General features: G+C 60.1%; 98 protein-coding genes (2 of these 98 running past the window's edge). 15 read left to right on the top strand and 83 right to left on the bottom strand.

Annotation, left to right across the window (positions count from 1 at the left end; translation table 11 throughout):
• On the top strand, positions 1–978 hold the 3' portion of the coding sequence (locus H8K11_05025) for a 3-deoxy-7-phosphoheptulonate synthase (protein ID MCS6263100.1). 81 nt of this gene lie to the left of the window's left edge; only the last 978 of its 1,059 coding nucleotides appear in the window; its start codon lies off the left edge, out of view; its stop codon occupies positions 976–978.
• A 61-nt stretch (positions 979–1,039) separates the two neighbouring features.
• A complete protein-coding gene (locus H8K11_05020; GenBank protein MCS6263099.1) occupies positions 1,040–1,819 on the top strand; it encodes a TatD family hydrolase in 780 nt (259 codons plus the stop codon).
• On the opposite strand, the gene H8K11_05015 is transcribed toward H8K11_05020, so the two are convergent.
• Complete coding sequence (locus tag H8K11_05015) at positions 1,806–2,339, bottom strand: NYN domain-containing protein (GenBank protein MCS6263098.1); 534 nt, start codon at positions 2,337–2,339, stop codon at positions 1,806–1,808. The genes H8K11_05020 and H8K11_05015 overlap by 14 nt on opposite strands.
• 93 nt (positions 2,340–2,432) lie before the next feature.
• Between H8K11_05015 and H8K11_05010 the strand changes: the two genes are divergently transcribed.
• The 3 genes from H8K11_05010 to H8K11_05000 all read left to right on the top strand — a co-directional run bounded on the left by H8K11_05010 (position 2,433) and on the right by H8K11_05000 (position 4,969).
• Positions 2,433–3,761, top strand: coding sequence for an N-acetylmuramoyl-L-alanine amidase (locus H8K11_05010; protein ID MCS6263097.1), 1,329 nt, complete (start codon positions 2,433–2,435; stop codon positions 3,759–3,761).
• 47 nt (positions 3,762–3,808) lie between these two features.
• Positions 3,809–4,570 (top strand): tRNA pseudouridine(38-40) synthase TruA, encoded by a 762-nt coding sequence (gene truA / locus H8K11_05005; protein ID MCS6263096.1) that lies wholly within the window; start codon positions 3,809–3,811, stop codon positions 4,568–4,570.
• A gap of 81 nt (positions 4,571–4,651) precedes the next feature.
• Positions 4,652–4,969, top strand: coding sequence for a phosphate starvation-inducible protein PsiF (locus H8K11_05000; GenBank protein MCS6263095.1), 318 nt, complete (start codon positions 4,652–4,654; stop codon positions 4,967–4,969).
• A 133-nt stretch (positions 4,970–5,102) separates the two neighbouring features.
• Here H8K11_05000 and cysE read toward each other — a convergent pair whose 3' ends face one another.
• The 47 genes from cysE to H8K11_04765 form a co-directional block, all read right to left on the bottom strand.
• Entirely contained in the window at positions 5,103–5,753 is a 651-nt protein-coding gene (gene cysE, locus H8K11_04995; GenBank protein ID MCS6263094.1) for a serine O-acetyltransferase, read from the bottom strand.
• A 39-nt stretch (positions 5,754–5,792) separates the two neighbouring features.
• Positions 5,793–6,275 (bottom strand): 2-C-methyl-D-erythritol 2,4-cyclodiphosphate synthase, encoded by a 483-nt coding sequence (locus H8K11_04990; GenBank protein ID MCS6263093.1) that lies wholly within the window; start codon positions 6,273–6,275, stop codon positions 5,793–5,795.
• A complete protein-coding gene (gene ispD / locus H8K11_04985) occupies positions 6,272–7,015 on the bottom strand; it encodes a 2-C-methyl-D-erythritol 4-phosphate cytidylyltransferase (protein ID MCS6263092.1) in 744 nt (247 codons plus the stop codon). Before ispD ends, H8K11_04990 begins: the two co-directional genes overlap by 4 nt.
• A gap of 119 nt (positions 7,016–7,134) precedes the next feature.
• Positions 7,135–8,160, bottom strand: coding sequence for a TRAM domain-containing protein (locus tag H8K11_04980; protein ID MCS6263091.1), 1,026 nt, complete (start codon positions 8,158–8,160; stop codon positions 7,135–7,137).
• A 50-nt stretch (positions 8,161–8,210) separates the two neighbouring features.
• Positions 8,211–9,755 carry a DegQ family serine endoprotease gene (locus H8K11_04975; GenBank protein ID MCS6263090.1) on the bottom strand — a complete coding sequence of 515 codons (1,545 nt, stop codon included), beginning with the start codon at positions 9,753–9,755 and terminating at the stop codon, positions 8,211–8,213.
• 27 nt (positions 9,756–9,782) lie between these two features.
• Positions 9,783–10,706: a class I fructose-bisphosphate aldolase gene (locus H8K11_04970; protein MCS6263089.1), complete on the bottom strand. Its 924-nt coding sequence runs from the start codon at positions 10,704–10,706 to the stop codon at positions 9,783–9,785.
• Between the two features lie 36 nt (positions 10,707–10,742).
• The gene (fbp, locus tag H8K11_04965; protein ID MCS6263088.1) at positions 10,743–11,735 is read right to left on the bottom strand and encodes a class 1 fructose-bisphosphatase; all 993 of its coding nucleotides are present in this window, start codon (positions 11,733–11,735) and stop codon (positions 10,743–10,745) included.
• Positions 11,736–11,868: 133 nt separating this feature from the next.
• Positions 11,869–12,681 carry a DUF3108 domain-containing protein gene (locus H8K11_04960; protein ID MCS6263087.1) on the bottom strand — a complete coding sequence of 271 codons (813 nt, stop codon included), beginning with the start codon at positions 12,679–12,681 and terminating at the stop codon, positions 11,869–11,871.
• Between the two features lies 1 nt (position 12,682).
• Positions 12,683–14,083 carry a phosphomannomutase/phosphoglucomutase gene (locus H8K11_04955; GenBank protein ID MCS6263086.1) on the bottom strand — a complete coding sequence of 467 codons (1,401 nt, stop codon included), beginning with the start codon at positions 14,081–14,083 and terminating at the stop codon, positions 12,683–12,685.
• A gap of 9 nt (positions 14,084–14,092) precedes the next feature.
• Positions 14,093–15,541, bottom strand: coding sequence for a mannose-1-phosphate guanylyltransferase/mannose-6-phosphate isomerase (locus H8K11_04950; GenBank protein ID MCS6263085.1), 1,449 nt, complete (start codon positions 15,539–15,541; stop codon positions 14,093–14,095).
• Positions 15,542–15,588: 47 nt separating this feature from the next.
• Complete coding sequence (locus H8K11_04945; protein MCS6263084.1) at positions 15,589–16,050, bottom strand: HAD hydrolase family protein; 462 nt, start codon at positions 16,048–16,050, stop codon at positions 15,589–15,591.
• A gap of 213 nt (positions 16,051–16,263) precedes the next feature.
• On the bottom strand, positions 16,264–17,664 hold the full coding sequence (locus tag H8K11_04940) for an undecaprenyl-phosphate glucose phosphotransferase (protein ID MCS6263083.1): 1,401 nt from the start codon (positions 17,662–17,664) through the stop codon (positions 16,264–16,266).
• A 7-nt stretch (positions 17,665–17,671) separates the two neighbouring features.
• A complete protein-coding gene (locus H8K11_04935) occupies positions 17,672–18,856 on the bottom strand; it encodes a glycosyltransferase (GenBank protein MCS6263082.1) in 1,185 nt (394 codons plus the stop codon).
• Between the two features lie 14 nt (positions 18,857–18,870).
• Positions 18,871–20,238 carry a polysaccharide biosynthesis C-terminal domain-containing protein gene (locus H8K11_04930; protein MCS6263081.1) on the bottom strand — a complete coding sequence of 456 codons (1,368 nt, stop codon included), beginning with the start codon at positions 20,236–20,238 and terminating at the stop codon, positions 18,871–18,873.
• Positions 20,239–20,324: 86 nt separating this feature from the next.
• A complete protein-coding gene (locus H8K11_04925) occupies positions 20,325–23,045 on the bottom strand; it encodes a glycosyltransferase (protein ID MCS6263080.1) in 2,721 nt (906 codons plus the stop codon).
• Positions 23,042–24,274 (bottom strand): glycosyltransferase family 4 protein, encoded by a 1,233-nt coding sequence (locus tag H8K11_04920; protein MCS6263079.1) that lies wholly within the window; start codon positions 24,272–24,274, stop codon positions 23,042–23,044. Before H8K11_04920 ends, H8K11_04925 begins: the two co-directional genes overlap by 4 nt.
• Positions 24,275–24,415: 141 nt before the next feature.
• Positions 24,416–25,480, bottom strand: coding sequence for a glycosyltransferase family 4 protein (locus H8K11_04915; protein MCS6263078.1), 1,065 nt, complete (start codon positions 25,478–25,480; stop codon positions 24,416–24,418).
• A gap of 51 nt (positions 25,481–25,531) precedes the next feature.
• Positions 25,532–26,674: a glycosyltransferase gene (locus H8K11_04910; protein ID MCS6263077.1), complete on the bottom strand. Its 1,143-nt coding sequence runs from the start codon at positions 26,672–26,674 to the stop codon at positions 25,532–25,534.
• Positions 26,675–26,707: 33 nt separating this feature from the next.
• On the bottom strand, positions 26,708–27,487 hold the full coding sequence (locus tag H8K11_04905; GenBank protein ID MCS6263076.1) for a class I SAM-dependent methyltransferase: 780 nt from the start codon (positions 27,485–27,487) through the stop codon (positions 26,708–26,710).
• 131 nt (positions 27,488–27,618) lie between these two features.
• Positions 27,619–28,929: a hypothetical protein gene (locus H8K11_04900; protein MCS6263075.1), complete on the bottom strand. Its 1,311-nt coding sequence runs from the start codon at positions 28,927–28,929 to the stop codon at positions 27,619–27,621.
• Positions 28,926–29,771, bottom strand: a complete 846-nt coding sequence (locus tag H8K11_04895; GenBank protein ID MCS6263074.1) for a methyltransferase domain-containing protein — start codon at positions 29,769–29,771, stop codon at positions 28,926–28,928. The genes H8K11_04900 and H8K11_04895 overlap by 4 nt, the downstream gene beginning before the upstream one ends.
• The gene (locus H8K11_04890; GenBank protein MCS6263073.1) at positions 29,761–30,996 is read right to left on the bottom strand and encodes a glycosyltransferase family 4 protein; all 1,236 of its coding nucleotides are present in this window, start codon (positions 30,994–30,996) and stop codon (positions 29,761–29,763) included. The genes H8K11_04895 and H8K11_04890 overlap by 11 nt, the downstream gene beginning before the upstream one ends.
• Before the next feature lie 16 nt (positions 30,997–31,012).
• A complete protein-coding gene (locus H8K11_04885) occupies positions 31,013–32,221 on the bottom strand; it encodes an acyltransferase (protein ID MCS6263072.1) in 1,209 nt (402 codons plus the stop codon).
• Positions 32,222–34,177, bottom strand: a complete 1,956-nt coding sequence (gene asnB / locus H8K11_04880) for an asparagine synthase (glutamine-hydrolyzing) (protein MCS6263071.1) — start codon at positions 34,175–34,177, stop codon at positions 32,222–32,224.
• Between the two features lie 48 nt (positions 34,178–34,225).
• On the bottom strand, positions 34,226–35,815 hold the full coding sequence (locus H8K11_04875) for a hypothetical protein (protein MCS6263070.1): 1,590 nt from the start codon (positions 35,813–35,815) through the stop codon (positions 34,226–34,228).
• A 129-nt stretch (positions 35,816–35,944) separates the two neighbouring features.
• A complete protein-coding gene (locus H8K11_04870) occupies positions 35,945–36,943 on the bottom strand; it encodes an NAD-dependent epimerase/dehydratase family protein (protein ID MCS6263069.1) in 999 nt (332 codons plus the stop codon).
• A 14-nt stretch (positions 36,944–36,957) separates the two neighbouring features.
• Positions 36,958–38,109 carry a UDP-N-acetylglucosamine 2-epimerase (hydrolyzing) gene (neuC, locus tag H8K11_04865; protein MCS6263068.1) on the bottom strand — a complete coding sequence of 384 codons (1,152 nt, stop codon included), beginning with the start codon at positions 38,107–38,109 and terminating at the stop codon, positions 36,958–36,960.
• Positions 38,106–39,152, bottom strand: coding sequence for an N-acetylneuraminate synthase family protein (locus tag H8K11_04860; GenBank protein MCS6263067.1), 1,047 nt, complete (start codon positions 39,150–39,152; stop codon positions 38,106–38,108). The genes neuC and H8K11_04860 overlap by 4 nt, the downstream gene beginning before the upstream one ends.
• Positions 39,145–39,837, bottom strand: coding sequence for an acylneuraminate cytidylyltransferase family protein (locus tag H8K11_04855; GenBank protein MCS6263066.1), 693 nt, complete (start codon positions 39,835–39,837; stop codon positions 39,145–39,147). The genes H8K11_04860 and H8K11_04855 overlap by 8 nt, the downstream gene beginning before the upstream one ends.
• A complete protein-coding gene (locus H8K11_04850) occupies positions 39,837–40,883 on the bottom strand; it encodes a putative sugar O-methyltransferase (protein ID MCS6263065.1) in 1,047 nt (348 codons plus the stop codon). The genes H8K11_04855 and H8K11_04850 overlap by 1 nt, the downstream gene beginning before the upstream one ends.
• Before the next feature lie 18 nt (positions 40,884–40,901).
• Entirely contained in the window at positions 40,902–42,029 is a 1,128-nt protein-coding gene (locus H8K11_04845; GenBank protein ID MCS6263064.1) for a sulfotransferase, read from the bottom strand.
• A gap of 10 nt (positions 42,030–42,039) precedes the next feature.
• A complete protein-coding gene (locus H8K11_04840; protein MCS6263063.1) occupies positions 42,040–42,822 on the bottom strand; it encodes a class I SAM-dependent methyltransferase in 783 nt (260 codons plus the stop codon).
• 64 nt (positions 42,823–42,886) lie between these two features.
• On the bottom strand, positions 42,887–44,227 hold the full coding sequence (locus H8K11_04835) for a glycosyltransferase (protein MCS6263062.1): 1,341 nt from the start codon (positions 44,225–44,227) through the stop codon (positions 42,887–42,889).
• Positions 44,224–45,339 (bottom strand): Gfo/Idh/MocA family oxidoreductase, encoded by a 1,116-nt coding sequence (locus H8K11_04830; protein MCS6263061.1) that lies wholly within the window; start codon positions 45,337–45,339, stop codon positions 44,224–44,226. Before H8K11_04830 ends, H8K11_04835 begins: the two co-directional genes overlap by 4 nt.
• Positions 45,340–45,360: 21 nt before the next feature.
• Positions 45,361–46,602 (bottom strand): class I SAM-dependent methyltransferase, encoded by a 1,242-nt coding sequence (locus H8K11_04825; protein MCS6263060.1) that lies wholly within the window; start codon positions 46,600–46,602, stop codon positions 45,361–45,363.
• A 188-nt stretch (positions 46,603–46,790) separates the two neighbouring features.
• Positions 46,791–48,212, bottom strand: coding sequence for an oligosaccharide flippase family protein (locus H8K11_04820; protein MCS6263059.1), 1,422 nt, complete (start codon positions 48,210–48,212; stop codon positions 46,791–46,793).
• 44 nt (positions 48,213–48,256) lie between these two features.
• Entirely contained in the window at positions 48,257–48,799 is a 543-nt protein-coding gene (cysC, locus tag H8K11_04815; GenBank protein MCS6263058.1) for an adenylyl-sulfate kinase, read from the bottom strand.
• 27 nt (positions 48,800–48,826) lie between these two features.
• A complete protein-coding gene (locus H8K11_04810; GenBank protein ID MCS6263057.1) occupies positions 48,827–50,938 on the bottom strand; it encodes an alginate lyase family protein in 2,112 nt (703 codons plus the stop codon).
• Between the two features lie 409 nt (positions 50,939–51,347).
• Positions 51,348–53,246 carry an asparagine synthase (glutamine-hydrolyzing) gene (gene asnB, locus H8K11_04805; protein ID MCS6263056.1) on the bottom strand — a complete coding sequence of 633 codons (1,899 nt, stop codon included), beginning with the start codon at positions 53,244–53,246 and terminating at the stop codon, positions 51,348–51,350.
• Between the two features lie 158 nt (positions 53,247–53,404).
• Positions 53,405–54,352, bottom strand: coding sequence for a GDP-L-fucose synthase (locus H8K11_04800; GenBank protein MCS6263055.1), 948 nt, complete (start codon positions 54,350–54,352; stop codon positions 53,405–53,407).
• Positions 54,353–54,355: 3 nt separating this feature from the next.
• On the bottom strand, positions 54,356–55,363 hold the full coding sequence (gene gmd / locus H8K11_04795) for a GDP-mannose 4,6-dehydratase (protein ID MCS6263054.1): 1,008 nt from the start codon (positions 55,361–55,363) through the stop codon (positions 54,356–54,358).
• A gap of 165 nt (positions 55,364–55,528) precedes the next feature.
• Positions 55,529–56,767, bottom strand: coding sequence for an O-antigen ligase family protein (locus tag H8K11_04790; GenBank protein ID MCS6263053.1), 1,239 nt, complete (start codon positions 56,765–56,767; stop codon positions 55,529–55,531).
• Positions 56,768–57,223: 456 nt separating this feature from the next.
• Positions 57,224–58,075, bottom strand: coding sequence for a dTDP-4-dehydrorhamnose reductase (gene rfbD / locus H8K11_04785; GenBank protein MCS6263052.1), 852 nt, complete (start codon positions 58,073–58,075; stop codon positions 57,224–57,226).
• Positions 58,063–59,091 carry a dTDP-glucose 4,6-dehydratase gene (gene rfbB / locus H8K11_04780; protein MCS6263051.1) on the bottom strand — a complete coding sequence of 343 codons (1,029 nt, stop codon included), beginning with the start codon at positions 59,089–59,091 and terminating at the stop codon, positions 58,063–58,065. The genes rfbD and rfbB overlap by 13 nt, the downstream gene beginning before the upstream one ends.
• Positions 59,092–59,826: an NTP transferase domain-containing protein gene (locus H8K11_04775; protein MCS6263050.1), complete on the bottom strand. Its 735-nt coding sequence runs from the start codon at positions 59,824–59,826 to the stop codon at positions 59,092–59,094.
• Between the two features lie 356 nt (positions 59,827–60,182).
• Positions 60,183–61,385: an L-2-hydroxyglutarate oxidase gene (gene lhgO / locus H8K11_04770; protein ID MCS6263049.1), complete on the bottom strand. Its 1,203-nt coding sequence runs from the start codon at positions 61,383–61,385 to the stop codon at positions 60,183–60,185.
• Between the two features lie 125 nt (positions 61,386–61,510).
• Positions 61,511–62,590, bottom strand: coding sequence for a glycosyltransferase family 4 protein (locus H8K11_04765; GenBank protein MCS6263048.1), 1,080 nt, complete (start codon positions 62,588–62,590; stop codon positions 61,511–61,513).
• A gap of 253 nt (positions 62,591–62,843) precedes the next feature.
• Between H8K11_04765 and H8K11_04760 the strand changes: the two genes are divergently transcribed.
• On the top strand, positions 62,844–63,719 hold the full coding sequence (locus H8K11_04760; GenBank protein ID MCS6263047.1) for a glycosyltransferase family 2 protein: 876 nt from the start codon (positions 62,844–62,846) through the stop codon (positions 63,717–63,719).
• On the opposite strand, the gene H8K11_04755 is transcribed toward H8K11_04760, so the two are convergent.
• The 22 genes from H8K11_04755 to bamA all read right to left on the bottom strand — a co-directional run bounded on the left by H8K11_04755 (position 63,716) and on the right by bamA (position 88,709).
• A complete protein-coding gene (locus tag H8K11_04755) occupies positions 63,716–64,732 on the bottom strand; it encodes a class I SAM-dependent methyltransferase (GenBank protein MCS6263046.1) in 1,017 nt (338 codons plus the stop codon). The genes H8K11_04760 and H8K11_04755 overlap by 4 nt on opposite strands.
• Before the next feature lie 66 nt (positions 64,733–64,798).
• Positions 64,799–65,698, bottom strand: coding sequence for a glycosyltransferase (locus tag H8K11_04750; GenBank protein ID MCS6263045.1), 900 nt, complete (start codon positions 65,696–65,698; stop codon positions 64,799–64,801).
• Positions 65,695–66,738: a putative lipopolysaccharide heptosyltransferase III gene (gene rfaQ, locus H8K11_04745; protein ID MCS6263044.1), complete on the bottom strand. Its 1,044-nt coding sequence runs from the start codon at positions 66,736–66,738 to the stop codon at positions 65,695–65,697. The genes H8K11_04750 and rfaQ overlap by 4 nt, the downstream gene beginning before the upstream one ends.
• Positions 66,739–67,017: 279 nt before the next feature.
• Positions 67,018–68,121 carry a glycosyltransferase family 4 protein gene (locus H8K11_04740; protein MCS6263043.1) on the bottom strand — a complete coding sequence of 368 codons (1,104 nt, stop codon included), beginning with the start codon at positions 68,119–68,121 and terminating at the stop codon, positions 67,018–67,020.
• A 49-nt stretch (positions 68,122–68,170) separates the two neighbouring features.
• Entirely contained in the window at positions 68,171–68,968 is a 798-nt protein-coding gene (locus H8K11_04735; GenBank protein ID MCS6263042.1) for a glycosyltransferase family 2 protein, read from the bottom strand.
• Between the two features lie 2 nt (positions 68,969–68,970).
• A complete protein-coding gene (locus H8K11_04730) occupies positions 68,971–69,768 on the bottom strand; it encodes a glycosyltransferase family 2 protein (protein MCS6263041.1) in 798 nt (265 codons plus the stop codon).
• Positions 69,769–69,820: 52 nt separating this feature from the next.
• Positions 69,821–71,962 (bottom strand): sulfatase-like hydrolase/transferase, encoded by a 2,142-nt coding sequence (locus H8K11_04725; GenBank protein ID MCS6263040.1) that lies wholly within the window; start codon positions 71,960–71,962, stop codon positions 69,821–69,823.
• On the bottom strand, positions 71,959–73,062 hold the full coding sequence (locus tag H8K11_04720) for a glycosyltransferase family 4 protein (GenBank protein MCS6263039.1): 1,104 nt from the start codon (positions 73,060–73,062) through the stop codon (positions 71,959–71,961). The genes H8K11_04725 and H8K11_04720 overlap by 4 nt, the downstream gene beginning before the upstream one ends.
• On the bottom strand, positions 73,059–74,102 hold the full coding sequence (gene waaF, locus H8K11_04715; protein MCS6263038.1) for a lipopolysaccharide heptosyltransferase II: 1,044 nt from the start codon (positions 74,100–74,102) through the stop codon (positions 73,059–73,061). The genes H8K11_04720 and waaF (H8K11_04715) overlap by 4 nt, the downstream gene beginning before the upstream one ends.
• A gap of 17 nt (positions 74,103–74,119) precedes the next feature.
• Positions 74,120–75,808: a lipopolysaccharide heptosyltransferase II gene (gene waaF / locus H8K11_04710; GenBank protein MCS6263037.1), complete on the bottom strand. Its 1,689-nt coding sequence runs from the start codon at positions 75,806–75,808 to the stop codon at positions 74,120–74,122.
• Positions 75,801–76,871 (bottom strand): tetraacyldisaccharide 4'-kinase, encoded by a 1,071-nt coding sequence (gene lpxK / locus H8K11_04705; protein MCS6263036.1) that lies wholly within the window; start codon positions 76,869–76,871, stop codon positions 75,801–75,803. Before lpxK ends, waaF (H8K11_04710) begins: the two co-directional genes overlap by 8 nt.
• Before the next feature lie 11 nt (positions 76,872–76,882).
• Positions 76,883–78,238: a 3-deoxy-D-manno-octulosonic acid transferase gene (locus tag H8K11_04700; GenBank protein MCS6263035.1), complete on the bottom strand. Its 1,356-nt coding sequence runs from the start codon at positions 78,236–78,238 to the stop codon at positions 76,883–76,885.
• Positions 78,239–78,287: 49 nt separating this feature from the next.
• Complete coding sequence (locus tag H8K11_04695) at positions 78,288–78,950, bottom strand: lysophospholipid acyltransferase family protein (GenBank protein MCS6263034.1); 663 nt, start codon at positions 78,948–78,950, stop codon at positions 78,288–78,290.
• Between the two features lie 31 nt (positions 78,951–78,981).
• Positions 78,982–80,727 (bottom strand): lipid A export permease/ATP-binding protein MsbA, encoded by a 1,746-nt coding sequence (gene msbA / locus H8K11_04690; GenBank protein MCS6263033.1) that lies wholly within the window; start codon positions 80,725–80,727, stop codon positions 78,982–78,984.
• Positions 80,715–81,848, bottom strand: coding sequence for a lipid-A-disaccharide synthase (lpxB, locus tag H8K11_04685; GenBank protein MCS6263032.1), 1,134 nt, complete (start codon positions 81,846–81,848; stop codon positions 80,715–80,717). Before lpxB ends, msbA begins: the two co-directional genes overlap by 13 nt.
• A 39-nt stretch (positions 81,849–81,887) precedes the next feature.
• On the bottom strand, positions 81,888–82,877 hold the full coding sequence (locus tag H8K11_04680; protein MCS6263031.1) for a Gfo/Idh/MocA family oxidoreductase: 990 nt from the start codon (positions 82,875–82,877) through the stop codon (positions 81,888–81,890).
• A gap of 122 nt (positions 82,878–82,999) precedes the next feature.
• Positions 83,000–83,842 carry a UDP-2,3-diacylglucosamine diphosphatase LpxI gene (gene lpxI / locus H8K11_04675; GenBank protein ID MCS6263030.1) on the bottom strand — a complete coding sequence of 281 codons (843 nt, stop codon included), beginning with the start codon at positions 83,840–83,842 and terminating at the stop codon, positions 83,000–83,002.
• Positions 83,843–83,845: 3 nt separating this feature from the next.
• Positions 83,846–84,655: an acyl-ACP--UDP-N-acetylglucosamine O-acyltransferase gene (lpxA, locus tag H8K11_04670; GenBank protein MCS6263029.1), complete on the bottom strand. Its 810-nt coding sequence runs from the start codon at positions 84,653–84,655 to the stop codon at positions 83,846–83,848.
• Between the two features lie 69 nt (positions 84,656–84,724).
• On the bottom strand, positions 84,725–85,180 hold the full coding sequence (gene fabZ, locus H8K11_04665; protein MCS6263028.1) for a 3-hydroxyacyl-ACP dehydratase FabZ: 456 nt from the start codon (positions 85,178–85,180) through the stop codon (positions 84,725–84,727).
• A gap of 42 nt (positions 85,181–85,222) precedes the next feature.
• Positions 85,223–85,759: an OmpH family outer membrane protein gene (locus tag H8K11_04660; protein MCS6263027.1), complete on the bottom strand. Its 537-nt coding sequence runs from the start codon at positions 85,757–85,759 to the stop codon at positions 85,223–85,225.
• A gap of 11 nt (positions 85,760–85,770) precedes the next feature.
• Positions 85,771–86,346, bottom strand: coding sequence for an OmpH family outer membrane protein (locus H8K11_04655; protein ID MCS6263026.1), 576 nt, complete (start codon positions 86,344–86,346; stop codon positions 85,771–85,773).
• A 38-nt stretch (positions 86,347–86,384) separates the two neighbouring features.
• Positions 86,385–88,709: an outer membrane protein assembly factor BamA gene (gene bamA / locus H8K11_04650; GenBank protein MCS6263025.1), complete on the bottom strand. Its 2,325-nt coding sequence runs from the start codon at positions 88,707–88,709 to the stop codon at positions 86,385–86,387.
• Between the two features lie 316 nt (positions 88,710–89,025).
• Between bamA and galU the strand changes: the two genes are divergently transcribed.
• The 8 genes from galU (at position 89,026) to H8K11_04610 (ending at position 101,389) form a co-directional block, all read left to right on the top strand.
• Positions 89,026–89,967 carry a UTP--glucose-1-phosphate uridylyltransferase GalU gene (gene galU, locus H8K11_04645; GenBank protein ID MCS6263024.1) on the top strand — a complete coding sequence of 314 codons (942 nt, stop codon included), beginning with the start codon at positions 89,026–89,028 and terminating at the stop codon, positions 89,965–89,967.
• A gap of 86 nt (positions 89,968–90,053) precedes the next feature.
• On the top strand, positions 90,054–92,549 hold the full coding sequence (lon, locus tag H8K11_04640) for an endopeptidase La (protein ID MCS6263023.1): 2,496 nt from the start codon (positions 90,054–90,056) through the stop codon (positions 92,547–92,549).
• Between the two features lies 1 nt (position 92,550).
• Positions 92,551–93,600: a thiamine-phosphate kinase gene (gene thiL, locus H8K11_04635; GenBank protein ID MCS6263022.1), complete on the top strand. Its 1,050-nt coding sequence runs from the start codon at positions 92,551–92,553 to the stop codon at positions 93,598–93,600.
• A 23-nt stretch (positions 93,601–93,623) separates the two neighbouring features.
• Positions 93,624–94,103, top strand: a complete 480-nt coding sequence (locus H8K11_04630; GenBank protein MCS6263021.1) for a DUF2062 domain-containing protein — start codon at positions 93,624–93,626, stop codon at positions 94,101–94,103.
• 21 nt (positions 94,104–94,124) lie between these two features.
• Entirely contained in the window at positions 94,125–95,546 is a 1,422-nt protein-coding gene (locus H8K11_04625; GenBank protein ID MCS6263020.1) for an HD domain-containing protein, read from the top strand.
• Positions 95,547–95,765: 219 nt separating this feature from the next.
• Positions 95,766–98,519, top strand: coding sequence for a PAS domain S-box protein (locus H8K11_04620; protein ID MCS6263019.1), 2,754 nt, complete (start codon positions 95,766–95,768; stop codon positions 98,517–98,519).
• Entirely contained in the window at positions 98,516–98,956 is a 441-nt protein-coding gene (locus tag H8K11_04615; protein MCS6263018.1) for a response regulator, read from the top strand. Before H8K11_04620 ends, H8K11_04615 begins: the two co-directional genes overlap by 4 nt.
• A 3-nt stretch (positions 98,957–98,959) precedes the next feature.
• Positions 98,960–101,389, top strand: coding sequence for a response regulator (locus H8K11_04610; GenBank protein ID MCS6263017.1), 2,430 nt, complete (start codon positions 98,960–98,962; stop codon positions 101,387–101,389).
• A gap of 71 nt (positions 101,390–101,460) precedes the next feature.
• Here the strand turns inward: H8K11_04610 and H8K11_04605 are convergent, their stop codons facing one another.
• The 9 genes from H8K11_04605 to thiS all read right to left on the bottom strand — a co-directional run bounded on the left by H8K11_04605 (position 101,461) and on the right by thiS (position 110,658).
• Positions 101,461–102,447 (bottom strand): M23 family metallopeptidase, encoded by a 987-nt coding sequence (locus H8K11_04605; GenBank protein ID MCS6263016.1) that lies wholly within the window; start codon positions 102,445–102,447, stop codon positions 101,461–101,463.
• A gap of 26 nt (positions 102,448–102,473) precedes the next feature.
• The gene (gene pafA, locus H8K11_04600) at positions 102,474–103,850 is read right to left on the bottom strand and encodes a Pup--protein ligase (protein MCS6263015.1); all 1,377 of its coding nucleotides are present in this window, start codon (positions 103,848–103,850) and stop codon (positions 102,474–102,476) included.
• 131 nt (positions 103,851–103,981) lie between these two features.
• Complete coding sequence (prcA, locus tag H8K11_04595; GenBank protein MCS6263014.1) at positions 103,982–104,665, bottom strand: proteasome subunit alpha; 684 nt, start codon at positions 104,663–104,665, stop codon at positions 103,982–103,984.
• A 3-nt stretch (positions 104,666–104,668) separates the two neighbouring features.
• Positions 104,669–105,493 (bottom strand): proteasome subunit beta, encoded by an 825-nt coding sequence (gene prcB / locus H8K11_04590; GenBank protein ID MCS6263013.1) that lies wholly within the window; start codon positions 105,491–105,493, stop codon positions 104,669–104,671.
• Between the two features lie 13 nt (positions 105,494–105,506).
• Entirely contained in the window at positions 105,507–107,006 is a 1,500-nt protein-coding gene (locus H8K11_04585; protein ID MCS6263012.1) for a proteasome accessory factor PafA2, read from the bottom strand.
• A gap of 11 nt (positions 107,007–107,017) precedes the next feature.
• Positions 107,018–108,694 carry a proteasome ATPase gene (gene arc / locus H8K11_04580; protein MCS6263011.1) on the bottom strand — a complete coding sequence of 559 codons (1,677 nt, stop codon included), beginning with the start codon at positions 108,692–108,694 and terminating at the stop codon, positions 107,018–107,020.
• A 214-nt stretch (positions 108,695–108,908) separates the two neighbouring features.
• Positions 108,909–109,535 carry a thiamine phosphate synthase gene (thiE, locus tag H8K11_04575; protein MCS6263010.1) on the bottom strand — a complete coding sequence of 209 codons (627 nt, stop codon included), beginning with the start codon at positions 109,533–109,535 and terminating at the stop codon, positions 108,909–108,911.
• A gap of 128 nt (positions 109,536–109,663) precedes the next feature.
• On the bottom strand, positions 109,664–110,443 hold the full coding sequence (locus H8K11_04570; GenBank protein MCS6263009.1) for a thiazole synthase: 780 nt from the start codon (positions 110,441–110,443) through the stop codon (positions 109,664–109,666).
• Between the two features lie 8 nt (positions 110,444–110,451).
• Complete coding sequence (thiS, locus tag H8K11_04565) at positions 110,452–110,658, bottom strand: sulfur carrier protein ThiS (protein MCS6263008.1); 207 nt, start codon at positions 110,656–110,658, stop codon at positions 110,452–110,454.
• 127 nt (positions 110,659–110,785) lie between these two features.
• On the opposite strand from thiS, the gene H8K11_04560 reads away from it, so the two are divergent.
• Positions 110,786–111,277: a histidinol-phosphatase gene (locus H8K11_04560; GenBank protein MCS6263007.1), complete on the top strand. Its 492-nt coding sequence runs from the start codon at positions 110,786–110,788 to the stop codon at positions 111,275–111,277.
• Here H8K11_04560 and H8K11_04555 read toward each other — a convergent pair.
• The 4 genes in view from H8K11_04555 to ftsE are tightly spaced (at most 26 nt apart) and all read right to left on the bottom strand, a layout consistent with a single transcriptional unit that may run on beyond the window.
• Positions 111,252–112,601, bottom strand: a complete 1,350-nt coding sequence (locus tag H8K11_04555; protein ID MCS6263006.1) for a S41 family peptidase — start codon at positions 112,599–112,601, stop codon at positions 111,252–111,254. The genes H8K11_04560 and H8K11_04555 overlap by 26 nt on opposite strands.
• Before the next feature lie 26 nt (positions 112,602–112,627).
• Positions 112,628–113,818, bottom strand: coding sequence for a peptidoglycan DD-metalloendopeptidase family protein (locus H8K11_04550; GenBank protein ID MCS6263005.1), 1,191 nt, complete (start codon positions 113,816–113,818; stop codon positions 112,628–112,630).
• Positions 113,815–114,714, bottom strand: coding sequence for an ABC transporter permease (locus H8K11_04545; protein MCS6263004.1), 900 nt, complete (start codon positions 114,712–114,714; stop codon positions 113,815–113,817). Before H8K11_04545 ends, H8K11_04550 begins: the two co-directional genes overlap by 4 nt.
• A protein-coding gene (ftsE, locus tag H8K11_04540) for a cell division ATP-binding protein FtsE (protein ID MCS6263003.1) crosses the window boundary here: on the bottom strand, positions 114,711–115,343 show its 3' portion. 36 nt of this gene lie beyond the right edge of the window; the window shows 633 of its 669 coding nt (coding positions 37–669); its start codon lies beyond the right edge, outside the window — the gene reads right to left on this strand; its stop codon occupies positions 114,711–114,713. Before ftsE ends, H8K11_04545 begins: the two co-directional genes overlap by 4 nt.

Below are 115,343 nucleotides of genomic sequence, written 5' to 3'. Positions count from 1 at the left end.
ATCAGCGACGAGGTGTCCGAGCTCGTGTTTCAGACGCGACAAGCGATCCGGAACATCCTGCACGGCCGTGACATGGACCGGCTCATTGTGATTGTCGGCCCCTGCTCGATTCATGATCCCGACGCCGCCTATGAATATGCCGACCGCCTCAAGCCGGTCGCCAACGCCGTCCGCGACAAACTCCTGATCGTGATGCGCACCTATTTCGAGAAGCCCCGCACCACGGTGGGCTGGAAGGGCCTGATCAATGATCCCCATCTGGACGGCACCTGCGACATTGCCCAAGGTATCCAGCTGGCCCGGACCATTCTCTTGAACATCAACGGCAAAGGCCTCCCCTGCGCGACGGAACTGCTCGACCCGGTCACCCCGCAATACCTCGCCGATCTGTTGAGCTGGACCGCCATCGGCGCACGCACGACCGAGAGCCAGATCCATCGCGAAATGGCCAGCGGTCTCTCCATGCCCGTCGGATTCAAGAACGGGACGGAAGGCAGCCTGCAAGTCGCCATCAACGCCATGATCACCAGCCGGAGCCCGCACCATTTTGTCGGCGTGAATGCCGACGGCATCACTTCGATCATCAAGACCACCGGCAACCCCGATCATCACATTGTGCTGCGCGGCGGCGGCGGACGCACGAATTACAGCGTCGAAGACATCGCCCGTGCGGAAGCCGCCGTAGCCAGCGAAGGCCTGGCCCGCGGTGTAATGGTGGATTGTTCACACGACAATTCCGGCAAGAACCACCAGCGCCAGGTGGAAGTCGCCGGCGAAGTCCTCAAACAGTTCCAACACGGTCGCCGTTCCATCATGGGCCTCATGCTGGAAAGTCACCTGCAGGGTGGCCGGCAAACCTGGGATCCTAACAAGGCCCTGACCTACGGCATGTCCATCACCGATTCCTGCCTGGCTTGGAGCGACACCGAAGCGTTGCTCTATGGCATGGCAGAGTCGCTCGCGGCCAAGACGGTCTAGACTGCACCGCCGTCCTGCCACCTCAGTTCCCACTCCGACAGCCCGATGTTAGGATGCGCTCATGCTGATCGATACCCATACCCATCTCGACGATGCGCGTTACGAATCCGACCGCGAGGCCATGATCGCCCGCGCGCGTGAGGCGGGCGTGGAGTCGATGATCACCATCGGCTGCGATCTTGCGACGAGCCGCTCGGCGGTCGCGCTCGCCAATCAGTATCCCTTCGTCTATGCCTCGATCGGCGTCCATCCTCACGAAGTCAAACACATCGAGGACGGCTGGTACGATGAGCTCCGGCAACTGGCGCGCGACAAGAAGGTGGTGGCGTACGGCGAGATCGGCCTCGATTACCATTACAACCACTCCGATCCTGAGCTACAGCGCCGACGCTTCCGCGAACAGATTCAGCTGGCTCGTGAGCTGAAGCTTCCAGTCATCATCCACACGCGCGAGGCGCAGGACGATACCATCCGTATCTTGAAGGAAGAGCGAGCCTCAGAAATCGGCGGGGTGTTTCACTGTTTTTCAGGAGATGCCTGGCTGGCGAAGGATGCGATCGAGCTGGGGTTTTATCTCTCGTTCTCAGGCATCCTGACTTTTCAGAATGCGACCATGTTGCGCGAGATTGCCAAGACAGTCCCGGCGGATCGGCTGCTCATTGAAACGGACTGTCCCTACCTCACACCGGTCCCGCACCGCGGTAAACGCAACGAACCGGCCTTTGTGAAGCATGTGGCCGAACTGCTGGCGACGATCACCGCCGATAGTGCACCCCTGACCGCTGAAGACGTAGGCCACCGCACCAGCGAGAACGCCCGACGCCTGTTCAGAATTCCCTAAGCTGATGGTTTCGTTTACGTTGTGACTTCGACAGCTTGCGGGGATTGCCGCCCTTGTCCTTCGACCGTTTCACCACCCCGGCCTCGCCGTGATCCAACTCTTTGAACGCAAGCCGTGGACCCGGTGAAGTCCGTTCCTGCAACTTGGCGCGAAACTCCGCCGCCCCGATGACAAACGCGCCGGCCGCCCTGGCCGAATTGACCACTTCATGATCCGAGGACACCACCGCGCAGTCCCTGCCGTACAGTCGGGCAAGACGCTGAATGACCTGGTCGGCGCGTTCGCCTCGTTTTGAATAGACGACTTCGACGCCGGATTGAAATTCACGATGTTCCGCACCCAGCCCGCCCTGCCAGCCGTCGAAGACCACGGTAATCGCATGGCCTTTTCTCTGGCGGTACCCGGCCAGGTTCTTCAGGAGCGTCTCGCGCACCGCCTCAAGGCGTCCGGAACCGGCCGGGAGGGCCATTCCGGCGCTGCCCACAAGGTTATACCCATCGACAAGAAGATGTGTTGCCATCTACAATTAAATGGTTTGAGGCCTTTTGTTGACATTACCATAAACATCTGAGAAAAGGCCTAGAGGGTATCCTATCGAGAGGAGTTCCGGTTCGTGTCCCATGTCGTCTCCTTGATCCGTCGCCTCTTGACGCTCGCGTTCGCCTGCGTCCTGTTCGGTGCGGGGACCTCATCGGGTGGTGAGATCCAAACCGAGCCCTCCTGGCCGACGGTTCCCCAGGTTGCCGCTGAAGAGCCCTCCCCCCGTTTCCTCCTGGTCAAGCAAGAGCGGGCCGGGGCATCACGTTATCCGATCATCGTCCGCGACTTGCGCACCTGGTCCACCGCCGATGGCACACGCCTCGTGCTCGACCTGAATCACAAGACGTCGTTCTCCGAAACGCATTTGCGCAACCCCGACCGGGTGCTCATTGAGGTAAACAACGCGATCCTTGGAAAATCCTCACGTCAACGCGTCTCGGGCGGGACGATTCCGCAATCGTTTCAAATAGCGCAAAGCCGCCCGCGCGTGGTGAGTATCACGCTGACGCGTAGCCAGAATTCCCGGTACAAGGTGTTCTCGCTCGAGAATCCGGACCGCCTCGTCATCGACATTACGCAGCGTCCCAAAGATCAGATCCGGCAGATCGGCGAGACCTCAACGACATCCCCACAGGCCCCGGCCGTCCCCTTGCCGACTCCGCCGGCGATTCCAAGCCCCACCGTCACGGAACCGGCTCGCCCGGTTGCGCCCAAGCCGGCCAGCCCGGTCCAGACGATCGTCATTGACCCCGGGCATGGAGGCAAAGACCCCGGCACAATCGGACAGCACGGGACGACGGAAAAAGAGGTGACCTTAAAGGTCGGCCTGCTGCTGAAATCCTTGCTCAGCACCCTGCCGAATACTCGTGTCCTGATGACCCGCGAACGCGACGCCTTAATCGAGCTGGAGGACCGGGCCAAATTTGCAAACGGCAAAGACGCGGATCTGTTCATCTCGATCCACGTCAATTCGCACCCGCACAAGGGCGTCCGTGGTCTGGAGATCTACCATTTCGGCGAAGCGAAGGATCAGCGCGCTCTGGAAGTGGCCGCGCGAGAAAACGGTACGCCGTTGAACAATACCGGGGTGGGCTGGGAATACATCGTCGCCGATCTCCTGACCTCCAAGAAAATCGAACACTCCCAGGAACTTGCCTGGACGGCCAAGCAGGCGATGGTCACGAATCTCAACGGTCGGTACAGCACCATCGATCACGGAGTGAAGACCGCGCCATTTTACGTGCTCCGCTTCACCACCATGCCCAGCATTCTCGCCGAAATCGCCTTCATGTCGAATCCCGCCGAAGAAGAGCAGATGCGGTCACAGCCCTTCCTGGCGCACATTGCGGAGTCGATTTTCGAAGGGGTCAAGACCTACCTCCACACCAATCCCCCCAGATGACAGACGCCTGCCGGTTGGGCTAGAGTTCTTTCTTTGCATTCCACCTTATGACCACCTTCAAACTCGTCCTTGAGTACGACGGAACCCAGTACGCCGGGTGGCAGCGCCAGCTGAACGTGCCGACCATCCAGGCGACGGTCGAAGATGCCCTCGCAGCCATCTCCCAAACCAGGCTCCCCCTCATCGGCGCAGGCCGGACCGATGCCGGGGTTCATGCCTTCGGGCAGGTCGCCAGCTTCAGGACCGATCGCGGGCTCTCACAGCGCGAGTGGCTTCGCGCGTTGAACGCTCACCTTCCCGCCGATATCAGCGTCCTTTCGGTCGAAGCCGTGCCGGATCATTTTCATGCGCGCTACTCAGCGAACGGGAAGCTCTACGAATATCATCTGATGAATCGGTCAGAGCGAGCCCCCCTGCTGCGCGAACGAGCCTGGATGCTCTATAAACCGCTCGATTTCGCCGCCATGACGGAGGCTGCCGCCTGCCTGACCGGCTCGCACGATTTCTCCTCATTCGAAACCGCGCCGACCGATAACGAGAATCCGCACTGCCGGCTGCAGCAGGCGGATCTGCGCCGCCAGGGAGATCTCATTATCTTCGCGTTCTATGCCGACCGGTTCCTTAAACAGATGGTCCGCGCCATGGTGGGGACCCTGGTGGAAGTGGGACAGGGCAAGCGTACCGCCGCCGCCATGCGCACCGTGCTTGCCGCGCGGGCGAGGGCCGCGGCCGGGAGAACCGCCCCCGCTCACGGGCTCTATCTCGTCAGAGTCGACTATACCGATGGGAGCATCCCCTCTCTCCCTTAAGGAACTCCCCCGCGAGACAGGCCGGACGCCGTTTGTTATAGTTCCGCACACAATCCCCGTTCACCTCGAAAGGAGCCCGCGATGAAACAACTCTGTATGACCTTGTCCGTTCTCATGTTGGCCGCCGTGCTCGCCACGCCGCAGCTCAGCTACGCCGGCGCGCAGCAGAACAAAATGAAAACCTGCAATGCCGATGCGAATGCCAAGGGACTCACCGGGGAAGGCAAGGGTGACGCGCGAAAGGCATTCATGAAGGAATGTCTCTCTGCCAAACCGGAGAAAGCCGCTGCCGGTGCCTCACAACAGAATAAGATGACGACCTGTAATAAGGATGCCAAGGCCAAGAAACTGGCCGGCGACGAGCGCAAAAAGTTTATGAAGGAGTGCCTGTCCAACTAGTCGCAGCGCACCCGGCTGGACGACAGGGTTCAGCCGGGAGGCAGGATTCAGGGCATAGACCGGCGCTGCACCAGTCGCAACGACTTTTAGTTTCGGGAAGGAATGGGGTGATCAGCGGAGGAATGAGGGGATGCTACCGTGGGCTGTTGGCATCTCGATTCTCGAGCTTCTTTCGCAACTCGATCAGTTCCAGTTCGAGTGCGGCAAATCGATCGGCGGTCGGATCCGGCATATTGGTATGGTCCATGGTCGCATCGGGAAGCCGCTCCCCTTGGGACTTGATGATCCTGGCCGGGACCCCGATCACCGTTGAATTCGGGGGAACCGACTTCAAAACGACGGAATTCGCGCCGATTTTCACGTTGTCGCCGATCGTAATCCCGCCAAGGATCTTCGCCCCCGCCCCGACGACCACATGGCTGCCGAGCGTGGGATGGCGCTTGCCGCGCTCCTTCCCCGTTCCACCGAGCGTCACGCCCTGAAACAGGGTGACGTTGTCTCCGACCTCAGCCGTTTCTCCGATCACCACACCCATGCCGTGATCGATAAAAAATCGCTCACCGATCTTGGCGGACGGATGGATCTCGATTCCCGTCAACCAGCGGGCCAATTGGGAAATCGCGCGGGGCAGGAACGGCACACGATGTCCCTTCAACCAATGTGCGAGCCGATAGGCCAACAGAGCGTGAAATCCCGCATAGGTCACAATGACTTCGAGCCTGCTGGTGGCGGCAGGATCCCGGTCAAAAATCGCTTGAAGGTCCTGAGAGATAGTCTTGAACATAGGTGGTACCAGACTCGTGAGCGCACCAGCGAATAGGCTCTAGCCTCGCTCGATCAGACAGACCGCCTGCGCCGCAATCGCTTCTTCACGCCCTACCGCATCCAATCCTTCGCCGCTTTTCACTTTTACATTCACCAGATCGGGATCCACTTCAAGCACCCCGGCAATAATCTTCTGCATGGCGGCCAGATGCGGGCTCAACCGGGGCGCCTGTGCAATGATCGTGCTGTCCACATTCGCCAGACGATAGCCCTTGGCGCGCAGCTTCTGAACGACGTCTTCGAGTAACTTGAGACTCGAAATATTCTTGAACCGCTGATCCGAACTCGGATAGTGACGCCCGAGATCGCCTTCTCCCATCGCCCCGAGCAACGCATCGCAAATGGCATGAACTAACGCATCGGAATCGGAATGCCCTTGCAGCCCCTTGTGGTGCGGAATTTCGAGTCCACCCAGAATTAATTTTCGTCCCGCCACCATCGGATGAATATCCCATCCACATCCCACGCGTACAGCCGTCATTCCCCACTCCTTGTCGCCGTTCGTGAGTTGAGAATCGCTTCTCCGATCACGAGATCTTCCGGCCTCGTCACCTTGATATTTTCTCCGCTCCCCTCGACCACCACGACCGGTTTCCCGATCAATTCCACGAGGTGCGCGTCGTCCGTCGCCTGCACACCGGCCAACAAGGCCTTGTCATGCCCCTCTTCCAACCAGTCACGACGAAACGCCTGCGGCGTCTGTGCCAACCAGAGAGGGCGGCGATCGACGGTCCGTTCGATCACCCCGCCGGCCCCCACATACTTCACCGTGTCGCGCATCGGCAGCGCGATGATGGCCGCCCCATACTCTACCGCCGCGGCCACGACTCTGCGGATCATGTCCTCGGTGAGAAACGGCCGGACCGCATCATGAACCAGGACGATCTCGGTTTCCTGACTCACCTCGGCCAAGGCATGACGCACCGAATCTTGCCGCTGAGCTCCCCCCGGCACAACCTTGGTCACCTTGCTGAACTCACCTGTCGCCACGATATGATCCAGGCAATACTGACGTTCCGACTGGGGCACCGCCAGAATGATCTCGTGAATGAGCGGGGAAGCTTGGAGCACAAGGAGGGACTGCGCGAGAATCGGCCGCCCCCCCAACGCAAGAAACTGCTTGGGGATATGGCCGCCCATGCGAAGCCCACGACCGGCGGCCGGAACCAGGGCCACCGTGCGCGGCCCTGCCGGCGACGGCTTCGCGTTACGAGCGGACACCGGCACACTCACGTGAGCAGCAAGGGGACAAGGCCAAACCTAGGCAATTGTGGGAGCTCGATGCGCCTCCCCGGAGGACGGAGGATTCCATTGGGCCACCGCTCTTCCGTCTCGCCAAACTACCCACGCGCAACCTGATACTCTTCGCGCTCGGACTCTTCCTTCAAACGGGTGAAGATCATGCGCCCCGCCGTCGTCTGAAGCACACTGGTCACAGTCACATCCACATTACGGCCGATACAACGTCGAGCATTGTCCACGACAATCATCGTGCCGTCATCCAGGTAGGCGACGCCCTGGCCCGCCTCTTTGCCTTCCTTCAAGACGAAGACCCGAATGGTTTCACCGGGCAACACGACCGGACGCAGCGCATTACAGAGCTCATTGATGTTCAACACTCGCACGCCCTGCAATTCGGCGACTTTGTTCAAGTTCAAGTCATTCGTCACGATGCGTCCCCCGACCTTCTTCGCCAGGACCACGAGCTTGGCATCCACTTCCTTGACGTGGGGGAAATCTTCTTCGATGATCCGGACATCGATGCCCGGCATTTTTTGAATCTTGTTAAGAATATCCAACCCTCGACGCCCGCGCGCGCGTTTCAAAGAATCCGACGAGTCTGCGATGTGCTGTAATTCGTTCAAGATAAAATGGGGGACCAGAAACGGCCCTTCCAGAAACCCTGTCTCACAGAGGTCGGCCACCCGGCCGTCAATGATGACGCTCGTATCCAATACTTTAAGACTGGCATGGGATGCCCCGCCTGCCGTCGGCCCCTGGTCCAGACCGGGGAACTGTTCATTGCCGAACCGCGCACCCATGGCCAACCCCAGATAGGGCAGCCCTAAGAGAAACACCAATCCGCCGATATGAAACAGGAAGGTCTCCACATCGAAGACCGCACTCCCGACCCACTCCACTAAACCCGTCAGAATAAGACCACCGGCGAGCCCCACGGCACCGCCGACAATAATGCCGAATGAAAGCCTGCGGAGCGCATACTCGCCGGCCAGAATGAGTCCGCCGGCCACCGCCCCCATTCCCAATCCCGCCAACAAAAACTCGCGACTTGGATCCTGGGCCCGAAGAAACAGGGCCATGCCGGCAAGAGCGCTGAGAAGAACAAATATGGCCCGTGATACCATACTGTTTGCCTCCTCTCTGTGACCAACCCCGGACGGACGATCCGGCGCGATCACGGCCTCAGCGTCAGATAAATGGCTCGCCCCTGCCGTCTCAACAGGAGCAATACCGCCTGGTCTTTCGGCAAATTCGCGGCGACATGTTCATACGCCTTTATCGTCCCCACGGCTTTGCGATTCACCTCCAATACGAGATCGCCTTCACGCACACCAGCCTCTTCCGCGGGACTCCCAGACTTCACCCGCACGACCACCACCCCGCGATCGCTCGACTTCAAGCCATACCGGCCGGCCAGTTCCGTGTTCAACTCCCGCACCTCGATGTCCGAAAGCAAGCCCGCGGGAGCCGCCGATTCTCCGCCCTCTTCAACCCCGGCTTGTGCCAGATTCTTCGGCTGCTCGGCAATCGTGAGTTCGATGGACTTGGACTTCTTTTCACGGATGAGCTTAACCGTCACCTTCTTCCCCACCACCGTCTGAGCCACCGCATTCCGCAAGTGAGCCGGAGAATCCATGGGTTTTCCGTCGTATTCGACGATCACATCGCCGCGCTCGAAACCTGCCTTCTTCGCCGGGCTGTCGTCCATGATGTCGCTGACGAGGACACCCTTCACGTCTTTCGGCACGCCGAACTGCGAAGATAATTCCGGCGTCAACTCCTGAATCGAGACGCCCAACCAGCCGCGGACGACTTTGCCATGCTGGACCAGCTGCTCCATGATGGAATGGGCCATGTTGCTCGGAACGGCAAAGCCGATCCCCATGTTCCCACCGCTCTGGCTATAGATGGCCGTGTTGATACCGACCAGTTCGCCGCGCACATTCACCAGGGCGCCGCCGGAGTTACCCGGATTGATTGCCGCATCGGTCTGAATAAAATCTTCATATTCGGCAATACCGGCCGCGCGACCAAGGGCGCTGACGATGCCCAGCGTCACCGTCTGAGTGAGACCGAAAGGATTTCCCACCGCCAGGACAAACTCTCCGACTTCCAGCTTGTCGGAATCAGCCCAGGCTACCGTCGGCAGTCCCGTCGCCTCTATTTTCAGAACCGCCACGTCGGTCTTGGCATCGGTGCCGACCAGCTTCGCTTTGAACTCGCGCTTGTCGGAGAGAAAGACCTTGATCTCATCGGCCTTGTTGACCACATGATTGTTGGTGATGATCAGGCCGTTCGGATCGACGATGACTCCGGATCCCAATCCCCGTTCCTTGCGTTCCTTCGGAGCCTCGAACCGCTTCATCCACTCTTCGCCGAAGAACCGGCGGAAAAACGGATCGTCAAACGGAGTGCCCTTCCCCTCTTCGCTCGTTCCATTCCGCGTCGCAAAAATGTTCACCACGGCCGGCTTCACGACCTTGGCGACATCGACGAAACTCTGCCCCCCTGCGCCGGGCAGCGTGGGCTGCACCGCCGTGGAGACCGGTGTCGCGGGGGAAGAGGCAGCCGGTTCAGGAACCGCATGTCCCGTCGGCAACCACCCGAGATCGGAGGTCAGAATGACCCCGATCAATACCCCCGCGATCAAGAGGAGTGCGGGAAATATCCAGGACCGCCTCTGGGGCTGCTGCTCCGTTGGGATCTGAAAGTCGTTCATTGTGATCCGTGTGGACGGAGGCGCCGGTTAGGGCTTCTCTCCAGCATACAGTCCCATGATGGTGTTCAAAAACTTGACGGCCTCGGCTTTGGGACGTTGGAAGGAATTCCGGCCGATGATGGAACCGAATCCCCCGCCATCACGAATCGCGCGGACTTCATCGAACACCGTCTTTTCGTCGCTCTTCGCGCCGCCGGAGAAGATGACGATCCGGCGCCCATCGAACGAGCTCTGCACGATATGTTTGACCCGTTCCGCCAGCGTTGAAATCGGCACCTTTTCAGCTTCATAGACCTTCTTGGCAGCCGCTTGCTCCAGATGGGCCGTGGGCAATTTGACCTTGATGATATGGGCGCCCAACTGCGCCGCAATTTGCGCGGCATAGGCCACCACGTCCAAGGCAGTCTCACCCTCCTTGCTCAATCCTGACCCGCGCGGGTAGGACCAGACTACGACGGCCAACCCGCAACTCTTGGCTTCTTCCGCAATCGCCCGCAGCTGCTCATACATCGCATTGCAGTGGGACGAGCCCGGATAAATAGTGAATCCCACTGCCGAGCAGCCCAATCGAAGGGCATCCCGCACGCTGCCGGTCACGGAAGGCATCGGATCCTTTTCATCGTGAAGCGTATCGTGGCTGTTGAGCTTGAGGATGAGCGGGATTTGCCCGGCGAAATGGCCGGCGCCGGCCTCGATGAACCCGAGCGGGGCCGCATAGGCATTGCACCCGGCATCTAGCCCCAGCTGAAAATGGTAATGCGGGTTGTAGCCGCCGGCATTGGGCGCGAAACTTCTGGCCGGACCATGTTCGAATCCCTGGTCTACCGGCAGGATCACCAATTTCCCCGTGCCCGCCAGCTTGCCGTGATTCAGCAGCCGCGCGATGTTCGTCTTCGTTCCCGCATTGTCACTCTCATACCAGCTCAGAATTTCCTGGACCCGATTGCTCATAATCATCCTCCCAACCAACCTCAGTCACATGAGTCGTTACGCACGTCCTTGAATAGAGGCTTCCGCCTGGCTCACATCCTCAGCGCTCCCGATGATCAATGGCACTCTCTGATGGAGGGCCTTCGGTTCGACGTCGAGAATGCGCATCGTCCCCGTGGTCGCTTTTCCTCCGGCCTGCTCCACGACCATCGCAAGCGGATTGCCCTCATACATCAATCGCAGTTTTCCTTCCGGCTTGTCGTTCTCCCCGGGATACAAATAGATACCCCCACCCAGGAGAATGCGATGAACATCCGCGACCAGGCACCCGCTGTATCGGCCGCTATAGGGACGCCCGGTCGCCTTGTCCTGCACTTTCAGCCAATCGAGATATTTCTGTGTGCCGGAAGGCCAACGATGGTAGTTGCCCTCATTGACCGAATACACCTTGCCCTTCGAGGGAATTCGAATGTTCTCGTTGGACAGGAGATATTCACCGATGGACGGCTCAAGGGTAAAGCCATGCACGCCCTGACCGACCGTGAACACGAGCATGGTGCTCGCCCCGTACAACACATACCCTGCGGCGATCTGCTCAGTCCCTTTTTGAAGCAACTCATCTTCGACTGACTGCCCCGTTTTCGATCTGCGGATGGAGAAAATGGCCCCCAACGGCATATTGACGTCGGTATTGGAGGATCCGTCCAGCGGATCGACCAGGAGCATATACTTGGCTCCTTCATGAACCATTTTCAGGGGTTTTTCCATCTCTTCAGAAGCCAAAACACACACGAGACCGCTGTGCTCGAACACACGCACGAAAGTATCATTGGCAATCTGATCGAGCTTCTTGACCACCTCACCTTGAATATTGGTCTCCCCGGTGGTGCCAAGGATCTTATTCAATCCGGCTCTGCGCAAGTCATGCGCAATCATTTTTCCCACGAGGCCGATCTGGGTCAGCAGAACGGAAAATTCGCCGGTTGCTTCGGGATGCGCAGCCTGTTGTTCGATAATAAAACGGCTCAGTGTAATGGGGAATTTCGCCATGCTCAGGATTCCTCGTGGATCAAACGACGACCGGTCGAAATGAAGAGGGCCTCGGACAGAGCCGAAGTCCTCCCCACGAACTCGGCGTGATTATAGCGGTTTCCGTCCGGACGAGCAAACCAAGGCGGGCAGATTACGGCTGTGAGGTGGCTCCGTACCCCTCGGTCAATTCAGCCACAATCGACCCCACGACAACCTTAGCCTTCATTCTAACGGGGACTCGGTGCTCATCGGTTGTGAACCAGACGCGAATATTGCCCTCGTTCAGGAAAATGCCCTGGAACGGCATGATGACGACCACCCGGGCTGTCTGCCGCTTTCCCCACACCCCCTCCACCGTTTCAAGGGCTTCGACCCGCACCTCCATCTTGTAGTTTTTTTTGTCGTGATGCACCGTCATCGCCAGCGACGCCCCCGGGACGAACGGCAACACCTTGCGCACATAGTACAAGCACGACATGGCGTCCTGCGCATCGGGAGGAATCGACAATTCGTCCGTTTTCCCGTCTTTCACGGCAGTGACCAGGCCTTCACCGTGCCGGAAGGTATAGTCGAAATCGTTGAATCGCTTCCCCTCGCGGCGGGCAAAGGTCATGTGTCTGGGCAGGAAGGATTCGCGATCGACGATGGAAACCCCTCGATTATCGACGGGATAGAACTTGGTGACGGTCGGGCTCGATCGGGCCGTCATGTTGAAGGTGAGTTGCTGCCGTCCTCCCTCGCCCTGCCCCTCTTGCACGATCATGGTCGCGATTCCCGCGCGCATGCCCAGCCAGGTCACGTCGTAAGACAATCGCTCGCCGCTTGCAAATGGAAGCACGGCAGGAGCGGAAGCCTGCCTATCCGTTGTGGCGGAAGAGAGCGGCGGGGCAGACGCCACGATTGCCGCCAGAACCGTGATGGCCAGGAACAGATTGAGACGGAGGGAATAGGAGGAGAGCGGCACGCTACGCCGATAGCACACGTCGTGCCTGCGCGAGTTCGGTTTCAATCGTCGCGCGAATGACATCCAGCCGGGCCGGCGAGGGGGCCTCAAAACGGAGCACCAGCGCGGGTTGGGTGTTGGAGGCTCGAATCAAGCCCCACCCGTCCTCGAAAATGGCGCGAACCCCGTCTATCGTCACCAACTCCCGCATGCGAAGATTCGAGGCGCCGACGGGTTTGCCGTCCTTGAGATAGGCGGCCAATTGCGTGCGCACCTGATCGACCAGTAGAAACTTCAGGGTATCCGGGCAGTCGACCCGGATCTCCGGAGTCACAGTCGTCTGGGGCAGGTCGGCGACCAAAGTGGAGAGCGATTGCTTGGTTTTCGCGAGAATCTCAACCAACCGGCAGGAGGCATAGATGGCATCGTCGAACCCGAAATAGCGATCGGCAAAAAACATATGGCCGGACATTTCACCGGCTAGGACCGCCGATTCGGCTTTCAGTTTGGCCTTCATTAGGGAGTGACCGGTCTTCCACATGATCGGACGCCCGCCCTTGGCGGCAATGTCGTCGTACAGGCATTGCGAGGCCTTGACCTCGGAGATGAACGTGGTGCCCGGGCGCTGGGTCAGGATGTCCCGCGCGTAGACGATCATGAGGCGATCGCCCCAAAGGATCTCCCCCCGCTCGTCGATCGCGCCGATTCGATCGGCATCCCCGTCGTAGCCGATGCCGACATCCGCCTTCTGTTTCTGCACGGTGGTGATCAGGTCTTGGAGATTCTCGACCACGGTGGGATCGGGATGATGGTTCGGGAATCGCCCGTCCAACTCGTCATAGAGGCCGGTCACGCGACACCCCATCTGCTCAAGGGCCTGCTTGGCCACCAACGAAGCCGCGCCATTACCGCAATCGATCACGACATGGAGATGGTCCGCCCGCACGCCGGAAAAATTCGTTTTGAGATGCTCCAAGTAGTCCGGGATGATGGGATGAGAGGAGAGTCGTCCGGAACCGGTGGTAAATTGACCGGCCTCCATGACCCGCCGCAACCGCTGAATCTCTTCCCCGTGAATCGCTTCTTTCCCGATGCAGATCTTAAAGCCGTTGTATTCTGCGGCATTGTGGCTGCCTGTGATCATGATGCCGCCGTCGACCGGCAGGGTAAATAAGGAGAAGTACAGGAGCGGCGACGCGCAGAGTCCCAAGTCGACCACATCGAGCCCGCCCGCCAGCAGGCCGCGGAGCAAGGCCTCTCGCAATCCGGGCGAACTCAGTCGCCCGTCCCGGCCGAGGCTGATACGCGAGGCCCCCTGTTCCCGCGCCATGGTGGCGTAGGCGCGCCCCACCTGCTCGGCGATCGCTTCCGTGAGTTCTTCTCCGACAATGCCCCTTAAATCATATTCGCGAAACAGCGCCATCTGGATCTCCTATCGCGCCCGGTTCAGGCGGCCATAGTCATCTTGAAACCGCACGATGTCATCTTCACCCAGATAGGGCCCGTTCTGAACCTCGATAATGTGCAGCGTCTCGGTGCCGAGATTTTCAAGGCGATGGGGCGTCTCGACCGGGATGGCCGTGCTCTGCCCCACCCGCAGATCCAGGAGCTCTTCGCCCCTCGTGACCCGCGCAGTCCCGGCTATGACAACCCAATGCTCGCTCCGTTTATGATGGAGTTGCAGCGACAGGCGCCCTCCGGGGTTCACCGTCACCCGCTTCACCTTATATCCGGGCCCTTCCTCCAAGACGGTGTAGGATCCCCAGGGACGAAACACGGTCAAGTGCTCCAAGTGTTCAGGAGCTCCCTGCTGCTTAAGGATCTCAACCATCTGCTTCACATCTTGTGAGCGCGACTTCGGACAGATCAACGTGGCATCCGGCGTGTCCACGACCACCATATCGGAAAGCCCGATGGTTGCGACGACCCGTCGATCGGCATACAGCACGGAATTGGTGCTGTCCATATCGATGACGCGTCCGCTGACGACGTTCCCGGACTTGTCGCGTGGGGCCACCTCTTCGAGGCTGCTCCAATTGCCCACGTCCGACCATCCGAATCCCACCGGAATCATCGCTGCATTGGCCGACTGTTCCATGACCCCGTTATCGATCGACACAGAGGGCACCTTCTTATAGGCTGCTTCGATCAGTCCCGGCTCGGCGCCCGAGGCCATGAGCGCATGGACCCGCTGAATCGCCTTCGCCAGTTGCGGCTGGTGCTGCTGAATTTCTTCGAGAATAGTGGCGGCCTTCCACAGAAACATCCCGCTATTCCAATAAAAGTGACCGTTCTGTAAATATTGCGCCGCCTTGGTCCGGTTCGGCTTCTCGACAAATCGTGCGACCGGATGGCCCGTCAGCCGCCCCTTCTTGGCCAGAGACTTCCGTCGATTGGGCTGAATATACCCATACCCCGTTTCCGGCCTGGTCGGCTTGATCCCGAACGTCACCAGATGTCCCTGTTCGGCCAGTTGCACGCCCAGCTCGACCGCCGCCTTGAAGGCCTTCTCCCCCGTCACCACATGATCCGCAGGCAAGACCAGCATCATCGCATGCGGATCGCGCAGCAGAAGCTCGGCAGCCACCAGCGCAATGGCGGGAGCCGTATTGCGACCGACCGGCTCGACGACGTAGTTGTCTTTCAACGCAGACTTCCACTCCCCCAATTGCACGCGAATCGAATCGGCTTGGCCGGGATTCGTGGAGATGATGACCTGTTCGGGTTTCGCGCAGGAAAGGACGCGCCGCATCGTCTGTTGAATGAGCGTCTCGTCGCCGATGATCCGCAACAATTGCTTCGGATAGAGATGACGGCTTAACGGCCAAAACCGCGTTCCGCTACCGCCGGCCAGAATAACCGGATAGAGGTGTTCCGTCATATCCATGGAGCGCCCTTCATGTTCGACATAACGTGATTGTAAATGGCTCAGCGTGGCTGCCGAGCCGCCAGAATGAGATCGGCCACTTCACGCACGGCGCCCTCTCCGCCCTTTTTCTTGCACACATATCGAACCGTCTTCAGCACCGGCGGCATCCCGTCGGCCGGTGCGGCCGAAAACCCGACTGCACCCAGAGCCTGGAGATCGTTCACGTCGTCACCGATGTAGGCCACCTGATCCATCGAGAATCCATGCCGTGCAATCAGCTCCTTGAGCACGGCGAGCTTGTCATACACGCCCTGGTGCACCTCGGGAATCGTCAACTTCTGCGCGCGGCGCATCACGATTTTTGTCGACTCCTGCGTGATGATGGCCGTCAGAATGCCGGCCTTCTGCAAGAGCTTTATGCCCATCCCGTCATGCGTATTGAACTTCTTCCATTCGTCGCCGGACTCCGAATAATACATCCCGGCGTCAGTCAGAACGCCGTCGACATCCGTCGCAAACAACCGGATCCCACGGAGGATTCCTTGCAAAGAGAAACGAGGCTTGGCTGAAATTTTGGTTCGGCGTGTTGTACTGGGCATGCGATGGCTTTCAATTGAGGCCGATGTTAACAAGCCATCGAGTGAAACTCAAGAAAACTCGGCCATCTGAAGGGATGTAGAACACTTGTAGCAAGACTAAGCAGCGATAGGCAGTTGGGGACAACGGAAGAAAAATCAATACGCATGCCGGTGGATAAATCCTCGCCAGACGGTGAGGAGCATGATCTTGAAGTCGAACCAGATCGACCAGTGCTCGATGTAATACAGGTCGTGCTCGATCCGCCGTTCCAGCGACGTGTTGCCCCGCCAGCCGTTGATCTGCGCCCACCCGGTGATCCCGGCTTTCATCTTGTGCCGCAACATGTACTGCGGAAGCGTTTCCCGAAACCGGGCGATGAACTCGGGACGTTCCGGCCTGGGACCGACGATGCTCATCTCGCCGCGCAGCACGTTCCAGAATTGCGGCAACTCATCCAGGCTGGTTCGGCGCAAGAATGCGCCGATCGGCGTCCGGCGATCGTCGTTGGGTTGCGTCCAGACCGGGCCGGTTTCCGACTCTGCATCGAGCTTCATGGAACGGAACTTCAACATTTCGAAAGCCTGCCCGTCCAATCCCATACGGAGTTGACGGAAAAAGACCGGACCGGGGGAAGTCAGTTTCACCAAGGCCGCGATCGCGCATAACACCGGGGAGAATACGACCAACGCAGCCGATGCGCCGACCACATCCAACATCCGCTTGATGACCAGATTCCACCCGTACAACGGCGATCCCTGCAACGTGATGAGCGGAAGGCCCTCGAACATCTCGGCCTCCGCGCGCAGGCTCACAAATTCGCACATCGCGGGCAAGGCCTTCACTTCGACCATCGTCGTGGCCAAACAGGTAAACATTTTTTCAGCCCACTGCTCGTCCTCCGGAGGCAGGCAGACAAAGACGATATCGACACCTGACTGAACACGTTCCTGCAGGTCATCGTACCGCCCGATCACCGGCACCCCATTGATCCGCTCACCCACCTTCCGGGAATCGGCGCTCAAGAACCCATGCACTTTCACCCCCAGCTCCGGATGCTGAGCGAGCGCGTCCACCACCCGGCGTCCCAGCCGGCTGGTGCCGATGACCAGCGCATGGCGTTGATTGTACCCGTGCCGACGCAGGAATCGGAGCGCCTCCCGAAACAACACCCGCGAAAAGCCCAGGGTGATGAGGTTCAACAGCCAGAAATAGAGGAGCACCAGTCGGGAATATTCGTACTGCCGGAAGAAAAAGGTCAATGCCACCAGAATCAGCACGGAGAGGGTATTGGCTTTCGCCACGTCGAGAAACTCCGACAACCGCGTGCCCATCCGTCGCGGGCGGTAGAGGTCGAAGGCCTGGAACGACATGCCCCAGACTGCAATGATCGGCACCAGCAACAGCAGATAGATCCGGAGAGGAGGAATGCCCTTGGTGGCCGGTTCCACGATCTCTGAAAAACGAAGGTAGTAGGCGCCGACCCAGCAGGCGCAGATCAGCCCGAGATCGATACAAAACAGCAGACTCTTGAGAAATTGGGAGTGGCGTTTGAGCATGCTCCCTCTATGAAGCCGTACCGGTCAGCGCCCCCATCGCGAAGGCTTTCATGCGCTCCTTGAACAGCCGGCGGTCGAAGGCGGCCACGTGGTCACGAATGGCCTGCGGATCAAACTCCGTTCGGCGACGCTCGAAAGACTCCATCGCCTCGACAACGGATTCGACCGACTGAGTGAAGAAAAACACTCCCGTGGCAACGTTCCCCGCACCGGTCACAGAATCGGTCCCCCCTCGCACAGGTACGCCCTCCACGGATGGGGTACCCGACAACGGCACTACGGTCTCCAGCGCTCCTCCGCGCCCGAAAGCAAGCACGGGCTTGCCGCAGGCCATCGCTTCCAATGGGACGATACCAAAATCTTCCTCGCCTGGAAAGAGCAACGCCCGACAGCGCGCATAGTGATCCCTGACCACATCGTCCGGCTGCCAGCCCAGAAATTCGACCGTCGGGCCGGCGAGCTTGCGCAACCGCGCCTCATCTTGACCCTTGCCGATGATCTTCAGTCGTCGCTTCATAACATTACACGCCTGAATGGCCAGATCAACCCGTTTATACGGCGCAAAGGCCGTGACTATGAAATAGAAGTCCTCCGATTGTTCCGCGGCTTGAAATGTCTGCCAATCGACCGGTGGATGCAGCACGGCCGCCGGCCGGTTGTAATACCGTTGCACCTTCCCGGCGATGTTCCGAGAATTGGCCACGAATTGATCCACCCGAGCGGCGGAGGCCACATCCCAGGCCTGCAGACGCTTCCTGAACAGTTCCATACCCAATCTCGCCACGACTCCCGATCGCCCGCCGCGGGCATAGTTGTCGAACTGATCCCACACATACCGCATGGGCGCATGGATGTAGCAGAGATGTTTCGCTCCCGCCGGCGGGCGGATGCCCTTAGCCACACAATGGCTCGAACTCAAAACCAGATCGTAGGACGGGAGGCGAATATGCTCGATCGCAGCAGGAAATACGGGCAAATAATACCGATAGTACCGCGCGGCCAGCGGGAGGGATTGCACGAAACTGGCCGTGATCCGGTGACGCTCGATCGTGGGCGACACCGTCCCCTTGATGTGCAGCAGGGTGTAGAGATCGGCATCGGGGAACAGCTCGCAGAACGCCTCCAGGCAGCGCTCGCCGCCCCGCATCCCGGTGAGCCAATCGTGGACAATCGCAACTCGTAACGACTTCATTCAGCGACGCGACTTCATTTCGTATAGCCACCCATTCCGCCGGAGGCCCTCGTCACCAGCGCGGGTCTTGCTTGACCGGATACGTAGAAAAACAACAGCACCAGCACCAGACAGGCCGCGACCTCCAACACAATCCAGGCCATGACCGGCCCCCAGATACCCCAATATCGTATGCACAGCGGAACCAGCAGCAGTCCGATCAGCGCGGCGGTCACATTGACCCGACACACGAGCCGCTCTTGGAACAGCGCGATCAGCCCTGACACAAACGGACGCTTGACGGAACTGAACCCGATGGCCACGATCGCCCACTGCAAGAGAGAGAGCGCCACTACGGTCTCCGTCGAGACCTCCGCGAATCTCCCATAGAAAATGATGGCGCTCCACAGGGCGGCTGAGGCGATGGCCATGACGGCGACCGTGACGAGCCCGGCCATGCGCACACGGGCCTTGATCTGATCCGTCCCCTTCTCTCCGACCATCTCGGCATAGGATCTCAACAGCAGTCGAGAGAGTGAGGCCCACGCCAATTCCACCACAGCGGTCGTCCGTTGTACCAGACCATAGAGCCCCACCGCCGACGCTCCCAGCATGAAACCAAGAATGAGCAACGGAGCCCGAACATCCAGCACGATGGCGATCTGGTTCAAGCCGAGCCAGCGAGCCTCCCACCAAGCACGGCGATACCCGCGGTCCCCGTACGTCCCTCCCGGAAGCAACGCCATCATCTTCCACGCATACAGACCGCACAGAAGCACTCCAATCATCAGTCCTGCGAGGAGGGCCAGGTCGAGACCCGCATGATTCGCGTCCTGCTGCAGGGTCCAAGCCAACACAAGAGGCACACCATACATCCCCACACTCATCAACACCCGGAAACACGCCACCATCTGATACCGGTGCAGCGACAACCCTGCGGCCTCACAGGTTTCGGCCAGCACCTGCGTCGCCGCAAGCCCGATGCCGACGACCATCGCCATCGGTAGTGAGGGACTCCAGGCACCCAACGCGATCCCTCCACCGATACAGAGAAGTCCGCCCAGGCAGGCCAGCACCTTGCCACGCAACACACGGGAGAAGGTCCGCTGATTCAGGCGCAGGTCCGGGCCGGTCAGTCTCAGCCAATACTGGTTGATTCCAAAATCGACCATCCCCCCCAGCACCGCACCCAGGGCGGACCCCAACAAAAACGCGCCCGCATAGGTCAGTGAACGGGACCCCAGATAGAGCAGCAGCAGATAGCGCATCCCCTGCAGCAGGGCGTCCGATAGGATCAAGGGACCCGCAGCACGGCCGACGGGCATGGCGGGGACAGCGGCCTTTGCTCCTTCCTCTGCCGTGGTCGTGGTTTCGTGAATGTCTGCCTGCCCGGTTCGTCTCACGAACTACACTCCCTACGCAATACTCCGGTCCTCCCACACCCGCTGACACAGCGACAGCTTGCGCCGAAAGCGGCACAGTGCCCGGGTCACCGCGGAAAGGACATCCCGGCGGACCACCGGGTGGGCGCGTCTGCGGAAGTTGCCACCGAGGATTCGCTTGACCGACCGTTCGGAAAAATCGAGCCTCCCAGAATCTCATAATACGCCTGATCCATTTCCCGCAACATTCGACTCAGCGCGAATCGTGACCGCCTGACCTCCCGACCCAGCTTCGTCAGCCGCGTACGCAATGGCGCATCGAGCGCCAGACGAATTTGCGCCTCGCCCGCCGCCTTGGGATCGTTGGCATTGAAGAGCATGCCCCACCCCTGCAGCACATCACGGTTCCCGATCACATCACTGGCCACGATAGGAATGCCCTGCTCCATCGCCTCCAGCAAGACGAGCGGAAGCCCTTCCCAGCGAGAGGTCGAGACGAAGAGATTGAAGTCTTTCATCAAGGCAAACGCATCCGGCCGCCCGCCGAGGAACAGCACCCGATCAGGCTGTGGAAGGGTATCCAGGATCGATCGATACCGTCGTCGGTCCTCTTCACTGCCCTCCCCGATCACCACCCACGTGGCCTCGGGTACTTGCGCCGACACGATCCGCACGGACTCAAGGAGAATATCCAGGCCCTTCTGGCGGTGAAACCGGCCGATCCATCCGATGAGGAATCTCCCGTCCGGGATCGTGAGTTCTGCACGTAAGCTCTTCCCCGTATCACCGGAATGAATCGACTGCGCGTTCTCTTGAACCAGTCCCGACAACACCACAAGGGAGTTCGACGTCGGCAGCCGATGCCGACGAGCGGTCTCCCGCTCCCCCGGAGACACATACACGATGGCATCCAGCAGGAGGCGGCAGCACAACTCGAACAGCCAGCCAGACAGGTAGCGCCATCCCTGGTTGTCGGCATAGTGGGGCCCGTGCGGCGTATAGATCACCGGCACACGGACAAGAATCTTGACCCAGATGGCAAAAAACGCGGCCCCGCGACCATGCGCATGAATCGGCGCCGGGGCGCGCAACAACTCCTGCAGCAACTGCCAGACCGAGCGGGCATTGGGGCGTCGCATCGGCAGCACGGACAGGTCCAACGGCATCCGGCGCCAGATCTCGACATAGGGCTTCTCATCCGAACAAAATACGCGCACCTGCATGCCGGACCCAAGTTGGTGGTCCGCCAGCGCCGTCAGGTAGGCCGGCCCGCCGCCCACCCCGGCAGTCGCCGTCATGTGTACGATACGATTCGGCAACCATTCCGCCAGCGCCGTCCCGCACAATCCCAGAAGGAGGCCGAACAAGGCGGTCCAATGGAGCATCAAGTTGTCCGTCAACAACTCCTCACAGGTCAGGCTGACCAATAACAGCGGCGGCCAACAGGCCAAGGCGATCCATCCGACGCCGATACGCACGACGGCACTCGGCTCACGCACGGGAATCGTGACGCTCTTGATGCCCACCCACAGCAACCAGACACAGGCGGCGACGAGCGGCAGCAGCGGTCCGATCCCGCCCTTGATCAGGACATCGAGATACAGGTTATGCGCCGTCTGGTAGTTGAAGTTGAAACCTTCGAAGGGGATCCCGACCACTTCTTCGACAAAACGGCGGCGGTCATACCCGATGCCGGTCACCACGGTGAACGGATGCCGCAGAAGATACCGGAACGATTGGCCCCAGAGCCAAACACGCGTCTGAACGTTCTGCACCGCCCGCTGAGACGACGCGTGCCGCTCGTCCACGGGTGAGAGTTCCCCGCGTACGGTTTGTTCGAACTGCATGGAAGCGGTCAGTGTGTCCCGCACCCGATCAAGTGTGGGGACCTTCACCTCAAGCACGTGAATCAGTCCCAACAGGCCAAGCGGTATCAGGAACAGCAGGCCGGCAAACGCCAAGCGGCGGGACCGCGCGAGCAGCCCTCCGGGATTGACCATAGCCAGGAGGCCCAACATCAGGATGGCCCCAAGCAGTAAGACAAGGCTGGATCGCGACCCGGTCCAGAGAATGCCCATGAAGCACAAGGGAGCAAGGATCAGCCCTTGCAGGACCGCGTACCCGCGATTCACTACGCCGTGCCATCCTTGAAACAAGGCCACACAAAGACTGAACAGCGATACGAAAGCCAGGTACATGCCGTAGGCTCCGTGACTACCGGTGTCGGAGCGTACGACCAGGCCCTCGGGCGACAGAACTTCCGCAAACATGCCCATCGCAAAAAATGTGGAGGACGCATCGACGTAGGCATTGATATAACGGCCATCGAGGGCCTGCCCCATTCGGAAGCACGAATAGAGCAACGTGAGAAGGGCGACCGCGGGAATCAGGTAGCTGACCAGTCTGACGACCTGAAAGCCGGTCCTAAGAGCCAGCAGCGCAGTCAGCGGAAGCGGGGCCAGATAGAGCCCCCATTTCAGCAAGAGCAGCCAGCCGGTCGATTGGAGCGATCCCAGTCGAATGGAATTGATGCCGAGACTCAGCGCCAATCCGGCGATCGAGAGCCCCAGCAGAATCAGCGGGGTGTTCCACGTCTGCCACTCGGGAGAGTACCACCCGCGTTTCCGTCGAGAAAACGTATCGGCACTCGCATAGAACACCCAACCCCATGCGACGATCAGCACCAGCACGAACGGATGGACGACGAGGCCACCCATCACACGAACTTTGAACACCGCCGGCGACAGCAGGAGTATCGCGAGAATCCACAAGCCCAGGCGATTGACTAAGCCCGCATGAGCGGGAGATGAGACGCCCGCAACCGTCATATCCGTCCCCTCAAGGCCTGCTCATAGACCGCTTCGAGCTCGGACACGTGCCTGTCTAAGGTTCGCGGATTCTCCCAATACCGCTGATGGGCGGCTTGCCCCATGGCCCCGACGAGCGCATCGTCGGCGGAGAGCGTCCGCATCGCTCGAATCAAGTCCGCCTCGTCGGCGCCTGCAAAACACAACCCCGTCACCCCGTCCGCAATAGACATGCGCGCGGCCGACGTGTCGGACACAATCGCCGGCACTCCCAACGCCGCGGCCTCAATCACACTCAACCCCTCGGTCTCGTACCATAACGAGGGAAACACCAGCACACGGGCGGTTTTCAGATACTCCGTCACCTTTTCCCTGGAAACCCATCCCGTCACACGGGCACGGGGATACACCTGCACCACTTCCTGAGCGCAGGGACCGTCGCCCACGAACAGGGCCTCACATCCTAACGCGCGGGCGGCCTTGGCGAACACAATGGCGCCCTTTCCCTGTGTGATCTTCCCGACCATCACGAACGCCCTGTTGTCCGCCACCCGGGCCGGTACGTCCCGTGAAACCTCGATCGGACTGGGGACGTGGTACACGCGAGCCCCCGCGGGAAGACCCGGCGCCAGGATCGCGTGACTGAACGGCGAGACGGCAATGAAATCAAGAATTCGATTGGGGATCCCTCCCCGGTGGGCCTGCACCGCCTGTCGCAGGATTCGCCAGAGCTTATGCGAATAGCTGCGTTTGTCGCAGTGGCTGGCGATACAGGAGAGCGACATCGGCCGGAGCCGGCAGATCTCGTTCTGTTGATGATTGAAGAAGGTCCCGTTGGGGCACAGAGAAAAGTAATCGTGCATAGTGTACACAACCCGAACCCCTACCGCCAACGCGGCGCGCACCACACTGGAGGACAGGGCCTGGGTCCAGCTATGGAGATGCACCACGGTACAGGCGGGATCGAGATCTCGAAGCAGCGCGCGAAGCATCCGGGCCGCCGTGACGTTCCACGTCCCTTGAAGAATGGCTCGCATTCGGTTCGAATCCGTCAGAATCTCCTGTTGATCGGTTGAAACCAATCGAACCCCGTCGGGATCGTCGGCGTGCGTCGTCGCCCCGACCGCGGACAACAGGGTCACGGCATGACCGCGACGAGCGAGCCCCCTGGCACTCGCCAACGCCACGGCAGCGTTCCCGCCGTTCACGTATCCAAAATCGCTGAGAACCACGAGGTGAAGTTTTTTCATGTCCACACACGCGAGCGAGCAGGCCACAGATCGTCGATGTGCGCCCTGAACGAACGTCCTCCCGCCGGCATTGGAAACCTCAGGGATATCGGGTCGATGGGGTTCAGTTCAGGCTGACCGGCATGCCTCACCATCGGCGCCTCACAGGCGGGCAGCGCACACGACGGCAGCGAGCTTTTCTGCTGTGGTGTCCCAATCGTACTGTGTGGCCACGGCCTGCCCGGCAGTGAGGTACTGTTGTCGCACCCCGCGATCACTCACCATGAGGCGGATGCATTCCGCAATATCGGACGGGTCGTAGGGATCACAGTACATGGCGCCTTCTCCATAGACCTCGGGTAACCCCGCGACGCGGGAGACGATGACCGGACAGCCGGACGCCAGCGCCTCCAGTGCCGGAAGGCCGAAACTCTCATAGAGAGAGGGCATCACCAGGGCATCCGCGTATCGATAGTAGCGACGGAGCAATTCATCTCCATGCTCCAACTCGCCGACACAGATCACTCGATCGCCCATGGCGGAGGCCATCGCCATCGCCGACGCGTCGCCGGTAATGAGGCCCTCCCGGCGACCGATAATCACCAGGTCATGCGGAATGTGCTTCTGCACCAGGGCAAATGCCTCCAGCAGACGGGACAGGTTCTTGTGCGGCTTGACGCTTCCGACGAAGAGTACGTAGGGTTTCCCGTGGGGCGTCCCGCCAGGCACCGGCGCGAACCATGAAACATCCACCCCGTTATGCACCACGATGATTTCCTGCCGTCCCTCGGGAATGAACTGCACGAGTTGGTCCCTGGCAAATTGAGAGACACACACAATGGCGGCCGCCTTGGCCCGTACGGCTCGAAACATCAGGCGCGCATAGGCCCGTCGATGCCACCCGTCCACGAATTGCGGCATCGCCAGGTGAAATGTGTCGTGGACCGTCACCAAGAGAGGCCCTCGGTACAACAATGGAATATTGTAGTGAGGGGACCAATAGAGGGTGGTATCGCGGGGAATCCGCAGCGGGAGCTCAACCTGCTCGCGTAACGAATAAATCCCCGCCCGGCAATCGATGATCCTGATATTCGGATGCTGAGTCCAGCTGAAACCGCGGAGGAGATCAGCCTGACCGAGCAGACAAAAGGTCGGATTGAACAAGACCTTGAACAACCGTGGAACAAGTTCTTGCAGGTATGTCCCGATGCCCGCGGACTGCACCATTCGCATGTCGATGGTGATGGGTCCTCGTTGAATACGCCACGCTCCTCTCGGTCAACCGGACTGCGCCAACTGCAGCAACCGCGAGACGCGGTGTTTCCAATCGGCTTGTTCCGCATACGCGCGGTAGAGCGCCCGCTGAGGCTCGCGAGTGACGCAGCCTTCGATCGCCGTCACAAACTGCTCGGCGGACTCGCAGAGCGTCGCCGGGCTCTGCAGCCGCTCCAATTCCCGCCAACGGGTGGCGACCACAGGCAGCCCTGCCGCGAGATATTCATAGAGCTTCAAGGGATGGATACTATGAACCAACGTCGGGTGGTTCCGCACGTCGAACGGAATGAGCCCCACATCCGCAGCCCGCAAATATTCCGGCAACCGTGAAAACGGCCGGGGCCCGAGTAAATGCAAATTGGCCGCCGGCGCGAACCTGGCATGGGCATGGGGAGTTCCCCCGATGAGGACGAACGAGACGTCCGGCAATGCCGCCACAAGCTGATTCACCAGCGCGTAATCGAACCAGGCGTCCATATAGCCTGCGTAGACCGCAACGGGACGGCGGATCGAGGCATACTCGGACGGAACGGGCACATCAGGTCTCGCAAAGTGGGAAAAATTCACACCGTTCGGCAAATGGGCCATGCGACGAGGCTTCAGGCCTTCCACATACTCTTTCAAAGTCTCCGCACTGTACACCACCAGATCGGCGGCGGCAGCCAGTTCACGCTCGGCAGCCCGGGCGGCGGGCGTCGTGCGTCCGAACCCCGAGGTGTTATCGGCAACGCGAAACACGGTTCGCACACGAGCAACATGAGAGAGCCAGGACAGATGCTTGGGGCTATCGCAGTACAGGAGATCGACATCACCGAAGCCGTGGTTCCGCACCACCCCGCCGACCGACGGCCAGGTCAGATGGGCCCAGCCACGCTCAAGCGCGCGACTGCGAAGCAGGGGCTCATTCCGAGGAGTGGCCAATGCTCCCGGAACATAGGCCCAGAGTTTCTTGCCGAGATCCCACAGGCCACCCTGTCGATACAGTTGGAACCTGCTTGCCAGCTCTTTCCGCGCATGCCCCAGGAGATGCAGCGGAGAAATGGGATCCGACACGAAACCAACCGTCCATCCGGCATTCACGAAGCCGCGCGCCAGATGGTGGCTTCCCACTTGGAACGGAGTCGTCCAGTAATTGGCGCAGGCCATCAGAATCTTTTGTGTCGAATGTCCTTGCTCCACTTATTTGACCGCATGAATGCAGATGAACCACCCCCATCGGGCTGGCAGCCACTGCGTCAGCCAGGCCGGTAGCCGCAACTTGTCATAGGGCGTCAACACCGGAGTGGCGGTCACCTGAGAAAACTGCCCATACAACTCCCGCACTTCACGAAGCGTATAGGCCTTCGTACCGGGACTTTCCATATGCTGGGCGACCACATCCGCCAGCGTTCTGTCAGGACGCCCGCGGAGCACACCATATTTCACCCACAACTTCAGGGCAACCAGTGAATGTCTCCCGTACAACATGCCGATGAACAGGCCATTCGGTTTCAGCACTCGTCGGACTTCGGCGATGATGCGCTCGGGATGCTCCGCATGGTGAATGACGCCCCAGGAATAGACCAGATCGAAGGACTGATCGGGGAAGGGAAGAATTTCAGCATCGATCCGTTGCAGATGGCTGGTCAATCCATACAACGCCAACCTCGCGCGTGTGACCTCGATAGCCCGTTCGGTCAGATCGACCCCGTGGCAGTCCAAGCCGGCTCGCGCCCATTGCAGATGATCGGTCCCGGCACCGACCCCGATCTCCAGCATACGTTGACCGTGGTGACGGGTGAATTGCGCGACCGAATGGATGAAGGGCTCCAGCTCATAGCGGTAGGATTCGATCCGCTCGAACCACTCGCGACTGAGTTCCGGCACCTCACCCACGATTGGGCGGGCGGTGCCGCAAGCCTCCTGGTTCCAATACCGGCGGACGTCTTCGTTATCCTCTTGCACTGATGATCGCCGCATAGTTTCTTTCGTGCCTTCCCCGTTCATACCTCTACCGTGAGCCGATTCACGACGACCGCCCCCGCGCAAGGAGTCCCAGGGTGGGCCGATGAAATTCCCCTCGACATCGCAACAAGGATCGCCGGCCGCCGCTAAGCACCTCTCTGTCGAGAGGCTTCGCAGAGCGCCGTCCAAAAGGCAGCTTTGACCACCGACGCATCATGTCGCGCCACGGCGACCTCACGGGCACGTCGGCCGAGCTGCTCGCGGAGCGATGTATGCTGCATGAGCGTTCGAACAGCCGACATGACCGCTTCTTCACCTCGAGTTGCCACGACATATCCCCAGCCTTCCTGTGTCGCATAACGCGCGGTCGCCACGTCGCCGGGAGCATACACTAGAATCGGCGTTCCTGAAATCATATACGCCGGCGCCTTCGTCGGAAGGGAGAGCCGAATGTACCGGGCACTTCGCGCATCGAAGTTGTACGGCAGGACCAGCAGATCCGTTCCGGCCAGCAGCCGCGCGATCGACTCAGGATCGGGCGGACCTTCGATTCGAACGGCCGGAGAGGACAGGTCGCGAAGATACGCGGACTCGTGGGCCGGTGAATGAATCCAGAGCTGCACGTCGATGCCGTCGGCTGATAACCGGGAAACGGCACGAGCGATGTCTCTCAGACTGTCACGCTGTCCGTCCGGCACGATGGATCCGACATAGCGCAGGACAAACGGCGTCCCCGCTTTCCAGTCGGTTCGAGAATCCGGCAACCACCGTTCCACATCCAGAGCGTTCTGAAACGGCAGAAAAGGATAACCATAGCGCTGCTGATATTCTTCGCACATTTGCTCGCAGATGGCGAACCTGGCCGTGGCTTCACGGAGCGTCGCCTTCAGTTCACGACGCAAAATGGGTCCCACGACCGGCCCCAATAAGCCGCCGGTGTGCAGCACCGCCGGCCAATCATCCATCATATGCACCACCAGGGGAATCGCCCATCGCTTCGCAAGCTGCCGCGTGAGATCCACCTGCTCCAGAGAACCCAGAAATCCATAGAGGAGCGTCGGCTGAAATTCATTCACCCACGCCGTCAGTTCGCTCGTGAGGTGGGCGCGTTTGGGCACGCTGTCACCGATGACTCGTCTGGCCAGCTCGATGGAGGACGTGCCTGCGGACACACCTTGGGTACCGGCGGATTCCGGCGTCCCGGCGGAGCGACGTTTGAAGTGCCCGTACGATCGTCTGACCAGCGAGAAGGGCCAGACCCAGCGGATTTCCTGCTCTGTCAGACGATAAAAATTCCGGCAAACCGTCCGGTCCACCGGAGTCGCATCATCGTGCAGATTGGCGAGTCGATCAGCCGGCCAGCCGCGGAACAGATTGGTCAACGTGATGCCGCCGCCGGTCACGAGATTGAAATTGTTCCCCGTCACCACCAGAATTCGAGGATAGTCCTGCGTCACCCGATCCTCTTTTCAGCCGGCTCGAGGAGAAACATCCAGTCGGCGGACCACGAAAACGGCAGCCAGTCGGCAACTCGATTGTTCAATCGGTAGAGCGCCTGCCGAAACGGCGGCACGCGCAGCAGCACATCGATGTACGGCCCGCAGAGAAAGGTCCTGGCCTGCCGTTCCGTCACGCGAAAGCCGCCCGCGGCGAATATGTCCAGGAGATGCCGCACCCGGAAAAACTGCACATGGCCGGATTCGAAATTTAAAAATCCGACCTGCTCCTGTTGGAGCGCGGTCTGCACCGGCGCAGCCGCCTCAACGGATCGGGCTTGCATCGCCCGCCGCGCATGCACCAGGCGGCGAAGCACCTGATCGATCCCGATTCTGGTCAGACCTCGTTGCAGGCGACAGAACATTTCATACGATCCATAGCCGTTGGGGGTGGTAATGATTAACGCCCCGTTCGGCTTCAACAGACGCCGTAGGAGGCTGAGACAGTCTTGTGGCTGCTGGAGATGTTCGAGGACTTCCGAACAAATAATCAGATCGACGGCCACCCCTTCCTGGATCAACGACTCGAGCCGGCCGGTTTGAAACAAAAGGTTCGGCAGCGGATATCTTCGTTGTGCTTCCTGAATGGACGGCTCATGCATGTCCACCCCCAGCACGCGATGGCCAAGACAGGCCAGGGGATAGGTCACATGATCGCCCGTGCCGCACCCGAAATCGAGAATCGAAAGCGATGGAGTGCCCAGTCGCTGCGCAACTCCGGCCGTCCATGCCTCGATCGTCTGCAGCCGCTTCACGATGCCATAGGAGGTTTCGGGGAAATTCACGGCCCGGCTATCGGCCATGGATCACCGTCTTATACAACTCCTCGAACCGTTGTGTTTGCAACGCCATATCGTACTCGGTTTCCGCAACCTCACGACACCGTGTGCGCAGTCGTCGCCGCAGATCAGGATCGTCCAGGAGGCACTTGATGCCCTCCGACAGGTCGCCGGCATCCTTGTCGCGCGCCAGGTAACCGGTCTCCATCGGTCGTACGGCTTCCCCGACACCACCCACGTCGAAGGCCACCACCGGAGTGCCGCAGGCCAGACTTTCCAGCACACCGTTCGGGAGATTATCCGCGAGGGCAGGATGGACGAACACATCCGCCGCCGAGTAGAGAATCGCCAACAGATGGTCGTCTTTCACGGTCTCGATGGCCGTCACGGGCACAGTCACGGCGGTCTCCCATTCACTGGCGCGGTTCCCGACCACCAACAGGCGAAACGGCTTCCGGGTTTTCCCTTTGAGGGCGTTCACAGCCTCTGTGACGAAGGTGCCGCCCTTGCGATAGGCCTGCGTCTCCACGGAGCTGAACAATACGAGATCCTCATCTTGCGGGAGCCCTAATACCGCTCGGGCCGACGCTCGATCGATCGGTCGAAACACGCTCAGGTTTAGACCGTTCGGAATCACTCGCACCGGCCAATGCCCGACCAGCGGGCTTTGCTCAGCCAGCCCGGCGATCCATCGCGACGGCGCCACCAACGTCACATTCGCATCGGCATAGATACGCTGCTTCGTTCGCCACAGCAGCGCCGTCCGATCCGCCCTCAAGGCAGGCTCGTCCTTCAACAACGGGCAGGCCCCGCATCCTGTTTTCCACCGGTCGCAATCATAGGAATAACAACAATGGCCGGTCAGGGGCCACATGTCCGACAGACGCCAGACAAACGGCTTGCGCCGACTGGCGACGCCCAACACGGAATGGCTGAAATACCCGCCGTGCGTATTATAAAGCTGTACGACATCGGCAGCCTGAAACCAGGGATGGCGCAGCAACCGCCAGGACGAAGGCAGGAACAGATACTGCAGACTCAAGGCATCGGTCGCCCGGCGCGCCAGCCAATCCGCCGCGCGCCATGACATGCTGCCCCAAATCGGCCCCGCGTCCGAAGCACCATGCACCAGCCCCGAAACAAGCATACGCGAGGTATGGCCCCGCCGCATGAGGCTCGAATGAATTCGATAGGCCGCCCGGCCAGACCCGCCCAGGTTGTACTCTGTGCTGAGATGGAGAATGTTCATACACCGTGCGGCGGGCTTAGAGCGCCACCCCGCGAATACTGTTGCGAATCCGCCTGAGCGGGGCCTCCACCACGACGTTCATCCCGTAGGCGAGCGCCAAAGACAGGAGAATCGCCGCCAGCTGATACCGGGCACCTTTCGCCTCCAACAGAGTCGCGAACCCGACGACGATGACATAATGATTCAAATACAACGGGTATGAGAGGTCACCAAACCACCGGTCTGCGTTCTTCAATCTAAGTCCTGCGCCGGCATAGGAGAGAGGATAGATGAGTACTGCCGCCATCACAAGGAGCACGAGGGCTGTCAGCCCTCTGGCGGTCATGAGGTTCGCGACCCAGGCATGATCGAGAGGCACCTCGCCCTGAATATAGCGGGAAAAATGCAGCAGCATGAGAGGGGCAACCACCACGACACCCGTCCATTCCACCACACCGGCTCGTTTTCTCAGTCTATACAAGAGTACGCCGAGCAAAAAATAGGGAACGAACGACAAGGGCCTGTAGAGCTTGTGCACATATTCATGGCACAGATGCGCCAGAAGAATTCCCCCTCCCATGCAATAAAACAGAAAACCGGCAGACGCGTACCTGCCGATAAACCTTCGCCCGGACACCAGACATATCGCGAATACCGAGAGATAAAACATGACCTCTATGAACACGGCCCAGGCGTAGCTGACAAAGTGATAATACTCCTTCAAGCCGATGAGGTTATTCACGTTCAGAATCGGGATGAGCTCCGTCAGATTGACGAGGACGGTTTCGACGGAGAGCATGTCAGCACGAAAATACGCAGCCGGTAGAGCACGGGCGCCGTGGTTGATCAGCGCCGCATGAACGATCACAGAAACCCCTATGGCCGCCCAAAACGGGGGGATCAATCGTAAGAACCGGTTGCCCAGGAAGCTATACGGCCGACCCCAGTAGAACCGATCGATGGCTTCGGAAATAATAAAACCCGACAGTATAAAAAACGTCATCACTCCGATGTTGCCGATCCCGAGAGACGACAGGAAATGTCGCTCGGGTGCTTCGAAGGCAAACTCCCAGGTGTGACTCAACACAACCAGCAGGGCCAGCACAAAGCGGTAGATCCCGAATACCTTGTATGCACCAGGACCCTGTTCACCCTGCATCCTATCGGCTACCCGACCGGAAGCGGATCCGTGTCGATCGGCCACAGCCGCGCTGCCCTTTCCCGCCGGTGATCTCGAGAAGGTCATCTAGCTGCAGAGCTCCTGCCAGGAGAAATTCGGACATTCGGTCAGTGCCTGTTCGATATACAGATTGTGCCACAGCTGAAACATGAGGGCCGTCCAGACCTGCGGGTGGTAGTCCGCCCGGCCTTCAACATGGGGTTGAACGAACCGCGCATAAAACTCGGGTCGGAACAATCCCTGCTCGGCCAGCCTGGCGGGCGCAAGTAGCCGTTCAGCCAGCGGACGGAGCGGTCCGCGTAACCACCGGGCCGTGGGGATCACAAACCCGCGCTTCGGGGCATGCAGCAGGTCATCGGGCAACAGATCGCGCACGGCCTGCCGGAGCAAATACTTAGGGTCTTCCGGCCTCGTCCGGATCTGGGCCGGAATACGCATGACCGCCTCGACGAACAGGTGATCCAAAAACGGCACGCGTGCCTCCAACGAATGGGCCATTGAGAACCGATCGGTCATAAACAGGAACTCTTCCGGCAACTGCGTCCGCATCGCCAGATGCATCACGGCATCCCGGGGCTGCTCACTCTGGGATTCCCGGTAGTATTCTCGCAACAGTTCCACCGTGTCCTGAATGATTCTCCCGTCCGGCGGAGGCGCCAGGACCGCGTTCCGTTTCATCGACTCGGAGAGGTAATAGAAGGCCTGCACGTAGTCCCATCCGAACGGATCGCGCCGTAGCTGCGGATAGTGACGCCACCGCTCCCTCCGTCGTAAACCTCCGATGCCATGCGGAAGATGATCGACCAGCCACGCAACGAACGGCCAGCCTCGCTCCAGCCACACCGGCAGCGGGCCGGCCTGCGTCCCCGGCGAAGTCCGCTGTTCCAGCTGAATGTACCGCCCGTAATCGCCGAACAATTCATCACCGCCGGTTCCCGTCATCCCGACCTTGACGTCTTGCTGCATGAACTGAAACACATACCAGGACGGCAGCCCACCTCCGTACGGTTCATCCAGCGACCACACCATTTTGAGCAAGTCACGCAGCAGGTCCTCCGGCTGGAGGACCAATTCATGATGGTCGGTCCCCCAGCGCTGCGCGACCGCTCGCGCGAGCGGTAACTCATCGAGCTCAGCGGCGCCCTCCCCTACGAATCCGAGCGAGTAGGTTTTAAGCTGCCGATGACCGCTCTCGACCAACAGTCCGACGATGCTGGAGGAGTCCAATCCACCGGACAACGAGCAGCCGATCGGCACATCGCTGAGACTCCAACGACGAACCGCGGCCCCCAACTCGGCTCGAACCAGCTCACTCCATTCCCCCACCGACCGATCTTCTTGCGGCGCGAATGAAGGACGCCAATACGAGCGGGTTTCGAATCGGCCGGTCTTCAAGTCGTAGCGAAACCAATGACCCGGCGCAAGCCGAGACACGCCCCGGATGATGGAAGCCGTCCCCGGAACGAACCGCAGCGTCAGGTAGTGGGAAAGGCTGCTCTCATCGAGCGTACGAGCAAGGCCGGGCATCCGAAGCAGACTCTTCAGTTCCGATGCAAACGCAAACGCATCGGGCCGCCGGGCATAATACAGCGGCTTGATCCCCACCCGGTCCCGCGCGCCGAATAAAACGTTGCGCCGCTTGTCGTGGAGCACGAAGGCGAACATGCCGTTCAACTCCGCCAGCATGCCCTCCTGCTTCTCGTCGTACAATCGCAACAGCGTTTCGGTATCGGAATTCGCCGTGTGAAACCGGTGCCCGCGTTCCTCAAGTCCGCGTCGCAGATCCGGGGCATTGAAAATTTCGCCGTTGTAGACGATCCACACCGACTGCTCGGGATTCGCCATCGGCTGGTGGCCGTGCGCGAGATCCAGAATACTGAGCCGCCGCATGCCCAGGCAGAGCCTGGCCGCAGGATCGTCGTAGTGACCGCCGTCGTCGGGGCCACGATGGACCAGCGCACCGGTCATGGTGCGGACAACCTCAGCGGCTCCGGGCCCCGCCATTCCGGCTATGCCGCACATGAGGACCACCTCGAGCTGTGATGTGGACTGCAGAGTAATGGACTCGTGTTAGGCATGCGGCGAGAGAAAATCTTCCTGTCCGGATTGAATCCACGCAGCGAGCGCGCTGAGATCGGCCGCCGCGCGCAGGTCCTGCCCTTTCGGCAGGCAGACCCTGGTCTGCAAACTCGCCTTGGCATCGCGCTGATATTCCAACGCCACCGTGCGCAGCGTCAGGGGGCGCGCGATGAACACGCCATAGGCAAACCGCTCCGCCAACTCGCGCTCCCGGGCCGTGAGCGAAGGAAGATCCTGAATGTGGGCCAAACGGGCCAGGTACTGACCTTTCGATTCGGAGTCGACGGTGAACCCAAGGCGGTCGTATCGTCCGGTCCCCGCCGTCAACACGGGAATGCCAAAACTGGCCGCTTCAATCCCCACGGTTCCACGAACCGTCACACAATAGTCCATGACGGAATACAGGGAAAGGGTACTCAGGCGACTGTCGGGTTGAATGATGCGCACATGCGGCGGCGGACTCCCGCCAAGCGACCGGATCGCCGTCAGCTCGGACGGCTCGGACCCGACTCCGTCTCTCATGTTCTTGACGATGTTGGCCGGGTGAATCTTGACGATCCAATTCACGCAAGGATTCGTGTAGGCCACCTTCATGGTCTCCACGAACCATTCTTCGTAACTCTCGAACAGATCGGTTCCATAGAAGAAGGTGCCGTCCCAGAAGATGTGCGGAAAGATGACGACGGTTTTCTTTCCATCCTCCAAGCCTAAGGTGCGCCGAACCTCAGCGGGATCTTCCAGCTTCGTGTGAAACTGGGTACCCACCTCGCTGTACCATTCACCGCTGGTATAGCTGCCGACCAGTTCGTGCCGAAGGAGATTACGATCCGCCTCCGTCCACGGTTTGGCTTGCAGTTCACTCCACGTGGAAGCCGACAGCGAGGCCGGATGGACTTCGCGGTTTCTCCGGCTGTAGCGCTTGAGCATCAACTGATTGTTTCGGTGCGCGGCATTCCACGTAATCGTGTCGATGCCGGCGGCCAGACAGAGATCGAACAGTTCTCCGCGCGGGCTGTACCCCGTATCCACGGACAGCACGAGTTGCGGTCGAAGGGTTTCGACGATGGCCTCCGCAGTCCTGGCATAACACATGGCGCGATGAAGAAACGGCAGGAGCGCGTCGCGAACACTCCGGTCTGAAAGATCGAGCCGTCCCACCCGCAAGTGGCGCAATACCGTCGAGGCCGCATACTTCCCGACCCGGGCACCGCAATAGTCGGTCTTGATCAGCTGCTCGAAGGAACCGATGGATGCCATCAAGTGCACAGCCTCGGCCATCGGCACCTGCCGGAAGCACTCATCCCAGTACAGATGCTCTTGAACACCGATCTCGCGGTAATAGGCGCCCATCCACCGGTCATAGTCCGTCAAGATCACCGGCCGATAGCCGGCCAACCGGAACGCCGTGACGAGAGCGATCTCAACCAACTGACCCAAGGACCCCGAACTGACCACCAGCACCCGCTGATTGTCGGAGGATTCCGTGGGCGCGGCACGGCGAAACGCGGCCCCGTAGTCAGCGGCGAACCGTCGAAATGCTTGATCGAGACCGGCTTCCTGATCACGGAACGCGCGATCCACACTCTTTCGAAGATGATACTGAAGAGCGCGGGCGGCGGGAAGCACGTGGACGCGAGAAAGGACGCGCTTGAGAGACGTTTTCCAGTTGCGATGGGTCATGAAGGCGCGCGGACGAGGTGCGGTCTCCTGTCAGGTCATTTCATCGATCAGGTACGGCAACTCGGTGCTTTCCCATTTCTCAAAAATGCTGTTCATTTCAATGATCCGTCGGATGCCCTCTTCCAACGGCACACGCGACTCAAATCCTAATAGCCGCTTCGCCTTTTCGCCGGAACAATAGCGGCGATGAATTTCTCGGCTCGCGTGACGGTCAGTCCCTTGAAAGTCGGCGGCATATTTGATTTCCACCGAGGAACTTCCGCTTGCCTTGACCACCAGATCCGCCAGTTGTTTCAATGAGATCGGACGGTCGCTGTTGCCGAGATTGATCACCTGACCGGCAGCTTCCGGCCTGATCAGGGCTTCCACAACGCCCCGGGCGGTATCCTCAGCGTAGCAATAGGACCGGATTTGATCGCCGCTGCCGTTGATCACGATCGGCTTCCCCGTCATGGCATTCTGAATGAACTTGGGCAGGACGAACTGGGCGGCCTGATAGGGGCCGTAGGCATTGAAGAAGCGCAGAATGACCGGTTCGAATTCAGGATAGCGTTGCGCATACCCGATACAAAGTTCTTCGCCGGCGAGTTTGCTCACCGCATAGACGGTTTTCCCCTGCGTGATCGTGTCTTCGGTGATGGGATTCTCGATGGGCTCGCCATAGACCTCCGACGAGGAGGCGAACACCAGCCGCTTGATCCGGTGTTGAATGGCACAGTCCAGCACCCGTTTCGTGCCGTCCACGTTGATTTCGAGGCAGCGTAAGCGATTGACCTCCGTCCGTCGTACACCCAGCAGCGCGGCCAAATGAATGACCGCCCCGCAGCCGTCCATCGCCTCGCGAATCGAGGAGATGTCCAGAATCGAGCCGTAAAACACCTTGGCTTTTTCCGGCAGTGCCTTCCTGACACGGGCGATCTGTTCGCCCAAATCCAGCAGATGCACCTCGATACCGCGCCGATCCAACTCACGGCAGACTTGAATTCCGATACAGCCGGCTCCGCCGGTCACTAACACAGGAGCGTTCATACGCGATATGTCCTCTAGTACGTCATCTGTTTATTGAGGATGCTGCCGAGATCGACCTCTTCCAGTACCTTGCAGATTCGTTCCGAACTGTTGCCGTCGCCGTAGGGATTCTCGCAGGTCTTCAGTGTGGCCCGGAACTGGCCGTCGTGCAACGCCCGCTCGATTGCCCGGCCGATCAGCCGACGGTCGAATTCCGGCACGGTGATCACGTTACACGCCCGCATACGGCCGGTCTGGCGGCTCCCGATGTCCAACGCCGGCAACTTGAACGACGGCGCTTCCAGAATGCCGACGCTGGAATTGCCGATGAGTACCGACACTGCGGTCAGGAGGCTGAGAAACACTTCCCGCTCCAGATTCTTGAACGTTCTGATCGTCGGAACCTGCTCGTACTGCCGGATGACGCCGATGATTTCCTGTCCGGCCGCATCCACGTTGGGATAGATCACGAGCGCCTGATAGCCGCTGTCCTTCACAGCGGCCAACGTCTCTTCCATCTGCTGCTTGGCCAGATGCACTTCCGCCAATACCGCATGCTGGATGACGAGCAACACCGGCTTCTCGAAATCCACCCCGAAGACCCTCGCCAATTCATTGCGGTCCATCTTCTTGCCGTGCACGACGTCGTCCAGTTGCGGAGCGCCGACGTTGAAAATCCGCCGGGGTTCCTCACCCATTTTCCGGACCCGCTCGGCAGAATCTTCACAAGCCGGAAGGTGGATGTGAGCCAGCTTGGTAATGGCGTGACGGGCGGACCCATCGATATGGCCGGACAGGTCGCCGGATTGAATGTGCGCAACCGGAATATTCATATAGACCGCCGCAACCGTCGCCGCCAGGATCTCGGCGCGGTCTCCCGCGACCAGCAGAAGATCCGGCTTCAGCATGTCGAACACCTGCGCGAGGCCTTGCATCTCGACGCCCAGCGATTTCGACCAGGCCGTCGGTGTATCCCCACCCACATACATGTCGACGCGGGCGGCCGGCGTAAACCCGTCCCGCACGATTTCATTGATCGACGATCCATATTCCTTCAACAGGTGCATGCCGGTCACGATGAGCTGCAACTCCAGCCGCTCGGACTGTTCGATCAAGTGCATCACCCGTTTGACATAGCCGTACGTGGCCCGGGCCTCGGACAGGACGGCGATCTTCCTCGGCTTCATGCGTTCAGTTGCTCCCAGCGAATCTGACTGTCCTTCGGAATATCTGTTTTGGCGACCTTCCCGATCACTTTCTTCAAATCTTTCGCCGCCACCGCACCGGGCCCCGGGCTCGGCCGCTTCACCCAGACCATTGCCGGCGTAATGACCGTGCCGCGCGGGATCGCGACTTCCGACACAACGCTCTCGCGCGCCCAGGCGACGATTTCACGCTCCTCAGGAAAAATCTTCCGTTCGGCCCCCCGTCCCCGGAACACCGCATCCACCCCCTTGACCAGCTCACTCAATTCATCCGGTTCGATCGACACGGGATGATCCGGTCCCGGCTGCTGCCGGTCGAGTGTGAAATGCTTCTCGATCAGACAGGCCCCCAAGGCGGCCGCCCCGATACCGGTATAAATCCCTCGTGAATGGTCCGACAAGCCGACCGGCACGGAGAAGAGCTCACGATACCTGGCGATCATGCCCAGGTTTACCCGATCGTAGGGCGTCGGGTACGCGGAAACACAATGCGTCAGGGCAAACGGGGTCTTCAATTGCCGCAACAACGCAACCGTCTCTCCCACCTCTTCGATCGTGCACATCCCGGTCGAGACGATCATCGGTTTGCCCTTGCGGCCGATATGTTCGATCAGCGGCAGATTGGTCAATTCACCGGACCCGGTCTTGTACGCAGCCACCCCGAGCTCTTCCAGCATATCCGCGCCGATCCGGCTGAACGGCGTGCAGAGATACAGGATGCCCAGGGACTCGCAGAGTCGCTTCAGTTCACGATGCTGATCGATCGACAGATTGGTTTTATCCAGGGTCACATAAAGGGGCTCGGCAAAGTTCGCCGATTGCGGGGTCTCTCGAAGCATCTCGTTGTCCAGAACATGAATCTGAAACTTGATGATATGGGCACCCATCGCATGCGCGATATACACCATGCGTTTGGCCGTCTCGAAATCGCCCTGATGATTGACCGCTGCCTCCGCGATCACCAACGGCGAGTGGTTTGGTCCGATGCGATAGGGGCCGATGGGAATGGATTCGATCTCAACCATGCTGCTCCTCCGTGAGACGCTGCGCCAGCACCGCCTCCGCCACAATAAAATCCAGGGGCTCATTGATATCGATAGCTTCGCGCGGATCCTCGACGACCACCCCGTACCGCGTTCGGCCCAGCACCGATCGGTCCCGTTCCAGCACCTCGGTTCTGGTCACATACACCGTGCTGCTCTCCTCATACAAGGGCTGGCGTTCCTGCCGCCGGCGCGGCTGATCGGGAAAGAGATAGTCGAACCGGCCGTCCTGCAAACGACCGTAACACTTCCGTGTCTCCGCCACCGTCATCACACAATCCATTTCCGGATGCCGGATCGCCTCGGCAATGCAGCGATCGATCAATTCCGTGGACCTGAGCGGAGAGGTCGGCTCCAGAGTGACCACGAACTCCGGCCGATAACTTTGCCTGGCCAGCACCTCCAGGGCATGCAACAGGGCCCATTCGGTCGGGGCCTGGTCGGTCGCCAGATCTGCCGGCCGTTCAATGACCTCCGCGCCGTAGTCTCGCGCCACTCTGGCGATATCCGGATGGTCGGTGGAGACGACACATCGATCAAGATAGGTCGAGCGCTTGGCGGCCTGGATCGTAAACGCCAACAGCGGCGTGCCGCTCAACGGACGAATGTTTTTCAAGGGGATCGATTTCGACCCCCCGCGAGCTGGAATGACAGCCAGGACATGCATCAGAGCCGCGCTGCCTCCGGCGTCCGCGCTGAATTCGCCACTTCCGCGTGCACCATGCGCAACCCGGGGATATGACCGACCAAGTCCGTCCCGAACGGGGCCGGCTGCACCCGAGGTGTCGCATGGTACAGGGAAAAGTCGAAGTGGTTCAACGCATTCCCTTCCAGATAGCGCGATGTTTCCAGATTCACCGACAAAAGTGTCCCGCCCGGCTTGAGCGTCCGCGCCATGAAACGGAGATAATGGTTCACCGTGTCGATGGTCATTTCCTGGAACGAGGACATGTTGAAACAGAAATCCATGCTGTCGTCCGGCACCAAGTCGACCTGCGTCGGCAACAGAAACCGGACATCCGTGCGCTCATCGACCTGCCGCGATCCAACCTCGTGGGGCAACGTAATCCGGATGTCAGGAAACACACTTTTCAGGAAACAATATCCGAACATGATCGTCTCCGGAAGGTCGATGATCGTCGTGCGCAGGGACGGATTCAGACTCCGATAGAAGGCCACGTTGACACAGGCCCCCGCGCCGACTTCCAGCATCTGTTCCGGAAGCGGTTTTTTCTCCCGCAACACATAGGCTTCCAAACATCGGAAATAGGGATTCGGATGCCACGCATACCAGCGTTCATGCTCCGGACACACGGCCACATGCGGATAAAACTGCCGGAACCGCCGCTGCAATTGCACTGGATCCCGGCCTTGCCGGATGCGGGCGGCTTCCTTGCCGCCGAATAACGCGCCGAGACAGCGCCGCCAGCGCGATGTGTTTCCCGCCCCCTCTCCGCTCAACCCGACTTCGACGGAGGACGGAAATGCATGACCGCCTTGCAACAGAATGGTGTCCAGCGAGAATCCTGTAAATGTCTGTCCCGCCCAGTGTTTCCAGAGGTCCGAGGGTCGATACAGCGGATGCGCCGCGATGCGGGCACCGACCTCCTCCTCCCACAGATACCGCACGTAATCCAGCAATGTGCGCGCCTCCTCGCGGGAAGGCGAGAACGCCGTCTGAAACATCGTCTTATCGCGAACGGCAAATTTCATATCGCGTCATTCCGCCGGCTACGCATGCGGCGAGAGCAGGACCCGGCACAGATAGAGCCGGCGCTGAATCAGGGCGCGTGCCAACCGGAACTTCGAGGAGGCGTTCATATACTCCCATTGGTCCGGAGCCAACCATTGCAGGAACAGCGGCAGCCTGGCCGGGACCTGCGCGGCATCCTGTTCGGAAAAATATCCCAGCCGGCGACCGAGTTGATAGGTCCGGAGCAAAATCAAATTCCGCTCGCGCTCGGTCAGGATGTCATCGTACCCATAGGCCTTCGCCATATCGGACACGACCTCCGCGGGTGTCTCCACGCCTTTCAGGCTGGAATTGATCGGCAGCGATTTGGTATGCCGACCTCCCAGGACCGTTTGGACCGTCGGCTCTTCGGGAGGCGCGACGCCCAGCCAGGAACAGATATCCGTGACCGTGCGGGTCGGCGAATCGCAGATATCCTCATAGCGAACGAGATAATGCCGGGTCGGCTCCGTTGTAAGGCCCTGCAACGTGAACTCCGCATGGGGAATCCAGCGGGACTCCAGTTGCAACCGGAGAATGTCGCCGCCCTGAAACCAGAACGGCTTTTGCTTCAAGACCATGTCCGTGCGCTTGAGCGAGCTGTAATTGGAATAGGGATGCCGCATGATATGAATACATTTCATGCCGGGAAACATGGCCTGGTAGCGGGAAAGATTCGAGACTTCGATCGACTTGAACATCAGCAGCGGCGGCGTCGGCAATGTCCGCTGGTCGTAACAGAGACGGATCGCGTCCAGATAGGATTCCAGGTCGTGCTTCGCATCGCCGGTGATATGCGCCATGATGCGCTCGAGTGGAACGCCGTCGGGAGTAATGGGCTGTACCAGCTTATCCAGATAGGTCTGCTTGAGCTCATCCAGCTGATCGGCTACCCAGGCTCGAAACAACTGCCGCTGCCGTTGTTCGAACGTCCCATCCGCCTGCCCAGACAGGTGCGACGCGCAGGAGGCCAACGTCCGCTTCACGGCGCTTCTCAGCGAACGCGGCGCGAAACTGCGCAAATAGTTCAGTTCGATCGGGTAGATCCACAGGCCCGGACTGCCGTCCAGCAGCCGCATGAGGAGCGACGACCCGTTGCGACCGGCGCCGAAAATACCAACCAGCACGGATGCCCTCCTACCGGACGCGCTCGATGTGAGCCAACCGGTTGACCGACTTGACGAGGCGGAACGATTGTTGCGCCACGATTTCGTCCAGCAACTTTCCGACCGATTCCGAATGCGTGTGAAAAACAGCTTCATCGCAGGCATCATCGAAGAGGACCGCGCCGCCGACTTTCACGCGCCGGCCGAAACGTTCGAAATCATTCTTCACACCCTCGTAACTGTGGTCGCCGTCGATGAACACGAGGTCGACTTCGCCGGTCTCGACTTCGATCGTCCGTGAATCGCCGACCAGCAACGTGACGGACAAACCAAATCTCGCGCAGATATCGCGAATCTCATCGTCGAACGTTCGGTTAGTACCCCGCTGGTGCAAACGCGCTTCCTTTTCGCCGAGATCAATCGACCAGAACTCGCCCTGTCCGTTCATGGCTGCGGCAATCGTCAGGGTGGAGCCTCCCTTATATCGCCCGATTTCAATGACCTTGTGCGGTTTCAAGCGACGGACCAACCCGAACAGGTACGCGGTCTGCCGGACGGTCATCGCGATCACCCCATGATCGAGCGAGGTGCTGGCGAACAGGCCGGAGAGGTCTTCGAATTGCAACGGAGCGGAGGGAGACAAGTCGAACGGCATCGTATCCAGGGATGGGGTCCGGTTCAGCTTCGGACCGAGGGCCTCCAGCAACAGTTGCGGATTTCGCTCCGCTAATTGCTTGGCAAACGCCGTACATAGGAACTCCGGTAACAAGGTAACAAGGCCTTCTCCGATTCGAGAAGCAATCGCGTTCTTCACGGTCCCCTCTTAATCTAACTCGCGCGGCGAGTCGTTGCTGGTTCTCCAAGTGCGCATACGCCCGTCAGTGAGCGGCATTCCCTCTAGCCACGGCAGAGGCCGAACGGGATCGGTCCACCATGTCCTGTACAAGATCAAACATTTTCGGAACGACCACATCCGATCGATAATAGGTCTCGAACGTTCGCTGCCCCCCCTGCCCGATTCGTCTTCGAAGCGCCTCATCGTCCACTGCCGAGACAATCAACTCCGCCAGTTCGTCGGGCGTCTTCCCCAACAAAGCATTGGCCCCGTGCTCGATTTCAGGCATCGCCAGGCTGCTGTTCTCATGCATGACGACACAGGTGCCGAGGGCCCAGGCGAGCAGAATTCTGGTATTGCCCACCAGAAAGTCGGCGTTCACATTCGTGAGCACCAGGAAAGCGGACGACGATCGGAACTCCTCATTGATGTCCTCCACCCACCCGCGAATCTTGACCCGGGGATCGTTGAGCGCGGCGGCCGAGGCAGCCGACGGAGTGCCTTTCCCCAGCAAATGGATTTCAAACGGGCGATCTTTGAATCGGGCCGCAAGTCGGGGCAAGAGTTCCCGCCCCAGGTACGTCAGGGCGAAGGTATTGCCGGTCGCGCCGAGATTGCCGACACTACCGATGATTTTGATCGGGCGCGGCTGCGAATCAGGCTTCAACGCAGGCCTCGACGCCGGTTCGACGACCGGCCACATGTTTTGCAAATAGATCGAATGCGGATGCCCGTGAGCCCGATAAAACTCCGCATCCAATACTGAATTGTTGGCTGTAACCTCGCAGGCATTCATCATGCTGATATTGAGCTGCTTTCGCCGTTCATTCCGCACCCCCTCGAACCACAACCACAGACGATCCCCCATCGAAGCCGTCGGGAGCCCGAACAAGTCGGGATGTCGGAGTCGCGCCTGCATCGGTAAATGGTCCGGGTTTCCGTAATACACGAACTTCGGAACGCCTGAAATGTGATAGGTCGCAGCCAACGCCTCCCAACTCCAAATACTCAGAATGGCATCCGCACCGGACTCACGCACCCGTCGTTCCACCATGCTCCCGAGACCGGAGGCGGGAAACAGGCGGCGCAAGGTCAACGAGGTGAACAACCGTCCAAGCCGCGACACCAGCCCCCGTTTAGAGGACACATCCGCCACATCCTCGACATACAGCATGGGGCAGACCACAACGCCGGGAACCTTCACCTCGCGAAGCGTCTGTTCGGCTTGCTGCGCGGCCTTGCTTCCGCGAGGGTCCCGGAAGATCACTTGGAGACATACCGAATGTCCGAGTTGCTGTGCCTTCGCCACCACTTCATGCCCCACGACCTCGATCGCTTCACCGCCGGAATGAGGCGCATTGGACAACAGGACAAAAATCTTCATTGAATGCGCCGGCCGGGGCTCGGGAACTGATCCTGCCCGGTCGGAAACCGTACCGGCGTCCAGCGTTGCTGGTCGTGGGCCAGCCGTATGGCGTCCATGGCAAGCTGCCCACGCCAGCCGTCTTCAAATGAGGGGGCCGCTGAGATTCCGGACCGAATGGCACCAGCGAAACGCTCGGCAACGCGACCGACCAGCAGGGTCCGTCCGTCGGTCACTCCTTCACCGGTAATCGACGCGACCGGGATCTCCCGCAATGCCCCGGTCGCCATATCCGACCGATACAGCCTGGTGCCGATGACGGTGTCGGCCAGGTTGGCATTTCCAACGATCAACGCCCCGCGCTCCCCGTAAATCGTGAGCCAGTGTCCGCGGCCTCCGGGTGTCGCATTCGACACCGTGATCGATACGGGAATGTCGCCTTCCAGCAGCAGCATCGCGTCCAACGTATCCGCCGCGACGGGACGATCCCTGGGAACGGATTGCGCTGGTCCCCCCCTGGTGCTCAGACGGGCGGCCACGCTCCGGACGGGGCCGACCAACCATTGAAGGTAATCGACGACATGCGCTCCAAACGCAAACAACACGCCCCCTCCGTAAGACGGATCAAACTGCCACGACCAGGCACTGTTTCCGGCGGCGCGCCCCCGGACCGTCCATTCGACGGTCACTCTGATGATCCGCCCGATCTCGTGGCCATCGAGCAACTCCTTCAGTCGAACCCGCTCCGGCGCCGTCCGAAACATATAGTCGACCATGCAGACCCTGTCGCTCGCGCGAGCCATCTCCCACATCCGCGCGGCCTGGCCGGCATCGACGCCGAACGGCTTTTCGCACAACACATGTTTGCCTGCCCGCAACGCCGCCGTCACCACATCGAAATGAGCCGACGGTGGAACGGCGACGACGACCGCCTCAACCTTCTCATCGTCGATCAGCCGCTGCCACGAATCATGGACGGTTGGAATGCCCAATGCCTGCCCCGCCAGCACCGCTTTCTGACGATCCTGCCCGGCAATCGCCATCACCTCGACGGCTGGAATGGTTTGAAATGCAGGCCCATGGACCTTCGCGCCGAACCCGGTCCCGATGATCCCAACGCTGAGTTTCGCCATGCGACGCTCCGGGCCCCGGCGCTACCAGTCGAGAATGACGGGATCGGGCAACGGCATGATAAACTTCGACCGCAATCCCTTGCTGCGCAATTTACGAGGGATCGTCTCGCCCAGATGCCACGCCAATACCAGCGCGTACTCCGGTTGATCTTCAAAGAGACGCTTCTCATCCACCACCGGCACGTGCGTGCCCGGCGTAAACAATCCCACCTTGAGTGATGTCGCCTGCTCGGCCGTGTAATCCAGATAGTCCGGACCGATACCGCAATAGTTCATCACCGTGCTCGACCGGCCTGGAGATCCGATACCGGCAATCCGATGCCCCTTCATCTTCAAATCCGACAACAGGTGCATGAGTTTCCATTTGGATTGCCTGACCCGTTGAGCGAAGGTGGTGTACAAGGCAGTCTCGTAGAGACCATAGGCCTCCTCCTGCTTCACCAGCTCTTGCAGCCGGCCGCTGGGATTTTTCTCGGTCCCTTTCACGGCATAGACCCGAATGGATCCGCCATGATTCGGAATACGCTCGGCATCGACCACGCTGAAGCCGAACCGTTTCATCATATCCTGCATCGGCTTGATCGAATAGAAGCGCAGGTGCTCGTGGTAGATCGTGTCATATTGCAACGTGTCGATCAGATCAAGCAGATAGTGCGACTCGGAAATGAACGTGCCCCGATCCCCCAGCAACGCATGAATACCCCGGAGGCAGGGACCGAGGTTGGCCACATGCGCAAAGACGTTGGCGGCCGTAATCAGCGATGCCGGCCCTTCCTTCTGTAAAATATCCCGCGCGACGTCTTCGCTGAAAAACGCCTGCCGAGTCGGAATCCCTTTCGAATTGGCAATCTTCGCGATGCCCGTCGGCTCCACGCCCAACACGCGCATCCCTCTCGCCTTGAACCCCTCCAAAATCGTGCCGTCGTTCGACCCGATGTCGATGACCAGACTGCCGGGCTGCAGGCCCAAGGTCTCGATGACCTTCCCGGCCATCGCATCAAAATTACTTTTGAGCGCGCCGGTAATTCCGGTCATGTAGGGATACCCCTCGTAGAACAACTCCGCAGGATCGACCGCATAGTCGATCTGAACCAGCCCGCATCGTTCGCAACGCAGGAGATGCAACGGATAAAACGGCTCGGGCTGAGTCAATTGCGCCGGACGCACCAATGAATCGCAGGGTGGATGGTGGCCGAAATCCATGATCGAGAGGAGCGGCTGATGCCCGCAATTCTGGCAATGGGTGAAATGGCCGCTGACCATTCCTGCCGGCTCGTCACTGACGAGCTGAGCGGACGTGCGCGCCGTGCCGCCGTCCTGCTGCGAAGAACCAGTTGACCTCTCACCTGCCATTGCCGTCTCCTTTCAAAGGTTGTCTCGCATGCATCGCTGCGGCCGCTATCGCGGCCGGGTTGCACCAAGGCCGGCGACACACCGGCGTTCCATGCGACTCATTTCGGCGCCGACCAGAGTCGCGCCACGGCCTGCCACGACCAGAGGGGCGCCGTCTTGATCCACAGCACCGTCATGACAGCCGCTGCCATCATCATTTTTGCCGAAACCGGCAGCCCCACCCGATAAGTCACCACATACACGGCAAGCACGGCGCCCATACTCCAGAGCGCGCCCGTCTCAAGCCCATAGGGACACCCGAACCGGCGCGCCAGGAAAAACCGCATCCCATGCAGCGCCAAGGCGCCAAAGACCGCTGCGCTCGTCGCCCCGATGACACCGAACAGCCAGGTGGCAGCCACGACGAGCCCCATCGTTCCCAGGCCCATCAGCACGGAGGACCAGGAGAGGAGGACACTCTGGCGGACCGTCAACAGATATTGGGTGTAAGGTATCGCCATGCTGTGCACACACATGAGCAGGAACCAGATCGGCACGAGTTCCGCCGCCCGATCGAATTTCCCATGCGTCAGGAGATGGATCACCTCGGCAGAAAACAGCGTGACCAGCATGCCGCCTGCCGCCACACAGAGGTACCACAGCGACACAGTCTCTTCAACTTGTCGCTGCGACTGGCGAGGATTTCCCGCAAATAACTCCAGGAACGTGGGCGTCATGGTCCGTGAATAGGCTTTTGTCACCGTGACGAACATCCCGCGATAACTTTGTGAATGGGCATAGATGCCCAACGTCGAGAGATCCAGCCATCGTTGAATAACAAAGCGATCCATGCTGTTGGCCACCACGTCCATCAGACTGAACGGAATCGCCGGTAGGCCGCTTTGCACAATCTGTTTGCTCCAATGCAGGCTGGGCCGCAGAGAGACCCGGCGCGCTGCATAACGACACCCGTGCAGGACGGAGGCAAGGCCCGCAGCAATAGGTGCGAGAAACATGGCCAGGACTCCGATCTTCATCACCGAGAGGCCTACTAACGTCGTGGTCGCCCCTGCCGCCCACTGCAACGATTCATTCATCGCATGGCTGACAGGCGCCCGTTCGATCACCATCAGCGGACTGAGCGTCCCCCACAAGGTCCCGGCCAGCAACCCCAGCAGCATCAACCCGAAATACTGCTGATACTCGGGGCGATAGTCTCGAATCAACTGCGGCAACACCAGCGGAGAGAGCAGCCAGAACACCACCACCCACACGGTTTTCATCCCCAGATTGGCCAACAGCAGGTTGAACAGCAGTTCTTTTCGGCCGGACTCCGGCGTCGCGTGCCAATGGGTCGAGAGCACCCAGTTGTCACCGGTCGAGGCAAGCGGCGTCACCAGCATGGCAAGGGCGGTGAGAATGGCGACGGTGCCAAGATCAGCCGGGTCGAGGTAATACGTCGTGATCGGAACCATGACGCCGACCCCTATCACGGTTTGGAGCAGCGTCGGGAGCAGAAACCACAGGAAGCTCCTATCCACCACCGGCGGACCCTTTGAGGCGGAGTCGACGAGGACCGCCACGGTCAGAGATTGCCACGGTTGACGACCTCCAGGATACGTCCGACCGATACAGACGGAGATTCACGACTTGTATCCACGACGATGTCGGCCTGGAGCGGCTCTTCATAGGGATCGGACACGCCGGTGAACTGCTGAATTTCGCCCCGCAACGCCTTCGCGTACATGCCTTTGACGTCACGCCGGATGCATTCCTCAACCCCGCAGCGCACCCACACCTCGATAAACGATCCCGGCCCTCCTACCTTTTCAATCATCGCGCGCACTTCATTCCGGACGGCTCGAAAGGGTGACACTGCGGCTACGATGCTGCAGACCCCGTGCTTGGTCAACACCTGGCAAACCCACCCGATCCGCAGGATGTTCGTATCCCGATCGGCGCGGGAGAATCCAAGCCCTTTGGAAAGATGGGTGCGGACGACATCGCCATCCAACACTTCCACATTGCTCAGGCCCTGCGCCAACAGGCTTCGAAAGAGCATATTGGCCAGGGTCGTCTTACCCGCACAGGGCAACCCCGTCAGCCAGATGGTCAACGCCTTCTTCAACTTAGATCCCACCCTCCAAATGCAACTTCATGTCGGACGTGACTCCAGGGAGGCGATCGTGAACACTCCTTCAACCGGAAGCGAGCCCTCCCAACTCCAGCGAAGAAAAAGAGTCCGCCGCGCCCTGCCGTATTGCTCCGCCACATTCCCCTCGTCGAGGCGTGGGGCGATGGCCACAGGCGTTCCATTCGCGGACAACCGCGGACCGTCCAGCCAGAACCGCTGCCTGGGGGTCACCACCGACCATCCGTTTTCCGCAGGCTGCAATGAACAATGAGGCGCAAAGGTCAACGTCCATTCAAGACGATGCGGGTGAGAATCGCTCACGGGACTGAACAGATGATCCGTGACGCGCCACGACCCGTTCAGCCAGTCGGCTCGCAACTCACGCCGGTGCCTCACCGGGTGGGAGAACCGTTCATATCCATCGTGGTCCGCCGCGGCCTGTTCCACCGGTCCACCGATGTCCCATTGAATACGATGCAGCCGGCTATCCGGGTGCAAACAAAAGAACTTCCCGGGAATGAGACGGTTCTGCTCCTCCTGATCCACCCTAACGGTTGAGTGGTAGAGGGTGCTGCGAAATCGATTATAGGATTGCGGGTCGGAAGTATAGAGAAAACAACCCGAATCCACAAGAATATCTTCCCCCCCAAGGTGCATCTCCACTGCGAGCAGGTCATTGTGCTTGTGCGTTCCAACGCCCCTCGATCCAGGCGGATTGCAATTGAGCAAGGCATAGTCGGCTCGCCCGCGCAGTATATAGAGCCCTGCCTCCGGAAAGGCTCGGCTCTCGCTCTGCGCCGAGCCCTGCGCCCTCCCCCACGCGGCACAGCGGAGACCACCGAACCACAACCCTTCGACCCACGAGGGGCCGGCCGCGACCCACCAGTCCGGACGATCGAACAACACCGCGCCGACGGCGAGCAGGTGGCGGTGATCCCGGACATCGGCCTGCCCGTACCCGGTCAGAATATGCAGGCGACCGTTATCGGCGTCTCCGATCTGCGGTGCCAGACCATTGGGCTTGGTATAGCCCCGGACAAACTCACACATCTTCTCCAACCGATCATGAAAGGTCGGCGGCAACTCCACCCCATGGCAACGGCACAACACGGCCGACGACAGAAACATTTCCGTCACCAAGCGGTGATAGGACAGACTCGACTCATAGTGCGCGCCGTCGGCGAGCACCTGCCGATCCATCTCACGCACCAATTCCCGAACCGCAAACGTCTTCCATTCCTCTGCGTCGCGGACTTCCTTCAAGCAAAGTCCGAGATAGAGTAATCCCACAAGATCAGCCAGGTAGTGATTGGTCGTCACGCCGTCGTCGCGGACTTCGAGATTGCCCATGAGGAACCGGCCGTGCGCCACCAGCGACGCGAGGACCTCCGTCAGCCACGCCTCTGTCATGAGCGGCGACTCCGCCAACAAGACGAGCGACCACAACCAGTTGACGGCGCGGATCGCGACGTCCATGGGACAGGCCCAGTTGACCCCATGCGCGGTCGGATTCGCGTCGATCCAGCTGGTCATTTGGGCCAAACATTCCCTTGCGTACTTTTGATCTCCGCTCAGGAGGGCGGTCTGCGCCAGCAGCACAAGGTGGTGAGCACGTGACAATTCCCATGGCACCTTGATATCGACGCCGACTTCATGGCCATGGGCCACGTCGAGAAAGCACTGATCGGGATTCCAGCGGTAACCGGACTTGAAATCCCGATGCCAGTCGATCGTCGTTCCCAATGACACGGGGCCGGAACCCAGGAGGTCGAACACATGCCCGCATATCCGGTCGGCCGATTCGACAGTTGCCTCCAGCACACCCGGTGCCTGCTGTTCATAGAGCGCGCGAATCGCCGCCACACTCTCCGGTGAAACCGGGAGACGCTGCGTCAGGGAGCCACGTATTCGCCCCACCACAGCGGAGAGGTCTCCGGGAGTGACGCCGAATGCGGCTGCCAGTTCCCCTCGCGAGACCCGGTAGGGCTGACGCGAAACGTGCGCGCGCTGTCGTCTGACGCGCAAAGGGCGAAGGGCCTTGCAGATGCCCATGCGCACCGTTGCAAGCAGTCCGATATGGTGCACTTTCGACCGGAGACGGGCCGCAAAATCGAGCGGCGCCTCGCTACCCATGGGAGTCACTCCAAACGATGCTCTCGGCAGGGAGGAGGAGACGGCGGAAGGAACCCGACTGGCTGGTACGCCACCCGACTTCTGGCAAGCTGCGGACACACTCGATGGTTGCGCCATAGGCTACGATCAACTCATGCGCCGTGGAGGCAGAACAATAACCCGCAGGATGCGCAAAAAGGCCGTCCGGCAAGGCCGCGGCAAGCGAAGAGGCGAATCGCACACTCATACCCGCCCACCCCGAGCTTGCCAAGACAGGCTCTTGTCCCGTGGCCGTACGGTGAGCCTCTGAGGTTCACGACGCGCGGAATAACGCGCGTCACGTTTGTGAACGCCGCCGAGACGTGAGGCGGCGGTGTCTTGCGAGAACGCCGCTGGCGGACTTTTTCCGCATCCTGCTAATTTGAGCGCATTAGGCAAGATACGCCTTCCACCACAGCGCCAGATTAAAGAGATACCAGCTGCGAGGATCGCGCTGCCGGCAAACCAGATCCAGCACCGCGGCCTTGTCCAGGATATCGGTGCGGTCGCAAAAATCGGCGAGTGTGTCCTGCATCAACGTACCCAGGCGGCCCTGCATCCATTCCTGCACCGGCACGCCAAACCCCTGCTTCGGCCGATCGATGATCGCGTCCGGAATCACCCCGCGCACCGCCTGTTTGAGCAGCGTCTTGACGACGCCCCCTCTGGTCTTGACCGCCTCGGGAACACTCATGGCCAATTCCACGAACTCATGATCGAGAAACGGCACCCGCGCTTCCAGACTCGCCCCCATACTCATCTTGTCGACGCGCATCAGCAATAACTCGGGTAGTCTGAAATTGAGATCGAGATAGCTCATCCATTGCAGCGGGCCCTGCTCCCAGGCCTTGGCGCGGAACCGTTCATGGATCGGCCGGATGGCTTCCCAGGACGTCAGGTGTCGAAATCGTCGCTGCAAGCGCGGCGAGAGCAGACGTTGCTTCAAGGCCTCCGGAAACGCTTCGGCGCCGCCCCAGAACACGGGTTGATGGAGGATCCCGCGTCGCAGCCGTTCGTAGTGAATGCTCTCACCATACCCGCACCATTGCAATCCGTGAAGGCCGAGACGTTTGAGCACCGCCGGCACCGGCCAATGGTTCCATTCCTCGAGCATCTTGGATGTTTTCCAGGAGGGATAGCCCCAGAATAGCTCATCGGCGCCCTCCCCGACCTGACAGACGATCACGCCATGCCGGCGGGCCAGTTCAGACACATAAAAAACCGGGACACAGACGGGATCGGCAATCGGCTCATCCTGCAGTGCGACCATGCGCGGCAAGAACGCAATGAGATCATCGAGGGACAGCAACCGTTCGTGATGGTCCGCACCGACCTGCTCCGCCATGAACCGGGCGTGACTCAGTTCATTGCGATAGCTCGGATAATCACCGTCATAACCGATCGTAAATGTCCTGACGCGTTGCGTGTCTCCTTGCGAGAACAGGGCCGCATTGGTGCTGGAATCGACGCCCCCGGATAGAAACACGCCGACCGGCACATCACTCACCTTGCGAAGCGCAACCGACTCCCGCAATTTCTCCAGAACCCGAGCGGCAATGGCCCCATCCGTCTCCCTCAGCAGGGGGGACGTGTGATCCCACACATCCCAATACCGACGTTCTTCCATCGTCCCATCGGCACGCACGCGAAGCCAGGTCCCGCCGGGAAGTTTCTTAATGCCGTCGAACAGGGTTTGCGGAGCCGGCGTCGTGAGAAATGACAGATAGTGAAAGAGCGATTCCTCGTGCAGCGCCCGCGGCTGCTCCGGATCCTGCAGCAAAGCCTTGATCTCGGAGGCGAAGACCAGCCGGCCGTGGTGCAGGCTGTAATACAGCGGCTTCACGCCGATACGGTCGCGAATCAACCACAATTCCTGCCGCCGCACATCCCAGAGCGCGATCGCAAACATGCCCCGGAATTTGTCTACGCAGTCGATGCCCCACGTCTCGAACGCATGCAGAATCACTTCGGTATCCGAATGGTCCGTCCGCCAGCGATGCCCCCCCAGCGCCTCCAATTCACGCCGGATCTCTACATGGTTGTAAATCTCCCCGTTGAACGCCACCCAGAGGGTTTCATCTTCATTCGCCATCGGCTGACGGGCCGCCTCGCTCAAGTCGATGATCGAGAGCCGGCGATGCCCCAGACCGATCCGTCCGTGCGAGTCGATCCACAGTCCGGCGCCGTCGGGACCCCGATGGGCCAGACTGTCCCTCATCCGCATCAAATAGGGTTCTGAAATACGGAATGAACCGGGGGAGAGGACCAACGCTCCGACTACACCACACATGAAGAGAAGTTCCTACGATCGACGACTGTGGCGGGCGGTTCTTGGGTGCAGAACGGACGTGAGGAGATCTTGGCGCCGACACCGGCACTCAACGGGGCCGCCCGCATGACCGCTCCTGCCGACCTACGCACCGATAGACCGGCTGATGCTGCCGCCCGTCATGACGCACCTGCCCGAGACTCGCCCAGCTGCTGACGGTACCAGCGATAGGTCCGGCGCAAGCCGTCCGCCAATGACGTCGCCGGCTTCCATCCCAGTGCGGCGATACGGCTGGAATCCATCAACTTCCGCGGCATGCCGTCCGGCTTGGCACGGTCCCACTGCATGTCCCCTCGATACCCCACCACCTCGGCGACCAGCGCGGCCAGTTCTGCGATCGCAATGTCCTGCCCGGCCCCGACATTCATGATCATCGCATCGGAATAGCGATCCATCAGGAACAGGCAGGCATCCGCGCAGTCGTCCACGTGGAGAAACTCACGCCGCGGAGCCCCGGTGCCCCACAGGGTGGGAGGGGTGCCCTGCTCACGCGCCTCATGGAAGCGCCGCAGCAATGCCGCCAGGACGTGCGCCGTCTGAAGATCGAAATTATCGTTCGGGCCATACAAGTTCGTAGGCATGGCGGCAATGAAATCGCACCCATACTGCCGTCGATACGCCTGGCACATCTTGATGCCTGCGATCTTGGCCACGGCATACCACTCGTTAGTGGGCTCCAACGGACCGGTCAGGAGGTACTCCTCCTTCATCGGTTGAGGAGAATCTCTCGGGTAGATACAGGATGAGCCCAGCAGCAGCAATTTCCTGACGCCGTGAACATAGGCCTGATGGATGACATTGGTCTGAATCGCCAAATTGTCATAGATGAATTCGGCGGGGAATGTGCTGTTGGCGAGAATCCCCCCCACCTTTGCCGCGGCAAGATACACGTAGTCGGGCTTGGTCTCTGCAAAAAATTCGGCGACGCGCCTGTTATCGCGTAAATCTAATTCCTTGCTGGTCCTGAGAAGTAGATTGTCATATCCCCGGGCCTCGAGCGCCCGCACAATCGCCGATCCCACCATCCCCCGGTGCCCGGCCACATAAATGCGCGCGTGTGTGTCGATCACCTAGGCCCCCTTCGATGCGGTGCCCTGCAACTTCAGCCGTTCGGCTTCCATATCCGCATCCACCATCATGATCGCCAGTCGGTGAAAATCGACCGTCGGTTTCCACCCGAGCTTCCTCTGCGCCTTCGCCGGATCGCCGATGAGCAGATCGACTTCGGTGGGGCGGTAATACCGCGGATCGATCTTCACATACCGCTGCCAGTCCAACCCCAGATGGCCGAAGGCCACATCGAGAAACTCGCGGACAGTATGAGTTTCACCGGTCGCCACGACATAGTCGTCCGGCTCATCCTGCTGTAGCATGAGCCACATCGCTTCGACATAGTCTCCGGCATATCCCCAATCCCGTTTGGCATCCAAGTTGCCGAGAAACAAGTCCTGCTGCAGACCCAGTTTGATCCGCGCTGCCGCCTTCGTGATCTTCCGCGTCACGAATGTTTCGCCACGGCGCGGCGATTCATGATTGAAGAGGATGCCGTTGCAGGCGAACAAGCCGTAGGCCTCACGATAATTGACCGTGATCCAGTGGGCATAGACCTTCGCCGCGCCGTAGGGACTACGGGGGTAAAAGGGCGTAGTTTCCCGCTGCGGCACTTCCTGCACCTTGCCGTACATTTCACTCGATGAGGCCTGATAAAACTTGGGACGCAGCCCCGATTCACGAATCGCTTCCAACAGCCGAACCGTTCCCAGGCCCGTGATTTCCGCAGTGTATTCGGGAATGTCGAAACTGACCCTGACATGACTCTGCGCCCCGAGATTGTAGATTTCATCGGGTTGCACAGTGCGGATGATTTTATTCAATGAGCTCGCATCGTTGAGGTCTCCATAGACCAGATGCAGCTTGGCCCCTGAGGTATGCGGATCCTGATAAATGCCGTCGATCCGCGCCGTGTTGAAGGAACTGGACCGGCGAATGATCCCATACACATCGTATCCCTTGGCCAGAAGAAATTCGGCCAGATACGAACCATCCTGGCCGGTAATCCCGGTGATCAATGCATTCATTGAGCAGGCACTCCGATCGCTCTTCCCAGCCTGATGAACGGAAACATCACTATCCAGCCCTCCGGTGACACAGAACAACGATCCCACTTGTGATCGATCTGCGACGCGGTGTCAAGCTACAGCACAGGTCCACACCGACGCCATGGACGTGAGCCGACACGCCGCCTATGCAGACGGCTGCTGCTGCGAAATGGCCGCATCCTGATCGCTGCCCGGCTGCCGACCGGATCCCACCCCTTGCCAGGCCGACCCTGTCACGGTGATGCCGACCGCCGCCAGCAGCCAGAATATGTGCGCCAGGCTGCCCATAAACATATAGTCGAAGAGATTGCGCACGGCGAAGCCGATGACGGCCAACCCGATACCCGCAGCCAGCACCGACCACCTGTCGTTCCATGCCGCCCGCCAGGGAATCGGAATGAGCCGGCGCAGGAGAGCGACAAAGATCCAGACAAAGCTGAGCAGCGCGGGAAGGCCGCTCCCCAGCGCAACCATGAGAAAGGTATTGTGCATGGCCGGAATAATGCGCGTCCCTTCAGACACCTGTGCCTGTGCCTCCGACGAGTATTCAGGGAATTTTTTCACAAACGAATTATTCCCGTACCCGATTCCGACTACGGGATGCGTCGCCACCTGCCGCAACCCGATGGCCCACACCGTCAACCGGGTGTCCACTGTGCTGGCGGCCACCGTATCGCGCTGAAATCCGGCCTGCGACGCAACCAGCAGACCCGCGCCCGCTACCGCGAGGATTCCCAGCACCCATAAAACCAGACGCCGGCCCCCCACCATCGTTGCAAATGCGAGACCCTGAGCTGCATGACCAAGCCATCCGCCACGCGTATAGGAAAACAGCTGCGCGCCCCCCATCAGCGCAAGCGCTAAGACCTGTGCCGCCCGAAACCAGACCAGGCGACCCAGGACGACGAGGCTGCCGGCCACGGGAATCGTCATCACCATGTAGGTACTGAGCCAGTTATAATCCGACCCGAACGCATGGGCCCGGATGTACCGATCTCTCCACGTGCCGCCCCGATCGACGAAATCAACCAACGCATAGGCGGCAAGCGCCGCGCCGGTGAGAGCCAGCGCCCAGAGAATCTGTTGCGGCAAGTTCTCCCGTCGACAGCGATCCAATACGAGCAAAGACCAATAGAAGACCCCGGCCTGCGCTACGAACTTTTTCCATTCGGCAAAGCTGTATGCGGAGTCGGTCGCGAAGGGCACGGTGCAGAGCACCCAGATCATGAAGAGCCACAGGGGAAGATCCAGCGGATTTTTGATCCAGGGACTCACCCGCTCGATCGCACACATCCCCAGCGAAAGCACGACCAGCACGATGACGGCATGTTCCTGATGGCGAAACAGCATCGGGAAAAAACTCGAGCAGGCGACCGCGATCATCACATACCCTTGGAATGCCCAGAAGAGTGCATGGCCGGAAACGGATCGCGCGTCCGTGTGAACTGACCGGAGAGCGGAGTCGACTGGCGGCGACGTCACAACATTCATTCCATCAGAGTCGCATGTCACAGAAAGAGGCACAACGAACTGTATCCATACTCCACCCTCTCAGGCCGGACGCGCAGACGGCTCATGCCCAAGAGCACCCGCTCTCAGCTTCCAATGGCTTCGGATCAGCATGTCGGTATTCATGCGTGAAGTGGATCACCCGTTTACCGATCTGACTGAGCAGGCACGCGCACAGGCCCGAACTCACCGGCCTGGTTCACCGGGCATCGTCACGAGAAGCGCTACGAGGGCTCTGCGGGACCGCAGTATAGAGAAATCGCGGGGGTTGCACAAGAAATGTGTCTTACTGACACACTCAGCTACGAGGGTGCATACGAAGCGTGCCTGCTAAGAAACCGCTGAGGACACTGCCGGCAGGGCCTTCATGAATCGCTGCAATCCATCCTGCCAGGATGGCATGGTGAACCCGAGATGATGGAGCCGCTCTGCCGATAAGACCGAATAGGCCGGTCGCTTCGCCGGTCTCGGCATGTCGGCCGTCGTGATCGCCTCAACCGGAACCGAGCGCCCGGACAAGCGGACAATCTCGGTGGCAAATTCATGCCAGGTACAGTCCCCGGCATTCGTCACATGCACCACACCCTGTGCCGGATGCGCCAGGAGCTTCCCGATCATCCTCGCAAGATCTTCGGCAAATGTCGGACAACCGCGCTGATCGGCCACGATCTTTAAACAAGGCCGTTCGGCCGCCAGCTGCAATATGGTTTTGACGAAATTCCGGCCGTACAGGCCGTAGAGCCAGGCGGTACGCACCACGAGGGTGTTCTCACAACAGGCCAAGGCCCGCTGCTCACCCGCCCGTTTCGACTCGCCATAGGCGCTGACGGGATTGGTCGGATCGGTCTCGACATAGGGACGTGTGCCCCGGCCGTCGAACACATAGTCGGTGGAAATATAGATGAGCCTCGCGCCGACCAGGGCGGCCGCGCGAGCCACTCGCTCGGTCCCCTCGGCATTCACGGCCAGCGCCAGGGCCGGATTCCGTTCTGCCCCGTCCACATCCGTATGCGCGCCGGCATGAATCACGACGTCAGGCGCGGCCTCGATGACGACGCGACCGCAGTCCGGATGCGTCAGATCGAACGTCGGGAGATCGAGCAACGTCAGTTGATGCTCCTGCAACACCTGCCGGAGATCCGTGCCCAACTGTCCCTGCGCCCCGGTGATTACGATCCGCACGCCGTTCCCTGCTGCAACCGTTTCGCGTACTGCTGTCGATAATAGGCCTTGAACTCTCCGGACTTGATCGTCCGCCACCAGCTCTCATGCGTGCGATACCAATCGACCGTCTGCCTCAGCCCGTCTTCAAACGGCACTTGGGGCGACCAGCCCAAGGCGCGCAGGCGGCGACAATCGATCGAATAACGACGATCGTGCCCCGGGCGGTCCTGCACGAAACGAATCAGCGAGCGGGACTTCCCCAGCGTCGCCACGATCTGTTCGGCTACCATGATATTCTCCCGCTCATTCCCGCCCCCGACATTGTAGACGGTCCCAGGCTCCCCCTGTTCGAACACATGCTGAATCCCTGCCGCATGGTCGTAGACCGACAACCAGTCCCGGCATTGCCTCCCATCCCCGTACAACGGGAGCGGCTCTCCGTCGATCGCGTTGGTCGCAAACAGCGGAATGAATTTTTCCGGATACTGGTTCGGGCCATAGGTATTGCTGCCGCGCGTGACCACGACCGGAAACCGGTACGTAGTCCAATAACTCAGCACCAGCAGATCCCCTCCGGCCTTGCTCGCCGAATAGGGACTCCGCGGTTCCAGACGATCTCCCTCCGTGGAACTGCCCTGTTCGACACTGCCATAGACCTCATCGGTGCTGACCTGCAGAAACCGTTGCACCCCGGCCTGACGCGCTTCCTCCAACAGGATACCCGTGCCCACGACATCCGTGCGGGCAAAGGCTCCGGGATCGAGAATCGACCGGTCGACGTGGGTTTCCGCCGCGCAATTGATGATGCCCTCGATGCGGTATGCCTGCAGTGTGGCATGCACGGCTTTCTGATCGCAGATGTCGGCATGCACAAAGGCGTACTGCGGGTGGCCGGCCAGATCGGCGAGATTTTCCAGATTGCCGGAATACTTGAGCGCATCCAGGTTCACGACCGAATGGCGGCCGCTCTGAATCAAGCAACGCACCAGATGCGACCCGATAAAGCCGGCCCCGCCCGTCACGAGAATACGCATTTAGAACTCCATCCTGTTCGCCCCGGTCTGCGCGACGAGTTGATTGGCCGCCAACAACGATTCGATCGTGCCGGCATCCGTCCACCAGCCGTCCAGGACGTTCCAGGTCAATTCACCGGAGGCGATATACGCATTGTTGACGTCCGTAATTTCGAGTTCACCACGGCCGGAAGGCTTCAACGTCCGGGTGATCTCGAACACGCGCGCATCGTAAAAGTAGATCCCGGTCACCGCATAAGATGAGCGGGGATGAGCCGGTTTTTCTTCGATGCTCAGCACCCGGTCCCCTTCGAGATACGGCACGCCGAACCGTTGCGGATCTTTCACTTCCTTGAGGAGGATCTTCGCACCCTTCCTTTGCGCACGAAACGCCTCAGCCGCCTTGGCAATATTGCCCTGGATCAAATTGTCGCCCAGCACCACGCAGATCGGGCCTTCGTCGGCAAAATGCTCCGCCAACCGTAGCGCATCGGCGATACCGCCTTCCCCCTGCTGATACGTATAGCTGAGATGCTTGAGGCCGAAGTCGCGCCCGTTCCCCAACAACTTCAGGAAATCCCCGGCGCTGTTCCCGCCCGTCACCAACATCACTTCCGTAATGCCCGCGTTGACCAACGTCCGGATCGGATAATAAATCATCGGCTTGTCATAGACAGGCAGGAGATGTTTGTTCGTCACCTTCGTGAGCGGCAGCAATCGCGAGCCGAGCCCTCCGGCAAGTACGACACCCTTCATGATCACCCCCCAAGGCAAGAAGACGGCTTGAGCGCACGGACAAGTCAACTTATATCACGCGGTCGGCACCCGGCATAGATGCTTTCGCATACCGTCTGCCTCGATCATCCATCGACTTGAATCTTAACGTCTCGCCACGGGTTCAGACCAGAAAATTCGCTCATACCGCCGGGGAAACGCCAACCCGGACTCTTCATGAATGCCGTCGCGAGGCGTTCGAGATGGAACCCCGCCGAGGCTTCTCGCACGTGAGGCCGACGCAGGTGCACGCGCAGTCCATGGAGGAAGCCGAACGAGAAAGGCCTCACCGGGCGCGAGGATCGGACGCCTGAGCAGGCATTCATGAAGAGTCCGGGCTAGGCGAGCCTCATCGTGTCGACGACGTGCTCGGCAAACGGCAGTGACGAGGTAAATGCGGGCGAGACGGCATTCAACACATGCGTGGAGCGCGCCCCCGGCTCAATCACAAAATCGCTGACCAGTTCCGCCGTTCTCGTATCGACCAACTGCGCCCGAATGCCGGGCGCTTGCCCCGGCAGCAAATCGGCTTTCTCAAACCCTCGTCCGAGATCTTCCGCCTCACGAAAAAACCCCGTGCGCGTCAGCTTGATCATCTCGGTCCAGGCAATCGAGCGAAAATGGTCACGGTTGCGACCGAAGAGTCGCATCAAATAGGCCAGCATCGTGACAGTCCCGCCGAGCGTGGCCCCGGCCAGGCCCCGATACTGCTCACGACCCAGCAGCGGGAGGGCCGAAGGTCCGATCGTCACATCGCCTTCAGGCCGTCGCGTAAAGTGCACGCCCAGGAAAGGGTTCCGCAGGTCCGGGACCGGATAGATGTTGCCACGGACCTGCATTGCGGACCCGGGACGCAGCTGATAGAACTGTCCGCGAAACGGTAAGATTTTGAAGTGCAGACCGACTTCGTGGGCATGCGCAATTCGGTCGGCAAAGAGCCCGCCGCAGTTCACGAAATGTCCGTAGGTCACACGGCCTCGATCGGTGAGCGCTACCCCATCGCCGTCCCGCCCTTGCCAGGCGCAGCCGAAACGAAACGCTACGCCCTCGCGCTCGGCATCCGCCACCATGGCGGCCATGACCAGCCGAGGGTTGACCACCGCGGTATCGTGCACATACAGGGCCTGCTGTATGGTCTTCGCGCAAGGTTCCACCTCTTTGAGCGCCTGTTGATCGAGCAGGCTCGCACGAACTCCATTGGCCTGGGATCGTGCGTACAATTCACGCAGGGCCGGCAACTCCGCTTCCGTCCGCGCCACAATCACCTTGCCATGCTCGTTGAGCGGAATGGCCTGCTGCCGACAATAGGCCCGCAACCGCCGGTTCCCCTCCACACACAACCGGGCCTTGAGTGTCCCCGCCTTGTAATACACGCCCGCGTGCAGCACCCCGCTGTTGCGACCGCTCGCATGCCGGCCGGCCGTGGATTCCTTCTCCAGCACGACCACCTTGACGCCATACCGACGCCTGAGCTCCCTCGCGATGGCCACGCCGATCACTCCGGCCCCGGCGATTAAAACATCGCACGTCTCTTCCGCCATATCGTGTGCATCCCCTCGACATCGGGCAAGAACCGGTCTGAGACCCATGACAACACAGGAACTGCAACCTGTCGAGCACCATCCGTGTTGCCGCCGATCCGGCTCGCCCATCGAGGGTCACTGACTCAGCCTGCCAGACGTCGATAGACCGCCACCGTCTCAACCGCGGTGCGATCCCAGGAGAATTCGCGCGCCCGAGCCACTCCGCGAGCCCTCAATTCATCTCGTAGCGCGGGTGACGCCAGGACACGGGAGAGTTCAAGGGCCAATCGACCGCCGTCACGCGGATCGAACAGCACCGCCGCATCACCAGCCACTTCAGGCAGCGAAGAGGCGTTCGAACAGATCACCGGGCATCCGCACCCCATCGCCTCCAACACCGGCAGGCCGAAACCTTCGTACAGCGAAGGAAACACAAACAGCGTGGCCTGCTGATAGTAGTCAATAAGTTCCCGGTCCGACACCACGCCGACCAGTGTCGTATGCGCGCTGAGGCCATGGCTCTCGACGGCCGCGCGAATATCCGGGCGTTTGCAGACATCACCCGCCAGGAGCAGATCGAACCGGCTGCGCAGCATCTCAGGAAGTGTCGCGAACGCGTCGATGAGGACGCCGACGTTCTTGGTCGGGTCGGCTCCGGCCACACAGAACACGTAGGGCTTGCGCTCCCCCCGATGCTCGGCGGGCCGAAACCGCTCGGCATCGAGGCCCAGAGAGGTCACGGTCACCTGCTCGGGGCGAAGCGGAACGTGCGCCAGGAGATCGCGCCGCGAATGTTCGGAGATCGTGATGACGTGATCGAGCTTCTTCCAGCGATCCCCGACCAGCCACTGTTCGATGCGACTATTGAGATTGGTACGGGCACGCAGCACCGGAAACAGCAACGGCTTGACGTCATGGATGGTGGCCACGAACTTTCCGCGTTTCCAGGCCACGCAGGAATCGTACGGGAAGTGGAGCACATCGTACGGGCCGACCAGGAGCGGAGCCACCTGCTCCCAGAAACGGCGACGGAACAGCGGGAACCGGATCACGCGATATCGCATATTCGGACGCGCGGTGAACGGATGTTCCGCGTGAGGGATCAGAATCTCGTAGTGATTCGTCTGATCGACGCGCCCCAGGGCCTCAATCAGTTCCCGGGCATATCGCCCGATCCCGACGTTGAGATTCTTGAGATGCCATGCGGCAATGACGATCTTCACAATATTGCGCGGAATAGACCTATGATGGAGGACAGGACCGGCTCGCGATCACGCACAGGGGCCAGCACACGAACGATCGGATGCATCGGCATCACGAACAAGCCCCCGCACGCAATCGGCGCGCATGGAATCACAGCCTACCCGGCAAGTCAAGGCAGCCGGCTCGATGTCCCCTGGATCGTTCCGCAGCAGCGCCGGTTGACTGCGTTCACTGCCTATGTTACCGATTGACACCTCCAAGGAACTCAGGCCCGTGGCACAGATCAGCGTCGTCATTCCCGCCTACAACGGCACCTCCAGATATCTGAAAGAGGCCATCGATTCCGTGCGCGCGCAAACCCTGGCCGCCTCAGAGATCATCGTCGTGGACGATGCCTCGACGGACAGTACGGGCGCGTTGGTGCAAGCCATCCCGCAGGTCCGCTACGTGCGTCACTCACAGAACAGCGGACAGGCCGCCGCCAGGAATACCGGCGCGCGTCTGGCCCAAACCCCCTATCTGGCATTTCTCGATCAGGACGATCTGTGGGAGCCCACCTTCCTGGAAGCCACGTTCGGCATCCTCGAGAGCGCTCCGCAGGCAACACTCGTGCACTGCGACGGGTACCAGGTCAATGAACGGAACGAGATGCTTGAATACGATGCCGCGATGAAACAGCAGCGCAGCATCACGCAATTGCTGCGGGGCGGACACGACGCCGCCACATCGGGCTCGCTTTTCCGCAAGACCTGTTTCGATGCCGTGGGCGGCTACGATGCGGCCCTTTCGATTTGGGAGGACATCGATCTGATCATCCGGCTCTACGGTCCGGGCCGATTCATTCATCTTCCCAAACCGCTCTATCGGCACCGGCTCTACGGACACAATGCGTCGCGCGATATCCCCTCGCTACGCGCACTGGACGGTCGGCATCGATTCCTTGAAAAACACGCTGCCTCCTGCCGACCCGGCACCCCCGAAGGCGATGCCCTCTCGCACGATTGGGCCATCTATTATGCCGACCTGGGCAAACACCACCTGCGGGCCAACACGCCCACCGCCGCTCGTCAGGCGTTCCAGTCGGCCCTGCGCCACGAACCGCTCAACGTCAAAACCTGGTCGCGTCTGGTCAGATCGTATTTCGTCTAGCCTGCGCTCCGATCTTTCCTGGCAGACACCTTCAACTCAGTCCCATGCCCTAGTTGCCCGACACAGAAACAGAACGGGCGGATGAGCACTTTCTCAATCAGCCGGCGACAGGGCACCGCGCGCTTGAACCGCTCTTCACACCACCGGTCCAGGCTTGCCATAAAGTAGAGCGATCCCAAACCGGTGCGGACCGACTCAATCCGGAACCCGGCTGCCTCCAACACGCGCGTCAGCGTGGCGCGCTCATAGTGGTACAGATGGCGCGGCAGTTCCCACGGAAACCACCATCGTCCAAACATTCTGGCTTCCAGGCTGCCGGCATTCGGACAGAGGATTACGACCCGCCCCTCCCAATCCAAAATCCGCCAGACCTCCCTAAGAAGCGGCAGCGGAGCGTGTACATGCTCCAGGACATGACTGAACAGGACCGTATCGAACGTCCGTTCCGGATAGGCCATCGAGGCCAGATCGCCCTGACGGACCCGGTCGCCGAAACGAGCCTGCGCCTGCGCCACGGCCACCGCGCTGGCATCCACCCCCGACACGTTCCATCCTTGCTCCTGCAGGACCGCCAGATTGCCTCCCGAACCGCACCCGACATCCAACACCCGCCCCTGCCCAACCCATGGAAGCAGCCCTCGCCCCCGCCAACGGCGCCACAGGAACTCAGGCCATAACAGGAGCCGGCGCGCCCATTGCCACCGACGGGCCGATTCCGACGCCGGATAACCATAGAAATCCTGGGCAATCCATCGCCGGATGTTTCCCGACCATCGTTTGGCTGTGCGGCGGAGATCGCCGGCCTGCCGAGGCGCGGCCTCGGGATAATAGGTGTCCGGATAGTACCCGCCGATCTCCTCGCGAGTGGGGCGAGGATTCAAAAACAGCAGGCGGCAGCCCTGACAGCGCACGACCGTAAATAAATCGTCGGTGACGTGATGGGTGAGATCGTACTGGCTGAAGAGGGCTGTGTTTGACGCCTCCCCGCACAGGTCGCAACTGATGGTTTCCATAGCCCCTCTGGCAATTGGGTTACAGGCGATCGCCGCGAGACTTGAGAAACAGACCCGGCGTCGGCGTTACGGCTTCAGCGCGCGCAGCCAGCGCGTATAACATCGAATACGGGTCGGGGCCTTGCGGATCGCCGACCAATAATGCCGGCGCGCGTCACCCCGACGGCCGGCCCGTTCTGCCGCCGCCCCTTTTAATAGATAGTAGTTCGCCCATTCCCGGTCCAATGCGGCGCGTTGCTCCGCCGTCAGGGGAGTGAACCCCTCAAGGCGCATGAGAAAGCGATCTCGACTGGCGAGGACCCGCTCTCGATGGGTCTGCTCATCGAAGGCCATGTCTCGATAGCCGTGCCCCCGCTGGAGCTTGTGCACCAACACCTCATCGATGCACTCGAACCTGGTTACCCGAAACAGCCGGATCGTGAGATCGGAATCTTCCGACCCGTACAGTTCAGGATCCAGACTCCCGATTTGATCGAGCACCGCTTTCCGGATCAGGAGTGTGGACGGCAGCGCGACATGACCGCCGGCAAACGCCTGCACCATCGGCTCACGGCTCGACCGCGCCGACACACGCTCCTCCAAGGTGCCGTCCTCAAAGCGCACCTCGAAGTCCGTATGCACCATCCCCACGTCCGGCCGGGCACGCATGATCGCCAACTGGGCGGCGAGTTTGCCCGGCAACCAGACATCGTCACAATCCAGCAGCGCGATGAACTGCCCCTGCGCGGCGGCGATGCCGTAGTTGCGGGAACGGGCCGGCCCGCCGTGGCTGCGCTGAAACCATCGAATGCCGTCGCTGTGCTCGAGACGTTTCAACACCTCCTGCGTTCCGTCTGTCGATCCGTCATCCACTACCAGGATTTCCACGGCACCATGTCCCTGCGCCCGCACGCTGGCTACGGCCTTGGCGACAAACGGCGCACCGTTAAACACCGGAATGACCACGCTGACCAGTTCGTCGCTCATGTCTCTGCCCTCGCCGGCGTGCGTTCCAACATCCGGCCGGCCGCCGTAAAGACCTCATCCACTGCAATCTGTTGCATACAACTCTCGTCCCCGCGCAAGCAGGTCGGATGATAACAGGCACGACAATCGAGGCCTTTGTAGATCACCTGCGACGGTCCGCCGCGCGGCCCCCACCGTTGCGGATAGGTCGGCCCGAAAAGCGCCACGACCGGTGTGCCCATCGTTGCGGCGATGTGCATCGCGCCTCCGTCGTTTCCGACGAACAACGCACAACGTTTGACCAACGCGGCAAACTGCAGGAGCGAAAACTTTCCCGCCACCACAATGGGCGCGCAACGCGTCTTGCGGGCGACCTGCTCGGCGATCTCGCGTTCACGCTGATCGCCGCCCAGAAGAATCCGGCAGGCAAACCTGTCGGCGAGACGATCGGCCAGCTGGGCGAACCGTTCATGCGGCCAGACTTTCAGCGAGTAGCGCGCCCCCGGTTGCAACAATATCAACAATTGAGAGGATTGCGCAGACAAGAGCCCGGCCTCCTGCATCCAGGTCTCCACCGCCTGCTCATCTGCCTGCGACGGGTACAATGCGGGGGTGCCCGGCTTCGGATCGAGACTCAGAGCCCGCAGAGCGCAGAGATCGTAGTCCACGCGATGCTGATCCGTCGGGCGTGGTCTGGCCACGGTGCTGTACAAGAGCCCTCGCCAGCGATGTTCAGAGTTAAAGCCGATACGGACGGACGCACCGGTCGCCAGACTGATAACGGCCGAGCGATCGCCATCGGTCAGATCGACGACGCCGTCAAAGCCTCGCCGGCGCAGCATCTGCACAAACTTCAGCTGCGCGTCCCAGGATCCCTTGTCGAGACACAACACCTCGTTCACGTCGGGATTATTGGCCAATACCCCTTCCGTTCCACGATTGACCAGCATCGTCAGGTGCGCCCTGGGAAAGGCAGTCCGCAGTCCGCGCAACACCGGCGTCGATAGGAGCACATCGCCGATGTGCCGCAATTTGATGATCAGAATGTTCTGAAGATCCATCTCGCCGTCGCTCTTAGCAGCTCGCTGCAACACTGTTCCTATAACGTCAGGCAACGTCGAGGATCGCACATCCGTCCGTCGCTCGTGAAGCGTCGTTCGTCTCTCGTCCGCCGAAAAGAGCTTATGGCATATAGCTCATAGCATATGGCCAGAAATCGAGAGCGGGCGTCTTTACTCTCAGCTATACGCCACCAGCCATATGCTCTGCCTCCGACGGGAGACGCTTCACGATTCACAGACGTTGAGCACGACGCTGGTGGGACTTTTCAACAGCCTGCCTCAGGCACAGAGTTCACGATACAAGGCACTGGTCCGCCACGCCGCGCGTTGCCAGGTAAACAGTCGCGCGCGCTCGAAGCCACGCGTCCGAAGACGCTGTCGCAGCGCCTGATCCGACAACACGTTCACCATCGCCGTACCTAACGCCTCGACATCCTCCGGATCCACCAGCACCGCCGCATCACCCGCCACTTCAGGGAGAGACGAGGTCGAGGAGGTAATCGTCGGCGCGCCGCAGGCCATCGCTTCCAGCACCGGCATGCCGAAGCCTTCATAGAGCGACGGAAAAACAAACACGTCGGCGTAAGAGTACAGCCGGCGCAGATCTTCACGATCGAGACGACCGGTGCAACGCACGTCCTGCTCCAACCCGAGCGACCGGGCCGTCGCAACGTAACTTCCCTGCGGATGCTCCGGATCTCCCACGAGCAGAATGGCCCGCCCTCCGAGCTGCGAACGCGACTGCGCCACGGCCTGCAGAAAAGCACGGTGATTTTTTCGTGGATCCGCCCCGCCGACGAACAGAATAAATCCGGCGGCTGGGATCGCCCACCGTGCCCTCAACGCTTCCATCCCCCGCTCATCCTGCACCGGCGAGAATGCCTCGGTCACGCCGTTATGGATGACCACCACCCGTTCACGCGGAATTCCATACAAGGCTTCTATCTCACGGGCCGAAAACTCCGATACCGTCACGACCCGTCGCGCCCGGTTGGCCGTGGCGATCGCTCGCCGGGATGACCCGGCCTGCCCAAACAACTTCCTCGAATATTCCGGATGGCGGGCCAGCCACAGATCATGGATAGTGACGATACCGCCCGATCGTCCCGTCGTATGCATCTTGAAGTTGGGGCCGTGATAGAGATCGAGACTGTCCCAGGCCCCCCGCCATGGCATCAGCCACCGTGGCGCTTCCACCCACCGCAAACGATCGTGCACGGGCCAGCCTTCGAGCCGGCCTGTCTGCAGGGCCCCGGGCCGGAGATATCCGACATACTCGACCTGCTCATCCAAAGCCAGCAGCGACCGGAGCAGATGATACGTATGCCAGCCGACGCCGCCCTTGTCCCCCACGATTGACGCCGCGTCGATCCCGATACGCATCAGGAAAACGGGACCTCCGCCAGGTTCATGCCGGGCAGGGATGGATCGATCATGCGTCCCGCCTGACGTTCACACGCTCCCAGGCCTTGGCATATTTGACGAACGTGTGGAGACCGGCAAACATCGCCACCACCAATCCGTGCACCCCGTCGCGATACCCGCCGCGTGAGAACAGGGTTTTGAGAATCGTACCGAGATGGTGCGTGGCAATGACCCAGCCGCTGATTTGGGTGACCCGCTTGAGTTTCTCATCGGCACCAAGCGTCGTATACCGCATCATCTTACGGATGTGATGGTTCACGGTGGGCATGCTGTAGTGATCGAAGGGCTCCCGAAGCCGCTCCCGACGCCCGCTGAGCGTGAAGTTTTCGTGCAGCTTCACATCGTCGTACCGGCCGGCGGTGTTTCGGAACAACCGCAGCTGATAGTCCGGATAGAGCCCGCCGCCCTGAATCCATTTCCCGTAGAAAAAATTCCGCCGGGGAATCTCATACCCTCCGATATCGGCCGCCGGGGCCGTCGCCAGTAACGCGTCGATTTCCCGTCGCAATCCACCGGTCACGCGCTCGTCGGCATCCACCACGAGAATCCACTCCGCCGTCGCTTGATCGATGCCGAAGTTTTTTTGCGGACCGTACCCGGGCCAGGGGCGGACAAACACTTTCGGGGTGTACTGCTTTGCCAGCTCCACCGTCCGGTCCCGGCTTTCCGCATCCACGACGATGAGTTCGTCGGCCCAGCGCAGGGACTCGAGACAGTCGGCAATATTCTTTTCTTCATCCTTAGTAATGACTACCGCCGCAATCGTCATGGTTCTGCGTCCCGCTCCATCGTCGGTGACCGTCATGCTTAGCCCTGCTTCACCGTCGCCGCCTGGCTGCCCTTAGGCAGCGCCCGTGACTGCAACTCCCAGAAACGCGCGTACTTGATGAACGTATAGTAGGCATAGAGTCCGGACAAGATGAGTCCGGGCACCCCGTCCAGACAGCCTTTCCGCCCGACGTACATTTTGAGAAAGGTAAAACAGGGATGTGAGACCAGCTGATGCCATGAGAACGGGCGCCCCTGCTCGACCATGCGCCGTGCCATGAGATCGGAATAGCGCTCCTGCTTGGCTAAGTAATGGTCGATATCCCTGAACGGGTACTGCAGGGCCGCGGCGGTCAGGTAGCCGATTTTCCCGTCCAGATCGAAGCTTTCATGGACGAGCTCCTCCCGATAACGCAGCCGGCTCTTGCGAAACAACTGCGGCTGCCGGTAGTCGGGAAACCAGCCGCAATGTTTGATCCAGCGCCCGAGAAAGTAATTCTTGCGGGGAACGAAGTAGGCATCGGCCTCCGGGCCGGCAGCCAGCACGCGCCGGATCTCGTCGCGTAACTCCGGCGTCGCCCGTTCATCGGTATCCAGACTGAACACCCAATCGTGCGTGGCATGGGTCAGGGCCTCGTTCCGTAGGCGTCCGAATCCGTGAAAGTCATGCTGGTAGACCTTGTCGGTGAACTCCCGGCTGATCCGCTCGGTGGCGTCGGTACTGTGAGAGTCCACCACGATGATTTCATCCGCCCACGTGATGGACTCCAGGCACGCCCGCATATTGGGCTCGTCGTTGTAGGCAATGACCACGGCCGACACCGGAATGTGATTCACAGCAGCAGATCCTTATCGAACAACGACGAACAAGAAACTGTGCCCCCCACGATCATAATCGTGCCCCGAACTCGCGCCAGGACCAGAGGCGATTCGAATCGAGCGCGACATTCGCGACCTCGTAGAGGGCCATCAACTCCAGGTCGCGAGCAGCAAGCCGACGTCGCCGGCCCGACTCGTGCTCGGAGAGCGCTTCGAAATTGAGCGTGGCCTCCTGAAACGACTCGGTCGAGAACGAATACAATAGCAGCCCGTCCGGGCTGGCCAGGCCGACCAGATTGTCGTAGACACTGGTGAGATAGGCCACCTGGTCCGGCAGGCAATCCCGCACCAACAGACAGGTCAGGTCACGTCCGGCAAACGCCCCCAGGGCAGGCAGTATGCCGTTGAGCGCCAGCAGGGTCGGAGCCACATCGACCTGGCTGGCAATGGTCGATACCGTCCGCGGGCGATAGGTGGATGGAGTGCGCAGCGACTCGTCCATCCAGATCAACAGCGGCGAGGCAAAATGACCCGCCTTTCGCTCGATGTCGCTACTCCCCACCGGCTCGTGCCGGCCATGGTCACCCAGGACGACGACGACCGTATTCCGCAAGAGTCCCTCGCGAACGAGTCTGGTGAACACCCGCTCCAACTCGTGATCCGTATATCGGAGAGCGCCGACATACTTGTCCGGCACCTGTTCCTGCAGCAGACGCACCTCGGGATGGTTCTGCGGGGCCGCGAAGGGATGGTGGGTCGACAACGTGAGGGTCGTCAGAAAAAACGGCTTTCCCTCCGCCTGGCGTTGCTTGATGCGTTCGTAACAGAGGTCGAACAAGGCGCCGTCCACGATGCCGAGGCCCATCCGTTCCGCGTCTTTGGGAAAATCCCCCTCGTCGATCAGCTGCTGCAAACCATTGCGCGCGACGAATGACTGAAGCCGGTTCAGGTCCCGATGCTGCCCGATCACCATCTCCGTTCGGTAACCCTGACGCTGTAACAACGACGGCAGACAGAGGTAATCGTGGGCATAGCGCGTTTTCATCGCAGCGGCCCCTTGTCGCGGAAACGCGCTGCAGAGGGTCGCAAACAGTCCCCGTGACGTTTGAACGCCGTTGGAGAAAAAGTTCTCGAAATAGACGCTGTCCTGCTTCAGGCGATCCAAAAACGGTGTCCCCTGAACCTCGCCGTACTTCTGTTCGAGATACCGGCGATCCAGCCCTTCGAGAAACACCAACAGGATGTTCGCCTGCCCGGGCAACCGAACACCGTCCGAGGAAGCGGCCATGGTTCTGACCAGGGGATACCGTTGATCGACGAACGCTTCCCCGGGGCCGAGCAATCGCTGCGCCGTCTGAACGGCCACCTCATAGGGCATCGTCTCGGCATTTGCCCGCTGTTCCATCGACCCCCGTGATACCACCGCGATTCGCAGGGCCTCGGCCGCAAAGAGGATCGGATTCTGCGCCAAGGTGTAATAGACCATGCTTCCGATCGGTGCGATCCGGATCCCGTAGGGGCCGGAATGGTGAAACCCGGCTCCGCCGGCCACCAGTGCGACAAGGAGGAAGGTATTCGCCTGAAACCCCGAGCCCGGCCGCCAGCGATCCAGCGCCGGCACAAGGGCCAGAGAAAAACTCCACCACCACAGCCCCATGGCCGCAACCTGGATGCCCAGAAAGAGCGCGAGCCGTGCCGCCCACTTACCTGCCGCGCCTATTTCGGCGCTGGTTTGCTGCATGGCCTGCACATTGGTGGCGCCCGGTGTCGCCGCAGGCGCAAACAGGTCGCCGATATATTCGAGGAACACGAAGTCCATATGCTGCCGGTTGAACCCGTAGTACCCCATATCCACGCACAGCAGGACAAACAACAACAAGCCGGTCAGCACACACCCGACATGCAGCGCGGACCGAAACGTCAGAAGGAAGGATTGCGTCGCGCGTCTCAGGCCGTTCCAACCGTGCCGCAGCATGGCCCACCCTCCGGCCCCGACCCCGGCCAGCACTAACGCGAAGGTCGCCGTAATGAAGTCGCCTCGCACACCGACGATGAGGGTTTTGAGCAGCAGCGGCAGTCTGGGAGCTTCCTGCTCGAGCGCGTCGCGCAGCAGAAACATCCGCTCCGCCATTTGCATCACGACGAAGAGAATCCACCAGAACAGCACGCTTTTTCGGATTGAGGCGCGAGCTTCCGCCCATCGTTCCATCATGATGCGATCACCCGCCGATAGACGCGCTCCAGTTCATCCACCATCCGGTCGATCGAATAGGACTGCACCACCGTCTGGCGGCCCCGCCGCCCCATCGCGGCGCGAAGTTCGGAATCGATCAGCAGGCGGCCGATCCGGTCGGCCAACGCATCGGCATCCCGCGGCGGGACGATGAACCCCGATTCCCCGTCGGCCAGCACATCGGGAATCGATCCGGTGGTCGTCGAGACAACCGGAAGTCCGATCGCCAGGGCCTGCATCAACACCTGAGGAATGGTATCGCCTTCGACCGTGGGAATCACAAAGAGATTCAAGGACCGGAACACATCCAGGAGGTCATCGCGAAACCCCAACATGCGCACGTCGGCCGTCAAGCCGAGACGGTCGATCTGCGCGCGGATGTTCTGCTCTTCCGGCCCTTCACCCACGATGAGGAAGGCCACTCCCTGGTGCTGCTTCAGCACCTTGGCGGCCGCCTCCACAAGATACCGGTGGCCTTTATAGTCCCGCAGATAGGAAATCATCCCGACCAACAGATGCCCGCCGGGAATCCCCAGCTCGGCCCGGATATCGTGTTGAGGTTTGGCCGGAGAAAAATGCTCCACATCCAAGCCGATGGGAAACGAAGCGACACGGTCCGGCGCCAATCCGTCTCGATGAATGAGGTCCTGCCGGTTCCGTTCGCTCCCGGTCACGATGACCATGTCGAAGAGACGCCGATACAGCAAATGCGTGGTGACATTGTTATTGAGCGGCGCCGAAATATGCCGCGTGCGAATGACCTTGGGGCGCGGATCGAGCAAGCGTGACGACAATGCCGCAATCCAGCTGTCACGCGAACTGTTGACATGAACGATCTCGGGACGCTCCCGCTTGAGCAACGCGCGAAAGGCCAGAATCGACAGCGGCAGGCGCCATTGCCGCATCACAAACGGCTCCACCGGAAGCCCTCGCTCTCTCGCCATGGCCATGATGGGGCTGCGCGGCTCCAGGACCAATCGAATGCGATGGCCGCGTTTCAACAGGCGCTCCGCGTGGAGCAGAACGGCCAGTTCCTGCCCGCCGACCGCCGTGCTGGATTCCGCAATGATGATGTTCACAATGATCCTGGCTTGCGTGATCGCTCAAGTTGTTGTTCGACCGCACGAACGACCTGTTCCGGTCGCACGGCGGTCAGACATTCGAGGGACACCGCACGGGTACAGTCACGGCGAAAACAGGGTCTGCATTCCACCGCATGCGACAGGACAACATGGCCCATGCCATAGGGCCCGGTTCTGACGGGATCCGTCGGGCCGAACAGGGCCACCACCGGCGTCCCCACCGCCGCGGCGATGTGCATCGGCCCGGAATCGTTCGTCACCAACACAGACGCGCGACGCAACAAACCGGGGAGTAAGCCTACAGGGGTCTGTCCTGTCAGATCAATCGCTTTCGTACGCATGAGCGCCGTCACCGCGAGCGACTCCGGCCGCTCGGCCGGCCCGCCGATCAGGACCACAGGCAGCGCATGCGCCTCAGAAAGCCGGTCCGCGACCACGGCAAAATGTTGCGCGGGCCAACGCTTGGTCTCCCAACGCGCAGACACGTTCATGGCGACCCAGGGTTGCTGAGCGACAATTCCTGCCCGGGCCAACATGGTCTCCACGGCCCCACGGTCTTTCGATCGCTCGACGAATTCGAATCGCGGCTGCGTAGGTCGTGTCGCGCCCAGCGCCTCGGCAACCAGCAGGTAACGATCGACGGCATGCATCGGCACGGAAGGCACCGCCACCCGCTGGGTGTAGAACATGGGGCTGCCCTCCCGCGCATTGGCAAACCCGATCCGATGGTCGCAACCGGTCAACCGGGCCATCGCCCCGCTCCGGAAGAGACCCTGGAGATCGACGACCAGATCGAAGCCGGCCGCCCGGAGATCGGGCACCCGCCCCAACCAGCCCCTGAGCCCCTCCGACACGGAACAGATTTGATCGACCCCGGCCATGACTTCCACCAGCGGCGCCCATTGTCGCTTGACCAGCCAAGTGACCCGGGCTTGAGGAAAGCGCTCGCGCAACGCCGCCAGGGTCGGCATCGCATGGACGATGTCGCCCAGCGAACTCGGTTTGATAAGCAAAAGTCGGCGTACGGAATCGGTCATTCGGCCACCAGAGCTGCTCAGCGCTGCACATCGACGGCGGGCCTGTGCGTCGCATGGGCCACGATCCAGTCCACCGCCTGCGACAACCCCTCAGCCACATAGTCAGGAGGCAGATCGCGCGCCGTCAAGTCGGCCAAAGCCTCCGCACCCGACGGGCCGGTCATGACCAGCAGGCTCTGCGCCCCCACCTGTTTAGCCAATTCGATATCGCGAGCACTATCGCCGATCACATAGGAGCGGCTCAGATCTACCTGCAATTCGGCATGGGCACGGTCGATCATGCCCCTGGCCGGTTTGCGGCAGTTGCAGTGATCGTCGGGATGGTGGGGACAAAAATACAATCCGTCGAGCGTCACCCCGTCCTCCGCCAGCACGAGCCGCAACTTGCTGTGAATCGCTTCGAGATCTCTGGATGAAAAATATCCCCGCCCGAGCCCCGACTGATTCGTGACGACAACCAGACGCGCGCCGGCCGCTTTCAACCTGGCCAACGCCGCTCCCACGCCGGGCAGAACCCTGAAATCATCCGGAGACTTCACATAACCCGTATCGACGTTCAACGTGCCGTCACGATCGAGAAACACCGTGACACCCGCCAGCGACGGGGAAGTGACACCCGGCGACGGCGCGAGGTCGACTGCCGAAGGAGGAGCCACCAGCGGCAGGTGCTGCACGGTTGCATCGTAGACCTGCTCCACCGTCACCCCGGTCATGCACCGGTGATCGATGGGACATTCCCGCAAGAGACAGGGCGCGCAGGACACCGGCTGCCGGACCAGCTTGGCGTCGACGCCGAACGGCGACGTGGTTTTCCAATCGGTCGGGCCGAACACAGCCACCAGCGGAACCTTGAAGGCCGCCGCGACGTGCATGGGCCCCGTGTCGTTCGTGAGAAACAACTGGCAGCGTTTCACGAGCGCCATCAATTCCCGTACCGTGGTCTGGCCGGAACAGACGACCGTGCGGGTCTTGATCTGGTCGGCGATGGCTTTTCCCAGCGGCTCCTCACCCTTGGCTCCCAGAATCGCCACGCCGACTCTGGCACCCGATTGCCCCTGGGCCTCCTTCACCACACGATTCACGACCTCGGCATACCGATCCGGCAACCAGCGCTTCGCGTGGCCATAGGTCGAGCCGGGGTTCACGCCGATCACCAGATCCGAAGGCCCGATTCCGGCATCCGCCAACCGTCCGGCGATCAACGCCGATTCGTCCGGCGTGACAAACAGACGAGGCGCAGGCGCGGGCCCTTGTCCGCCCAGGGGTTTGAGGAGATCCCAGTAGTACTCGACCTGATGCCGTTGCGCGCTGCGTGGCGGCACGGTCACCGGGTCGGTCAGCAACAGCGTTCGCCCGTCCGTCGCGTAGCCGAATCGTCTCGGAATGCCCGCGAGGAAACTGATCAGCGCCGCCTCGAACGCATTCTGAAACAGGATAGCCAGGTCGAATCGGTGGCGGCGCAGCACGCCGGCAAGGGTCCATTTCCCGATCAGCCCCGCATGCCGTCCCCGATCGTCATACACCAGGGTCCGGTTCACCGCCGGATGTTGCGCCAGCAGATCCGCAATGCCGGGCTTCACGAGCAAAGTGATCTCGGCCTGCGGAAACAGAGTGCGTACCTGGCTCAAAGCCGGTTCGCACATGACGGCATCCCCGAGCCAATTGGGCCCGCGGACAACGATCCGACGGATCCCTTCCTTACGCATGCCCCCCCGCTCCGTCCGGTGCCGAGTCGAATCGCAGCAATCGCTCCACATCTTCCTGTCCCGACACGATTTCCGTGCGAAGCCGCACGGCCCAGCAGACATCTTCCGCAGCTAACAACGGCGCCACCTTGTCGGCATCTTTCTCCGTCGTCACCAACAAATCGGCGCCACAGGCTTTCGCCTTGGCTCGAATGGTGTCCATCACGCCACGGGTATAGTGCACATGATCGGGAAATGCCAGCATCTCAACCACGGTAATACCCACTCCGGCCACCAACGCACGAAAGGATTCCGCATTGCCGATCCCACTGAAGAGCAGAGCCGACCTGCCGCGAAACGCATTCAACGGACGCCGCTCGTCCGCCCCCACGCGCCGGTACTCCTCCGCCCGGAATCCCACACGCACCAGCGACGGAAGTGAGCCGCAGGCGTCGAGCAACAGACGCCGCACCGACTCTCCTTCCTGATCCTCATCGACCCGGGTGATAAGAATGGCCGAGGCGCGCGCGGCCGCCGAGAGGGGCTCCCGTAAACGTCCGACCGGCAACGCCGCCCGCAGACCCGCCGAGTCCGTCGCATCCACCAGCAGCAAGTTTAGATCGCGATGGAGTTGGACATGCTGAAACCCGTCGTCCAACACAAAACAATCTACCGGAAGTTGCTCCAACACCCACTGGCCGAGCGCATATCTGTCCGCCCCCACGGCCACAACGGCCTGAGGACAGCGACGCGCGATCAGATAGGGCTCATCCCCGGCTTCGTCCGGCCCCGCAAGAATCCGTTGCCCGTCTGAAACCAGCAATTGCGGAGCCCTGCTGCGCCGCCGATACCCTCGGCTCAGAATCGCCACGCGCTTTCCCTGCGCCGTCAGCCGCTCCACCAGGTACATGACGACCGGTGTCTTGCCTGTTCCGCCGACCGTGAGATTCCCCACGCTGATGACAGGACGAGGCAACCGGCGCGTGGGGAACCAACCTTGTATGTAACACCACAGCCGAAACCGAGCCGCGAGTTCGTAGGGATACCCGAGCCACCGCAACCAGGACCGCAGCCCTCTCGACATGGTCGCCGCCATTACGATTGCCGACTCGACAGCTCTTGCCTCTGTTCAACTCGCGCGTCCTTCGATGCTGCTCGGCCCGGCAGAAACGTCGCGATGATCTCCGCGCTGCGTTGGAGCGCGCCCTGGTTGTCCGCCACGACCCGCTGCGCCGCCTGCCCCATGCGCTGCAAGGCGGCGGGATCGCGAAGGAGTGCTCGAAGGCCTTGCGCAAGCTCCTGTTCGTCCTGCACCACCCGTCCTCCCTGCGCATTCATGAGAAGCGCCGCCACTTCGGCACAATGGTCGGTATGCGGCCCGAACAGCACCGGTTTCCCCCAGACCGCCGGCTCCAAGAGATTATGTCCGCCTACCGGCGCCAGAGTACCCCCGACAAAGGCCACCACCGCGTCTCGATACAGCAGGGCCAATTCCCCTCGCGTGTCCAGGACGAGCACCCGCGCGCCAGTGCCCGCCATCGGGGCTAGGCCACCCGTGCTCCGCCGACTCACCGTGAGGCCTTTCGCGTGGATCATCTGCTCCACCTGCGTCGCCCGTTCGATATGGCGAGGGGCCAGGACCAAGCGGAGCTCGGGGAACTCGGGACTCAGGATCCGATAGGCATTGACGATCGCGTCTTCCTCGCCGGGATGTGTGCTCCCGGCCACCAGCAACAGTTCCCGGTCGGTCAGCCCGAGCGCCGCCTTCGACAGGGCCGTGCCGCTGGCCCCGGCCTGGGGAACCGGTTGATCGAACTTGATGTTGCCGGTGCATCGGACCCGTGACGGCTCGGCCCCTAACTCGATCATACGCTGCGCGTCCCGCTCCGATTGCATGAGGCAACAGCTGATCATGTTCAGCATGGTCCGGTAGAAATCACGGATGACCGGCAGACGTTGCCGCTCGAAAGAGCGGGTGGACAATCGTCCGTTGACCATAATCGACGGCACATTGCGCCGCCGCAAGCTCCGCAGGATATTCGGCCAGAGTTCCGTCTCGACGAAAATATAGAGACTCGGTTTGAGACGGTCGATGGCCTGATTGACGACCCAGGGAAAATCGAGCGGCGCGTACCGGTGCTCGGCCACGCCCTCCAGCCGCTGCTCCACCGCTTCACGCCCGGTTTCGGTTACGGTCGAAACGACCAACCTCATCTCAGGGTACCGCCGACGCAAATCCCGCACGAGCGGCGCCACCGCCACCACCTCGCCTAACGACACGGCGTGAATCCAGATACAACCCGACCTGTCGTCAGGCTCAGGGGCGGGCGGCTCCGCCTGCAGTCCCAGCCGCTGAGGCAACCCGCGACGGCAACGCTGCTTGGCCAATAAGACGAACAGGATAATCGGGGAGACCAGGAGCAGAAGACTATTGTAGAGCAGATACCACATTACGGACCAGCCCGCAGGACGGCCTCATCGGCCTCGATCGTCATGCGGTTCAGCGTCTCTTCCAACTCCCGGCGGACACGCTCGAGGTCGTCGGCCGAGGCGTCGGGCGGCACGCTGATCGGCGGCCCCAGGAGAAACAGGCCCCGCGAGAACGGATAGGGCATGATGAACCGGTCCCAGCTCGCGAAGAGTTTTTTTTTGAGCAGCCGAAGGCCATCGGGATAATCGGCAGGCCGGTGGCGCGCGCCAACTGCACCACACCCACCTTGGCAACTTGCCGCGGCCCCTTCGGTCCGTCCGGCGTCAACACGAGATTGCCGCCTGACCGCCCAAGGCGAATCAGCTGTCGAAACGCTTCGGCGCCGCCCCTCGTGCTGGACCCGCGAACGGCGTCCAACCCGAACCGGGCCACGATGCGGCGGATCAGTTCGCCGTCGCGATGCTGACTGATCAACACATGGGCTTCGAGTCCCGGAATGGCCAGCGGCATCATCAGTTGTTGAGCATGCCAGAAGGCCAGAATCACCCGCTTCTCTTCTGCGAACAAGCGGTTTACATGCTCAGATCCTTCGGTCCGCCAGGTCATCGTGCGTCGCAGCATCTGAATGATCTGGTAGCCGACGGGCGGCACTACCGCGACCTTGAGCGCATTGACGATCCGCTTCTGCAACGGCTGCGGCTGAGGAGCCGGCGCTGATCGATCAGTTGTCATTGAACTCCCAACCCCGCCTTCGCCTGTGTCCCTACTCCGAGATCGCATCGGCAAACTGCATCGCATGCAGGCGCTTGTACATGCCGCCCTTCCGCAGGAGCTCTTCGTGCGAGCCGACTTCCGCCACCCTGCCCCGGTCCAACACCACGATGCGGCTGGCATTCTGAATGGTCGACAGCCGGTGCGCCACGACCAGGGTCGTTCGGTTATGCATCAGATTGGTCAGGGCCATCTGCACGATGCGCTCCGATTGGGTGTCCAACGCCGAAGTCGCTTCATCCAGAATCAGGATGGGCGGGTCGCGGAGGATCGCCCGCGCGATCGCCAGGCGCTGCCGCTCGCCACCGGAGAGCTTGAGCCCGCGCTCTCCGATCAACGTATCATACCCGGCCGGCATCCGGACAATGAACTCATGCGCATAGGCCAGCTGGGCCGCTCGCATCACATCGTCGGGCGTGGCTCCCTGCCGCCCATAACCGATATTGTTGCGCACCGTATCGTCGAACAGCACAACTTCCTGCGAGACGATGCCGATCTGCCCGCGCACCGACCGCAAACTGCAGGTCTGCAGGTCCACCCCGTCGATCAGAATCTGCCCGCCGGTCGGATCGTAGAACCTCGGCAACAGGCTCACCAGCGTGGTCTTTCCACTCCCGCTGCTGCCCACAAAGGCGATGATCTCGCCCGCCCGGATCGTCAGATCGATACCGCTCAGCGCAGGCTCGCTCTGGCCTTCGTACTGGAACGCCACCTGCCTGAATTCGAGAGAACTGGAAATGGACGGCAGCTCAGTCCGGCCGCCGTTGGCCTCCTGCTCCGTCGGCAAATCCAGCACATCGAACACCCGCTCTGCGGCCGCCAGCGCCTGCTGAACCGTGTTGTTCGCGCCGGACAATCGTCTGATCGGCGTGTAGGCCATGAACATGGCTGCCAGGAACGAGAAGAAGGCGCCGGGAGTCATCTCATCGTGGATGACCAGATATCCGCCGTACCAGATGATTCCCGCAACCCCGAGCACACCGATGACCTCCATATGGGAGGAACCGAGCGAGGAGACCTGAATGGCTTTCATCGTGGTATGGATGAAGGCGTCGTTGCTCAAACGAAATCGCTTGGCCTCTTCCTCTTCCCGGCCGAACGATTTCACCATGCGGATGCCGGCCAGCGTTTCCTGCAGCGTCGAAGCCATGTCGCCCATACGTTCCTGGCCGCGCGTCGCCAGATTCCTCAACCGTTTTCCCATTCTCGCCATGGTCACCACGGAAAGCGGCACCACGATCATCGACACCGCCGCCAGTTTCCAGTTCTGGTAAATAATCACGCCGATCATGGCCAAAAACGTCAGCCCCTGCTGAAACAGATCTTTCAGCACCCCGGCCACGGCGTTGGCCATTTGGTTCACATCGTTAATGACCCGCGAGACCAACCGGCCCGACGTATTCGTGTCGTGAAAATGGACCGGCAGTCGAACAAGTTTTGAAAAGAGCTGCTCTCGGATGTCGCCGATGACCTGGTTCCCGACATAGTTCATCAGATAGTTCTGTCCGTAGTTGAACACACCCTTGAGCACCGCCACCGCCAGAATCGCGATGGGAAGCACGAGCAGCAGGCTTTCATCCTTGCTGATGAACAGGCCGTCGAGGACCGGGCGCACCAGCCAGGCATAGGCGGCGGAGAGTCCGGCTACGAGCAGCGCGCAGAGAAACGCCGCCCCCAGTCGAAACCGGTAGGGATTCAGATATGTAAGTAAGCGAAGATACTGTTTCATGCCCGACACTCGGCCAAGACGGCTTCTGCGGCACGACGAGACGCGCCGGGTGTGCCCAACGCCTGGCGGACCAATAAGAGCGCGGCCTTCATGTCTTCATAGGCCCGGGTATCCGCCAGCAGCCGTTCGGTTTCCTGTACGAGCCGCTCCGGCGTCGCCTCATCGTGAATCAGTTCCGGCACGATCCCCCGTCCGGCGACCAGATTCGCGAGACCGATCCAGGGCACCCGAATCAGGAGACGCGCCAACCGGTAGGTGAGCCAGGAAGAGGCTCGATAGAACAAAATCATGGGCGTTCCCACCACCGCAGCCTGCAAGGTGGACGTACCCGACTTGACGACCAGCAGGTCCGAGGCCGCCATGACTTCACTGGCCTGATTGTGAAAGACCCGAATGGGAACCGGGCTCTCTTTTAAAAGATCCGCAAGGAACTGGTCCTGAATCGATGACGCCTGGGCCAGGATGAACTGTATGGACGGATGCCGCTCGGCAAGGCGCTTCACCGTCTCCAAAAGCAGCGGAATATGCTCGAGCAGTTCGCCTTTTCGACTGCCCGGGAACAGGCCGATCACCGGGCCCGCATCCGACAATCCGAACTGCCGGCGCAAGGCCTGCCGATCGTACGACGGCGCGACTTCGTCGAGCAGCGGATTGCCGACAAACGTACACCGCACGCCGGCCTTTTTGTAGAGCGGTTCCTCGAACGGCAGAATCGCGAGCACATGATCGACGCGCTGCTGAATCCAGCGCATCCGCCCGCGCCGCCAGGCCCACACTTGCGGCGCGATGTAGTAGAGCACCTTGAGACCGCAGGCCCTGGCCACTCGCGCAAAATGAAAATTGAGGCCTGGGTTGTCGATCAACACGACGAGATCCCAGCGTTCACCCTTGATCAGCGTCCGGATACGCGAAATCCGCTGTAGCATCGTTTTGACCGCAGAGAGGCCGATGAGCCCCATCACGTCCAGCTGGGGGATATCCTTCACCAATTCGGCGCCTGCCGCCCGCATCGACGCGCCGCCGACACCCACGATCTGAAGATCCGGAGACAGCTCCTTGAGCGCCTTGACCAAGTGAGCCCCATGGAGATCGCCGGACGCTTCTCCGGTGACGATTAAGATGCGCGGCATGCTGCTCGTCTCGTGCAGATCGGCACAAAGGTCATCCCGTTACACATTCTCCCGGCCGAAGGCCACCGCCGCAGCCTCATCCGCCGAATGGCGTTGCGTAAACCGGCCGATGGCTTCCAGGACCAGGGTCGCCAGATTCAGCGCCGCTTCCCCGTCTTCACCGGACACGACGGGACGGGTCCCGGTATTCACCGCGTGAATGAATGAGTCCAACTCGAGCCGCAACGGCTCCTCATCTCCGGCCTGATAGGATTCGACATCGATGGTCGGCTTGGCGCCGGCCGCCTGCACGCGACGGGACACGACAGCCTGACGGGTTTGAAAATCGATCGAGACGTAACGGTCGCGCTGGAAGACACGCAACCGGCGCATCTTGTTGGTCGAGACGCGGCTCGCCGTCACGTTCGCAACACAGCCGCTCGCAAAGGCAATGCGGGCATTGGCGATATCGATGTTCGACGAGAGCACCGGTACCCCGGCCGCCCGCACCTCTTCGACCGGCCCCGGGTTGAACGACAACACCAGATCCAGATCGTGAATCATCAGATCCAGCACGACATCCACGTCGGTCCCCCGTTCGCCGAAGGCACTCAGCCGGTGACATTCGATAAAGGCCGGACGTTCGATGAAGGGGCGCATGCGCTGCATGATCGGATTGAACCGCTCGCTATGTCCGACCTGTAACAGGCACCCGCGGCGCGCGGCCAGTTCGACCAGTTCACGGGCTTCCGCCGAGGTCACGGCGATCGGTTTTTCGACCAGCACGTGCTTGCCCGCTTCCAGACAGGCTTTGGTGGCGGAAAAATGCGCAGAGGTGGGAGCGGCCACACTGACGATATCGACGTGCTTCAGCAGGTCGTCGAGGTTCGCCCAGAACTGGACACCGTGCCGATCGGCGATCAACTTGGCGCGGGTCGGCGAGGCATCGCACACACCGACCAACGTTGCGCCGGGGAGGGTCGCATAGTGGCGGGCATGGTGCTGCCCCAGGTGACCGACGCCGATCACGCCGGCTCGAAGCTGTTTCATCGCGCCCGATCCTGTCTCATCCGGAAAGCCTTTCTTCGCATCCTGCGTATTCTATTCAACCTGACACGTTACGGGCGCTGATCGCTGCGTAGGGTGCACAAATCGAGTGTTTCCACAGCCGGTTACGTCATTCCGATAATCGCGATGCCGGCACGGTTCGCCTTCGCGATCGTTTCGTCACGGTCCAGGAGAATCCCGCGTCCCGCTTCCAACGCCAGGACCGACGCCTTCACGGACTCCATCACCTCGATGGTGCGCGGACCGACAGCAGGAAGATCGAACCTGAGGTCCTGCTGGGGCTTGCACCGTTTCACCACCACGGCGCCGCCATGCGCCAGTTCACCGCCCCGGCGGATGGCGCCATCGGTTCCTTCCACGGCTTCGACGGCCACAATCACCCGATCCTTCACCACGACGCACTGGCCGATATCCAGCGCTCCGATCTGTTTCCCGACATCCCAACCGTACCGGATGTCTTCCCATTCCTTTTTGCTCGGCTCGCGCCTCGTCAACGTGCCTTCTTCGACAAGGATCCCCTCCAGACCGAAGGTGGATTCACAGATCTGAATACCTTCCTGTTCGATCTCCTCGGCCACCCGGCGAAGGATGTCGTCGTCCTTGAGATGAATCAATTTGGCGGCCAGCGCCAAGGCGCGAAAGTCCGGCCGGACCGTGGAAAAGACGTGCGTCTTCTTGATGCCGCCCAGCATGACTGCGCGCTGCACACCGTCACCCTTGAGCACCTCGATCAACTTGCCGAACTGGCCGATCTTGATCCAGTGGATGTGATCGACGTGCCGAGCGAGTTCCGGGTCGGTTTCCCCCTCATGCGCCACCGCGGATACGGAATATCCGAGCCGCTTCGCATTGTCGGCAAAAATGATCGGAAACCGGCCGTTGCCCGCAATCAGCCCGATCCGCTGCCCATCGGATGCGTGTCTCTGCTCGGCCACTTGCTTCGCCACGTGCTACTCCTCTTCGCCCTCTTGTTCCTTGCCGACCGACCGGCAGATCCCTCGCTTGGTCCCTTCCATAAACGCGGCCACCTGCATGACATCCGGGCTGGCACTGAAGCTCTCACGCGCCAGCTTAACGGCCTCCGCCACCCGGTGCCCGGAACGAAACAGGACTTCGTAGGACTTCTTGAGCGCCGCGATGCGCTCGGAGGAGAAACCATGCCGTCGCAGACCGATGGAGTTCAGCCCGTACATCCGGGCGCGATACCCGCCGGCGGCCCGCATGAACGGCGGCAGGTCCTGGCCGAGGGCGCAGCAGCCGCCGACCATCGCATAGGCGCCGATCCGCACGAACTGGTGGATGCCCGAGAGGCCGCCGATGATGGCGTGATCGCCGATCGTGATATGGCCGGCCAAACTCGCCGCATTCGCGAGAATGAGATGATTACCCAGGTGGCAATCATGCGCGACATGGACATACGCCATCAGGAAGTTGGAGTCGCCGATACTGGTGACTCCTCCGCCTTGCACCGTCGCCCGGTTGACCGTGACGTACTCTCGCAGAATATTGTCGTGACCGATCACGACTTTGGTCGGCTCGCCCTTGTACTGCATATGTTGAGGCGGTCCGCCGACCGAGACAAAAGGATGTAATTCGCACCGCTCTCCGATGTCGGTCCACCCATCGATGCACACGTGGGACAATACGCGAGTACCTGCGCCGATCCGGACGTGTTCACCGACGACGGAATAGGCGCCCACTTCCACATCGTCTGCGAGCACCGCTTTGGGATGGACCACCGCGGTCGGATGTATGTTCACTCAAGACCTCCTCACCATCGACTGCTATGCTGTTCAACGCCGGGCTGCCGGCCGATACACGGTCTTCGGTTACTTGCCCCCGGCCGCCTTCTCATCCGTCACCATGGCCGTGACTTCCGCTTCGCACACCAGCTCGGACTCGACAAAGGCCCTGCCTTGCATCTTCCAGAACGGCGCGCGTTTCTTCAGCACATCCACTTCCAAGCGGAGAATGTCACCCGGGACCACCGGCTTCCGGAACTTCGCCCCGTCGATGCCGGTCAAATACACGACCGGTCGGCCGACCGGCCCGAGCGACTTGAAGGCCAATACCCCGCCGACCTGGGCCAGAGCCTCAAGGATCAACACCCCGGGCATGACCGGACGACCGGGGAAATGCCCCTGAAAAAACGGTTCGTTGATCGTCACATTCTTAATGCCGACGATCCGGCGGTCCGGATCGAGTTCGTGAATGCGATCGACCAGCAAGAACGGATACCGGTGGGGAAGGATCGATTGAATCTCAACATTGTCCATCACTGACATCAGCCCCGCCTCCTGTGTTGCGTAGACGATTACACGTCCCGGCTATTTGTTTTGCCGGTCGAACTCCTTGACGATCTGCTCCGTCAGGTCGACCGACGGATGGCCGTACACGACGATCTTAATGGTGGACTCACTGCCCCGGTCGATGACGGCGGTATACCCTTCCTTCTGAGCCACCGCGGAGACCGCGGCATGGATGCGCTGCGCAAAATCAAGGACCATGCCTTTCTGCTTCTCCTGCACCTCACGGTTGAAGTCCTGAATCCGGCGCTGGTAGGCCTCCAGCTTCGCCCTGAATTGTTCCTGCTTTTCCTTGCGAACCTCTTCGGTGAGCGCGCTGTCCTGGAGCGCCTTTTCAAGCTCCTTCAATTCCTGGTCGTCGGAATCGATGATCTTCTGGCGCGTCGTCGAATAACTTTTGAGATCTTCCAGGGCGCGTTTTCCGGCCACGCTCCGCTCGACGACCTGTTGCTGGTCCATCATCGCGACCTTGATGCGGTCGGCTGCCTGCACAGGCTGCGCCAGCCACGCCAACACCACCGGCACCGCACCCGCTACGATCCAAGTACGTACGTTCATGGGCTCCCTCATCATGGATACGTTTTATTGAATTCTTCGATCACCTGCGACGACACATCCACCGCCTCGTCGAAGTACAGCGTGGGCCCGCCGCGGCCGCGATCGAACACGGCCTGGAGTTCCAACCGTTTGGCCACTCGACCCGACAAGGTTTCAATTTTTTCGCGGAATCCGTCCAGCACCTCTTTCTGCTTATCCTGCACTTCGCGATTCAGGTCGGTAACCTTCTGCTGGTACTCCGACATGCGGCGACGGAATTGCTCTTCCCGCTCGCGCTTGGCATTGGCGCTCAACACACTGCCCTGCTTCATGAAGTCTTCTTCCATCCGCCGCAACTCTTTTTCCTCCAACTCGATCAAGGCCTGCCGGTTCTTGGCGAAAGACGCCAGCATGTCCTTCGCCTTCTTCCCGGCATTGGTGTCGCTCAACACCCGCTGGGGATCCACCACGCCGATACGCGTTGCCGTCGGCACCGTCGAATGATTCGACCGGCATCCGCCGACCAGCAACGACAGGGTCAGGAGCGCCAGGCACATCCCGGCCCGACCGGCTCCCCTCGATCCGCTGCAACTCACTGGTCCCCCCATTCCGGCGATTCCTTTCTCAGACACCCACTCGGGAGATATCAGAACAACGACCCGATCGTAAACTCGAACACACCCATTCGCTCCGTCGGCCGGGGATCCAGGTTGATTCCGTAGGCCGCCCGCAAGGGGCCGAACGGAGAAATCCACCTGGCTTCGAACCCGGCCGCGCTCCGCAGTTTGTTAAACTGCACCGGTTCGTTATCGTCGAACCCATTTCCGTAATCGAAGAAGAACACGCCGTTCAACTTCGCTTCGGACGAAATCGTGAAGATAAAATCGTTGTTGAAAATGAGTTCCTTCGCGGACCCCAAGAGGGATCCGTTCGGCGTCACAGGCCCCGCCCGCCCGAACACGAATCCGCGCATGGTGTTGATACCGCCGACGAAGAACCGCTCGGTGAGGGGAATGGGCCGGCCCCCGATCCCCTCCGTCGAGCCGTACCGAACGTGCACCGAGAACCGCGTATCGTAGATCAACGGCGTATACTTGATCACGTCCGCATAATACTTGAAAAAGTGATTGCTGCCGCCCAGCGCAGGCGTCCCGTAGTCGACCCCGAGACTGAAGCGCCAGCCGGTGCGCGGATCCAGGTAATAGTCGCGCGTGTCGCGAAAAATCGAGGTACGAAAACCCGTCGACGATTGCGTCCCGAGCTGACCGCAGATGAGCGGAATGAAATCCGGGCACAGCCCTGGCTCGGGATCGCTGTACTTGAGTTGCTCGCCGAACAGACTGATACTCCCGTTCACATACTCCGACAACCATCGGCTCCAGGTCGCGCTGACACCCGATTTCGACTCGAAGTAGGAAATGTAGTTGGTCATCGACCGATAAATATCCAGCTGCAGGGCATTGTACGAATCGTTTACGTAGGGGTTGCGGAACGTCACCAATCCCAACGATCGTTGCTGGCCCAATTGCCCGCGGATTCGACCCAACCAGCCGTTCCCGCCGAGATTTCCTTCGGTGATATCCGCAATCGCCACCAGCTTGTCCAATGTGCTGAATCCACCGCCGATGCTGAACTGGCCGGTGGGCTTCTCCTTCACTTTCACATTGAGGTCGACCTTGTCCACATCGACCTGCTGCGGCAGAATTTCGACGGTCTCGAAAAAATTGAGATTGTTCAATCGCTGGAAACTGCGTTTCAACGCCAGGGTGTCGACCACATCCTGCTCATCCAACCGCAGTTCGCGACGCACCACATTGTCGCGGGTCTTATCGTTGCCGTTGACGTGGATCTCGCGGATCCGCATCATTTCCCCCTCTTTCACATTGAGGAGAATCGTGGCCGTGCGCGAATTGTTGTCGGGCGTCACGTTCGGCACGACGTCGGCGAACACATACCCCTTCGCGCCGTACAGATCCGTGATCCGGGTGATTTCTCCCCGGATCTTGGCCCGCTGAAAAATTTCGCCCGGTCTGATGTTCAGGCCTTCGCGTAATTCATGATCCTCGAACACCGTGTTCCCGCGAAATCCGACTTCCTGCACGATGAACGGCTCGCCCTCAACGATCGAATAGTTGATTTCGAACCACTTCTTGTCCTGGCTCAGTTCCAGCGTCGGCTGGCTGATCTGCACGTTCAGATAGCCCTTGTTCAAATAGACTTCCCGCATGCGCTCGATATCGTTGCCCAGTTCCTCGCGTTTCAGCACGCCGGCATCGGACAGCAGGGACGGCACCTTCAACTGCGTGATGAGTCCATACCAGGGAATCCATTCCCGTGTCGCCGTCACCTTAAAGACTTCTTCCTTGGTCACGGCCCGCATGCCCTCGAAATTGATATGGAGGACTTTGGCCTTGGTGCCTTCCTTGATAAAGTAGGTCAACCGTTTCCGGTCCTCGTCCACCGCCTGGATGACGGGAATGACCTGACAGTTGTAATAGCCGTCCTCTTGATAGGCGAGCCGGATTTTTTCCGCGCTCTCCTTGGCCTGCTGCTGATCGAGGAACGTCTGGCTTTTGATCGTGATCTTTTCCTTGAGCTTGTCGTCGCTCAATTCCTCGTTGCCGTCAAACACGATCTCCGTAATGAAGGGCTTTTCCCGAACGACAAACCCGACGGACACACCTCCCGCGGCCGGTTCCGTCTCCACTTGTACGTCTTCAAAGTAGCCGGTGCCGTACAGAATCTTGACCTGCTCGCGGAGCGCGTCGGCCGTGAAACGATCGTTGGCCTTGAGCGTGAGACGCCCCTCGATCGCCTGGAGTTCAATGCGCTTCTGCCCGCGAATGGTGACCGACGTGACCGTCGGCACACCGTCCTGAGCGTACAAAGGCGCCTCTACACCGAACGCGTAGAAGGCCACCAGCGCGAGAATAAGAATCGGCACCCACCGCCTGCCTCCCGACTTGGTCACCGCAATCCTTCCGTACCACCTGGGAATGCAAGCACTGGTTGTCCTGAAGTTCGAGATAGGAAACCACCGCGTTCCGTGTCGCGGCTCGTGCGCCGGGCCGACCGGCCTTGCGCAGGCACTCACGAACTGTTGTCGTTACCATCACCGATGCGCCGCTTTCGTTGCAGCACCACCGCACTTGTGCAGAAAAACTCTCGGATTATATTGACCACATTTTTCAATGTAAAGGAGTTTCCCCGCGCAACGACGCATGCGCCGCGCCTAAAAGACCGGAGGAAATCTTGACTTCACTTACCCCATCACATACTATCCCCCTATGACAAGAACAGATGTACGTAAAGCTATTATTCCCGCTGCCGGACTGGGCACTCGCTTCCTCCCCGCCACCAAAGCCTCTCCCAAAGAGATGCTGCCGCTGGTCGACAAACCGCTGATTCAATACGTCGTGGAAGAAGCCGTCGCATCCGGTATCGAAGACATCATCGTCATCACGGGTCGCGGCAAGCGCGCGATCGAAGACCACTTCGACCGTTCCCTGGAACTGGAAGAAAATCTCAAGGGCAGCGGCAAGGGGCAGGTGCTCAACCAGATGCGGCACATTTCGAATCTGGCCAACTTCTGTTATGTCCGCCAGCCGGAAGCCATGGGCCTCGGGCACGCCGTGCTCTGCGCCCAGCACCTGATCGGCGATGAGCCGTTCGCCGTCATCTTGGGCGATGAAATCATCGACGCGGCGGTCCCCGGCCTCGCCCAGCTCATTCATATTTACAAGCAACGCAAAGGCGCCGTCCTGGGCGTGCAGGAAGTTCCGCCCCAGGAGGTAAGCCGATACGGCATCATCTCGGCCCGAGGCCTCGGCAAGGGTCTGCACCGGGTCGACGATCTGGTCGAAAAACCGGCCCCCGCCGATGCACCGTCGAATCTCGCCGTCATCGGCCGGTATGTCCTGCCGCCGGAGATCTTCCCGATCCTCCGCAAGACGCCTCCGGGTAAGAACGGAGAAATCCAGCTGACCGACGCCTTGCGGCAACTCGTCAAGCACACCCCGATGTTCGCCCACGAAATCGAGGGACAGCGGCACGATGCGGGCGACAAACTCGGATTCCTCATTGCCACCGTGGAATTGGCGCTCAAGAACCCGTCCTTGGGACCTGCGTTCGGCGAGTTCCTGCAACAACGACTCCGACCGACCGCCGCCGACATACGTCGCCGCGGCCCAAGCCGATCCGGCCAAGGTCGAACACGCACCACCAACTAGCCCCGGGCATGACGGACTACCGTCACCCGAACCGTGCCACAGCACGTCACCATTACTGAGACCCTACAGCAGCAGACTGGAGCCTCATGGCTGAAGCAGTAGAACAAGACTTCTCAAGCAACCAGAACCTCGAACCGCCGGACCAGCTGCCCCTGCTGCCCGTCCGGGATATCGTCGTGTTTCCCTACATGGTGCTCCCGCTGTTTGTCGGACGCGAGATGTCGATCAAGGCGATCGAAGCCGCGCTCGCGGGCAACCGCATGTTGTTCCTCGCCACTCAGAAATCCCTGGATGTGGAAAACCCGCAACCGGACGACATTCATACCGTCGGCACCGTGGGCATCATCATGCGGATGCTCAAGCTGCCCGACGAACGGATTAAGATTTTAGTCCAGGGACTCGCCAAGGGACGGATCGAAGAATACATCCAAAACGACCCCTACTATTCGGTCCGCATCGAGAAACTCGTTGAGACGAAGCAGGCCGGATCCACGCTGGAGACCGAGGCCGTCATGCGCACGGTCAAGGAGCAGATCGAGAAGATCGTCAGCCTCGGCAAGGTGCTGATTCCCGACGTGATGGTGGTCATCGAAAATCTGGAAGACCCCGGCCGGCTCGCCGACATGGTGGCCTCCAATCTCGGACTGAAGGTCGACATCACGCAGGCCGTCCTGGAGATCGTGGACCCGATTCAACGGCTGCGCCAGATCAGCGAAATCCTGTCCAAGGAAATCGATGTCCTCTCCATGCAGCAGAAGATCCAGGCGCAAGCCAAAGGGGAGATGGACAAGACCCAGCGCGAATACTTCTTGCGCGAACAGCTGAAAGCCATCCAGAAAGAACTCGGCGAGTTGGACGAACGGGCGGAGGAAGTGGCGGAATTCCGCAAGCGCATCAAAGACGCCAAAATGCCCGAGAAGGTCCTCAAGGAAACCGAAAAGCAGCTCAAGCGGCTGGAAAAAATGCATCCGGACACGGCGGAATCGGCCACGGTCCGGACCTATCTGGAATGGATGGTCGAGCTCCCGTGGAATAAGAAATCGAAAGACAATCTCGACCTGAAAGCCGCGATGAAGGTCCTGAACGAGGACCACTACGACTTGGAAAAGGTGAAAGAACGCATCGTCGAATACCTCGCCGTGCGCAAGCTCAAAGAGAAAATGAAGGGGCCCATCCTTTGTTTCGTGGGACCGCCCGGCGTCGGCAAAACCTCGCTCGGCAAATCCATCGCCCGCGCACTCGGCCGCGAGTTCGTCCGGATCAGTCTGGGCGGAGTCCGCGACGAGGCTGAAATCCGAGGGCATCGCCGGACCTACGTCGGCGCACTGCCGGGACGGATTATCCAGGGCATGAAACAGGCCGGCACGAACAATCCCGTGTTCATGCTCGACGAGGTCGACAAAGTCGGGATGGATTTCCGCGGCGATCCTTCGGCCGCGCTGCTGGAAGTGCTGGATCCCGAACAAAACAGCACCTTCACCGATCACTATCTCGGAGTGCCCTTCGACCTGACCGAAGTCATGTTCGTCACGACGGCCAACCTCATGGATCCGATTCTGCCCGCGTTACGGGATCGCATGGAAGTCATCGACATCCCGGGATATACGGAAGAAGAGAAGCTCGGGATCGCGCAGAAGTACTTAATTCCCAGACAGATGAACGAGCACGGCATTACCGAAAAACATATCCGCGTGAACGAGCCGGCCATCCGCCACATCATCTCGCACTATACGCGCGAGGCCGGAGTCCGGAACCTCGAACGGGAAATCGCCAACCTCATGCGGAAAGTAGCCAAGAAGGTCGCCGAGGGCAAATCCGAGTGTCAGATCATCGACCAGACCAATTTGAACAAGTTTCTGGGTGTGGCGAAGTTCGTTCCGGAGGCGGAACTTGAAAAAGACGAAATCGGCGTCGCCACAGGCCTTGCCTGGACGGAAAGCGGCGGCGACGTGCTGTACATCGAAGCGACCGTCATGAAGGGCAAGGGGCAACTCACCCTCACCGGGCATCTCGGCGACGTCATGAAAGAATCCGCGCAGGCGGCCCTGAGTTATGTTCGCTCGAGAGAAAAGACCCTGGGCATCAGCCCCGACATCTTCGCCAAGAACGACATTCACATTCACGTGCCGGCCGGCGCCACACCGAAAGACGGACCGTCGGCCGGCATTACCATGGCCACGGCCATCGCCTCGGCGCTGGCCAAGATCCCCGTACGGCGCGATCTCGCGATGACCGGCGAAATCACCTTGCGCGGGCGCGTGCTGCCGATCGGAGGCCTGAAGGAAAAAATCCTCGCGGCCAAACGGGCAAAACTCTCGACCGTCGTCCTACCGAAGCGCAACAAGAAGGACCTGGAGGAAATTCCCAAACATATCCTCAAGGGCATCGAGATGATCTTCGTCGATACGGTCGACGATGTCATCAAGGCGGCCCTGCGACGACCATCGTCCGGCAAACCGCGCGCATCAGCTCCGAAGACTCCGGTCAAGAAATCAGCGCGCGCGATCACATCCAAGCGGACGACCGGCTCGCCCCGGAAAAGGCTCCACCTTCCGACGGCTTCACCATCGTTGATTCTCTGATATGCCGTCAGGCCGATCCCGCCGGACCAACCCTGTCGGTAGCGAGTTCGGCCTGATCCGGCTCCTGCACGCGCAGGCCGCCCGACCGGACCGGCAGGTGTTCAAAGGGATCGGCGATGACACGGCCATTCTCAAAACCTCGTCCGACGAATGGACACTCATCACCACGGACCTCCTGGCGGAAGGTGTCCACTTCGATCCCGGCACATCCTCCTTTGAAGACATTGGATATCGAGCGGCCATCGCCAACCTGAGCGATATCGCCGCGATGGGTGGAACCCCCCGCTTCATGCTGGTCGCCATTGCGATTCCGCCGACCTGTTCGACAGCACAGATTCAGCGGCTGTATCGCGGCATGATGCAAGCCGCCGATCCCTATCGGGTCTGCCTGGTCGGCGGAGACACGTCCGCCTCCAAGTCCGGCCTGTTTCTCAGCATCACGCTCACCGGAACCGTACAACCTCGACGCGCGCTCCTGCGCAGCGGCGCCCGCGTCGGCGACCGGCTGTACGTGACCGGCACACTCGGCGACTCCCGCGCAGGGCTGGACCTCCTGACAGCTGCGGCCCGCATCGGAGCGGCAAAACTACGTCCCGCACACGCCCGCTTTCTGCTCGCGCGTCACCACCGGCCGTCCGCCCGCATTGCGGAAGGCCGATGGCTGGTGAAACATGGACTCGCGGGTGCGGCGATCGACCTGTCCGATGGTCTGACCGGTGACCTTCGACACCTCTGCGAAGAGAGCGGCGTCGGAGCGGAAGTGCTTGCCGGCTCACTCCCGATTTCTCCGGCCTGCCTGGCCTATGCCTCGACTTGCGGCCGTGATCCTCAGCAGGTCGGGTTACAGGGCGGTGAAGACTATGAGCTTCTGTTCACCGTTCCGCGCCGCAAGCAAGAACAATTCGAACGGCTGGCGGCGAACACCGATTTTTGCTTCACCTGTATCGGCTCGATCACACCCAAGCGGCTCGGTCTGCGCTTACGGACCGAAGCAGGAACCACGCAACCGCTGCCGGTCACCAGTTACGAACATTTTCTGCGGCCCTCTTAGCGGTCTCCGGGATAAGGACATCGATGGCAGACGTACGCTCGTTGTTTCGCCAAGTTCTCCATCTCGATGAAACACCGCACCGGACGGCGCTGGCCTTTGCCATCGGCGTCTTCATCGGCTTTTCCCCGGCCTATGGTCTCCATATGGTGATGGTGGGGTTCTGCGCCTGGGCATTTGGACTGAACGTGGTGGCGCTGCTGGCCGGCGCATTCCTCAACAACCCCTGGACGCTGATTCCCATCCTCGGAGGCACCTATTGGACCGGCGCCACCCTATTGGGAGTGCATGATTTTCCGTCCTTCGACTGGAGCGATTTGTCTTTCATGGGGATTTATCACCAGGTCATGCCTTACGCCTGGCCGTTCTTCGTCGGCGGGATGGTCCTGAGTATTGCGGGCGGCCTGTTGGCCTATCCGCTCGCCTATCTCTTGCTCTCCAAACACCGGAGCACAAACCCGGCGGACGGTCATCAACCGTTGCCCCCTTCGTCAGGCCTGCGCTAAGATCACTCCTCAGTAGACCCCATGAAGCTACCAACTGCACATCCCCCCGCACCCTACGACGGATCAGCTCTCATTGCCGATCCGATTCACGAATATGTGTCGTTCACGGTACCGTACGCGACGCCGGATCCCTCGGAACGCACGGAAAAAGATCTGATCGATTCTCCATGGGTGCAGCGACTGCGCTACATTTACCAGCTCCAAAGCGCGCGCTGGGTCTACCCCTCGGCGGAACATACGCGATTCGTGCATTCACTCGGGACGATGCATGTGGCAGGCCGCTTTGCGCGCCATCTCTATCCCTTCTTGAAGAAGGCGGTCCCCGACGTTCCCTCGGCGGCCTTCGTCGAGGAATTCCTCCGCATTACGGCGCTGGTGCATGACATCGGACATGGTCCGTTCTGCCATTTCTTCGACGACAACTTTTTGCATGGTTTCGGTCTCACGCATGAAAAGCTCGGCCAGATCATTGTGCGCGAGCACCTGGGCCCCCTCATCAAAAAAATCCGCCGTAGTCCGTCGGGCCCGTTCGATCGCGGAGAAGAGTTGAATCCGGATCACATTGCGCATGTGATCCTGAAGGAGAAAGGCAAAGATAACTCCCGCATTCCGCGCTGGATCAATATGCTCCAGCCGGTCATTTCAGGCAGCTACACAGCCGACAATCTCGATTACGTGCTGCGCGACGCCTACATGTGCGGCGTCGCGGTGGGGCCGGTGGACCTGACCCGCTTGATTCACTACACCATCGTCACCGACAAGGGCTTCACGATTCATAAGACGGGGCTGCCGGCCCTGCAGATGTTTTTGAACACCAGAATGTATCTGTACTCGAACGTGTATTATCACCGCACGACCCGCGCCATCGACATTCATCTGCGCGACATTTTCGGGGACACGATGAAACTGTTGTTCCCGTCCAACCCGGCCAAGCACATGGATGAATATCTGACCTTGACCGACTGGTCATTGTTGGAGGACGTCAGACGATGGAAGAAAGCCGGCCAAAGCAGCCTGCGTCGTTTACATCAGGAGTGGGCGCATATCCTGGGGCGCGACGTGAAGTGGAAAATGGCCTACAGCACGGTGCTCAAGGAGAAGGGCATCGAGCGAGGCATGGATTTCCCCAGCCACCAGCAATTCCAGCAGCAGATTCAGAAGGCGTTGCCGGCAAAATTGCAGACATTGCCGTTTCGCGTCGACATGGCCCCGCTCGATCCGCGCCCGGATCCCAAGGATACGCGCGGCATCCCCCTGCTCGTCTTCGATCCCGGCACGAAAGGTGTCTCAACTGAACCGCTGGAAGAGTTTTTGGATCTGCTCCCCACCCGCCTCGTGCAATTCCGCATCTACGCCCTCGACCACGATCAAGACGCGGCCCTCTCCCGCGCCGCGGCAACCGTGCTGAATAAGACCCCGTCGAGCATGGAAACGAATTTCTAGGCCCCGTCCTGGTTCCGGGAAGACTTCCGGCCGGTGCCCGTACGGTCATCCTCCGAGAATCCGGCAGTCTTCTTATACGCAGATACCGCACCTAGGTAAATGCCTAGGTCGGATTGACTCTACTCGCATGAGGTAATTAGGTGCATAGTAGCGTCGATTGCGATAGCCTCTTGTCATACTGGCTCCTTATGAGATTCAGGACTCCTGTAGAGGAGCGATGTGGCTATAGCCGAGAACGAGGCGCCCGAGTCAAGCACGAGTGATCTATTCCCTCGTGGAGGGGCTATTCTTAGCCTCATTGCCGTCTCAATCGGAATCATCTTCTTCCTCGACGCGGTGACGCCCCTCGGTGTTCCTGTCTGGGTTCTCTACCTCATCCCGTTGATCCTCACGTACCAGTCTCCTGTCGCATGGATTCCCTACCTCACGGCGGGAGTATGCGCCATCCTCACATTGGTGTGTCTGGCCCTGTCCGGCCCTATGACCAGCATGCCCTCATGGATGCCTCTCCTGAATCGCGCCGCGGCATTGGGCATGTTTGCAGTCATCGCCCATCTGATCGTCCAGTACCGGGGGGCGACGGAACGCCTCATCCGGACGGCCGCTCTGGACGCGGAACACAAGGCCCTGCAATTGAAAGAAAACCTGCTGCTGAAAAACGCGCAGGATGTGCAGGATCTCTACGACCATGCGCCCTGCGGATACCATTCACTGAACTCACAAGGCCTGTTCGTCGGCATCAACCAAACAGAACTCGACTGGTTGGGCTATCGTAAAGACGAGGTCATCGGAATCATGCGCTTCCAAGACCTTCTCACCCCCGAGTCTGTCGAACTGTTTCGTCAACAATTCCCACGTTTCATCGAGAGAGGAGTCGTACGGGATCTCGAATTCGAGGTCCGTCGCAAAGACGGTACCCTGCTGCCGATTCTGCTGAGCGCCACGGCCATCAAGGATCCCGACGGCCGGTTCATCGCCAGCCGCTCCACCCTCGTCGACATCACGGAACGCCGAAAAGCCGATGCGGACCTTCGACAGAGTCATCAGACGCTGGAGACCCTCGTCAAAGAACGGACCGCCGCGCTTGAGGACACCAATCAGCGTCTCGAGCAGGAATTGGCGCACCGCAACCAGATTCATCAGGCGTTGATCGCCAGCGAAAGCCGGTTTCGTGAACTGGTCGAATCGCTTCCTCTGCCGATCTGGACGTGCCTTCCTGACGGCACCTGCGACTATCTCAGCCCGCAGTGGATGAATTATACGGGACGGTCCGCAGACGAGCCCTTCAGCAGCGGATGTCTCCAGCACGTCCACCCCGAAGACCGCCCGAGAATCACCGAACAATGGCGCGATGCAGTGGATCGTATCCAACCCCTCGACGCTGAACTGCGTTTTAAGCGGGCGGACGGTGTCTACCGCTGGTTCCATGCCCATGCGGTGCCGATCCTGAACCGGGACGGCCGCGTCCTGAAGTGGGTGGGAACCTACACCGATACGCATGATCGTAAGCAGGGCCAGGAGGTCCAGGCCAGGCTCGCTGCTATTGTGGAATCCTCTTCCGATGCCGTCATCAGCAAATCGCTCGACGGGCGCATTCTGACCTGGAACAAGAGCGCCGAGCTGATGTTCGGATATTCCGGGGAGGAAATCATCGGTCAATCGATTTTTTGTCTCATTCCGCCGGACCGTCAGCTCGAAGAAACCTCGCTGATCGAACTGATCAAAACAGGAACCCGTGTGCAACAGTACGAAACCATACGAAAACGGAAGGGCGGCAGTTGTATCCAGGTGTCCTTAACCGTGTCCCCCATCATGGATGCCAACGGCCTCGTCACCACCGTTTCCACCATCGCTCGCGACATCACGGCGCGAAAGCAGACTGAAGAGATGATGACCCAGCAACGCAGGCTGATCGAATTGTCGTACGAACCGATTTTCGCCTGGGAGCTCGACCAGGGCATCGTGGAATGGAATCGCGGGTGTGAACAACTGTACGGCTACACTCGATCGGAAGCCTTGGGGCACAGCAGCAATCTTCTGCTGCAGAGTCGCCTACCCGCTCCCCTCAGCACAATCCAGGCGGAATTGGAACAGACCGGAGAATGGACCGGCGAGATTCACCATCGCACGAAAGACGGGCGGGACGTGCTCGTGGCCAGCCGCTGGGGATTGCTCAAAACCAACGGCCGGAGCCTTGTCCTGGAAACCAACCGGGATATCACTCAGCTGCGCCAGTCCGAGACCATGATCCTCAAGAAGAACAAGGATCTTGAAACGCTCCTGTACGTGACCTCCCACGATCTAAAGGAACCGCTACGGGCTATTGAAAGTTTTTCTGTCCTCATCCAGGAACGTTATGCCAACCGGCTCGATGTGAAAGGCCAGGATTTTCTGCGGCGCATCGTTCGAGCTACGCAACGCCTCGATCAACTGCTCACAGATATTCTGGATCTCTCCCGCGCGCAGCGCATGGATCCGCCCGTCGACGACATCGACGCGGAACGGCTGGTGCACGAAGTCCTACGCCGGCTGGAGAAGCGCATCAAAGAAACCGGCGCCAGCATCACGATTCGGTCCCCCCTTCCTCGCCTGCGAGTCAATACCACCTGGGCCGTCCAGGGCATCTATAATCTGATCGCGAATGCGCTCAAATTTTCGTCCGCCGGGCAACCTCCTGACATTGAGATTGCCCCCCATTCCGGGATGGATCTTGAAGGAACCGAACTCATCGGCCTGGTCGTGCGGGATCGTGGCCCTGGGGTGGCGCCTGAGCAACGCGATCGGATATTCGAACTCTTCCGACGGGCTGTCGGACGCGAGATAGAGGGGACCGGCGCAGGACTGGCCATCGTTCGGCAAGTAGCCGAACGACACGGCGGCCGTGCCTGGGTGGAACCCCGCGAAGGCGGCGGATCAGAATTTTTCATCACATTTGGCGTCAACCAGTCTAGTCCGAGGAAGGTGCAACGATGACCATGCGGCCCTTTGATATTCTCATCGCAGAAGACAACGAAGACGACATCTTGTTGATCAGGGAAGCCTTCGAGACCGTGAACATGGCCAATCGAGTGGCCGTCGTGCGGGACGGCGAAGAAGCGCTGGCCTATTTGCGGGGTGAAGGTCCTTTCAGCCAATGCCCGTTCCCCGGCCTGGTGCTCCTCGATATCAACATGCCGAAGAAAACCGGACTCGAGGTGCTGATTGAAATTAAGTCCGACCCCCGATTTCGTCCGCTCCCGGTCGTCATGCTGACCGTCAGTGAGCGCGAGGAGGATATCGTGCGGTCGTTTGAACAGGGCGCCTGCTCGTACATTCGAAAGCCTGTCACCTTCAGCAGGTTCCTGTCGGTCGTGAAAGAGTTCGAACTCTATTGGACGCTGGTCTCGCGAGTCCCGACGCTGAAGAGGTGACACATGCATGTGTTGCTCATCGAGGACAACGAAGATGATGCCGAGCTGATCCAACAGGCGCTCTGCGAACGGTCGACGGACGCTGTTACACTCAACTGGGCGGACAGACTCCAAACGGGCATAAAAAAACTGGCGGAATGCCCGGTGGATGCCGTCCTGGTCGACCTGTCGCTTCCGGATAGCCAAGGCCTGGAGACGCTCGATCGGGTGCGGGCTCAAGCGCATGACGCGCCGGTCATCGTGCTCACAGGCCTGGATAACGACGTGGTGGCTGAGAAATCTCTTCTGCACGGCGCACAGGACTATCTCGTGAAAGGCCGGCTGACGGGGGACGCGCTCCGACGCGCCATCCGTTATGCCATGGGCCGGCACCGCGTCGAACAAGCGCTGCGGAAAAGCGAGGAGCGCTTCCATCTGACCTGCCTCGCCACCCGCGACGGCATCTGGGACTGGGAGATCACGTCCGGCGTGACGTGGTTCAACGAGGCCCACCTATCGGTGTATGGTCCGGCCCCTGCGAATCTCCGGCGAGGTCACATTCCCTGGGCCGAGCAGATTCATCCCGAGGATCAGGCCGCAGTCCTCGCCAACCTCGCTCAAGTGCTCCAGTCGGACCAGAACCTGTGGACAGCCGAATATCGATTTCGTCGAGCCGACGGCACCTTTGCCTATGTCATCGATCACGGGTATGTGCTCCGTGACCACGAGGGCCGCCCCTACCGCATGATCGGCGCCAAGGCCGATATCACCGAACGACGGCAAGCCGAAACGATGCATGCCGTTCAACTCGCGGTCGGCCTCGCCCTTGAGGAATCCGCCTCTCTCGGTGAAGCGATCCCTACAATTCTTCGCACCATGTGCGAGCTCCAAAGCTGGACACTGGGCGCATTGTGGCTGGTGCATTCACAAGACAAGACCTTGCACTGCAATGCCCTGTGGCATCAACCGGGCCTCCCTGCCGAGAACTTCGCCCGAATCTATCGGGGACTTAACCTGCGACAGGGAGCCGGTTTGGCTGGCCGGGTCTGGAAGACAGGGGCTGCCACTCTCTGCCCGGATATTCTCAACGAGGCCGACGGTCCGATCCTTCAGGCGGCGCAAGAAGCCCACCTCCACGGAGGAATCGCGTTCCCCATTCACACAGGGAAAGAGATCCTGGGGATCATGGAATTTCTCACCTGCGAACGGCTGCGGCCCAGCTCGCCTCGATTGGAACGCGCTTCCGAGTTGGGAGCCATGATCTCTCAATTCCTGCACCGAAAGGATCTCGAACGCCAGCTTCGCCAGGCGCAGAAAATGGAAGCCCTGGGACGCATGGCCGGCGGAATTGCACACGACTTCAACAATCTTCTGACGATTATCAATAGCTGGGCTGAGCTCTTGACGGATGAACCGGGACAAACCACCCGGACGCAGCGCGGCATGGCACAAATCAGGGAGGCCGGCAATAAAGCCACTGTTCTTACCCGGCAATTGTTGGCCTTCACGCGTCACCAGATTGTGGAACGCCAACCGCTCAACCTGAACGACCGGGTAACCGACATCGTCGAGCTCATGAAACGTGTCATCGGCGAAGACATTCAACTCGCCCTCACCTTGGATCCTGCGCTTGGACGAGTCAAGGCGGATCCGGGTCAAATCGAACAGGTCGTGATGAATTTGGTGGTCAACGCTCGTGATGCGATGCCGCAGGGAGGCCGCCTGGACGTGGAGACAAAATCGGTGTCAATTGCGCACTCCGACCCGCTCTGGCCCGATCCGCTCCCCCCTGGCCCGTACGTCACGCTGGCCGTCCGGGACACAGGATGCGGGATGGATGCCGACACGGTCGCTCACGTGTTTGAGCCGTTTTTCACCACGAAGGAGCTGGGCAAAGGCACCGGCCTCGGATTGTCCACGGTCTACGGAATCGTCCGGCAGAGCGGAGGGACCGTTGGAATTGAGAGCGAGCCTGGGCACGGCACCACATTTACGATCTATCTGCCGTGTATTGAGGAGGATTCCGAGTCGCCCCGCCCCGCCGCTCAACCCAGGAACATCATTGAACAGTCGGAAACTATTCTCCTGGTCGAGGACAACGACATGGTGCGAGGCCTGGCACAGACGGTGCTGGCCGGACAACATCATACGGTAGTGGCCGCACGAACCGGCGAGGAAGCGCTCCAGCTGGTTCGCCAACGGGGAGGAAAAATCTCACTCTTGGTTAGCGATATGGTGATGCCCGGCATGGGTGGGATACAACTCGCCGCCGAACTCCGGACGCTGCAACCGGAGATCAACATCATCCTCACCTCAGGCTATTCAGATCGCGAGGGATCGAGGCTGGAACAGCTTGATGCACGGACCACATTTCTGCCCAAGCCCTATACCCCCGACTCGCTCATAAAGGCAGTGAGCGCCGCGCTTGATCCAACGTTGTCCAAACAGACCTGAGTAGAAACGGCTCACGGATCCTGAGAATCGCTCCGCCACCAGATGGGACGGCACGTCGGCAGCGGGTCGCGTTATCGCGTATCTCCGCCGACTGCGGGGGCGCTTGATTCGACCTGTGCGGGATGCGTCGGGGCGGCCAACACAGGTCGTGCAACGGCAGGGTTCTGGGGAAAGGGTAATTCGAGCAGCGCGTAGGGGTTCACGCGGGCGCCATTGACCTTCATGCCCCAATGAAGATGCGGACCGGTAGCGCGACCGGTGGCGCCGACTTTGCCGATGATCTGCCCGGCCTTGACTAAGTCACCTTCCTTCACCAGCACGTCGGAGAGGTGAAAGTACATCGAGTACAGGCCCAGACCGTGGTCCACAAAGATGCCGCGGCCTGAAAAGATATGGTCCACAATCAGCCGGACGACACCGTCATTGCTGGCCATCACGTCGGTGCCCATCGGCGCGCCGATATCTTCTCCGTTGTGCGGGTTTCTGGCTTGACCGTTCATGATACGAACACTGCCGAAAATTCCTGTCCGCTTACCATGGACCGGTTCGATGAACCCGGCCTGCCAGAGCCGCATGGCAGACTCCTCAGCCAACGCCTTGCGAACCTGCTCCTGTTCGGCCTTCCAGCGCGCAGCTGCTGTCTCGTCGAGATCGACTTTGTCTTTCGGCAACTTCAGATGTTCGACGGAGAACTTCTCCTTCAGCACCAACACCTGATAGGAAAAATGGCGCGTTTGCTCACCCAATTGGGCATCGATCGTGAGCTCATGCGCACCGGGCTCATCCTGCAAATCGATACCCAGTAAACCGATGTACCCGACACCGCCGCCGGAAGAAGGGTCCGGAAAGAGCGTCACCTTGCGCCCAAGGAACTGGCCTTTGACGCTGGCCGCATCCTTGATATCCGGCACGTGGATGAGGACCACCTGGCCCTGCTTGCCGCTGAATTGCCCGTCGCCGCCACGAGGAACCGGCCCCGTGTTCGGAAAGAGCTCGACGGGAAACACACTCGTCAGCAGCACGACCGAAATGATGAGAAAGCGATCCATGAACGACATGGTCTTGTCTCGTCTCTGCCCCTCTGTCATCGATACAATCGCGCGCCGGACACTTGTGACAACAATTCTTCGACTCGTCGGTTCACCGCGCTAAACGGATCCATACAGAGAATGGTCTCTTCCCAGTACCCGTTCAACTTCAAATACGTCCAGTCGACCGTGTACGATCGGTTCTTGGCCCGCGCGAAGCGAATAAAATCGCCGCGAACTTTTGCGCGCGTGGTCTGAGGCGGCACGGACATCGCCCGTTGCACCGCTTCCTCCTCCACCACCCGCGAGGCCATTCCCCGATTCTCCATCAAATAATACAGTCCGCGGGTTCGTTTCACGTCATGAAATTGCAAATCCAGCAGAAACACCCGGGGGTCATCCCAGCCGCAATCCTTCTTGTCGGTGTACGACTGAATCAGATGCTTTTTCATCACCCAATCGACCTCGTGCACGAGTTGCATCGGATCTTCTTCCAGACGATCCAACACCGACACCCACTTCTCCCACACGTCGTCCAACACCGGATCGTGCTCCTGCTCTGCCAGAAACTCTTTGGCGCGCTTGACGTAGACCCGCTGGATCTCGATGGCCGTCATCTGCCGGCCGTCGTCCAGCTTGACCTTCTTGTTAAGGGTCGGGTCGCGGGAAATTTCGCGGATGGCTTTGACAGGATCTTCGAGTTCCATCCCGCTGACCGAATACCCGGCTTCGATCATCGAGAGCACCAACGTGGCCGTGCCGACTTTCAAATACGTCGCATACTCCGACATATTGGAGTCGCCCACAATGATGTGGAGCCGCCGATATTTCTCCGCATCGGCGTGGGGCTCGTCGCGGGTGTTGATGATACTCCGTGACGAGGTCGTCGAGGAGGAAGTCTTTTCATGAATATGCTGGGCACGTTGGGAGATGAAATACTGCGGCTTGCCGGAGACTTTCAGGACCTTGCCGGCGCCGGAATAGATCTGCCGGGTCACAAAAAACGGAATGAGCTGCTCGGTGACTTTCCAGAAATCCACGTCCCGGCGCATGAGATAATTTTCATGGCACCCGTAGGTATTCCCGAGTGAATCGGTGTTGTTCTTGAAAATATAGATTTCGCCGGAGAGGCCCTCTTCCCGAAGGCGCTCTTCCGCCGCCGGCAAACAGGCTTCCAGCAAGCGCTCGCCCGCCTTATCGTGGATGACGAGATCGAGGATGTTGTCGCACTCCGGCGTGGAGTACTCGGGATGGCAGCCGGTATCCTGATAAAAGCGCGCGCCGTTGACCAGAAAGGCATTCGACGGCCAGCTGTTCGGAATGAGGCCTTCGAAGATATAGCCCAACACTTTCTCCATCGGGAGATAAATCTTCCCGTTCGGAGAAAAAATCAGGCCGTACTCGTTTTCTAAACCGAAGATACGTTGCTGCATGGAGAGACGTTTCCTCGAATCCGCTTCTCTCAGGATACACCGCGGCGGGTGAGGCTTCAACAGATGCCCGGCAATGAACCGTGCATCCCCGACCGGAAGCGGATAAGGGCGCAGTTGCGTGGGAGGGCGTGTCAGGCGAAGAGCTGGGAGATATCGGCACTGCTCAACCGTTTGAACTTCCGCCCAAGGCGGTTCCGGTCCAGCACGGCGACTTCGAGATTTTCTGAAGGGATCTTTTGAGTGGCGATCTGCTCCAATGCGGCCAGGCAACGCCGGAGCCCATCCTTCAGCGTGGGTGGCTGCGGTGTCGCATGTTCCCGCAGATATTGCTGAACGGCTTCCGATCGTCCCCCGATCACCGCGAGATTCTTTTCATCCACGATGCTGCCGTCGAATGAAATGCGGAAGATCTCATTCGCCTGACCGTTCACACCGACCTGCACGACAAGAATTTCGACTTCCAGCGGCTTGACGTCCGTACTGAAGGCCGTCCCCAGACTCTGCGAGTAGGCATTGGACAAGGTCCGCGCGCTCACGTCTTCCCGGCTGTACATGTACCCCGTCAGATCGGCATGGCGAATGCCGGCCTTCCGGAGATGCTCGAATTCGCTATATTTGCCGGCTCCGGCAAACGCGATCCGGTCATAGACCTCCGACACTTTATGCAAGGAGGAACTGGGATTGTCCGCCGCCAGCAAAATTCCGTCGACATACTCCAGGGCAATGATGGAGCGTCCTTTGGCGATGCCTTTTTTGGCGTACTCCGCCTTGTCCTGCATCATTTGTTCAGGCGAGACGTAGTAGGGCAACGGCATCGGCTAGGCTCTCCTTCGCTCTGCGATCATGGTTTCGAACAAGGCACGCACCCGATCTTCAGGCACATCAATGATACCGGCGCTACTGACGATCTTCGCTGTCGGATAAATACCGCGGACTAAATCAGGCCCGCCGGTCCCCACATCCTCATCCGCCGCATTGTAGAGGGCCAACAGCCCGACCCGCAGCGCCTCTTCTTCCTGGAGACCGGATCGATAATGCTCACGCATCGTGTTGCGGGCGTCCTTGCCGCCGGAGCCGATGGAATGGTGGTCGGACTCTTCGTAGCGCCCCCCAGTAATGTCGTACTTAAAAATGCGGCCTTCGTTCCGCTTGAGATCGTATCCAACGTAAAGCGGCATGACGACCAGTCCCTGAAATACCATCGGAAGGTTGGCCTTCACCATCTGCCCCAGCTTGTTGGCCTTCCCCTCACAGGACAACTGCACGCCTTCGAGCTTCTCGTAATGCTCAAGCTCCGTCTGAAACAATTTGGCCATCTCGATACACGGCCCCGCCGCCCCCGCGATCGCCATCGCGGAATAGTCGTCGATGCGGAAGACCTTTTCAATCCGCCGGTCGGCGATCTGAAATCCCTCGGTCGCGCGTCGATCACCGGCAATAATGGCCCCATCCCGATATTTCAACGCCAGGACCGTCGTCCCATGCGGCACCGGGATCGTTCCTGGTCGGCCGAAATCCACGGGAGGCGCGGCGCGCTGCAGGGCGATCTCACTCAAACCGGGTCTTAATTCAGGATGATGCTGAGTGAGGAAGTCGAAGAAGCTGGACCCCTCGTGATATGGAAGGAAGGCAGAATGTTTCATTCAATGGTCGCAGTCAGGTCGAAAGTTTAGCGAGTAGGGCAGACGCCGTTTCTGCTTGCGCCAGCAACTCCCCCGTGAGCGCTTCGGTTCCCCGCAGGGGATCCATCAAGGGGATTCTCTTGATCTTGTTCTGTCCGGTATCGAACAGCACGGACGTCCAACTCGCCCCGTAGACGACATTCGGGTACTTCTTGACGCACTGGCCCCTAAAGTAAGCCCTGGTCCCAACCGGCGGATTGAATTCCGCCCTCGCAATCTCATGATCCAACACCACCCGCTCAATTCGATGATTCCGTTCCAGGGTGTAATACAGTCCCTTGTCCGGACGGACATCATGGTATTGGAAATCCATCAGACGAACGCGCGGATCGTCCCAACCACAGGATTTGCGTTCCATATAGGACTCGATCAGGTACCGCTTGGCGACCCAATCCAACTCACGCACTAATGACCGAGGATCCCGTTCCAGGCGATCGAGCACATCTTCCCACCGCACCAGCACGTCCTTCGTCACCTGATTGAGCTCGTGGCAGGCATAATAGCTCTGGGCGGCCTTGAGGTACGCTCGCTGCACGGCGATCGCAGTGGATGAGCTCCCGTCACTGAGCTTCAAACTCTCCTTCACCTGCACATCCCGGGAGACCTGCTTGATGGCATTCACCGGATCTGCCAGGCTGATTCGAGGAAGGTCGGCGCCGGCCTCGAGCAACTCCAACACAATCGAGAGGGTCCCGACCTTCAGATAGGTCGATACCTCGGCCATATTGGCGTCTCCGACGATCACATGGAGCCGCCGGTACTTCGCCGAATCAGAATGCGGTTCGTCGCGCGTATTGATGATCGGCCGCCGAACCATCGTGTTCAGATCCACGAGCGTTTCGAAAAAATCCGCCCGCTGCGAAATCTGATAATCGACGGGGCTGGTCTGGTTTTCCGCGCCGACCTTGCCGGACCCGGCATAAATCGACCGCGTCACAAAGAACGGCGTGAGGACCTGGGTGATGCGTTCAAATGGCACCGCCCGCGACACGAGATAATTCTCGTGGTACCCATAGCTGTTGCCCTTACCGTCTGAATTATTCTTATACAACACGAACTGGTCACGCCCGCGCGCCTTGGTAATCCCTTCCAGGGCCTGCGCGACAATGCGTTCACCGACGCGCTCGAACGCCACGACTTCCCTCGCATTGAGACACTCAGGCGTGGAATATTCAGGATGCGCGCCATCGACATAGAGACGACCACCGTTGGCCAGGACCTTATTGAGTTGCCGATTGTAATCAGGTCCCGGCCGTTCCCGCTCACCGTCGACCTCAAACCCGCGCGCATCCAGCAGGGGATTTTCGTTCTCGTAGTCCCACACCGCATGCGGAGCCGGAAGATTCGGGTAGTAGCCGATGAGGTGAATGGAGTTGGCCACCGGATCGGCCGCATTCGGGTCACGACTGGCGATGCCGAATTCGGTCTCCGTGCCGATGACACGGGACGGATTGTGCGTAGGATTGTCGCTCATGAAATATCGCGCTACAGGTAGTGACCGGTGTTGACCGTTTCGATTTGGCGCGCCTCTGCAGGCCCGCCGCTGATCGTCCGGAGGTGGACAATCTTCTCGCCTTTCTTGCCGGCGACCTTGGCCCAATCGTCCGGATTCGTGGTGTTGGGCAAGTCTTCGTGCTCTTTAAATTCTTCACGGATCGCACGGATCAGATCCTCGGCCCGCAGACCGGCTCCTTCTTGCGCAATCGCCCGCTTCACGGCGAATTTCTTGGCACGCGACACGATGCCCTCGATCAACGCGCCGCTGGCGAAATCCTTGAAGTACAACACTTCCTTCTCGCCGTTCGCATAGGTCACTTCAATGAACTTGTTTTCGTCCGTCGTCGCATACATGGCATCGACGGTCATGTTCATGAGGGAATCCACAAGTGCCCGGGCATCCCCGCCATGCCGCTTCAGATCGTCCTCGGCAAACGGCAAATCGGTCGAGACGTACTTGGAGAAAATATCCCGGGCCGCCGTGGCGTCCGGACGACCGACCTTCACCTTCACATCGAGACGACCCGCGCGGAGCACGGCCGGATCGATCAAGTCCTGCCGGTTGCTCGCGCCGATGACGATGACATTGGTCAGACGCTCCACACCGTCGATCTCCGAGAGAAACTGCGGCACGATGGTCGATTCGATGTCGGAGGAGATGCCGGTGCCGCGAGTGCGGAACAATGCGTCCATCTCGTCGAAAAACACAATCACGGGATGACCGTCGTCGGCGCGTTCCTTGGCTTTCTTGAATACCTCACGCACCTGCCGCTCAGACTCGCCGACATACTTATTCAGCAGCTCAGGCCCCTTCACATGAAGGAAGTAGCTGCGCAGCTGTTTGTCTTTGAGATGCCCTAGTTTCTTGGCGATCGAACTGGCCACGGCCTTGGCGATCAACGTCTTGCCGCAACCCGGCGGGCCATAGAGCAACACGCCCTTCGGGGCGCTGAGTTTGTAGTTCGCAAAAATGTGCGGATACAGAAAGGGTAACTCCACCGCATCACGGACTTGCTCGATTTCTTTCTGGAGTCCGCCGATATGTTCGTAGTCCACATCGGGGACTTCTTCGAGCACCAGTTCCTCGGCTTCCGATTTCGGCAGCTTTTCGATGACGCACCCGGACCGCGGATCGTATAACAGATGATCGCCGACACTGAGACGCTCGCTGAGCAATGGCTCGCCGAGCTCCGCGACTTTTTCTTCATCGAAGTGCAGCGTCACCAGCGCCCGATTCCCCTCCAGCACATCCTTCAAACGAACGACTTCGCCCTGCACATCGAATCCACGCACTTCGATGACGTTGAGGGCTTCGTTGAGGATGACCTCCTGCCCTTTGCGGAGCGATTTCGCTTTGATGGAGGGATGAAGACTGACCTTCATCTTACGGCCGGATACGTAGACATTTCCCGTACCATCGGTGTCGAGGCTGGAGAAAATCCCGTAGGTCGAGGGCGGAGCCGTCAGCTTCTCGACTTCGGCCCGCAACGTTTCGATTTGAGATTTGGCTTCTTGGAGAGTCGCGACGAGCTTCTCGTTCTGCTTCGTCGTTTGTTCGAGCTGGTAGCGTGACTGGTAGAGCCGCCGTATCTCCTCCTCCATGGACTGGATTTGGATGCGAAGTTTTTCAACCTCGCGGGCCTGTTCGTCGTTCTTGTGCGTCACGACTCCATCTCCGTCAGAAAGTGACTTGGTCAGGCGCTTGACGGAATCACGGAAGGACCGGAGTCGGCCTGAACTCCCTTTTGATTCGGCCATCGCCCCACTCGTTGGATCAGTTTCAATCCCTGTCAGTGACGGTCATCAACACTGTTTCGGATTCTATCACCCGCCTATGGGGTGGTCAACAGCAGCAGCCACCGATGCAGCTGCGGCACGTTCATGATTCGCACTCGATCGCCGCAAGAAATTTCTCGGTCGCGGCTTCGACATTCGACGCGTTCAGGATCGAAGACAACACAGCCACACCGAATGCTCCCGCCTGTAGCACCTCACGTGTGCGCGAGTCCGTCATCCCTCCGATGGCAAAAATCGGAATGGTGACCGCACGCGCAGCCTGCTCGAGGACCCGGAGACCCAGCGGCGCCCCATACTCCCGCTTCGACGGCGTGTCATAAATCGGACCCAACACCACAAAATCCGCGCCGTCCCGCTCTGCCGCCACGGCCCCCTGAATGGAGTGAACGGACAGCCCCAACAACTGCGAGGGCCTCACCAGCGTGCGCACCACTGGAGCCGGCAAACTGCTCTCGCGCAAATGGACCCCCCGGCACCCCAGTGCCACCGCCAGATCCACACGGTCATTGATGAACAGCTGAATGTCCGACAACTCGCGCTGCAGGTCGAGCGATAGAGAGAGCAGCTCTCGGATCGGGAGATCACGTTCGCGCAACTGAACCGCGCGCACACCGGCACTCACCGCGCGGCCGACGACCGACACCAGCGACCGGCCGGCGGTTTGTTGACGATCAGTGACTAAATACAGACGGAAATCGACGGAAAGCATTCGGGGAATATTCTGGACGCTGAACGATGCCGGTCGAATGCGAGCGATCAAAAGATAGGAGCCGGTTCATCACTCACACAGGAACTCAGCCCGGCTCCCCGACGCCTGCCAATGACGCATCTCTGAATTTAGAGCATGCCTTCGATCGGGCTGCTGGCTGTCGCGTAGAGCTTGCGCGGAATACGTCCGGCCTTATAAGCCAGTCGTCCGGCCCAGACACCATACTTCATGGCCTCGGCCATCGCGATGGGGTCCTGCGCGCCGGCGATGGCGGTGTTCATCAGCACCGCATCCGCTCCATATTCCATCGCCAGCGCGGCATCGGATGCCGTTCCGACTCCGGCGTCCACAATGATGGGCACCTTGACCGTTTCCATGATGATCTTGAGATTGTACGGATTACGGATCCCGAGCCCTGAGCCGATCGGAGCCGCGAGCGGCATCACCGCGGGACAGCCGATGTCCACTAGCTTCTTGGCAACGATCGGGTCATCGTTGGTATAGGGCAGGACGATGAACCCTTCTTTGATGAGGATCTTGGCCGCCTCGATCAATCCCGCAGTATCCGGGAACAGCGTCTTTTCATCACCCAGCACTTCGAGTTTCACCAGATCGGACACGCCGGCGGCGCGAGCCAACCGGGCATACCGGACGGCATCTTCCACCGTGTAACAACCGGCGGTGTTCGGCAGAATGATGTATTTTTTGGGATCGAGATAATCCAGGAGATTTTCCTTGGACCGATCCGTGATATTCACTCGACGAACCGCCACCGTCACCACGTCCGCACCAGAGGCATCGATGGCCTTCTTGGTCTCGACAAAGTCTTTATACTTACCGGTCCCCACCCAGAGGCGGGACTTAAATTCCCGGCCGGCAATCACTAAGCGATCGTTGATCGTATCCATAAATGTGGTTACCTCGCTCCGCCACCAATAAAACTCAATATCTCCACGCGATCCCCCTCGCGGAGGCCGCGGGTCTCAAAATCCTTGCGATCCAGAATCTCCAAATTCAATTCGACGGCGACGCGATCGGCGCGGATCTCCAACTCGTGCAACAACGCTGCCACCGTCTGCCCATCGCCGATTCCACGAGATTCACCGTTCACGTGAATGATCACTGCGCACCTCAATTATTCAGATCATCCTATGAAACGGGAAAACCGGTTGTCAACCAAGCCCCGTAAGACCTTGCCGTTTGGGATTCGATACTCGCACAATGTAGATGAAACGCGCCGACACACGACTATGGACGACCGTACCCATCAACTTGCGCAGATCTTTCGTGCGATGGCCAACCTGCTGGCCAGCCAACGCGCCAATCCCTATCGTGTCCGCGCGTATCGGAAAGCGGCTGATTCGATTCTGGGGGTTACGGGAGACCTGGCCGATCTGGCCGCACGCCATCAGCTTCAGGAGATTCCCGGAATCGGTCGGGACTTGGCAGTGAAGATTGAAGAGTTTCTGACGACAGGAACGATTCGCGCGTATGAGGAACTAAAGACTCCGTTGCCGGAGGAAGTGGCCGGCTGGGCTTCGTTGCCGGGCTTCTCCGATGCCCTGGTGAGTTACTTATATTTCCGGCTGAACATCCGCACATTGGCCGACCTGGAAAGCCTGGTTGCGTCCCATCTCTTACGAACACAACCAGGTTTTTCCGGGTCGGAAGACACGCTGCTCGCCGCCATCCGCGAACGGATCGGAACCGTGCCGACTACGCCGCCGGCCGCAGCTCCTTAAAGATCTTCCAGGTCTTCAACAGCTCAACGGCCTTCTGAAGCTGCACGTCATCATCCAGCGAAATATCCCCGGCCCCATCCCCGGCCGACACGGCGCCATTCTTGTGCGCAGGCTCATCACCCGGCTTGGCCGAAGGCGATGGATCCTTTCCGGCTGCAGGCGCTTTGGCCGTCTTCGGTTCAGACTCTTTTCCGTCTTTCTCGCCGGCCTTTGCGACGGTCTGCGTTTGCAGTTTGACCACAATGTCCGGAGTGATGCCTGTGGACTGAATCGAGCGCCCCTTCGGCGTGTAGTACTTGGCAGTCGTGAGCCGGAGTCCCGACCCGTCACCCAGCGGCAGAATCGTCTGGACGGATCCCTTGCCGAACGACGTGGTCCCGACAATGACGGCCCTTCCCCAATCCTGCAACGCACCAGCCACAATCTCCGACGCGCTAGCCGACCCTTCGTTCACCAGGATGATCATCGGCGAATCTTCCAGCGTCTCCTTGGTCTTGGAGAACCACTCATCTTTCTTCCCCTCACGACCTTTGGTATAGACGATCAGCTTCCCGTTCCCCACAAACTGTTCGGACACATCGACGGCCGCCGTCAACAGGCCACCGGGATTGTTCCGCAAGTCGAGAATCGTCCCCTGAACCTTCTGCTCCTTGAACTGCTTGAGCGCCCGGCTGAGGTCCCGTCCCGTGGCTTCCTGGAACTGCGTCAAACGCACATACCCAATGGTATTGTCGAGCACCTTGAACTTCACGCTTTCGATCTTGATGGTGTCCCGCACCAATGAAAACGCCAGCGGGTCCGCCGTGCCGTCCCGCTGGATCGTGAGGTTCACCTTGGTGCCTTTGGGGCCGCGCATTTTCTGCACCGCATCCATCAGCGTCAAATCCTTTGTGGGTTCGTCGTTCACCTTGGTAATGAAATCACCGGCCTTGATCCCGGCTCGATGCGCAGGCGTGCCTTCGATCGGGGAGATGACGGCAAGGCGGTTCTCCTTCACACCGATCTGAATCCCGACCCCACCGAATTCGCCTTTCGTTTCGACCTGCATTTCCTTGTACATCTCAGGCGTCATATAGGCCGAGTGCGGATCCAACGTGGAGAGCATCCCGCGAATCGCACCCTGTACGAGGTCTTTCACCTTTGTATCGTCGACGTAGTGCTTCTGCACCTGGGTCAAGACCTCGGAGAAGGTCCGCAGTTCTTCATAGGTCTCGGAGGCGTGGCCGGTCCGCTCCAATCCCTTTTCCAGCACAATGCCGATACCCAGGGCTACCGTCACCATCAGCAAAAGATATAACCACCGTCGGCTTCGCCGCTGTTCCATAACGTAGGTTTCCTTCCTTCCGAGGCCTATCGCTTCGACAGCCACACGAGGGGATCCACCGGTTCCGCTCCCTCGCGCAACTCAAAATAGAGCGTATTCTCACCCGTCATGCCCGTGTCGCCCGTTTCACCGATCGCTTCTCCGGCTTCGATCCGGGCTCCGACCGACGTCAATATTTTCGACGCATGGGCATACAACGAAAAGACTCCGTTTGCATGATCCATGATTATAACGAGTCCGTAGCCTTTCAACCAGTCCGCGTAGACAACCTGGCCGGCAAGCACCGACCGTATATTACTCCCTTCCGCAGCGCGAATCTCAATCCCTTTTCGCTGGATGTAGGTATTGAAGGTCGGATGCTTCTGCCGTCCGAAGTAAGACACCACTTGCCCTTCAGTCGGCCAGAGCAGCGTCCCACGTAACGCGCGGAGGCCTCCTGTCGCGGAGGGTGGACGCGCCGCCAGCGCCGCCCGACGTCTGGTTTCCAGTTCCTTCAGCAAGCTGTCGACCCGGCTGGCAGACCGCTCCAGCTCCTCGACGGCCCGGTCATGCGACTCCTTTTCTTGAGTGATTTTAGCGAGATACACCCGTTTCTGTTTTTTCAACCCTTGGATCTGAGCCAGCTTTTCCTCGGTGCTGGCCTTGTAGGCGAGGATGCCCTGACGCGCCTCTTCTCGACTCCGCTCGACATCGGCAATCCGCTCGGCGTCTTTCCGGTAGGTTTCCATGATCTCATACTCTCGCTGTGTCACAGCCGAGAGATATTGAAACCGCCGCTGAAAGTCTCCGGAGGAACTGGCCGCCAACAGCGTTCGCAGGTGCCAAAACCGTCCCTCGACGTATTGAACGCGCAAGCGGGCGGCGATGGCATCCTGCCGTTCATCGATACGTTCCGACAGACGGCTCAACTGCACGCTCATCTGTTCGATTTCCACATCCTTCTTCTTAAGCTTCTTGACGACGTCTTGATGTTCCTGCCGGTAGCGCACCAGGCGTTCGTCTAAAGACTGCAATCCCTGCAGAACCGACTCCCGTTTCTTTTCCGCCTCATCCGCCTTTTTGCGCTTCTCGACAATGGTGCCACGCAGCTTTTCCAGCGTCTTCTTTTCCTGCTCGATCTTGTCTGCGTAGGAATCCTTGCGCTCCGCCCAGGTCGGAACCGTCCACAAGACCAGGTGAACCGCTGCCACGACACATCCCCATCGTGCCCACTTCATGCCCGTCCCTCTCCAAACCGGAGCAACGAGAGAAAGCTGCCGGCACAACCGAGAAAGAGCCCCACACAGACGAGCACCACACACATTTGGAAGGGGAAAAATGTCAGCAGCGCATCCACGCCCAGAAACCGGCTGGCAGACCGGATTTCGTGGCGAAACAACTCAAACCCGGCTTTGAGGATCACCAGCGAGAGAGCACTGCCGAGCAAGCCGAGCGCCGCACCTTCGAGCAAATAGGGCACGCGGATAAAGGTCGTACTCGCCCCGATCAACCCTAGAATTTCTATTTCCTCCCGGCGTGAATACAGCGCCAAGCGGATCGTGTTCGCGATGATCGTGACCGACGCCGCCGATAAAATCAGGCCGACGATGATGGCCGCCACCTCGATATACCGGACAATGCCGGCCAAGGCCTCGACCCATTCCTGATTGTATTGCACCTGCGCCACTCCGGGGATCGACTGGGCGCGATTGGCCCACCGCCGCATCGCATCCGATGAACGGGACTCCACCGCAAGCGTCACGACAAATGAGGCCGGCAGCGGATTCTGCCCGAGTCCCTGCAGCAGATGGGACTCGGCCGGAAACTGACTCTGGAAATCAGCCAACGCCCGTTCCTTGGACACGAAGGTCAACGACCCGACGGCACGATCGGCCTTCAGTTGCAGTTCGATCTCGCTTCTCGTCTGCTCCGTCAGGTCGTCCTGCAGGTACACCATAACCTGGATGTCCTGCTCAAGCGAGGAAGCCAGCGTCTTCAAATTCACATAGAGCAGCAGAAACACTCCGACACAGGCGAACGTGAACGCCGTGGTGGCCACCGCCACCACCGTGGTCGTTCGATTGGTCAGCACGTTGGCGACTGCTTCCCGCAGCAGATATAGCAGCCGCCTCACGAACACACCTGTTCCCGCGAGACAACCTTGCCCTGGTCCAATATGATCACACGCCGATTGACCTGCGCCAAGACATTGGGATCGTGCGTTGCCACGATGATCGTCGTGCCCCGAGCGTTGATCGACTTGAAGAGTTCGATGATTTCGCTGGTCAGCTCCGGATCCAGATTTCCCGTCGGTTCATCGGCCAGCAGCATGATGGGCCCATTGACGATCGCACGAGCGATGCAGATCCGTTGTTGCTCGCCGGTAGAGAGGCCGGGGGGAAAGAGATCCTTCTTGTGATCCAGCCCGACCGACCGTAATGCGTCCGTCACTTTCCGCCTGATTTCGACAGTCGAGGCCCCCTGCACCAACAGGGGCAACGACACATTGTCGAACACGGTTTTCTTGGGCAATAGTCGGAAATCCTGCAGCACCACACCGATCTTTCGACGCAGTAAGGGAATTTCAGACGGTCGCAATTTGGACAAACTACGGCCCTGCACCAGGATCTGTCCTTCCTCGGGGCGCTCTGCACCGATCAGCAATTTCAACAATGTCGATTTTCCGGCGCCGCTCGGTCCCATCAAGAGCACGAACTCGCCCTTCTCGATTTCAAGCGTCACATCGGACAGCGCCAAACGGCG

This window comes from Nitrospira sp. (genome assembly GCA_024998565.1).
In the GTDB taxonomy this organism is placed as follows: domain Bacteria; phylum Nitrospirota; class Nitrospiria; order Nitrospirales; family Nitrospiraceae; genus Nitrospira_A.
The sequence above is the reverse complement of the archived record's forward strand: the minus strand, read 5'-3'. Positions and strand labels throughout refer to the sequence as shown.

Coding starts and splice junctions, on each gene's coding strand:
- H8K11_05020 (MCS6263099.1), top strand. CDS start 1,040: ATGCTGATCGATACCCATACCCATCTCGACGATGCGCGTTACGAATCC.
- H8K11_05015 (MCS6263098.1), bottom strand. CDS start 2,339: ATGGCAACACATCTTCTTGTCGATGGGTATAACCTTGTGGGCAGCGCC.
- truA (MCS6263096.1), top strand. CDS start 3,809: ATGACCACCTTCAAACTCGTCCTTGAGTACGACGGAACCCAGTACGCC.
- H8K11_05000 (MCS6263095.1), top strand. CDS start 4,652: ATGAAACAACTCTGTATGACCTTGTCCGTTCTCATGTTGGCCGCCGTG.
- cysE (MCS6263094.1), bottom strand. CDS start 5,753: ATGTTCAAGACTATCTCTCAGGACCTTCAAGCGATTTTTGACCGGGAT.
- H8K11_04990 (MCS6263093.1), bottom strand. CDS start 6,275: ATGACGGCTGTACGCGTGGGATGTGGATGGGATATTCATCCGATGGTG.
- H8K11_04980 (MCS6263091.1), bottom strand. CDS start 8,160: ATGGTATCACGGGCCATATTTGTTCTTCTCAGCGCTCTTGCCGGCATG.
- H8K11_04975 (MCS6263090.1), bottom strand. CDS start 9,755: ATGAACGACTTTCAGATCCCAACGGAGCAGCAGCCCCAGAGGCGGTCC.
- H8K11_04970 (MCS6263089.1), bottom strand. CDS start 10,706: ATGAGCAATCGGGTCCAGGAAATTCTGAGCTGGTATGAGAGTGACAAT.
- fbp (MCS6263088.1), bottom strand. CDS start 11,735: ATGGCGAAATTCCCCATTACACTGAGCCGTTTTATTATCGAACAACAG.
- H8K11_04955 (MCS6263086.1), bottom strand. CDS start 14,083: ATGGCGCTGTTTCGCGAATATGATTTAAGGGGCATTGTCGGAGAAGAA.
- H8K11_04950 (MCS6263085.1), bottom strand. CDS start 15,541: ATGACGGAACACCTCTATCCGGTTATTCTGGCCGGCGGTAGCGGAACG.
- H8K11_04940 (MCS6263083.1), bottom strand. CDS start 17,664: ATGCTCAAACGCCACTCCCAATTTCTCAAGAGTCTGCTGTTTTGTATC.
- H8K11_04935 (MCS6263082.1), bottom strand. CDS start 18,856: ATGAAGTCGTTACGAGTTGCGATTGTCCACGATTGGCTCACCGGGATG.
- H8K11_04925 (MCS6263080.1), bottom strand. CDS start 23,045: ATGACGGTTGCGGGCGTCTCATCTCCCGCTCATGCGGGCTTAGTCAAT.
- H8K11_04920 (MCS6263079.1), bottom strand. CDS start 24,274: ATGAAAAAACTTCACCTCGTGGTTCTCAGCGATTTTGGATACGTGAAC.
- H8K11_04915 (MCS6263078.1), bottom strand. CDS start 25,480: ATGGTGCAGTCCGCGGGCATCGGGACATACCTGCAAGAACTTGTTCCA.
- H8K11_04910 (MCS6263077.1), bottom strand. CDS start 26,674: ATGGCCTGCGCCAATTACTGGACGACTCCGTTCCAAGTGGGAAGCCAC.
- H8K11_04905 (MCS6263076.1), bottom strand. CDS start 27,487: ATGCGGCGATCATCAGTGCAAGAGGATAACGAAGACGTCCGCCGGTAT.
- H8K11_04895 (MCS6263074.1), bottom strand. CDS start 29,771: ATGGCCGATAGCCGGGCCGTGAATTTCCCCGAAACCTCCTATGGCATC.
- H8K11_04890 (MCS6263073.1), bottom strand. CDS start 30,996: ATGAACATTCTCCATCTCAGCACAGAGTACAACCTGGGCGGGTCTGGC.
- H8K11_04885 (MCS6263072.1), bottom strand. CDS start 32,221: ATGACCTTCTCGAGATCACCGGCGGGAAAGGGCAGCGCGGCTGTGGCC.
- asnB (MCS6263071.1), bottom strand. CDS start 34,177: ATGTGCGGCATAGCCGGAATGGCGGGGCCCGGAGCCGCTGAGGTTGTC.
- H8K11_04870 (MCS6263069.1), bottom strand. CDS start 36,943: ATGAACGCTCCTGTGTTAGTGACCGGCGGAGCCGGCTGTATCGGAATT.
- neuC (MCS6263068.1), bottom strand. CDS start 38,109: ATGAAGCCGAGGAAGATCGCCGTCCTGTCCGAGGCCCGGGCCACGTAC.
- H8K11_04860 (MCS6263067.1), bottom strand. CDS start 39,152: ATGGTTGAGATCGAATCCATTCCCATCGGCCCCTATCGCATCGGACCA.
- H8K11_04855 (MCS6263066.1), bottom strand. CDS start 39,837: ATGCATGTCCTGGCTGTCATTCCAGCTCGCGGGGGGTCGAAATCGATC.
- H8K11_04850 (MCS6263065.1), bottom strand. CDS start 40,883: ATGAAATTTGCCGTTCGCGATAAGACGATGTTTCAGACGGCGTTCTCG.
- H8K11_04835 (MCS6263062.1), bottom strand. CDS start 44,227: ATGAAGATTTTTGTCCTGTTGTCCAATGCGCCTCATTCCGGCGGTGAA.
- H8K11_04830 (MCS6263061.1), bottom strand. CDS start 45,339: ATGGCGAAACTCAGCGTTGGGATCATCGGGACCGGGTTCGGCGCGAAG.
- H8K11_04825 (MCS6263060.1), bottom strand. CDS start 46,602: ATGGTCAGCGGCCATTTCACCCATTGCCAGAATTGCGGGCATCAGCCG.
- H8K11_04810 (MCS6263057.1), bottom strand. CDS start 50,938: ATGGGTAGCGAGGCGCCGCTCGATTTTGCGGCCCGTCTCCGGTCGAAA.
- asnB (MCS6263056.1), bottom strand. CDS start 53,246: ATGTGTGGTGTAGTCGGAGCGTTGGTCCTCTCCCCCGGTTCATTCCGT.
- gmd (MCS6263054.1), bottom strand. CDS start 55,363: ATGAATGCATTGATCACCGGGATTACCGGCCAGGATGGTTCGTATCTG.
- H8K11_04790 (MCS6263053.1), bottom strand. CDS start 56,767: ATGATCGCGGTCGCCTGCTCGAGTTTTTTCCCGATGCTGTTTCGCCAT.
- rfbB (MCS6263051.1), bottom strand. CDS start 59,091: ATGCGTATTCTCGTGACGGGCGGGGCCGGCTTTATCGGGTCGCATCTG.
- H8K11_04775 (MCS6263050.1), bottom strand. CDS start 59,826: ATGAAGGGTGTCGTACTTGCCGGAGGGCTCGGCTCGCGATTGCTGCCG.
- lhgO (MCS6263049.1), bottom strand. CDS start 61,385: ATGGCGGAAGAGACGTGCGATGTTTTAATCGCCGGGGCCGGAGTGATC.
- H8K11_04755 (MCS6263046.1), bottom strand. CDS start 64,732: ATGGAAACCATCAGTTGCGACCTGTGCGGGGAGGCGTCAAACACAGCC.
- H8K11_04750 (MCS6263045.1), bottom strand. CDS start 65,698: ATGAGCGACGAACTGGTCAGCGTGGTCATTCCGGTGTTTAACGGTGCG.
- rfaQ (MCS6263044.1), bottom strand. CDS start 66,738: ATGGATCTTCAGAACATTCTGATCATCAAATTGCGGCACATCGGCGAT.
- H8K11_04740 (MCS6263043.1), bottom strand. CDS start 68,121: ATGCGTATCGGGATCGACGCGGCGTCAATCGTGGGGGACAAGGGCGGC.
- H8K11_04735 (MCS6263042.1), bottom strand. CDS start 68,968: ATGACGGTCACCGACGATGGAGCGGGACGCAGAACCATGACGATTGCG.
- H8K11_04725 (MCS6263040.1), bottom strand. CDS start 71,962: ATGATGGAACGATGGGCGGAAGCTCGCGCCTCAATCCGAAAAAGCGTG.
- waaF (MCS6263038.1), bottom strand. CDS start 74,102: ATGACCGATTCCGTACGCCGACTTTTGCTTATCAAACCGAGTTCGCTG.
- waaF (MCS6263037.1), bottom strand. CDS start 75,808: ATGCGTAAGGAAGGGATCCGTCGGATCGTTGTCCGCGGGCCCAATTGG.
- lpxK (MCS6263036.1), bottom strand. CDS start 76,871: ATGTCGAGAGGGCTGCGGTCCTGGTTGCGGTGGCTCGGGTATCCCTAC.
- H8K11_04700 (MCS6263035.1), bottom strand. CDS start 78,238: ATGTGGTATCTGCTCTACAATAGTCTTCTGCTCCTGGTCTCCCCGATT.
- H8K11_04695 (MCS6263034.1), bottom strand. CDS start 78,950: ATGACAACTGATCGATCAGCGCCGGCTCCTCAGCCGCAGCCGTTGCAG.
- lpxB (MCS6263032.1), bottom strand. CDS start 81,848: ATGCCGCGCATCTTAATCGTCACCGGAGAAGCGTCCGGCGATCTCCAT.
- H8K11_04680 (MCS6263031.1), bottom strand. CDS start 82,877: ATGAAACAGCTTCGAGCCGGCGTGATCGGCGTCGGTCACCTGGGGCAG.
- fabZ (MCS6263028.1), bottom strand. CDS start 85,180: ATGTCAGTGATGGACAATGTTGAGATTCAATCGATCCTTCCCCACCGG.
- H8K11_04660 (MCS6263027.1), bottom strand. CDS start 85,759: ATGAACGTACGTACTTGGATCGTAGCGGGTGCGGTGCCGGTGGTGTTG.
- H8K11_04655 (MCS6263026.1), bottom strand. CDS start 86,346: ATGGGGGGACCAGTGAGTTGCAGCGGATCGAGGGGAGCCGGTCGGGCC.
- galU (MCS6263024.1), top strand. CDS start 89,026: ATGACAAGAACAGATGTACGTAAAGCTATTATTCCCGCTGCCGGACTG.
- lon (MCS6263023.1), top strand. CDS start 90,054: ATGGCTGAAGCAGTAGAACAAGACTTCTCAAGCAACCAGAACCTCGAA.
- thiL (MCS6263022.1), top strand. CDS start 92,551: ATGCCGTCAGGCCGATCCCGCCGGACCAACCCTGTCGGTAGCGAGTTC.
- H8K11_04630 (MCS6263021.1), top strand. CDS start 93,624: ATGGCAGACGTACGCTCGTTGTTTCGCCAAGTTCTCCATCTCGATGAA.
- H8K11_04625 (MCS6263020.1), top strand. CDS start 94,125: ATGAAGCTACCAACTGCACATCCCCCCGCACCCTACGACGGATCAGCT.
- H8K11_04615 (MCS6263018.1), top strand. CDS start 98,516: ATGACCATGCGGCCCTTTGATATTCTCATCGCAGAAGACAACGAAGAC.
- H8K11_04610 (MCS6263017.1), top strand. CDS start 98,960: ATGCATGTGTTGCTCATCGAGGACAACGAAGATGATGCCGAGCTGATC.
- H8K11_04605 (MCS6263016.1), bottom strand. CDS start 102,447: ATGTCGTTCATGGATCGCTTTCTCATCATTTCGGTCGTGCTGCTGACG.
- pafA (MCS6263015.1), bottom strand. CDS start 103,850: ATGCAGCAACGTATCTTCGGTTTAGAAAACGAGTACGGCCTGATTTTT.
- prcA (MCS6263014.1), bottom strand. CDS start 104,665: ATGCCGTTGCCCTACTACGTCTCGCCTGAACAAATGATGCAGGACAAG.
- prcB (MCS6263013.1), bottom strand. CDS start 105,493: ATGAAACATTCTGCCTTCCTTCCATATCACGAGGGGTCCAGCTTCTTC.
- H8K11_04585 (MCS6263012.1), bottom strand. CDS start 107,006: ATGAGCGACAATCCTACGCACAATCCGTCCCGTGTCATCGGCACGGAG.
- thiE (MCS6263010.1), bottom strand. CDS start 109,535: ATGCTTTCCGTCGATTTCCGTCTGTATTTAGTCACTGATCGTCAACAA.
- H8K11_04570 (MCS6263009.1), bottom strand. CDS start 110,443: ATGGATACGATCAACGATCGCTTAGTGATTGCCGGCCGGGAATTTAAG.
- H8K11_04560 (MCS6263007.1), top strand. CDS start 110,786: ATGGACGACCGTACCCATCAACTTGCGCAGATCTTTCGTGCGATGGCC.
- H8K11_04555 (MCS6263006.1), bottom strand. CDS start 112,601: ATGGAACAGCGGCGAAGCCGACGGTGGTTATATCTTTTGCTGATGGTG.
- H8K11_04550 (MCS6263005.1), bottom strand. CDS start 113,818: ATGAAGTGGGCACGATGGGGATGTGTCGTGGCAGCGGTTCACCTGGTC.